Genomic DNA, 111,531 nt, shown 5'->3' on the forward strand with positions numbered 1-111,531 from the left:
GACACCGAAATAACCAGCCCATTCAAACCATAAAAACAAAACCCCGCCAAAATTGACGGGGTTTGTCAGCAGTCTGAAAGCAGGCGATCTCGCCTGCTTCCTTGTTGCGGAACCGCTTTCGGTCATTCCACTGGCAGATCGCCCTCCACGATCGGGTGGGTGGCCTCGAAGCCGAAGCTCTTCGGCGCCATCAGCATCAGGACGATGACGATGGCAATAGAGGCAAGCAACGCGGCGGTACTGGCAACATCTCTCACGGCTCCATCCTTTCCAGATCCGGTTTTGTCACAGAAACGTTTCCTGATCCGCGAAGTTCCTCCGCCGTCATGACAATGCTGCTGAACGATCTCTACTGCTTTGGCGGCTGGGGCGGCACCTCGCCCGGCTTGATGACCGGCGTCTTGCCTTCATCGGGTGCCGGCGCGGCCATGCCCTGGTCGCCTGTAGGCGGCGGTTTCAGCACGCCGCCGCAATCGTTGAGCTTCTCGCTCAGATCGCCGCTGCCGGGCTGCTTGCCGCCCTGATCCGTTTGTGCCCGGCATTTGTCGGCCTGCTGGTTCGGCGACTGCTGGGCCGTCTGTGCCGCTGCCGGCAGTGCCAGGGCCAGCATCGCGGCGCATGACGCAATGGCGAGGGGTTTCATCTCGGCCTCCTTCGTTGAAGCCGCCCCACGGCGGCCTTCCGTTCACGGGGACAACGTCCGCCGGCCCAAAAGGTTGGCCCAAAGGATTGGGGGAGAGCTTGCGCGGGATCGGCCCGTTGCGGCCGGCGCTTGCGAAGGCGCCGCAACCAATCCCGTTCTCCAGCCGTTGCCTGTGCCGGAGGCCAGCCATGTTCGAGCATTTCCAGCCTATCGACGTCGACATTGAGGACGCCGGCATCTTCGTGCGCCGCGCCGGTGCCGGACCGGCGGTGCTTTTGCTGCACGGCTTTCCGCAAACCCATCTGATGTGGCGCGATATTGCGCCGCTGCTTGCCGATCGTTTCACCGTCATCTGCGCCGACCTGCGTGGCTATGGGCGCAGCGCCTGCCCGGCCTCGAGCGCCGATCATGCTCCCTATGCCAAGCGGGCCATGGCATCGGAGATGGTGGCGATGATGGCCAGGCTCGGCTTTACCAGCTTCATGGTCGCCGGCCATGATCGCGGCGGGCGCGTCGCCTACCGCATGGCGCTCGACCATCCCGGCCGTATCGAAAAACTCGCCGTGCTCGACATCGTCCCCACGGCCGACGCCTGGGACCGGGCCGACGCCCGGCTGGCCCTCGGCTTCTGGCCGTGGTCCTTGCTGGCACAGCCCGAACCCTTGCCGGAAAAGATCCTGGCGGGCGCCGCCGACGCCATCGTCGACAATGCGTTGGGCGGCTGGGGGTCGTCGCCCGATGTCTTTCCGGCCGGCATCCGCCAGGCCTATGTCGAAGCCTTGCGCGACCCCGCCCACCTCCACGCGATCTGCGAGGAATACCGGGCCGCGGCAACGCTGGACCGCGATCACGACCGGGCGGACAAAGCCGCCGGCCGGCGCATCGCCTGCCCGGTGCTGGCCTTGTGGAGCGGGCAAGGCGCGCTCGCCCAATGGTATGCCGGCGAAGGTGGGCCGTTGGCGCTCTGGCGGAACTGGGCCGACGACGTGCGCGGCCGCGCGATCTCGGGCGGACATTTCTTCCCGGAGGAAGCGCCCGCGCAAACGGCAGGTGCGCTGATCGATTTCTTCGGCGGGCTCAAGTCGGATGCCGGTTAGCCACCCGCCACCGGGCACCTCGGATCAGCCGGCTGGTTCCTCCGCTATATCCTCGCCCTCGGGCTCGCCGGGCCGGAAAGGATCGGGCATTCGCGGACATTCCTCGAACCGATGGTCGCGGCCGCCGCAGAAGGAGCAGCACATCGCCTCGCGGCCCTCGTTTCCGGGCCGCCATTGCGGTGTTTCGTAAGGTTTCCTGCCGTCCATGCCCAGCAATGCACGACGCCTGATTTGGTTGCGCGGCGCGCCAACGCGCGCCCGGCAAGGCCCGTCGCGGAACCAACGGACACGATAAGGGGTTATGTGCGACAATGCATGCGGCCATTCCCCGGCGAATCCGGACCAGCCGCGTTCGCAATTCTGCCAAACCGAAGAGAAACCATCATGTCCGCTCGCGTTCCGACCCTGTTGATGGCCATGGCCGTCGTGCTCGCGGCGACCGGTCTGGCCGATGCCCGGCCCGACAGCCGCTCCATGGGCTGCGCTCAGATCCGGGCCATGATCCAGAACCACCGCGCCGTGGTGCTGACCACTGGCCCCAACACCTACGATCGCTATGTCAGGCAGTTCGGCAACGGGTGCGACTGGCCTGAAGTGCCGATGTCGGCCTATGTCCCGTCCCGCGACGGGGACTGCCCGGTCTATCGCTGCGAAGAGCCGGTCAACAATTTCCCGAATTGACCGCAAGCTGCCTGGGCGCCATAACGTGCCGGCTTTCCCGCTTCGTCTAATGGTAGGACAGCGCCCTTTGAAGGCGTGAATCGTGGTTCGAGCCCATGAGCGGGAACCAGGCAGCTGCAAGCCAACGAGTAGCCGGAACCAGGTCGGGTAGCTCCCGATCCTCTCCGATCAATGATGCCGTGATCCGGGACAGGAACCGGCCGGTATCCGGGCAGGAGGAAGGTGGCTTCCTCCCTGGACCTCCGTCGCGATTGACGGCCAGGTAACGTTACGTTAACTTTAATTTAGCTTAAGCTAAACTAGGGGGATCTAATGAAGATGGTTTTCATTTGCCTGGCGCTTGTCCTCGCCGGCTCAAATGTCGCTGCGGCACACGAAAAGAAGGCGACCGTCACCGCCTCGAAGGCATGCGCTGGTCTGTCGATCAAGGCGGCGGTGGCAGCAAAATTGGACTGCACAGCAACCGGAACAGCAACATCGACCCCGACCGACGCAGCGAATGCCAAGCCGCGCCTTGGGTACCAAAACCCTTGGACCATGTCCTCGTTTGGCCTTTGATGTTCCCGGAATTCTGGCTGCCCAGAGGCGCGGAGACCGAAGCCGCCGGGCCTTTGATAAGGCGTGAGTGCGCCGTCAGATCTCGGTCCTGGCCTGTTCCCGCACGTCCTGAGCTTCTCGACAATCGGACCAACCGATTGGGGTCGCTTCCGTCAGCATGAAACCTTGCGGCCTGTTGGACGTTCATTGTCGGCCAACAGGAGAGTTTCATGGATCCGGCAACCGCGGCGGTGATGATCATGCTGTCGTGCAACGCATCGCTCTGTCGGCCCATGGAGTCGCGCCCGGTCGTCTATTCATCGATGGCGCAGTGCCAAGCGGCGCTTGAAATCAGATTGGCACCGTGGCCGAGCGGCGAAATGGTCGGCCGGTGCAAGCAGGTCGACCGGATGGCGACCGGCTCGATTGCCCCGGAAGGCTATGCCTCGGTTCAAGTCACGCGTGGAATCGGCGGCGATGCGGTCACCACCAGCTATTTCGTTCCGAGAGCCGACGACTGAATCAGACGCCGGACGCCGGGGCTACCGGGCGGTTGATGATTTCGCCCGCGGACGTCGGCAGGTGTTTGAACCGAACCTCCTGAAACCATTCCATGGACCCCGCGTTGACGACCCGGGGCACCGCCAGACACCGGAGAGAGTCCATGACCGTCAATTGCCGCATATCCATCGACAACAGGCCCGACGCCACCAATGTTACTTTCCAGGCGGTGCCGCGCATTGGCGAGAGCGTGTCCCTGTCGGTCGACGGAAACCCACAGGATCTGCGGGTCTCGCGCGTCGTGCACGTTCCCAACGATGGACTGGAAGGCGCCGCGATCATCGTCGAAGTGACGACCAGCATCCTCTAGGGATTGGTGCGCGCGGAGATGCCCGAAAGCCTCACGCTACAGTGATCGGCGGCGATGAAACCTCATGCCGCCCAACGCGTTCCACGGGCTAAACATGGTCTAGGTTCCAATGCAAACTGCATGGTTCTCCAAGCCCGTCGTCGTTTCGGTAGGCGTTGCCGGAGCCATCCGCAACCTGTCCAACACACAACAGGCGATCGAACTCCTGACGACACATTGGCGCGATGCCGGGAGCCTGAAACATCAGTCCGCGCTGCGCGCCTGCCGCAGGACAATGAGCGGCGACTTGCCCCCCGAAATCGCCAGGGAGGCCTTTGTCGAGGCCGCGCGCGAGGCGCATATCCTGGTCGAGCAGGTGCAGCCCGACAGGGAATAGGGGCGGCGTCCACACCGGCGGATCGCCCTAGATGCCGAAACCCGGCGAAACACCATCGGCCTCGCTGCCGGCCTGCGCCACGATGATGGAGGCCAGCGGCGCGCTCAGCTGCCATTTGAGATGGCCTGGCGACCGCTCCAGAATGGCGGAGCCACCGAGCGACTGCGGCGCCACACGCTGCAGCACGACAGTGCCGAACCCCTTGCGCGTGGTCTGATCGCGCCGGTCGCCGGGATGCGGTTCGCAGTTTTCCTCCCATGTCAGCTGGAATTCCCGTTCGCCCGCGGAGCCCGGAGCATGCGCTCCCGAGCCGATGGTCCAGGTAATCTCGACCCGGCCGCCTTCGCTGCCCAGCGCGCCATACTTTGATGAGTTGGTGCCCAGTTCGTGAAAGGCCATGCCGAGGTTCTGCACCGCGTTCGACTGCAGCGTCAGGACCGGCCCGGAGAGCAGGATCTGCTCCTCGAGGCCGAAGGGCTTGAGATGTTCCTGGATAAGGTCGAACAGGCTCGCCCCCGCCCACTCCGAGGTGACGAGCAGATCGTGCGACCGCGACAGTGCCATGATGCGGGCGCGGATCAATTCCTCGAACTCGCCTGGACCATTCGAACGCTTGCTGGTCTCCCTGACCATCGACAGGATGACCGCGAACTGGTTCTTGACCCGATGGTTGACCTCCCGCATCAGCAGCCTGATCCGGCGCTCGCTTTCCTTGGCGGCGGAGATATCGCGGGCGATTTTCGAGGCGCCGATGATTTCGCCATCGCCGTTCTTGATCGGCGAAATCGTCAGTGAGACCGAAATCAGCGCTCCGTCCTTGCGCTTGCGCGTCGTCTCATAGCTCGCCACGCGGTCGCCGCTGCGAATCTTGCTGATGATCTCGGTCTCCTCGCTCTTGAGGTGATCGGGAATGAGCATGAGGACGGATTGGCCGATCGCCTCCTCGGCGGTGTAGCCGAACATGCGTTCCGCCGCCTGGTTCCAGCTTTGGATGACGCTGTTCAGGTCCTTGCTGATGATGGCATCGAAGGAGGAATCGACAATTGCCGCGAGCCGGGCGTCGGCGGTCGCCCCCTGTCGGTCGCTGCCATCGATGTCGTTCATCGCCACCCGCAATTGCATCTTTCCCGATCAGATAAGGCGCAAACGGATCAAGGCAATCGCCGGCGCGAGAATGGAAGGCTTACCGCGAAAGTTTTACTCCGCCTGTTCCGGCGGGGCCTTGCCGTCGCCATTGGGCAGGAGCACGCCGAATTCCTGCGACTTGGCGCCCACCTCGGCCGTCAGGAAGCCATCGGAGGCAAGGCCACGGCGCAGCAATTCGCGTACCGCCGCCGAGCGGCTGGGCATGCGTTTGTCGAAACGCCAGTTTTCCAGTGCGGCCAGTTCATCCTGGGTCAACATGATCTGCAGTCGTTCCGGGCGTTCCAGGTCAGCCATGTGCGCCTCCAAGCGCAAAGATCAGGCGAGTTAGTAACCGTCTCATTCTACTTACAGTTAGGAATTTCGGCATCCTGCGTCAAGCGCGGTCAGTGGGTGAATGCAGCGTCGTACCAATGATGATCATCCAACGCAGGTTGCCCATTCGTGTAACTATGCTAACTAGCTGATTTTGTTTACACTTTTTCCACTTTTAACTTGCCATGCGCCGCCATGGGGCGCATCCTGCCAGCTTGAGGAAACCAACTCGCTTTGGGAGGTTTCAATGCGATACGATTATTCCACGCGACTGCGTGAAGACGTCTATGCGAGCGTCCGCGCAGCGTTCAAGACCGCGGGCATCATCAACGTGTCGGTGGTGGCGGAAAGGATCAGGGTCAGGAACCTGGCCGAGAACGTCGCCCTCGAGGACATTGAACATCTGGTCCTGCAGGCTGCACAACTGGTTGGCGCTGCGATCGAATTCGACGCTTTGGGCAACGGATTGGCCCCGCCTGGAACCGGACTCGTCGAGAACCGTGATGAGAGCTCGATGATCCCTCTCGCTCTACATCGATCAGGCTCGATGCAATAGCCAAAAGCGCCAAGGTGCGACGGCTCCATGCGGCATGGAACCAGTCCGGCCTTCGGAGATTACCGCATCGTCCAGCAGAGGAGGATGTCGTGAAGGCCCTGCGCAGTCTGCTTGCCGAACTGTCGTCGAGCTGGCTCCAGCGCCGCAAGGCGCAGAAATCACTCGCTGGAAATCCAGTCAAACCCGTTTCCCGCGTCCCCCGCCAGGCCGCAAGGATCCGGCCGGCGCACAAGCCAAGGCCGCCCTCCTCCCGCGATGTCGCTTCCAATATGTGAACGACCGAGATCGACCCAGTCTCGGAGATCAACCGGCACCCACGGCTAGGTCGAGGCCGCCGAGGCCTTTCGGGAGGTGGCGCGCTGTCGCCGCATCCGGCGTTTGGCGACGAGCTTGAGGGCAATTGGCGGCTCGTTCGACAGCGCGCCGACCACTGCGTCCACCATGCCATGCGCCACGAAATCCGCGTTGATGTCACGGGCGAGCTTTTCGGCCTCTTCCTTGTCCTCATTGGCGGCTTGCGACCAGAATACGATTCCCACCCTCAACGCCGCTTTCGCCCGCTTCAGCCGGCGAACCAGAAACCGGGCGTGCTTGATGGAATCCCGGTTCAGGAAGCCGACCACCACGGTATCGATGGTTTCGAGCTCGAGACGGCGGATGTTGGCGGGTTCCATATCGGCAAAGCCGGCCTTCGACACCGTCGTGCCCTGGACTTCCAGCACCTGTGCCAGCATCGCGGCGGCGGCATCGTCCAGTTCACCGCGCCCGCCTGTGCAAAGCACCGACAGATCCGTGCCGTCGGGCAGTTCGGTCTCGTCTTCGCGGGAAGGATCCTTGTCATCCGGCTCCTCTTCGGCCGCCGGCGGGGCATCCTCTTCCTCTGCTTCCTCATGCGCGCTGTCGTCGAGGTTTGCCACCATCACCAGGGCGCTCTCGGCCACCTGACGCCTTTGCTGGTCGCCCATGACACCGCGCGCACGGTCCTGCTCGCCCAGCAGCAGGGCGGGAATGGCCACCTTGTCGTAGAACTCGACCAGATATTTCTCTTCCAGCATCTCCTCGGCGTGATCCGTGGCTTCGTCAGGGTCACCGGCCAGCAGACGCTGGTAGAGGCGTGCGTGGGGTTCGAGCACGGGCTCGTTGCCAAACAGGACATCGAGGAACTCAAACTGCGGCACGTGCCTGCCCAGCACCACCAGACACACGGTGAGCGGTGTTGACAAAACCAGCCCGAGCGGGCCCCAGAGCCACGTCCAGAAGATAGCCGCAACGATGATGGCCAGCGATGACAGCCCGGTTCGCGAGCCATAAAGCCAAGGTTCCACGACATTGCCGGTGATCAGTTCCATCACCACGAACAGGGCGGCTGTCCACAGCACGAGCGACCAGCCTGGCGCCACGGCCAGCGCCAGGAACAGCGGCAGCAGCATGCCGATGGCCGGGCCGATATAGGGAACGAAACGCAGGCCAAGTGCCAGCAACCCCCACAGCAAGGCATTCGGAATGCCCAGGACCCACAGGCCGGCCGCGATTGGTACGGCATACACGATGTTGACGACCAATTGCATCAGCAGGTACCGGCCAACACGCTTGCCGGCATCCTGAAGCGCCTCGGTGGTACGGTGAAGGTCGCCATACCCGACAAGGCGAATGAAGCGGTCGCGCAAATCCTCCCGCTCCAGCAGCATGAAGATGACGACGACGATGATCAGCCCGGCCGATCCGAGCGGGCTGATCAGCGGCCCGACTATGTTCTGCAGAACCTCCAGGGGTCTTTCGCGCGAGACGATCTCGACCGGCACCGGTTCACGCGGCTTTTCCGGGGTGGCGGCCGGCGGCGGCGTCTCCTGCCTGTCGATCTCCTGGCCGACACGTTCGACCACCTTGCTCAACCTGGCAATGATCCCTCCCCCAACGCCAGTCTCCTTGAGCGAGCGGACCTTGGTCAGGATGTTGGCCTGGTAGACCGGGATGTTTTGCGCCAGTTCGCTGACCTGCGTGGCGACGATGAAGCTGAACAGGGCAAGTGCGGCGAAAGCCCCCAATACGCTGACGATGACGGCGGCAATCCGGGGAATACCGGCCCGTTTGAGCGCGGACACAAGGGGGGCGAGCGCGAAAGTCAGCAACAGCGCGATCGCTATCGGCAGGAAAACCTCACGCCCGAAATACAACGCTGCCACCGTGGTGACGATGGTGGCTACATTGGGCAACGACGTTCGGGGGTGCGGGGCGGCGGGCGAAAGAATATCCTCCAAGCCATGCGCGGGCGACGCCATCCCGTTTCGACGATTGGCCGCCATTCCATGCCTCCCCTGCCAGTCCCATGATCGGGCATATAGAGCCGGCCAGCAACATTAGCCAGAGGTGGAAAGACACGCCGTCCAAAGGGCGGTTTATCCGATACGGCGGCCGCTGACTCGGATCAGCGCGCGCCGTGCCGCGCCAGCGCATGCTCGATCAAGATATCGATGACCTCGCTGTAGCCGATGCCGATCGCGGCCAGCGCCTTGGCGTACATCGATATGTCGGTGAAACCGGGCAGCGTGTTGACCTCGTTGACCAGCAGGGAGCCGTCGGCGCGCAGGAAGAAGTCGACGCGCGCCATCGCCTCGCAGCCGAGTGCCTTGAAGGCTTGCCCAGCCATTTCCCTCGCCCGGTCGATCACCGCTGCCGGCACATCGGCGGGCACTTTGACCACCGCGCCGTCGGCGTCGAGATATTTGGCCTCATAGGTGTAGAAGCCGTGCTTGCCGGCCGGGATGATCTCGCCGGGCAGCGACACCGTGAGCGAGCCGTCGGCCCGTTGCAGCACCGAGCACTCGATCTCGCGGCCTTCGACGAATTCCTCGATCAACGCCTTGCCGTCATAGCGGAAAGCCGTTTCGACGGCCTGATCGAAACCATCCCTGTCGTTCACCTTGCTCACTCCGAACGACGAGCCCTGGCGCGCCGGCTTGGCGAAGAATGGCAGCCCCAGCGCCCCGGCGATCTCCTGGAAGGAACCGACGTCGTTACGATGGACGGTGACCGAGCGGGCGACGGCAAGCCCGGCTCCGTGCATGAGCCGCTTGGCGACATCCTTGTCCATGGCGGCGGCCGAGGCCAGGATGCCGCAGCCGACATAGGCGACCTCGGCAACCTCCGCATAGCCCTGCACCGAGCCGTCCTCCCCGAAAGGACCGTGCAGCACGGGGAAGACGACATCGACCGGCGCCAGGTCAGCCCGCGTTCCCATAGGCGACGCTGAGATCAGCCGGCCCTTGCCGCCGGGCAGCAGGGCTATCTCCATGCCATCCTGCGACACTGGAGCTCCCGCCCCTTCGCCGATGGCCTCGGACGCCGGCTGCAGCAGCCATCTGCCCTCCCTGGAAATGGCGATCGGCACCACCTCGTAGCGCGTCCGGTCGATCGCCTTCAGCACATTGGCGGCCGAAAGCCGCGACACGTCATGCTCGGCCGAGCGCCCGCCATAGAGGATCGCAACCCTGATCTTTCCGGTCATCGAAATCCCTCAACTGTCAAAATCAAATGGCGACGGCAATGCCGCGATTGGCAAAGAAGCGGTCGAAAGCGGCTGGCGCCAACACTGCGTTGACCTGTGTGGCACTGGTATGGCCGGATGGGTTGTGAAAGCGGAACCCTTCATCCGAGGCGGCGGTGACCAGAACCAAATGTCCGCCCTTTGATGGCGGCTCGCGCTCGGGCCAGCGGATCGAACTGCTGACCGAAGCGATGAAGAACCGCGACCGGCCGAGGATCGACGGAATGTCCGCAGTCGCGACACCGGTCATCACCTCGGCATCGAGGCCGAATTCCGCCTTCACGAAGGTGACGAAGGGCGCATAGATCAGCCCCTTGATCGAGCCTTCATTGACGACATAGCCGCCATATGGAGTGCATCGCCTGGCCAGTTCGATCGTCGGCACGATCTCGCCGCGCGTCGCCAGGATCATCTTGAGACACGCCATGCCGCAGACATTGGCGGCCCAGGCCGTGTATTCATCGAGCGTGGCAGCGCCTGATCCCTGCCATAGCGGATCCCGCCGCAACGCGGCTTCGGCGCCGTCGGCGAGCACTGCCAGCGTCATGTCAGGCGTCTCCCACTGACTGAAAAACGGCACGGTTTCAGGCAATGGACTCATGCGAACTCCCCGGGTCTTCAACTCGTATACGAGCATACAAGATTGGAGAAAAGCCGCTCGGACCTGTCGAGGCGCGCGGCGTCTACTCGACCTTCGTCCAGCCAAAAACCAGCCAGGCGTATTTCGATTTTTCGTCGGGAGAGATCGGTCGGCGCACCGTGCGGCGTCACCTCGCCTTCGAAGCGGAAAAACGTGTTTTTCCAGGACGCGCCGCGAAGGCGGCATCGGCCGTGCGCACCAGTCAGATAACCCGCTCGGCATGCAGGTCGAAGGCAAAAGCCAGGCCGCGCCTTTCCAGTCGTGCCGCCGGCTCACTTCGTATTGATCACCGAAGCGGCCCGATAGGTGTCCATGGTCGCGCCGTTGCGGTCCTCGTCGAACAGAGTGTCGCTGCCGAAGCTGGCGCGCAGGCCGATGACGACCTTGTTGGCTCTGGTGTCCTGCGTGGACGTTTCGAACTTCCTCCGCTCGAATTCATAGCGTCCGAACACCGCCCATGGCGTTTCGTCGAACCGGTACATGGCCTGCACGGCGGCACCGACCACGTCTTCGTTGGTGCCGTTGTAGTCGGTTCGGTTGAAGTCGAGCTCCGCATCGAGGCGAAGATTCTTCCGGACGAAGTAGCGCGCCACCGCGCGTATACCCCATTGGTCGCCATGAAAGTCGCTGATAGTGAGCTGGCCGACACTGGCCTGGCCATAGAGGGTCAGATTGCCGAAATAGAGTTGTGCTTCCGGGCCGACCGCATAGTTGTTTACGGTCACGCCGCTTTCGCCGACAGATGTGTAGGCGGCGAAAATGCCGGCGGCGAAACGGTCGGGATCGCGGTAGAAGCCATGGACCGCACCGCGCGTGTCATCCAGGGGGGCGTAGTGGCCCCAGATGCGGTCGTAGGACAGGTCGCCCTGCAAATTCCAGCGCTCGGCAAACGGAATGTTGATGCGCACGGCGCCGCCGCCGGCCCGGGTCGTGTAGTCGTCGCCGACGAAGCGAAGCCCGCCGAGATAGAGTTCGCCGTAGCCCGAAACATGCGGCGTCACCACCGTCTCCGCTGCCAGCGGCTGCTGCGTATCGGCGGCGTAAGCGGAGGTCGCGGCGGCAGCGACGACGCGGCGAAGATTGAAAAGCGATGCATTAGAGCCCTCGAATGCGAATTTCCGGACCAGCGTCCGGCCGTGGAGATCAGAATTTGTAGGCCACGCCGATCCGCAGATCCTGTGTCGTCAGTTCGATGGCATCCCGATTGAGGGGAGCGCCATTGGAGAAGGCGTGGCGCACGGAGGTGTGGCGGCCGAAATCGGCGAACCTGTATTCGCCCCGAACCACCCAATTGTCGGTGACGGCGTATTCGCCGCCGGCACCCAGCGTATAACCCGCGACGGTATCTCGGACGTCGGCATAGGGACCGCCCGGAATGTTGGTGGTCGTGTGTTTGTAGCTTGCCACCGCCAGGCCGCCGGTGACGAAAGGAAGCCAGCGATCGATCGCATAACCGGCTCTGAGGCGCACGGTGCCTACCGCCTCAAGCTCGAGCTCGCCACCAAAGGCGGGGTCGTCGACGCCGAGCGCCCGGTAGAGCGTCGTGTCGTTCACGCTTGCAAAGCTGTAGTCTCCCTCGACGCCAACAACCAATCCGCTGTCGAACTGCTTGTTGTAGCCGGCAAACACACCGCCGAAACCGCCGGACGGGCTGTAACCCCAGCCGTAATTGTCGAAGCTGCCCGGCGCGAAAGTCTGTCCGACCCTGGCGTCGCTCCGGGCATATCCGGCCTGTGCTCCGAGATAGCCGCCGGACCAGTTGTAGCTGGCCGCGACCGGCAAGGTCTCGGTGGGGTCGGCGGCCAACGCCATGCCGGCGGGAACGAAAAGAAAGGCAGTGGCGAGAAGAATCGTTTTCATTGCTTGTCTGCTGTCCCCGGGATGCTGCACCACGACCGACATGGTCAGTGGCGGTCAGTCGAAGCTACGGTGTTGCATTGATCGCCGGCGGCGTCTTGGGCTGGACAGCATCGGAATTGTCTTGGAGCGCGCCGCCGCACCCCGCCCGGCCGGTGTGGCCGTTCAGCATCAGCCGCGGCGCAGGCAAAACCCCGGCGCGGACGCCAGGGTTTTGTTCGAACCGGCGTGTCAGAACTTATAGCTGAGGCCGACGCGTAAATCGTGCGTCTTGAGATCGATGTTCGAAACCGTGCCAAGACCAAAAATCGGCACCGAGAGATCCTCTTTGCCAAAGTCGGAATAGCGATATTCGACGCGGGCGATCCATTTGTCGGTGAAAGTGTGCTCGACGCCGGCCCCAACCGTCCAGCCAAGATGGGTTTCGTCGTGGATTGTTACTGTACCGAGGGGACCACTGCTGACCACACTCATTTCATACTTGGCCGCTGCCACGCCGGCACTGATATAAGGCAACGTCCGATCGAACGCATAGCCGGCCCGCAGCCGGGCCGAACCCGACCACTTGAGTTCGCTCGACAACAACGCGCCGGCACCGGCGAAGGTCCCCACCGCATCGACATTGCTGTAGGCAAGGTCAGCCTCGGCGCCGAGCACGAAACGGTTCGCCAATTCCTGATTGACGCCGATATGGATGCCACCAATAAAACCGTCCGGATCGAAGGCAGCATTGACGTCGGTGCCCCCAATGCCGGCGCCGCCGATGAAGAGATTGGATTTCCCGGCTACGTAACCGAAGTGAACGCCGGCATAGAGGCCGGACCAGTCATAGCCGGCAGCAACCGGCAAGGTTTCATTGACGTCCGCCGCGGACGCCATGCCGGCTGGCGCAAGCACGAGGATGGTGGCGAGAAGAATCGTTTTCACTGTTTGCTACCCCAATGATGTTGCTTTCCCCGGCCGTGGAAAATACTCCGCGGCGACCCGGGTATCGTCGAGGTTTTGCATTGTTCGCGGGCGGCGTCTTGGGCTGAGCCGCATTGGAATTGTCGTGGAGAGCGCCGCGGCACTCGGGGCGATCAGTGTGGCCGTTCGGCATCAGTCGATCGGTTCGAAGACAACTGATCCGACTCGCTTCGAGTCCTTGTCTTTGGTGCCGCGCTTCCGCCCGGAATTGCGAAAACAAGGAGTTAGAGCGGCCATCGATTCTGTGAGACGATGATTCGCTCTAGCGGGCGGCGTTCGGCGTCGAGCCGAAGCGGCGGCGGAAACAGCGATTGAAGTAGGAGACGTCGGAAAAGCCGCTCAACAGCGCGATCTCGCTGACCCGCATGCGGTCGTTGCGCCGGTCACGCAGCATGCGGTGGGCCCTCTGCAGGCGCAGTTCGAGAATATGCTCGGCGAAACTCGAGCCCGTTTCCTGCAGGAGATCATGGACGTAGCGCGCGGAAAGCCGCAAACGCTGGGCGATGTGCTGGGCCGAGATGCCGGGATCGGCGAAATTGTCCCGCATCGTCTGCAGGATGGCTTGCAGCCTTGCCGCGCGCAGGCCTCGCACGCCCGCCAGCTCGGCGATCTCGCCCTTGGCGCCCGTCGCCAATCCGATCAGGTCGACGATCGTTTCGGTGGCATGGGCGACAAGATCGGGCAAGAGCAATGCCGGCCCCGCTTCCAGGAAGCCGCAATAGCGCTTGAGCATGTCGAGCGCTTCATTGTCGGCGCCGATGGTCAGCGCCAGGCGATCCTCGACATGGGCGAAGGCATTTTCCATGATCTCGCGGGGCACCACGACATTGGTCCAGACATTGCGGTCGCCGCCGGTCATTTCCAGCGCTTCCGAAGCCGAGACCAGCGCGCCTTCGCCCCTGCCGATGCTGTAGTCGCGGCCGGTCTGCACACCGCTCAGCCTGGTGTCGCCATCGTTGACCAGCAGCAGATAGCCGTCGCGGCCGTCGTCGGCGATGTTGCGCGTCTTGCGGCTCGCATGCTTGATCGTCCCGGCCATCCGCCCGAGCACCAGCGGCCCGATGGCGGTGGCTTCGATATCCGCCTGGAACGGCACATTGCCGGAGATGGCATATTCGACCGACCAGATCTCGGCGACATGAATGTCCTGCCAGAGCGCGAAGCGCGCGCGGTCGTCGAGATGCGACGGCAGATCGAGCGAAGAGAAGACGTTCTTTTTCAACGAGCAACCGGCCTTTCCCGCGCACGCGTCTTCCCTGAAACCGCACCGTATGGGACCGATTTGCCTCTTGTCCAGAGACGGCGCCATCCATGCTCCGCAGGACAATTTCAGTGCCGCCCAGGTCAAGAATCCGATCGGATTGGCCGGTGTGGCGTCCGAGTCTCCGAAATACCCCGGAAATGCGGCATCGGAATCACCTCGCCTCGACGCGGTCGATCGATTGCTCCTAGAACGTGATCTTCACCGACGCGGCGCTGCGGTTGGCGGGGCCGTGGTGGACGGCCTCGATGTTGTTGCCGTCCGGGTCGAGCAGGAAGGCGGCATAATAGCCGGGATGATAGGACCGCTCGCCAGGCGCGCCATTGTCCGTGCCGCCGGCTTCGAGCCCGGCCTTGTAGAAGGCATCGACCATGGCGTGATCCCTGGCCTGGAAGGCCAGATGATGACGTCCGGTCAGCTTTCCCAGCGCGGCCCGGCTGTCGGCGCTGGAAATGAACAATTCGTCGGCCCAGAAATAATCCTCGCCGGTGCCGCCGATCGGGACACCAAGGACTTGGAAAACCGCCTCGTAGAAACGCCGGCTGGCGGGGAGATCCCGGACCACGAGCTGGAGGTGGTCGATGAGCCGGCCGCGATGCAATTCCTGGGTTTCCATGAAAGCGCCTCCTCGCAAGGCCCCGAATTTAGGCGCGGTCGGCAGGGCGTCAACGCGGGGCGCGTGCCTCTCCTGACAACCAGCGACAATTTTTCGAGGCCGAATGGAACTTTTGGGCCGATGGCAAGTTTGGTGGCGCGGCGGGAGAATGTCGGTTGGATTGTTTACAGAAGCTTGAAGCGCTGGTCGACGGCGCCAATGCCGATGCCATCGAGGAAGCGAACGCATTGCTGCGGCGGTTCAAGGACAGGTCCGAACAGACGACGCGGGCCATCGACGAGTTCATGCTGGACTTCAAGACATTGGTCTTCGTCGTCGAAGCCGGCGAAGAGGCTTTCGAAAAGCCGATCCGCAAGCTCGCCCGCGCCAGGCTTGCAAAGCTCAAGCAGCTGGTGAACGTGCCGGCCTAGGCGCATGCCGCTCTTTGCTATTACGCAATTCCTAGGGAAAGCGCTGGGCGCTTTCCCGGGAAAACCGTTTCACACTTTTCCTGGAATTTGCTCTACCCCTTGAGCAGCGCCGCCAGCCGGGGAATGCCTTCGCTCACCGCGCTGCGGGTGGCCAGCGTGAACGACAGCCGCAGCGTGTTGCGCCCGGTGCCGTCGGCGTAAAAGGCGTTGCCCGGCACGAAGGCGACCCGCGCCTCCTTCACCGACCGTGCCAGGAGGTCCGTGGCGTCGGTGCCCTCCGGCAGCGTCACCCAGACGAACATGCCGCCTTCCGGACGGCTCCAGGTCACCCCCTCCGGCATGTTGGCTTCAAGCGCGCCGAGCAGGCCGTCGCGGCGCTCGCGGTAGGCGCCGATGAGTTTTTCCACCTGGCCGTCGAACACGGCTTCGGCGACGCGGTGCATCACCATCTGGTTGACGGACGGGCTGTGCAGGTCCGAAGCCTGCTTCATCAGCACCAGTTTTTCCACCACGTGGCGCGGCGCGCAAACCCAGCCGACACGCATGCCCGGCGACAGAATTTTCGAGAACGAGCCGCAATAGAGCGTGCGCGCCTTGTCGATGCCGCCGGACCTGATGCAGTCGAGCGCCAGGATCGGCGGCACACCCTCGCCGTCATAGCGCAGCGCCCGGTAGGCGGCATCCTCGATGACGGCGATGTCGAGCTCGCCGGCAAGGTCGAGCACCGCTTCGCGCTGCTTTCGGTCCAGCGTGTTGCCGGTCGGGTTGGCGAAATCGGGCACCAGATAGGCGAATTTCACCTTGCCGCCATTGGCGACGGCGGCAGTGTGGTAGGCATCGGGCGTCATGTTGCCGCCCTCGGGCCGCAGCCGGTCATAACGGGGCTCGTAGGCGTTGAAGGCCTGCAGCGCGCCGAGATAGGTCGGCCATGTCACCAGCGCGGTATCGCCTGGCGACAGGAACAGCTTGCCGAGGTAATCCAGCGCCTGCTGCGAGCCGGAAGTGATGAAGATGTTGGCTTCGTTGCAGGCCACGCCGAGCTTGCCCATTTGCCCGGCGAGCCAGCGCCGCAGCGGCAGATAGCCTTCCGAAACCTGGTATTGCAGTGCTGCCCCCGCTTCCGGGCCGCCGAGCACGTCGGCATAGGCATCGCGGATGGCGTCCGCCGGAAACAGCGACGGATCGGGAATGCCGCCGGCGAAGGAGATGATGTCGGGCTGGTCGAGCAGCTTCAACAGCTCGCGGATTTCGGAGGCCTTCATGCGCGATGAGCGCGAGGCCAGAAGGTTCAAAAGGGTCACGACACGCCTCCCCGGACGTTTTTACAATAGGTCAACCTGACTGACCTATATCCGCTTTGCCAGGCGATTTGAATAGTGCCTGAAGGGCTTCCGCTATACGCCAGTCACCGCCAGGCCCGAACCGGCACGGGTTTCCGCTAAAGGCTCTTCTTGTAACCAATATGGCTGGCACTGAAGCCGAGCCCTTCATAAAAGCGGTGCGCATCCGCTCGCCCCTTGTCGGTGGTGAGCTGCACAAGGCCGCAGCCCCGCGCCCGGCACTCGTCGATCGCCCATTCGAACATCTTCTTGCCGACGCCGTCGGAGCGCCTGTCGCTGACAACGCGAACCGCCTCGATCTGCCCGCGCCAGCCGCCCTTGCGCGAAATGCCGGCAAGGAAGCTGATCTGCAGGGTGCCGATTACCTCCGCGCCATCCACGGCCACGGCAAGCAGCTGATTGGGATCGGCATCGATGGCGTCAAAGGCATCGATATAGCCCTGCGCCAACGGCAACGAGGCGTCTTCGCGGGCGGCACCCAGCGGATCGTCGGCGAGCATGGCGACGATGGCTGGCAAGTCGGAGGCTTGCGCCTTGCGGAATTGGATGTCGGTCATGGACGTGAGATACGGCCGCCCGGCGCCGGCGGCAAGCCGCTAATGGAATGGAGATCAATGGGCGGCAGGACAACGAGGGGGGCGCAACCTCTCGAGGTTCAATCCGCGTCGCCCGCGGGCTTCGCCTTGCCGCACTGCGCCAGCACCTTGCCGATTGCGCCACTGGAACCCTTCAGCGCAAAACTGATCGAACCATATTTGGCAGCGCTGACCGACACGTCCCCCTTGGACCGCAACAGGTCGAGCAGCGGGTCCCCCTTCTCCAGATCGGCCACGAAATAATTGTACATCGCCTCCAGCTGCAGGGTCTTGGTCACCGTCTTGCCGTCGGCCTTGAAGTCGAACGCGCCGCTGATGCCCGGTTCCAGTTGTTGGCCGCTGGCGCCCAGATCGTAGCTCAGCACCGGTTTGTCGTAGCAATTGAGCATCAGATAGGCGTCGCCCCTGGGCCCGCCGCAGACCGAAGCGGTCAGCACGCTGCCACCCTCGTCTTCCTCCATCTTGGCGCTCCAGCCGCCGCAGGATGCCGCGAAGGCCGATTGCGAGCCAAGCACCGCCGCCAAGGCACCGGCGGCAACGAGATTTCTTCTCATGACGTCTCCCTCCGGGCCATTTGCAGCGCCCGCCGGCAGCATATAGGAAAAGCCGTTGAATGGCATTGCATGTGCCGCGCGCCTTGGAGAGAGCGGTGTTGAGAACCTTTGGTCGCCTGTGTTTTCCGACCGCGGCCCTGGTGGCCTTGCCGCTCGCCGCGCATGCCGAATGGAAGCCGGTCGAGAAGGTCGAGACCTACGCCATTTCAGGCCAGTCCGGGCTCGAGCTCTACCGGTCGATTGGCGAGAACGGGCCGAATGTCGGCATTACCCGCGCCATTGCTCACACCAATTTCAAGCTGACCTGGACCAGGGATTATCAGCCGCGTGCCGGAGCCTGCGTGCTGGTCTCGGCCAAGCCAAAGCTCATCATCACCTACACCTTGCCCAGCCCCTCCTCGCCGCTGCCGTCCGCCATCCAGAAGAACTGGGAGGTTTTCCTCGCAGGCGTCAGCGCCCACGAAAAGGTGCATGGCGCGACCATTGTCGACATGGCGCGCAAGATCGAGGCGGCGACGGTCGGCCTCACCGTTCCCGACGATCCCAAATGCAGCAAGATCCGGGTCGAGATGACCAAACGCCTGTCCGCCCTTTCGCAGGCGCAGCGGCAGGCAAGCCGCGATTTCGACCGCATCGAACTCGGCCAGGGCGGCAATCTGCAAAAGCTCATTCTTGCCCTGGTCAATGGCGGCTGAGCCACCGCGCCTCGCGGCGCGGCGGCGTATTCGCGGTTCGCTCCGCCCTAGCGGCTGAGATCAAGCGCGGCTGACAGATCCCCCATCGGCGGCTCGCCATTGGCGGCCAGCGCCTTGTCGCGGGCGACGATGCCCGTCAGCACCGGCAGATCGTAGCGCGCGGTGATGAAGCGCAGGATCGATGTCGTATCGTATTGCGTGTGGTCAACCGTGCCCATCCCGGCATAGGGCGAGACGATGAAGGCCGGGATGCGGTTGCCCGGGCCCCAGCGGTCGGCCTTAGGCGGCGCGACGTGATCCCAGAAGCCGCCATTCTCGTCATAGGTGACGACGACCAGCATGTGGCTCCATTGCGGGCTCTTCTCCAGATGCGCGACGAGGTCGGCCAGATGCCGGTCGCCCGATGTCACGTCGGCATAGCCTGAGTGCTCGTTGAGATTGCCCTGCGGCTTGTAGAAGGCGACCTGCGGCAGCTTGCCGTCATCGATCGCCTTGATGAACTCGGCGCCATCCAGGCCGCCATCCCTGAGATGCTCGGTGCGCGCTGCCGTGCCGGGCGCGTAGGCGGCGAAATAGTTGAACGGCTGGTGGTGGAACTGGAAGTTCGGCACCGGCGTGGCGTTCTTGCCGTCGAGCGCCGTCTGCCAGGCGCCGGCGTACCAGGCCCAGTCGACCCCCTTCAGCGACAGGAGATCGCCGATGGTGATGTCGTGCTGCGGCGGCAGCGTGGTGGGCGCGGCCGGATCGGCCAGCGCCTTGTCACCGCCCTCGGCAGGCTTGTTGGCGCTCGGCTGATAGGGCGGCTGCATGGTGTTGACGGCGTAAAAATCGGGCGTGATGGCGCCGTCATTGACGAATTTCGGCACGCCGCCCAGCGCCGACGGCGGCGAATTGTCGGCCACCTTCAAGGTCGTTCCGTCGGCCTCGACCACGGCGATCTGGCCCTTGATCGGACTCGTGTCGGCATGCGGATAGACCGGCGTACAGGCGCAGGCGAGCTGGAAATGGTTGAGGAAGGAGCCGCCAAAGGCGCCCTGGAAGAAATTGTCGGCCAGCACATATTTCTTCGCCACCTGCCACATCGGCAGGCTCGAGCCGTCATAATGGCCCATGACCAGCCCGCCGGAATCGGCCCAGGCGACGAATTTATCGTTCTTGCCGCCGTCGATCTGCATCTGCTCCTGGTAGAAACGGTGCCACAAATCGTGGGTGATGACATTGGTGCCTTCGTTGAAGCCCTTGGGATCGTCGATGGCGAAGGCCGCGTTGGCAAGATGCGCGGTCTGCGCCTCCGTCACCACGGGCGTGACGCCCTTTCCGGTCAGCCCGCCCCAGGCCGGCGGCAGTTCGGTCAGCGGCTTGCCGTCGCGGTCGAGCTGGCGCGCCTGGTCGGCCGAGACATTGGCCAGTCCATTGGCGCCGGGGAAGCCACCATAAAGATTATCGAAGCTGCGGTTCTCCGCATAGATGACGACGACGGTGTCGATCTTGTCGAAGCCGGGAGGGGCGGCATTGGCGGCCGCAAGGGGAAACAAGGCCGAACCGGCCAGACAAAAGGAAGTGAGGAACTTGGGCCTCGTCATGGAAAGACCTCGTGGCTTGACTTTAACTAGAAGAGCTATTGCGCGGGAACCATGGGCAGCTAACGTGGATGCCTTGTCACCTTTGTGACATCCGCCGCCGCGGCGAACACGGTTTCGTGAGCACTGGGACCGGTCATCAATCCGTTGCACTGCGTTCTTATTTCCGGGCCAAAGCGGACCGTGCCCCATGATGACGAGACGATGGAAAAGCCTGGTGATCGCGAGTGCCGCGATCTCGGCATTTGGCTTTGCCGCGCCCGCGAATACGGCGAGGCCGGACGGCGTCCATCCCGGTCCGCTGTCGCGCGACCAAGCCTTCGCACGCGCCGAGGCGCTGACTGCCTTGGGGCGAAAGATGTTCTTCGACCCGGCGCTCTCGGCTTCGGGAAAACAGGCCTGTTCCTCCTGCCACGATCCGCGCCATGCCTTCGGTCCGGCCTCGGCATCTCCCGTCGAGATGGGCGGCCCGAACCTCGACCAGTCCGGCGTGCGCGCGGTGCCGTCGCTGCGCTACCTCGAGGCGGCACCCGCCTTCACCGAGCATTTCCACGATTCCGAGGACGAGGGCGACGAGAGCGTTGACAATGGCCCGACCGGCGGTCTGACCTGGGACGGCCGCGCCGATCACGGTGTGGACCAGGCGAAAATCCCCCTGCTCTCGCCGTTCGAGATGGCAAACAAGGATGCCGTGGCGGTCACCGCCGCCTTGCGCAAGTCAGCCTATGCCGATGAGTTCAAGGCAACCTTCGGCAACGATGTCTTCGACCGCCCGGACGATGCCCTCGACGCCGCCGCCGAGGCGCTTGGCACGTTCGAGCAGAGCGCGGTCGACTTCTACCCCTATTCCAGCCGCTACGACGCCTTCCTCGCCGGCAAGGCGACGCTATCGGCGCGGGAACTGCATGGCCGCGCCCTGTTCGAGGACGAGGCGAAAGGCAATTGCGCCTCCTGCCACCTCAGCGAACCGGCCAATGACGGTGAGCCGCCGCAATTCACCGATTTCGGCCTCATCGCCATCGCCGTGCCGCGCAATCCGGCCATCCCGGCCAACGCCGACCCGACCTATGTCGATCTCGGCCTGTGCGGTCCCCTGCGCACCGATTTCCGTGGCCGCACCGACTATTGCGGCCTGTTCAAGACACCGACCCTGCGCAACGTGGCGCTGCGCAAGAGCTTCTTCCACAACGGATATTTCCACACGCTGCGCAAAGCGGTGGCCTTCTACGCCAGCCGCGACACCGACCCCGGCCGCTGGTACCCGAAAAACGCTTACGATACGGTCGATAAATATGACGATTTGCCAAAGGCTTACTGGCCGAACTTGAATCAAGACCCGCCCTTCGGCGGCAAGAAACCCGGCGACAAGCCGGCGCTCAACGACGCCGAGATCGACGACATCGTGGCGTTTCTGCAGACGCTGACGGATGCCGATCAGGCGGCGAAGCGGTCGCAGTGAACTGGGAAGCCGTCGTAAGGGTCGCTAGTTGACGTGGGGATTAGCCGAAGCCCTCCCTCGCTTCGTCATCCTAGGGCGGAGCAAGGAGCGAAGCGACGCGGCGCAGACCCTAGGATCCATGCCGCGACGCTTGCGACGGGTAAAAACTGTGCCGAACCTGGCTCCAACCTCCGACGAAACGCCATCAAACCGCGACCAACCTGTTCCGCGAAACAGCTCGAACCATTCCGGATTGGTCTTCTCGATCAGTTCGATCTTCCATTGTCGCGACCAGCGCTTCAGCGATTTCTCGCGTTGAATGGCGTGACGAATGTCGAAATGTTCCTCGTACCAGACCAACCGCTGCACACCGTAGCGCCTGGTGAAGCGCGAACCTTCGCCGGATTTGTGCTCCGGCATGCGGCGACCGAGATCGTTGGTGACACCGATGTAGATGGTGCCGCCCTTCTGGCTCGCGGTCATGTAAACATAGCCGGTCATGCGTTGACGGTAACCGCCAACCCGTCCGGGGACTATCCTCGTTCGCCGTATTTTTTCGGCCAACGTCGCGGCATGGATCCTAGGGTCTGCGCGGCGTCGCTTCGCTCCTTGCTACGCCTAGGATGACGAAGGCAGGGAGGGCTTCGGCTAATCTGAGAGGTATGGGATCGCCGCCAGCCGCCCCTCACAGCGCCCGGATCACACCCCCATCCACGCGGATATTCTGCCCGGTAATATACCCTGCCCCGTCCGACGCCAAAAACGCGATCGTCGCGGCGATCTCCTCTGATGTGCCATAGCGCTGCATCGGCACGTTGTCGCGGCGCTCTTCGGTGGCGGGCAGGCTGTCGATCCAGCCGGGCAGCACATTGTTCATGCGCACATTGTCGGCCGCGTAGGTGTTGGCGAAAATCTTGGCGTAGGCGGCAAGGCCGGCGCGGAACACGGCCGAGGTCGGGAACATCGCGTTCGGTTCTGCCACCCAGGCCGTCGAGATGTTGATGATGGCGCCGCCCTTCTGCTTGACCATCTGCGGCGCCACGATGCGCACCGGCCGGATGACGTTCATCAGGTAGACGTCCATGCCGGTGTGCCACTGCTCGTCCGTGATCTCCAGGATCGGCGCGCGCGGCCCATGGCCACCGCTGTTGACCAGCACGTCGATGCGGCCATAGCGCTCCAGAGTCAGGTCGGCGAGCCGCTGCAGATCGTCGTTCGACTGGTTGGAGCCGGTGACGCCGAGCCCGCCAAGCTCCTTGGCCAGCGCCTCGCCCTTGCCGGACGAGGACAGGATGGCGACCTTGAAACCATCCGCCGCCAGCCGCTTGGCCGCCGCCGCCCCCATGCCGCTGCCGCCGGCCACGATCACGGCTGTCTTTTCTACACTCATCGGATTTCCTTTTCAGATTGGCGGGAGCTACGGTTTCAGCGGTCCTATAGCCGGTTTCGCCGCGCAGTTCGAACGAGAAAGCCTGAATCGAGCTGCAGAAAACTTGCGCGGTGAGCTGCGCCCTATCCTTCAACCGTCTCCAGCTCGCTCAGCAGCGTGCCTTCCATGTCGGGCTCGTCGCCGGAGCAGACGCACAGCATCTCGGCGTCGCCCTCACCCACCGACAGATAGGCGTGGCCCATGGTGGAATCGATGTAGACGCTCTCGCCCGCTTTCAGCCGCACCGGCGCGTACTGGTCGGTGTGGAGCTCGATCTCGCCCTTGAGCACGATCAGGAATTCCTCGCCGGCATGCCGGGTCAGCGGGCCGAACTCTTGCGGCGTGCGGGCGCGCGCATAGGCATGGATCGGCACCATGCGCTTACGCACCAAGTCGGTGGCGAGATACCGGTAGTCGTAGTTTCGGGTCAGCTGGCGCAGCGTGTTGGACTGCGAGGTCACCGAGCGGCGGGTGCGCGCCGCCGGCTGCTTGCGGTCGCCGCTCAGCAGTTCCGTCACATGGATGCCGAGCCCCTCGCAGATCTGCAAGAGCTTGTCGTAGCTCAGCGACATCTGGTCGTTCTCGACCTTGGACAGCGTCGACACCGCCACCCCGGTCAGCGCGCTGACCTCCTGCAAGGTCCAGCCATGCGTCTTTCTCAAAGCGCGCAGACAATCACCGAGATTGGGTTGCTCCGACATGGTCAGCTCCAAGGCGCGGATCGCGCCGCTCCCCCTAGGTAGTCGAACTCCCCACTGCCATCAACAACACTAACAATTTTCTTATACGCTAAATGTTGACTGGATACGAAAATATTTTTACGACTGATGAATGCAGTCGAAATCCTCCCAGAAAATCGCTGTCATCGGCGGCGGCATTGCCGGCCTCTCGCTTGCCGCCGAGGTGGCGGCCTGGGCCGAAGTCGCCGTCATCGAGCGCGAGCCGCATCTCGGCTACCACGCCAGCGGACGCTCCGCCGCTCTGTTCACCGAGACCTACGGCAACCGCCTGGTGCGCGGGCTGACGCTGGCCAGCCGGCAGGCAATCGTCGAGGGCGGTTTCGTCGCCCACCGGCGTGGCGCGCTGCATGTCGGATGGACCGGTGACGATGCCGCCATCGACAAGCTGGCTCGTGATTTGCAGGCGCTGGTGCCATCAGTGCGCCGCCTCTCGGCGGCCGAGCTCCACGCGCTGGTTCCGGTCATTGCCCAGCAAGCCACCTGCGGCGGCGTCTATGAGCCGGACGCGGTGGATGTCGACACGGACAAGATGCTTGCGACCTGCGCGTCCAAGCTCAAAGCCGGCGGCGGCACCATCCGCACCGGCGAGGAGGTCCGCGCCATCTCACGCGACGGCAGCGCTTTTCGGGTTGAAACAAGCGCCGGCGTCTACTCGGCTGACATCATCGTCAACGCCGCCGGCGCCTGGGTCGATGTCGTCGCCGGCATGGTGGGACTCCCGGGCCTCGGCTTCCAGCCGAAACGGCGCACCGCCTTCCTGTTCGATCCGCCCGCCGGGTTGGACATCGCCGGCTGGCCGCTGGTGGTCGACCTGCACGAGCAGTTCTACTTCAAGCCCGATGCCGGCAGATTGATCGGTTCGCTCGCCGACGAGACGGATTCCGAGCCTTGCGATGCGTATCCCGAGGATATCGACGTCGCCATCGCCGTCGACCGCATCGAACAGGCGACGTCTATGCGCATCGGCCGCCCGTCGACGCCGTGGGCGGGCCTGCGTACCTTCGCTCCCGACCGCACGCCGGTCGCCGGCTTCGACCCGCGCCTGCCCGGCTTCTTCTGGCTCGGCGGCCAAGGTGGCTACGGTTTTCAGGTGTCGCTGACGCTGGCCAGGCTGAGCGCGGCGCTGATGCGCGGCGAGCCCCTGCCCGACGACGTCACCGCACTCGGCGTCACCGCTGGGGCGCTGGCGCCCGATCGCTTCCTTACCCCGGCGACGACGCCATGAAGTTCCTTCCCTCAACCCCGAAGTGTCATCAGGAGCGTTTGCGATGAAATCTCTGCGCGCGGTGCTTGCCCCGTCCCTTCTGGCCACGTCCCTCCTGGCCACGTCCGTTCTGGCCTCATCCGTCCTTCTCGGCGGACAGGCCTACGCCAAGACGCTGGTCTATTGCTCGGAAGCCAATCCCGAGACCTTCAACCCGGCGATCGGCATCGCCGATTCCACCATGGACGCCGCCGCCAAGACGATCTTCAACCGGCTGGTCGAGTTCAAGCCGGGCACCACCGAGGTCGGCCCGGCGCTCGCCGAAAGCTGGGATGTCTCGTCGGATGGCAAGGCCTACACTTTCCATCTCAGGCACGGCGTGAAGTTTCAGTCGAACGAGCATTTTTCGCCCACGCGCGACTTCGACGCGGACGACGTGCTCTACACCTTCAACCGCCAGCGCGACGCCAACAATCCCTATCACAAGCTTGGCGGCGGCTCTTACGAGTACTTCAACGCGCTGGGCATGGGCACGCTGATCGACAGAATAGACAAGGTCGACGACTACACCGTGCGCTTCACGCTGACGGCTCCCAACGTCACATTCCTGGCCGGGCTGGCACTCGACTATCTCTCCATCCTGTCGCTGGAGCAGACCGAAAAGATGGTCGCGGCCGGCACGCCGGAGCTGATCGACAGCATGCCGGTCGGCACCGGACCGTTCGTGCTTGAGGCCTATGTGCCCGACAGCCAGGTCCGCTACGCCGCCAACAAGGATTACTGGCGCGGCGCGCCGAAGATCGACACGCTGGTCTTCGCCGTCACGCCCGAGCCGACCACCCGCGTCGAGCGCATCAAGGCCAATGAATGCCAGGTCGCCGCCCCGCCGCCGCCAAGTGCCGTCGCCGACCTGCGCAGCGATCCCGACATCACGGTTCTCGATCTCAAGGGCCAGAACATCGGCATTCTCGGCTTCAATGTCGAGCACCAGCCGCTGGGCGACGTGCGCGTGCGCACGGCACTGGCCAAGGCCGTCGACCGCAAGGCGATCGTCGATGCGGTCTATGCCGGCGCCGGCACGGTGGCCGGCAGCGTCGTGCCGCCGGCGCAGCTCGGCGCCGTCACCGATGCCGGCATCGAGTACGATCCCGATGGCGCCAAGAAACTGCTCAAGGAAGCGGGCCATGAAAGCGGCCTCAAGATCAGCCTGTGGGCGATGCCGGTGTCGCGCCCCTACAATCCCAACGCCAAGCGCATGGCCGAGATGATCCAGGCCGACTGGGCGAAGGTCGGCGTGCAATCGGAGATCGTCAGCTTCGAATGGGGCGAATACCTCAAGCGCACCGCGGCGGGCGAACAGGACGCCTTCCTGCTCGGCGGCAGCAGCGACAATGGCGATCCCGACAACATGCTGAGCTATCTGCTCTCCTGCGACGGCGTGAAGGGTGGCTCCAACCGCTCGCGCTGGTGCGACAAGGATTTCGAGAAGCTGCTCGACGAGGGCCGCGTTGCCGCCGACCCGAAAGAGCGCGCCGCGATCTATGGAAAGGCGCAGGCCATCCTGAAGGCCGAGGTGCCGGTGGCGCCGATCGCCCATTCGATGGTGGCGATCCCGATCCGCAAGAGCGTGCTGAATTACGTGCTCGACCCCTTCGGCCGGCAGAATTTCGCCGCCGTCGATATCGCGGAGTGAGGCTTGTCGCGCTGGGTACCCCCCTCATCCGGCCGCTACGCGGCCGATTTTGCGAAGATCCCGCGATCCACAAAAAGCGAGACCACCATGCCAAAAGACCTGAACGCTCTTCTCGCCACCTACATCGCCGATGGCGCGGTGGGTGCGTCGCTCGCCTATGCCAGGGGTGACACCACACCAACCGCCCTCACATCAGGCCTCGCCGATCGCGCGCTGGGCACGCCTGTCACGTCGGACCAGCTGTTCAAGATCGGCAGCTGCACCAAGACCTTCGTCGCCGCGGCCCTGGTCAAGCTCGCCGAGACCGGCAAGCTCGACCTCGGCGCGCCGATCGCCTCCTGGTTCCCGGACCTGCCTGGCGCCAAAACCATTTCGGTACGCCAGCTGGTCAACCATCGCAGCGGCCTGCCGGAATTCGAATATTACATTCCGATGGACCCGAGCCGGCAATGGACGCCGCAACAGCTGGTCGACATCGCCTTCGCCTCCGACAAACAGAAGCCACCGGGCGGACCGGCCGTCTACAACAACACCGGCTATGTCCTGGCCGGCATGGTGATCGAGGCCGTCACCGGCCAGAAGCTGGGCGCCTATGTCAGAAGCGCGGTCCTTGAGCCACTCGGCCTGAACAACACCTGGTCGCCGGCGACCGAGGCCTTCCCCGATAAATCGATGGTGCGCGGCTATTACCACCGGCCGCCGCGGGCGCCGAACGCGCCCACCGACATCGCCTCGGGCGGCGAGATGTGGCAAATGGAAGGCGTGCTGCCCTACTCCAATGAACTGCAGGATTCCTCCGACTCCTTCCCCTTCGGCGCCGCCTATGGCTGCGGCGACATGGTGTCGACGCCGTCAGACATGGTGGGCTTCATGCGCGGCCTGTTCTCCGGCGGACTGTTGTCGCCGCCGTTCTTCGCCGAGATGTTCGAACACCGCGTGCCGGCGAGTTTCCCCGGCACCCGCATGCGCGAGACGGGCGCGGGCATGTTCCAGAGCACCTATGCGGACCGCGCCTTCTACGGGCACCAGGGCAGCATTCCGGGCTATGTCGCCGTCATGCTGCACGATCCCGAGACGGACCTCACCATCGCCATGACCAGCAATGTCGGCTCCGGCAATCGCCTCTCCTTCCAGGCGAGCGGCCTGCACCCGGTCGTCGATCGGGCGATCCGCATCATTCTCGACTGACCGCGTTCAGCCGCCCTGCCGCGACGATGGATCGGGCAGGCCCGGCAGCATCTGGCTCAGCACCCGGTCGCGAAGGAAGAAATGGTGGAAGATGGCGGCGGCCGCGTGCAGGCCGGCGATCCACATCATGACGTCGCCGAGCGTGCCGTGGATCTCCGCCAGCGGCGCGCCCCAGCTGCCCGAAAACGGACCGATCGCTCCCAGCCCATAGACAGTGACCGGGTGGCCGCCGAACAAGGCGCCGACCATGGCTGTCGCCGGAACCGCGAACAGCAGCGCGTAGAGCGCCCAATACGTTGCCTTCGAGGCGACCTCCATCCAGGACGGCATGGCCGGGGCATCGGGAATGCGATCGAACCGGCGCCAGATCAGGCGAACGACCAGCAAGCAGAAAACAGTGAAGCCGAGCGACTCGTGCAGCAGCAGCGTCGACGCCCTGGCCGCTGAATAGACCCGCTCCGGCGGACCGCCCGCCGAGACCAGGAAGGCAATGAGCACCAGCAGTGCCGTCAGCCAATGCAATGCCTGGGCGAGACGCCCATAGCGGGTTGTCGTGCCGGACAGCGACATGCGGGAGCTCCGAAACGATTGGATATCTCCCCTCGCCCGCGAATGTGGCCTTATTTCAGCTGTTCCTCAATCGCCTTGCCCGAGCGAATGGCATCGCCGAGTTCGCCGGCGCGCGGCGACAAGGTTCAGCTCATACTCGTGGAGCGGAAATTCGCGGCGGCCGCGGCCACGATCTCGGCATTGTCCCTCGCCACCGTTCCATCGGCGAGTGTCTTGCCGTCCTCCAGCCCGACCCGTGTCGACCAGCGCTTTTGCCGCGCAAGGTCCACGAACGGCCAGACCGTGCCGTCGACGCCGTGCAGCAGGATCTGCCGCCGCACGCTCGCGCGTTCGAGAATGGCGGCGATGCCGTGCGCCTCGTCGAGGGCTGCAGGCAGGTCCGGTATGTCGATCTCGATCAGGATGCGCAGTACGCGGCCGTGATCGGCGAGCGCCACGAAGCGCTCGGCATCTTCCGTCGTGGCCAGCCCCGCCTCGATGCCGATGCCCTGCTTGCGCAACAACTCCATCACGGCGGGCGCGTCGGTTTCTGAAAGATTGACCGAGGCATAGTCGGGCAGTTCCCGCCAGGCGGCGATCGCCGCGCGGGTGCGCGCCACATCGTTCTCGATCCAGGCGCCGGTCGACACGCCGATCAATGTGCCCGGACAGGCCTGGCGCACGGCAAGGACCGTCGCATCCACCGCCGCCAGGCTTTCGCGCCCGTCGGCGCCGCGCGGATGGATATGCAGTTCGGCGGCACCCGCGGCGACGCAGGAAGCCGCATCGCCGGCCATTGCCTGTGCCGTCAGCGGCAGCCTGGGATGGAAATCGCGCGAACGCGCGCCGTTGATGCAGGCTTGGACGATCATCGATTTCACCTCGGGCAAAAGAGCGCAGTCTAGACAAGCCGCCAAACCGCGCAAAGCCGGCAGGGCCGTCACTCCTGACACGATGGCGGCCGCCAGCAGCACGGCGTTCGCCGGCATTTGAATAAAAGGCGCCTGTGGATATTTACCCCACCTTGCGCCAGGCAGGCCAATATCCATCAGGGCGGGATCATGGAGGGAACCATTGACCAGCGATTTTTCAGCCGCCCGTCTCCATCTCGAACGCGCCTACCATTATCTGCGCGGCAATGACGAGACGAGCCGCGCCACATGCGAGGCCCTCGACCTGTTGATCGAGATGGTAGCGGAAGCACAACACAGGAAGCCGGAACCCGGGGTGCTGGAATTTCCGCGAGCGTCGGCACGCCGACTCGGCTGAACAGCACGCGTGGCGTTTGTTCAGCCCGCGCGGATCAAATCTTCGTCTTCACGCATGTCGCTCCGGGCCGCTTTTGGAGCGACATGCATTTGATCTCTCAGGACGCCTTGCGTCTCGACGCGGCACCGGCCATTCGCGCCGATTGCGCCACGACCCGCTCCAGCGGTTCGGGCCGGTGCAGCAGAAAACCCTGACCGAACTCGACGCCCATATCGGCCAGCATGGCTACCGTGTCCTGCCGCTCGATCTTCTCGCCCACCACGGCGCAGCCGAGGCTGCGGGCAATGCTGGTGATGGCCAGCACGATCTCGCGGTCGAAGCGGCTTTCGGTGACGTGCTCGATGAAGGAGCCGTCGATCTTGATGGCATCGACCGGAAAGCGCCTGAGATATTCGAACGAACTCATGCCGGCGCCGAAATCGTCGAGACTGACCCGGCAGCGCCGCTCGCGCGCCTTGCGCACGAACGCCTCGGCGGCGTCGAAATTGGTGACGGCGGCGGTTTCGGTGATCTCGAAGCCGATGCCGGAATGCGGCGCCCCGGTCTCCTCGATGACCCGGTCGACAAAGTCCCATAGTCCTGGGTCGCTCAGCGTCTGCGCCGACAGGTTGAAGCCGAGCGTGATCGCGCCGGACTTCATCGCCGCGCCGTGCCGAGACAGGGCGGTGCGGATGATCCAGCGGTCGAGCCGCGCGGCAACGCCGAAGCGCTCCGCCGCCGGAATGAACTCGCCGGGCGGGATCAGCCGGCCGCCCTGTCCGGCAAGCCGCGCCAGCACCTCGACATGGCGGCTCTCTTCCCAGGGCCTACCCAGCCGGTGGATCTGCTGGCCGAACAATTTCAGCCTGCCGTCATCCATGGCGTCGACCGTGTCGGCGGCGAGCCGCGCCGCATTGAGGCCGGCCGAACCGGAGACGGCATCGGTCGAAAACAGCGCGAAGCGATCGCGCCCGGCGGCCTTGGCCGCGTAGCAGGCATCGTCGGCGCAGGCCAGCGCGTCGGCAACCGTGGTGGCACGGTCGCGGACGACGGTGATGCCGATGCTGGCCGCCAGCCGGCGCGACGTCGCGGCAAGGCCGAGATCGGCGTCGCGCACGGCCGCCAGGATGGCGCCGGCCAGGCCTTCGGCTTGCACGGCGTCGCAATCGGGAACCATCAGGGCGAACTCGTCGCCGCCGAGCCGCGCCGCATGCGCCGATGGCGGCAGGCAGCGGCCGATACCCGCCGCGACGCTCTTCAGCGCCAGATCGCCCGCGGCATGGCCGGCGAAATCGTTGAGGGCCTTGAAGTAGTCCAGGTCGACATAGAACACCGCCAGCGGCACGGCCGTGGCGATATGGTGGGCGAGCAGACGGTCGAAGGCGGCGCGGTTCCAAAGGCCGGTCAGCGCGTCGTGGCGGGCGGCGAAGGCAAGCTCCTGTTCGCGCAGCTTGTCCTCGGTGATGTCGCGCACAGTGCCCAGCACCTGGCCGGTGGCACCGGCGGCGGCGATGAAGCGCAGCAGCGATTCGACATGGCGGATCTGGCCGTCGCGCTTGATAATGCGGTACTGCGCGGCGATGACGCCGTCGGTTCCCAATGGCACCCTGTGGGCGCGTTCGGCGGCGTCCTTATCGTCGGGATGCAGGTAGCTGTGCCAGAGATCGGCCGTCACCTCGTCGGTCACTGCGACGAGGCCGAATATCTCTCTTGTGCGCGCGTCCCAATAGCTCTTGTTGGTAGCGATGTCGTAGTGCCAGATGCCGGTGCCGCTGGCGGCGAGCGCCAGGCGAAAGCGGATATTGACCTGTTCGAGCGCGGCTTCGGCCGCCTTCTGCTTGGAGATGTCGGTCTGCACGCCCATCAGCCTGAGCGGCTTCCCGTCGGCGTCGCTCTCGACGATGCCGCCTCGGTCGAGCACCCAAACCCAGTGGCCCTGCTTGTGCTTGAGCCTGAGTTCGGTCTCGATGGCGTCGGTCAGCCCGGCAATGTGGCGGTCGCCGCTGGCCTGCGCCCGTTCCCGGTCGTCGGGATGGGTAAGCTGCAGCCACAGGTCACTGGTATTGGCGAGTTCGCCGTCCTCGTAACCCAGCATCCGGGCCCAGGTCGCCGAATAGAAGCAGTCCCCGGTGCTGAGATCCCAGTCCCAGACGCCAAGATGGGCGCGCTCCAGGGCCTTGGCCCAGAACGCTCCGCTGCGACTTTTCTTATCCTGACCCGCCATTCGTCCGTTTTGCCCGCTCCACCCGCGGCAATCTGCGGCAAAACCAGAAAAGAAACCGTTACCGGGCGGCGGAAGAGGGGATGTCCACGCTCCTAGCGACAGTCTTGGCATCGGCCTTTCGATTGGCGGGCAAGAACCGGAGTTTGGCGCGCCTCGATTGGTCATAGGAATGGCCGTGTTCACCAGCCAGTCCGGTGATCACGAAGCAAGACAGGAAAAGGACCTCCCAATGACCAAGCAGGAAGACAACAAGGCCGTCGTCGTCAGATGGTTCACCGACTTCTGGGGTGAAACCTGCGACCTCTCCGTCGTCGACGCCGTCGCGGCCCCCGATATGCTGCTCAAATACTCGCTGCACGAGCCGCGCCGCGGGCGCGACGACATCAAGGCCTTCATGGCCGATTTTCGCGCAGCCTTCCCGGATCTCAACTTCTGGGCGACCGCCAATCTCATCGCCGAGGGCGACTACGTCGTCGGCCAATGGGAGGGCGGCGGCACGCATACCGGCCCGGCCTTCGGCGATTTTCTCATCGGTTCGCTGCCCGCCGCCACCGGCCGCACGATGCGCTTCACCGGCACCACGGTGCTCAAGGTGATCGACGGCAGGATCGTCGAGGAAATCGGTCTCGACGACGGCGTCACCGCCCTCACCCAGCTCGGCCTCATCAAGCCCGCCTGAGAAATCTCACGCAGAACCGAGGTGGGGGCCAGGCGGCATTGCCGCCGCCTGGCTATGCCGCTTACTGGCTCGGCGCCATCGCGTGTTCGCACGACACTTTCGGATTCATGTCGGCGAACGTGCCGGTCGGGTTGCCTTTCCAGGCCCAGACATGCAGTTCGTAGAACTCACCCAGGCCATAGCGGTTGGGTGCGCTGTTGAAGTTGAACAGCTGTCCCTCGAGCGACGCCGGCCCCTTCGAGGTGATGTATTCGACCGCCACCAGCTTCAGCGTGCCGTCGGCCATCGGCTCGTACATCACCGCTTCGGGACGGGCGATGTCGATCTTGTCGTCCTTCAGGTACCCGCCATTGACATAGTGGATGCCCATGGCGCCGCCGGTGATGCCGCTGGCGCAGGGAATGGGCGCATAGCCTTCCGCCGTCGCGGCGTTGACATCAAGAAACCGGCTGTTGGCGGCCCGCACCTTTTCGGCCAGCGGATTGGCACCGGACGCGGTTTCAGCCGCCTCCTGATGCGCCTGGGCAAAGGTGGTGCAGGCGGCCAGAATGGCCCCTGCCACGAAAAGCCCGTTGCGAAAATCGCGTATCATGTTTGTTCCATTCTTCTTGAAAAAGCACAGCGGGCCGGCCGCCGAAAATACGGAGGCCCGGCAGGCAAGCGCCGTGGCTGTTGTTGCTTGGTGATCCCGGATACGGTGCAAGGAATGCCGGGAGGGATCATCCCTTCGGCAGATACGGGATCGTTCCGGCCAGATCGGTGTCGTCGATCAGCTGGAAACGGCTGTCGCTGCCGCCCTGGCGGGCCGAAACGAAAGGCGCGTAGGCCGGATCGTTGGTGAAGGCGCGCGCCGCTGCTTCCGACGGAAACGCCATCAGGGCGATCAGCGTGGTGTCGAGCGGCTTGCCTTCGAGCGTCTTCACATTGCCGCTGCGCGACAGATATTTGCCGCCATGCTTGTGGACGAGGTCGTGCACCGAGGCGGCATAGGCCGGCACCCATTTCGGGTCCTTCATCTTGATGTCGGCGATAACGTAAGCAGTCATTGTCGTCTCCTGGTTGCGGCGCACAGGATATCCCGTGCAACCGTCCAGAGGGCTCGCATGGCGGGACCCGAGCCGACCAGTCCGCGATCTGTACTAGGCCGGTACAGTTTCTGTACTCGCCGCTTCAATCACGAAGGACTAATGTTGCCCGCAGGTTCTAGGGAGAGGCACGGTCATGACCCAGCACGGATACAAACAGTTCTGCCCGCTATCGATGGCCGCCGAGGTGCTGTGCACCCGCTGGACGATGGTGCTGATGCGTGAGCTTGTGGCCGGTTCGACCCGTTTCAACGACTTGCGCCGCGGCGTGCCCAAAATGTCGCCAACCCTTCTGTCGCAACGGCTTAAGGAGCTCGAGCTGGCGGGGATCGTCGAGCGCAAGGAGGTCCCGGGAGAAAAAGGAATTTTCGACTATCGGCTGACGGAAGCCGGCCGCGATTTGCGCCCGGTCGTCGAGGCGATGGGCTTCTGGGGGCAGAAATGGGTCGAGTCCCGCCTGTCCCTCAAGAACCTCGATCCGTCGCTGCTGATGTGGGACATGCGGCGCAATTTGAACCCCTCGCCGCTGCCGGAAGGACGAACGGTGATACAATTTCTGTATCAGGAACTCCCCGCCTCCAAACGCTCCTGGTGGCTGATCGTCGAAAAGCACGGTGAGGTCGACCTGTGCTGGTACGATCCGGGCTTCGACGTCGACCTCTATGTCTCGACCGACCTGCACACGATGACGGCGATCTGGATGGGAGTGCTCACCGTCGAGAAGGCCGGCCCGAAGGTCACCCTGACCGGCGACCAGGCCATCGGCAGGAAGATGCAGGCCTGGCTGGGGCTGAGCCCGTTCGCGGTGGAACCCAAACGCGCGGCGTAGGAGCCGGTCCCGTCTGTGCAGGCGTCTCGGCTGCGCTCACATGCAACATCCCGGTTCCAATCACGCGTGCGCCTCCTGACAGTTGGCAGGAAACGGGTGGCGGGGCTGGCTTCTAGCGGCTTCAATGCCAGCCATGTTCATCGCTCTGGCCAAACATCTGCAACCCGCGCCGCTGCTGGCCGACGATCCACGCTGGGCGCGCATTGTCGCCCGCGACAAGTCGGCCGACGGCGCATTCTGGTATTCGGTGGCGACGACGGGGGTTTATTGCCGGCCCTCCTGTCCGTCGCGGCGCGCCAACCCAGCCAATGTCCAGTTGCACGACACTTTACAGGCGGCGAGGGCGACAGGCTTTCGCCCATGCCGGCGCTGCAATCCGGACGGCCCTTCGCTCGAGGTCGCCAACGCCGCGATGATCGCCGATGCCTGCCGCAGGATCGGGCAGAGCGAGGTTGAACCGTCGCTGATCGAACTGGCCGATGCCGCCGGCCGCAGCCCCGGCTATTTCCACCGCATTTTCAAGGCGGTCACCGGGCTGACGCCGAAGGATTATGCAGCGGCCCGGCGTGCCGCCCGGGTCCGCCAAGGCCTGGAAGACGGCGGCAGCGTGACATCGGCGATCTACGATGCGGGCTTCAATTCGAGCGGGCGCTTCTACGAGAAATCGACCGGCATGCTCGGCATGACGCCGACGCGCTATCGCGCCGGCGGCGCCAACGAAGAGATCCGCTTCGCCGTCGGCGAAACCTCGCTCGGCACCATCCTGGTCGCATCGAGCCGGAAAGGCGTCGCCTCGATCCTGCTCGGCCAGGACCCCGACGCGCTGGTGCGCGACCTGCAGGACCGTTTCCCCAAGGCGCGGCTGGTCGGTGGCGACAGCGACTACGAGGCGCTGGTGGCCCGCGTCGTTGGCCTCGTCGAGGCGCCGGCGCTCGGTCTCGACCTGCCGCTCGACGTGCGCGGCACCGCCTTCCAGCAGCGTGTCTGGCAAGCTCTGCGGGATATCCCGGCCGGCCGCACCGTCTCCTACGCCGATATCGCGGGGCGTATCGGCGCGCCGAACGCAACCCGCGCCGTCGCCGCCGCCTGTGCCGCCAACGCCCTTGCGGTCGCCATCCCTTGCCACCGTGTGATCAGGAAAGATGGCGCCCTGTCGGGCTATGCCTGGGGCGCCGAGCGCAAACGCGCGCTGCTCGACCGCGAGGCCGGCGATGCTGCGGACAATGCCTCGCGGTCCTCGCGGGCCTGACGGCAATGCGCGCGATGGCCAGTTCTTCCACCACCGGTGCGAACGGTCAGGTCGCCAACGGCGCCGCCGTCAGCCTGGAGGACGCGAAGGCGCTGGTGTTGGCCGTCATCGGCACGCTTGTCGAGGATGGCAAGGCCGAGTGGAGCCGCACGACGACCGGCGAGTTCGAGCTGCGGCTGATATCAGGCGAAGTTTTTTTGCTGGACGAGGTCGGCGTCACCCGTGTCGCTTGAGGCGGTCCAAACCGCACTTGCTTTCGCCGTTCAGCCTCCTGGATTGAATTTGAAAGCAAGCATCGGAGTGAGCGGCACCGGCCAGTTCGTTAGGGTCAAGGCATAGACAGGAGTGAAGGCAATGAACCACATTCAAACCGATATGCAGGCGACAACCACCAGCGTCCTTGACACCATCAGCTACGCCATCGGCCAGTCCGCGCTTGGAAACATCCTGGCGGCGCGCGGCCCCATCGGCGTCTGCGCCATCCTCATCGGCTCCGACGCCGGCACGTTGCGGCAGGACCTCGCCAACCGCTTCCCCGGCAGGGTGCTGCTCGAAGACGCGGCCGGCCTGCGCGATGATCTCGCGGCGATAGCGCGCTTCATCGAAACGCCCGGCGCCGGTCTCGACCTGCCGCTCGACATGCGCAACGGCACGCCCTTCCAGCAGCGCGTGTGGGAGGCGCTGCGCGCCATCCCATGCGGTGCCACCGTCACTTACACCGCCCTAGCCCGGCGCCTCGGCATGCCGGATGGCGCCCGCGCCGTGGCGACGGCCTGTGCCGCCAACGTCATCGCGCTAGGCATTCCTTGCCACCGGGTGTTGCGCGCCGACGGCTCGCTGTCCGGCTACCGCTGGGGCATCGAGCGCAAGCGCGCCTTGCTGGAAAGGGAGGCCGCGATATGAACGCCGACGCCAGGGTCGCGCCATCGCTGGTCGCAGCCGCCGAGACACGCATCGCCGCCTATGACTGGCCGGCGCTCGCCACCGAGCTCGACAGCTTCGGCTGCGCGGTGATGGAAAAGCTGCTCTCGGCCGATGAGTGCCGGCAACTCGCCGGCCTCTATCCCCAGGAGCAACATTTCCGCAGCCACATCCACATGGCCAGGCACGGTTTCGGCAAGGGCGAATACCGTTATTTCCGCTATCCCTTGCCCGATCTGGTCGGCGGCCTGCGCGGCGCGCTCTATCCCAGGCTGGCCGCGGTCGCCAACCGCTGGAACGAGCGCATGGGGATCGCCATGCGCTACCCCGCGACGCATAGCGCGTTTCTCGACCAGTGCCATGCCGCCGGTCAGGTCAGGCCGACGCCGCTTTTGCTGCAATATGTGCCCGGCGACTTCAACTGCCTGCACCAGGACCTCTATGGCGACCTTGCCTTCCCGCTGCAGGTGGCGATCCTGCTTTCCGAACCGGGCGAGGATTTCACCGGCGGCGAATTCGCCCTGACCGAACAGCGGCCGCGCATGCAGAGCCGGGTCGAAGTGGTGCCCTTGCGCCAGGGCGATGCGGTGGCTTTCGCGGTCCACAACCGGCCGGTGCAGGGCACGAAGGGCAATTACCGCGTCAACCTGCGCCACGGCGTCAGCCGCCTACGCTCCGGCATGCGCCACACGGTCGGCATCATTTTTCACGATGCGAAGTGAGCGCCGGCTCATGCTCCCAATAGGGCGGATCGCCGAAAGCGTTGCGCAGCCATGCGGTAAGTGCGCGCAGTTTGGCGGATCCGCGCCGATCCTCGGGACAAGCGATATAGATGGTGGCTCCTTCAGGCTCCGCACCCACATCGACGACCGTCAATCGCTTGTCGGCGATCTCGGTGCGGATGAAGTAGGCGGGGAGCAGCGCCAGGCCCAGGCCGGCAAGCGCGGCGTCGCGCATCAAAATCCCATTGTTGACGCGCAGCGCGGTTTCCGGGCGGATCGTCACCAGCCGCCGCGAAATTTTGAACCGCCAGTCGGCGGCACCTCGGATGGAATAGATGATGCCCTTATGGCGCTTCAGGTCATCGGTGGTCACGGGCAACCCGAATTGCTCGGTATAATCCGGCGAGGCCACCAGGAAGCGACGGCTGGAAGCTAGCTTCTTGACGATGACAGGTCCATCTTCGACGACCGGCCCATGACGCACAATGGCATCGTAGCCATCGGCCACCATGCTGGCGAAACGATCCTCAAGATCGAGCGTCAGTTCAATTCCCGGGTGCTTGGCCAGGAAGCCATATAGCGCCGGGCCGAGATGGAGGATGCCGAAACTGGTCGGCGCCGATATCCTGAGCGGCCCGGCGAGTTCGCCGCGGCGCTCGGCGATTTCGGCGCGGGCATCGGCCACCTCCTGCATGATGCGCTTGGCGCGCTCGTAAAAACCTCGTCCCGCCTCGGTGATGGAGAGTTTGCGGGTGGTGCGGTCCAGCAGCTTTGTGCCGAGGCCGCGCTCCAGTTCCGACAGTCGCTCGCTGATGACGGATTTCGACAGGCTCATGCGCCTGGCCGCTTCGCTGATCGAACCGGATTCCGCTACGGCGACAAACGCGGCGGCCGATTCGAGCTTCAGCATTGTTCGGCTTTCCCAAATTCACCATCAGGCGACAGCCACCTAACGAAATCAAGGACATGGTGCCATAATTGTGCAGGTCGCGATACCGCGATCACAGAACAAAAGCTCGGAGAGTGCAGCATGTTTCGTCCGTTGGTTGTCGTCCTTGGTCTGCTGGCCATGAGTGTTCCGGCCTCCGCGCGCGTTGTCGCGTTTCCGGCCGGCTTCAAGACGCAGACGATCGAGACCAACGGCACCAGCCTGAACGTCCGTGTCGGCGGACAAGGGCCGGCGGTCGTGCTGCTGCATGGTTTCGCCGACACCGGCGACATGTGGGCGCCGGCTGCGATAGCGTTGATGAAGGACCACACCGTGATCGTGCCGGACCTGCGCGGCATGGGCCTTTCGGCGCATCCCGACGGCGGCTACACGAAGAAGAACCAAGCCGTCGACATCGCCGGCGTGATGGACGCGCTGAAGATCGACAAGGCCGACCTGGTCACCCATGACATCGGCAACATGGTCGGCTATGCGCTGGCCGCGCAGTATCCGAAGCGCATCACCAAATGGGTTGTCATCGACGCGCCGCTGCCGGGCATAGGCGACTGGGACAAGATCAAGCAGAGCCCGCTGCTGTGGCATTTCAACTTCCGCGGCCCCGACATGGAACGGCTGGTGGCGGGCCGCGAGCGCATCTACCTCGATCGCTTCTACAACGAATTGTCGGCCGACCCCAAGAAGATCGACGAGGCGACGCGCGTCCACTACGCCAAGCTTTACGCCCGGCCACATGCCATGCACGACGCCTTCGAGCAGTTCAAGGCATTCGACCAGGATGCGATCGACAATCAGGCGATGCTCACCACGGGGGGCAAGCTGACCATGCCAGTGCTCGCGGCGGGTGCGGAAAAATCGGCCGGCACGACGCAGGCCGATATCTTGCGGTTGGTCGCCAGTGACGTGACCGGAGCCATCGTGCCTGCATCGGGCCATTGGATCATGGAGGAAAACCCGGACGCCACCGTCACGCTGATTACAGACTTCCTCGCCAGGTAACAGCACCGCTTCAGCCACCGCTGCGGGCTCAGCCAGGGCCGACCTTTGTAACGATGAAGCCGAGCGGGAGCGCGCCCAGCAAGGGTGCGGCCCGTCGCGGCAATGGGAGACATTCTATGCCGTTAACGCATTTCCTGGCTCTGGGAACCGCCGTTCTCCTGACGGCGACAGCACCGGCGTCAGCCGCCGATGTCCCGAAGAAAACGGTCGTCCTGGTGCACGGCGCGTTCGCCGACGGATCGAGCTGGAGCAAGGTCATTCCCTTGCTGGAGGCCAAGGGGCTCAATGTGGTGGCCGTGCAAAATCCGTTGAGCTCGCTTGCCGCCGATGTCGACGCAACCATGCGCGTCATCGAGGCACAACTTGGTCCAGTCATTCTGGTCGGTCACTCCTGGGCCGGCGTCGTCATCAGCCAGGCCGGCGTGAACGACAAGGTCAAGGCGCTGGTCTACGTCGCCGCCTTCGCGCCGCCAAAGGGCGTTTCGATCAACGACCTCGGCAAGGGTCAGCCGCCGCCGCCCTGGGCAAGCGCGCTGCAACCCGACAGCGGCGGCTATCTCAGGTTGAGCGCCGAGGGTGTCGCCAAATATTTCGCGCAAGACCTGCCCCCGGCGGAAATAGGGGTGATCGCCGCCACCCAGGGACCAGCCTTCTCCGGTATCTTCGACGAAAAGCTCACCGCGGCCGCGTATGAGACAAAGCCGAGCTGGTACATCGTCGCCAGGCACGACGGAATGATCCCGCCGGCGGCCGAGGCCGCGATGGCGAAGGCGATCGGCGCCAAGGTCACCGAGTTGCCGACCAGCCACGTCGCCATGCTCGCCAAGCCTCGCGAAGTCGCCGATGTTATCCTGGCGGCGGTGGACTCGGTGAAGTAGGCAGGGAAACGATACCGGCGAGGAGGCCAGGATAGATCCCCTCCGCGTTTGCCATCTCCAGGATCCACGGGCAGGCATAATAGTCGCTGATGCTGTCGATCACCCCGCCCGTGGCGCCGATCCGGACCAGATATGCCTGCCGCCAGACCTCGCCATATTGCCTGTCGACGACCAGCACCATCTCCCCTTCGAACGCGCCTGGCCGCACGCGCCAGGGCAGTTCGCTGCGCTCATATTCGACGAAGTAGGGCGAAGCCGACAGCAAGCCGCTGTAGCAGTCCGACACCTGGAGGCGTGCATCGGCGCTGGTCAGTGCCCGCACGCCGTCCCAGTCCCTGGCGTTGAAGAGCGCGACATAGCGATCAAGCAGCCGCTCCAGTTCGGGATCGTGTGGCGGCGCCGCGGCCGGTTGCGCGGGTAGAGCGGCGAGCTTGGCGCGGCCGCGATTGAGCGCCGATTTGACGCCGCCCGGTGTCGAGCCGACCAGCTCGGCGATCTCCTCCAGCGAATGGTCGAAGACATCCTTGAGCAGCACGCAGGCGCGCTCCTTCGGTGGCAGATGCACCACCAACCGCTCGATGGCGCGGCCGGCGCCCGGACCGGCCGGCTCGACCGGCTGCACCACGTCGTCGTCGGCATAGAAGGCCTCTGCCGCGTGCCGCGTGCGGCGATTGCGGATGAAATCGATGCACCTGTTATGCGCGATGCGGAAAAGCCACGGCCGCAGCGCCTGCGCATCGTCGAGCAGCTCGATCTTGCGATAGGCCTCGAACAGCGCCTCCTGCATGATGTCCTCGCCATCCAGCGCCGAGCCGGTCATGCGGGCGCAATAGCGATGCAGCCTGGCGCGCAGATGCGAAACCGTCTCCAGGAACGCGGCATAGCGCAGGTCGAACACGCGGTCGGGCTCAGGCCAGGCCCGCATGCCTCGTGCCGTGTCGGGGGATTTGCGGATCTGCTGGTTCATCGCGGCACATAGGTCAGGGTCACCACGCCATTGGCAAAACGGTTGATGTCGACCAGTTCGAGATCGATCGGCCCGACGTCGTCGAAGGCGCGCTTGCCCTGCCCGACCCATGTCGGCACGATCGACAGATGATACTCGTCCACCAGCCCAGTGGAAAGCAAGGTGCGGTCGAGCTGCGACACGCCATATTTCAGGATGTCGCCCCCCGGCTGGCGTTTCAGCGCCGCGAGCGCCTCGGCGACGTCGCCCTCGATCAGCGCGGCATTCCACGACACCGTCTTCAGCGTCGTCGAGGCGACCAGCTTCTTCAGGCCGTTGATGCGGTCCATGTACGGACCCTTGGTCCCGGGCCAGCGCGCGAAGAACATCTCGTAGGTGGCGCGGCCAAGCAGGAAGAACTCGACGTTCGAAAGCGCCCGCAAGGCATGGTCCACATTCTCTCCGACGAAAAATGGCGACGCCCACGTCATCGGCGCCTCGATGACGCCATCCAGCGAGACGAAACTCGACACGATCAGCCGCCGCATGCTCACGCCGCCTTTTCGCTGGTCTTCTCACCGGGAGCCGGCAGCCCCAGTCTCGGCCGCACCCAGGCGGCGAAGCGGGCAATGGCGTCATCGGCCTCCGGCGCCCGCCCTGCCATCATCTGGAAGGAGTGGAGCATGCCGTCAAAGACGTCGAGCCGCGTCTCGACCCCCGCCTGCCTCGCCCGCTCGGCGAACATGCGGCTTTCGTCGACCAGCGTCTCGTCGGCGCCGGCCTGCAGGAAGACGGGTGGAAAGCCGGAGAGGTCGGCGTAGAGCGGGCTGACTTCGGGATCGCGCCGATCGGCATCGCCGATGAAATTGGCCGCCAGCCAGTCGACGGCTTCCCTGGCGAAGGCCGGGTCCTTGTCGCGGTTGGTCTCGTAGCTGGCGCCGGTCAACGCCATGTCGAACCAGCCGGAGATGATCAGCGTGGCGACCGGCAGCGGCCGCCTTTGCGCGCGCAGCCGCTGCAGGACGCCATAGGTCGGCACCGCGCCGCAGGAGTCGCCGGCGATCACGATCCGCTTGGGGTCGAAGCCTTGGTCGACGAGCCAGTCCCAGGCCGATGTCGCGGCCTCGAGCTGAGCCGGATGCTTGGCTTGGTGCGCCAGCGGATAGTCGTAGAGCAGCGCCCGGCAGCCGACGGCCTTGGCGAGATGACCGACCAGCTTGCGGTGCGTGTAGATCGAGCCGCCGATGAAGCCGCCGCCATGCGCGTAAAACAGCACCCGCTCATCGTTGGCGCCTTTCGGCACGATCCACATCGCCGGCACGCCGCCGGCGTCGACCTCGACATAGTCGACGCCGCCCGGTTCGCCGGTCAGCGCCGTCCAATTGACGTCGTTGTAGTCGATGACCGCCTGCGGGCTGGTCAACTTGCCCGCATTGGCCGCGAGCGCGGCGTAGTGGTTCCTGTTTGCCTGACTTTGCATGCTCGCCATGACCGTTTTTCCGTGGTGGCCGATCGCGGTCCGGCGCGACCTTCAGGCAAGAGACGGACGGGCAGGCAAAAAGGATACGTGCCGACCTGAGATTTTTTTTCGGCGGCCTACGCCTCGCCCCGCAACATCGCCGCGTGGCGTTGGGCGAATTCGACGAACGGCGTCGCGCGCACGCCGAACATCTCGTGGGTGGCCAGATGCACCCGCGATTTCGGCCGCCGCAGGCGCTCGGTCAACTGCTCGTCCAGCGCATCGGCGAAGTCGGCGGGGACGCCGGCGGCCAGCAGGTTGCGCCGGCGGTCCTGCGGGCTGATGTCGACGTAGCGGACCGGCTTGCCGATCGCCTGCGAAATCCGCGCCGCGATGTCGCTCATCGTCAGCGCCTCGGGTCCGGTCATGTCGAGGCTCTCGCCTTCATGGCCGCCATCGCGCAGCAGCCGGACGGCGACCTTGGCGATGTCCTCGACATCGACCGGCGACAGTTCGGTGCCGCCAAGCGCCAGATAGAAGGCGCCCTCGGCGGCGATGGTCGGCGCGTCGCGCAGATAGACCTGCATGAACTGGCTGGGGCGCAGATGCGTCCACGCCATGCCGGCTCCTTCGAGATAGCGCTCGACCTCCTCATGCATGCGCGTGAAGCGGAACTTCGTCGCGTCATAGCCGATGTTGGATTCGGCACCGGAAAACTTCACCACATGCGCGACGCCGGCCTGCTTGCAGGCGTCGATAAAACGGCACTGCGTCTCGACCATGTCTTGCGCGGCGGTCGAAATCATCAGCACGCGATCGACACCATCGAGAGCCGCGCCAAGCGTCTCCGCCCGGCGCATGTCGCCGTCGACCAGCTCGACGCCGGCAAGTCCGCCGAGCCCTGCCGCGGATGCCCGGTTGAGATCGCGAACCAGCGCCCTCACTTGATGCTTCTGCCGCGCGAACTCGCGCACGATTGCCTTGCCGTTCAGGCCGGTGGCGCCTGTCACCAGGATCATCTGTCTCTCCATTCAGCGTTGATGCGACCGCCCTTCCGGCGACCCACCTTGAAGACGAAGAGAAGCGGGCAAAGGATTCCGGCCAAACGTCTTTTTACCGGCGTGCGGCCTGCACGCCGGCGATCAGCCTGCCGGCGCGTAGCGGCTGACCACCATGCCGCAGGCATAAGCCTTCGAGCCGAGCAGAAGCAGGTTTCGGAACCCGCCTTGGTCGAAGATGCGGCGGCCGGCGCCCAGCACGGCCGGATTGACGAACAGCTGGAACTCGTCGACCAACCCGGCCGCGATCAGCGCCGACGCAAAGCCCGCCCCGCCGAAGACGGCCATGTCGCCGCCCTCACCCGCCTTCAATGCGTTGACCTCGCGCGGCAGGTCGCCGCTCACCACCGTCGTGCGCTCCCATCGCGAGGTCTCGAGCCTGTCGCTCGGCACCACCTTGCGCGCTTCGACGATACGCTGGGCGAAGGCATAGAACGGATCGGCCGGATATTTCCGCGCCGCGTTGCCCCAATGGGTGAGGTAACCTTCCTCAGCCATCTTGCGGCTGAGCAGGATGGTGTCGATGCCGGCAAACACCGCGTTGAAATCACGCTTCAGTTCCTCGTCCCAGCCGATGTCGTCGCCCCATCCCCAAAGTTGCCAGGGGTGGTTCTCATTGGCACCGACAAAGCCGTCGACCGACATCTGCATCTGAAGGATCAGCTTTTTCATGGGGTTCTCCTCGTTTCCGGATTCCAGGCAGGAAGGATCACGCCGCGCTTTGCGCACGGGCAAAGGCTTGTGCCCAGCTCTCGAAAGTGGTCGGCGTGGCGTTGCGGATTGACGGTGCCTCAAGCGCCCAGCGTTCACCCTTGTTGAAACTCGCCGCCGTTTCGCCGAGCGCATCGGCAAAGCTCGGTGACAGGCCGTTGGCGATCATCCCGGCGCGCGCCTCAGTGAATGGAGCCGCCTTGTAAGTGACCTGCCTCCCCATCGCGCTGCCCAGGATCGCGGTGGCCTGCTCGAAGGTATAATAGCCGCCGCCATGCAATTCGATAACCCGCTCGCTTGGAAAGCGCGTGGCGTCCAGCAGGGCGGCGGCGCGCTGGCCGACATCGCTGGCGGCAATCAAAGGCATCGGCAGATCGCCACGGAACGGCGTCATGAAGATGCCGGAAGCGGCCTGCCGGACAAAGCCCATGCCCTTGGCGAAGTTCTCCATGAAGAACGAGGCGCGCAAAAACACCAGTTCGTCGAGGCCGAGCGCCGCCAGCCGTTCCTCCATCAAGGCGGCGCCGAGCGAAGTTCCCATCCTGAGATGGGCGTTGAGGCCGCTGAGCAGCACGACGCGGCGCACGCCTGACTTCGCGATCGCCGCCGCCAGCCGCGCGCCGACTTCATCTTCGAAGCGATGAAGATCCGGCGCCGTGACGTCGAACGGAATCATTACATAGGCGCTGTCGGCACCGGAAAAGGCGGAGGCGAGCGCGTCGCTATCGTCAAGCGCGACACCCAGGCTGCGCGCCACGCCGCGCACAATATGCCCCTGCCCGGTCAGGACCTGGGCGACCGCCTTGCCAACCTCGTTGGTGGCCCCGATGACCACGACGGTTCTTGGTGAGCTGATTTTCCCGACGGCCTGACTCATGACGTCCTCCTGCTGGCCAAGTTGCGATCCAACGATTTACTTTTGAAAGCATTTGACTGACGGAAAGAACGATGTCAATAGTAAAGTGATTTAAAAATGGAACCATAGAGATGTCGACGCGTGAAAGATCCGGCTGCCCGATCAGCCTGTCGCTGGAACTGCTCGGCGACCGCTGGACGCTGCTCATCATCCGCGACCTGGTCTTCGCCGGCAAAAAGCATTTTCGCGAGTTCCTGCAATCCGATGAAGGCATCTCCTCGCGCACATTGGCCGAGCGGCTGCAGACGCTGCAGGACGAAGGCATCCTCACCCGCAGCGACGACCCTAGCCATGGGCTGAAGGCGATCTACCGGCTGACCGAAGCCGGCATCGATCTCCTGCCGGTGCTGGCCACGCTCGGCGCCTGGGGCAGCAAGCACCGCAAGTCCGACGACAAGCTTGCCCGCATCGCCGACGAACTGGCGGCCGGCGGCGAGCCGGCGCTGGAACGGATGAAGGCGGCACTGCGGGCGGAGCATGTTGTCTAGGAAGTGGCGCTGCCGCCTTCCCCCTGTGGGAAAAGGAGGCACTTTACGCGCCTCGGTTACGCCCAACGGACACCGATGCACCAAGGACCCAATTGACAACGATCTCTGTTTGTTCACTATAGGTTCCTATCCATCAGCAATCGCGGATGAGCGGAACAGGATGGAAACGACGGCCACCATCCTGCATGCCGATCTCGACGCCTTCTATGCCTCGGTCGAGCAACTGCTCGACCCGTCGCTGCGCGGCAAGCCGATCGCGGTTGGCGGCGGCGTGGTACTCGCCGCCTCTTACGAAGCGCGCGCCTTTGGCGTGCGCGGCGGCATGCCTGGACGCAAAGCGCGCGAGCTTTGCCCGCAATTGATCTTCGTCGGCGGCAATTTCAGCCACTACCAGCGGCTGGGCGACGCGGCGATCAAGGTGCTCGACGATTTCACGCCGGTGGTCGAACGCATCTCCATCGACGAGGCCTTCGCTGATGTCGCCGGCTGCACGCATCTGTTCGGCTCCCCGCGGGAAATCGCGACGGCGATCCGCGGCCGTGTGCGGGCCGAACTCGGCCTGCCGATCTCGATCGGCGTGGCTCGCACCAAGCATCTGGCCAAGATCGCCTCGCAAGTCGCCAAGCCAGACGGGCTGGTGGTGGTCGAGCCCGGCACCGAGCTTGCCTTCCTGCACGATTTGCCGGTCTCGCTGATGTGGGGCGTCGGCCCGGCTACCAGGGCGCGCTTGGCCGAGATCGGCGTCGAGACCATCGGCGAGCTGGCCCGGACGCACAGCGGCGCCCTGACCCGGCTGCTAGGCCCCGCGGCCGGCGAAAAGCTCGCGGCGCTGTCGTGGAACCGCGATCCGCGCAAGCTGGAGACGAAGCGCCGGGCGCACTCGGCCGGCGCGCAATCGGCGCTCGGGCAAAAGCCGGCCGTGGCGCGAGTGATCGTGCCGACACTGCTGCATCTGGCCGATCGCGTCGCCAGCCGGCTGCGCGCCAAGAACCGCCCCGGCCGCACGGTGACCGTGCGCGTGCGCTTTGCCGATCTCAGCGCCGTCACGCGCTCGATCACGCTGGAACAGCCGATCTCGGCGACCGCCATGCTGGCCGAGATCGCAGGGGATTTGGTGCGCGGCGTGCTCGCCGAGCATCCCCGGGAGAAAACGATCTCGCTGCTGGCGATCTCGGTCTCGCACCTGGAGGAGAGCGCCGAACTGCAGCTCGACCTGCCGCTCGGCCTCGCCGACGAGAAGCGCCGCCCGGGCAGCCAAAAAGGCCTCGCGCGCTTCGGCGCCGACCGCGCCATCGACAAGATCCGCCAGCGTTTCGGCAAACAGGCGGTCGGCTACGGTACGGTGGCCCTGGAAGCGGCCCGCTCGGTGCCCGACGCATTCAGGGAACTGGCGGAAAAGGAGCTTTGAGTGGAAAAAGGGACTGTCCCCGACGGCGCGCCAACCGACACCATGCCGCGCTTCGCTACTGTCGGGCCGACGCTGCACCGACCCCATAGAGTTGCCCGCCTCCCGGCACGGCGCCTGTTTCCGTCCCGCCGCGCTCTGTAAACACAAGGCCGGAGCCCGGCACGAGGTCGCGGATTGTGCGCGACGTAACGATCTCGCCCGGCAAGGCTTGGCCGAGCATCAGCACTGCTTGGTCGATGGCGGTGCCGGTTAAATCACCGTCTTGCTTTTCGCACTCGCCAATATGCACCGCGGCACGGACGCCGAGGCCGGATGGCTTCAAACCGTCGCGGATCGCCATGGCGCATTGGATCGCCCGCGTCGGACGCTGGAAGGCAGCGAGGAGGCCATTCGCGTCGCGCCGGATCTCCCTGCCCTGGGCCAGTTGCACTTGATCGCAGACCGCGTCCACATATCCCCGCCTCAAATCCCGGCCATCGGGGAACGCAGATGGCGAGGTGATGTCCACGCAGAGAATGGTGACCAGCACACGCTCGCCGGGTGCCGCCGGCAAGGTGCCGCTGACAAAGGACTGAATCTCATCGATCAGGCGATCGGAGCCTTCCCCCCAGATGACATGGTCGTTGCCCGCGAGCTCGATGTAGCTCGCTCCCGGTATGTGTCTCGCCAGGTAGCGCCCCTCCTCGGCCTTGACCCAGCGATCGCCCGTTCTCTGAACGATTAGCGTTGGAACGTGGATGGCTCCCAGTATCTCCCGAACGTCGATTTCGGTGCTCCAGTACCACAGCGAGATCGCATCGGCGGGCGAAGCTGAATTGCGCAGGAAGGCCGCGAACCATTCGCGCTCGAATGCATCGTTCATCAGGCTGGGCGCGGCATTGCTGAGGTCGGCCGGCTCTCCCCATTCGCGCTCGATGGCGACGAGTTCTCTTTCCACCTGCGCCTTGGTTTTGGCCCAGGGGTAGTCCGGCGCCCATACACCTCGGGCATAGGTCCCGTTCAAGATGAGGGCTGCCGTGCGTTCAGGATAGGTCGCGGCAAACAGCATGCACATGCTGCCGCCCTCGGAGCTGCCGAACAGGACGGTACGCTTCGAACCGACCGCGTCCAGGACCGCGCGCACGTCTTCCATACGCTCTTCGAGCGTCGGCAGGCCGACATTGCGATCCGACAGTCCGGTGCCACGCTTGTCCATCCGGATCAGCCGGCAAAAAGAGCCGAGACGGTGCAGGACATGCGCCAGCCTGGGCGATGCCCAGGCAAGGTCGAGATTGGAAACCCAGCCTGGCACATAAATGAGGTCTACGGGGCCGTTGCCCGTTACCTGATACGCGATGTTGCTGCCAGCCGATTTGACATAGTGGGTCGGCGGCGATGCAGCCTGAGCACCGGGCGCAACCGGCCCGGCGGCTGCTGGAGCAGCCGACGCCGTGCGTCGGGCCCGAAGCTGTTCATAGAGCTGCCTCGTTTCCGGTTCCGGCTGAACACGTAGCTGCCGCTGCAAGGCGTCGCGGCAGAGCTCATATTGTTTCAGCGCCAAATTGACGCGGCCCTGGGCCGCACAGGCCCGCATCAAGGCCCGGTGGACGTCTTCACGCAGCGGCTCCCAGGCTAGCAAGCGTGTCGCCGCCTGCACGCAGGACGCCAGATCGTTCTGCGCGAAGTAATGCGCGACGAGCTTTTCCAGCACCAAGACGGCCGTGGCCCGCAGCCGTGCGCGTTCGATCCGCAGCCAATCCTCGAAGGGTTCCTCCTTCAGGCTGAAGCCATCGAGGAGATCGCCTCGATAGAGGCTGATGGCCTGCTCAAGCTGCTCGGGTGCCGCCTCGGCAGCCAGCACCTCGAACCGGGCGACGTCGAAATCGAGATCATCCAGCGCCAGCATGATGCTGTCGCCATCGGTCAGGAAGCGAACGCCATGGGCCGAGGGCATAGCCTTCCTCACGACAGAAAGAGCCTGCCGAAGGTTCATGCGTGCCTGCGGCTCGCCGGTGTCGCCCCACAGCAGGGCGGCAAGCTTTTCGCGCGAGAGGGAATGCCCCGAATGGATCGCAAGATAGGCGACCATGGCGCGCGCCTTGCGGGTGAAGGACGGGGCCACGGCACCGCCAGTGAAATCGAACCCACCCAACAGTGAGAGGCGCGCCATCGGATCCACCACAGCTTCAGCGGCAATCCTTTACCGGTGCCGATACCAATTCAACCGGCTTTCTGCGTCGCGCGACGCTTTTCACGATTTCGTCACGCTGGCGCGAACGCGATTCCGACGGGTGTGACGCACGGTGCTGCTGACAACTGTCATGGAGAATACCATGCTGCTCCCGCACCCAACAGACTGGCCGCTCCTGTTCTACGGCGATCCCTGGCTTACGTCGCGGTCTCCGGACCGGGTCGCGCCGCAGCGCCACGACCTAGCGCTGGCGGGGTACCTGGACAAACAGGCGGCCAACCGGGAGGCGATGAATCGCCGGCCAGGCCTCCTCGGCCGCCTTGTCGACAAGATCCGCCAGCGTTTCGGCAAACAGGCGGTCGGCTACGGTACGGTGGCCCTGGAAGCGGCCCGCTCGGTGCCCGACGCATTCAGGGAACTGGCGGAGAAGGAATTGTGAGCGGAGGAGCCCTCCCCGTCGCTCACGCTTTGCGGATCGATGTCCCGAACCAGGCGGCGCGGTGGTCGTCACCAGCGCCGGCTTTCAATGGGTCTTCTTCACGGCACGCCCGTTGCGCGGCGGGGTCAGTTTGCAGATCGTCGACATCGCTGCAATGATCGAGGGAAGGAGCGGAGACGCCGATGTTCGGGGCCTTCTAAAGAGAGTTGCCGGGTGACTGTCCTCGACAAGGCAAAGCAATGGGCGAGAGCCATCAAGCGCGATGTGATGGCCCTATGGCTGGCCGCCCGCGATCCTCGCGTTCCCTGGTACGCCAAACTTGCCGCCGGCCTGGTCGCCGCCTACGCGCTCAGTCCTATCGATCTGATACCCGATTTCATTCCCGTACTCGGATATTTAGACGATCTGATCATCGTACCGCTTGGCATCCTGCTCGCGGTGAAGTTGATCCCCGCCGATCTGATGGCGGAGTTTCGCGCGGAGGCCATTCGCCGATCGAGGCCGACCAGCCGCGGCGGTCTCGCATTCATTGTCGGACTTTGGGTTTTGATGGCCGCCGCGCTCATCTGGCTATTCTGGCCAGATCGCTCGGCCTGATATGGATTTCAGGCTGGGCGTTTCGCGTCGCCCGGCAGACCACGAATGAAGTTGGTCGCGTGGTCGAAAGGTTCCCACATCAAAGCCTAGCGGTGCCGAAAATCCGGTCCCAGAATATCGAGGTCACGCCGAAATTGGCGTTGTCGTCGATATGGTGGTGCACCGCGTGGCGGCGCTTGAGCGTGTAGAGATAGCTCGGATGGGCCGGATGCCAGTGATGGATCATGTGGTGGACGCTGATGTACCAGAGATAGCCCAGCATCAACCCGCAACTCACCGCGCTGGCGGTCGCGAAATCCGAGACCATCCAGACGGGCAGGAACGCCACCAGCGCGTGCACGCCCAGGCTGAGCCAGGTGGGCGTGCCCACCGGACTGCGCTCCTCGACATGGTGACGGTCGTGCAGGTCCCGGATCCAGGGGACGTGGTGCAGCACGAAACGGTGCAGCACATATTCGATCAGCGTCCACAGGCCAAGGCAGATCAGCATCGTGCCGACCCAGTCCGGCGCGCTTTCTTCTCCGGCCTCGATCAGTCCGGCCACCCCCAATATGGCGATCACCAGGGGATAGACCACGAAGTCGCTGTAGTAGCCGATCAGACCCAGCTGCATTCGGACGCCTCACCTGATTTTCGACGCCGCCCCAGAAACGATGCTATCAGTTTGCCGGACTCGCGTATGAGGTGCAATGCGGATGCATCTGACATAGCGTCGCAATTTCCAGGTGCAAGATCGGCAGCCATGATCGCTCAGAATCGGCCGGCTTCGCACCGGTGCCGCAAACGGACATGCAAACATGGCAAAACGCAGCGCGGGTCTGCTGATCTATCGCCGGAGCGATGACGGTATCGAGGTGCTTCTGGTTCATCCCGGCGGCCCGTTCTGGGCAAAGAAGGACGATGGCGCCTGGTCGATCCCGAAGGGCCTCGTCGACGGGGACGAGGACGAATTGACGGCGGCACGACGCGAGACCGAGGAAGAGCTCGGCATCAAGGTCGGCGGCCCTTTCGCGCGCCTCGGCGACTACAGGCAGCCGGGCGGCAAGATCGTCATGGCCTGGTCCGTCGAGACCGACATCGATGTGGCCGCCATCAAGAGCAACACCTTCACCATGGAATGGCCGCCGCGGTCGGGATCGATGAAGGAATTCCCGGAGGTCGACAGGGCCGGCTGGTTCACCTCGGCCGAAGCCGGGGTGAAGATTCTGCAGGGTCAGCGCCCGATGCTGTCGGATTTGGCAGAACAGTTGGATATCGAATAATTGCCGACGGCAAAAGCCGCCGATCTCCCCCCAAGGGGAAGATCGGCTGTTCATCCCGCAAACCTTGCCGCCGTCCACGCCCCGCCCGCCGCGTTCGACTCCACCGCGGCGGCGACGAACTTCACGCCGCGCGCGCCGTCGATCACGTCTGGCACCCGCGCCGCGCGGGCGGGATCCACCGCGCCGCCCGAGCGGTGGGCTCGGATGATGTCGGCGGCGTCGCGGTAGAAATTGGCGAAGGCCTCGATATAGCCTTCGGGATGCGCCGCCGGCATGCGCGACACGCGGCGGGATTCCTCCGTCGAACCATGGCCGCCGCGCACCAGCGTGCGGGTTTCCTCGCCATATCTGGAAAAGCGCAGTTCCTCCGGCCGGCCGCCCGACCATTCGAGCCCGGCCCTGTCGCCATAGATGCGCACGGAGAGGTCGTTGTAGTGGCCGGGCGATGTCTGGCTGGCCAGGATCGTGCCGCGTGCCCCATCGGTCCAGCGCACCAGCACATGGGCATTGTCGTCGAGCCGGCGTCCGGGCACCGCGGTGAACAGATCGGCCGACACCGTCTCGGCCTCGCGGCCCGAAATGAAGCCTGCCAGGTTGAAGGCATGCACGCCGATATCGGCCAGCACCGCCGACTGCCCCGCCCTCGCCGGATCGGTGCGCCATTCCGCCTGCTTCTGGCCGTCGGCGTCGATCGGCCTGGTCAGCCAGTCCTGGATGTAGGCGCCATGCACCGACACGATCCGGCCAAGCTCGCCCGCCATCACCATCTCGCGCGCCTGGCGCACCATCGCGTAGCCGGTGTTGTTGAGCGTGACGACGAAGCGGCGGTTTTTCGCCCTCGCGAGTGCAACCAGTGCCTCGGCGTCGGCCAGCGTCGTCGACAGCGGCTTGTCGCAGATCACGTCGATGCCGGCCTCGAGGAAGGCGGTGGCGATCGGCGCGTGCAGATGGTTGGGCGTGACGATGACGACCGCCTCTATGCCATCCGGCCGCGCGGCCTCCGCTTTGGCCATGGCGCGGTAATCGGCATAGCTGCGCTCCGGCGCGATGCCGATCTCGGCGGCCGAGGCGGCGGCATTGTCCGGGTCGGACGACAGCGCGCCAGCAACCAGCGCGATCTGGTCGTCGAGGCGCATGGCCAGCCGGTGCACGGCGCCGATGAAGGCATTGCGGCCGCCGCCGACCATGCCGACGCACAGACGGTGGCGCGTCGATCCATCCGATGTTGCATAGACCATGTTTTCTCCTCGGGGCTGATCAATAGCGGGGTCGTCATCCCAGGGCGTAGCAAGGAGCGAAGCGACGCGCGTAGACCCAGGATCTGCGCGGCTGCTTCGCCATGGGATGACGAAATCGCCGAGCCTCGCCCTATCCTCATCGAACACCATTTCCAAAATCCATATTGTAAAACGATCGTATCGCGCTAGCCTGAATTCATGAGCGGGGCGAGAAAACCATCCGGACGATCCAGTGCCGACGAGGCAGCGACGCGCAAACGCGGCCGTTCGCTGGCGGCACTTGGCTATATACAGCCGCGAACCTATGAGGAGCTGCGCGCGGTGCTGTCTTCCGGCACCGTGCATTTTCCCAAGCGCCTGCGCCAGGTGGCGATCTTCCTGTGGCAGCACCCGAGCGAGGTGGCGCTCGGCACCATTGCTCAGGTGGCGGCACAGGCCGGCGTGCAGCCCTCGACGCTGGTGCGCTTCGCCCAGATCTTCGGCTATTCCGGCTTTTCCGATTTCCAGGGCCTGTTCAAGGACCACGTCAAGGGATCGTGGCCGGAAGGCCGCGGCGAGCAGCGCGCCGAGGCCGAGCCTAATGCCGCCACGCATTTCCTGCGCGGCATGGTTGGCGCCTCGCAGGCCTCGCTCGGCCGCATCGAAAGCGGCTTCGATATCGAAAGCTTCGAGAAGATGGTGGCGACGCTGGCCAAGGCGGACCTGATCTACGTCATCGGCTCCAAGCGCGCCTTCCCCGTCACCACCTATCTGTCGCTGACGCTTTCACAGCAAGGCGTGCGCAATGTGCTGGTCGACAATGTCGGCTCGACCGCGCTCGATCAGGTCGGCTGCATTGGCGCACGCGACGCCGTGCTGGCGGTGTCCTTCAGCCCCTACAATTCGATCACGCCGGACCTGGTGGCCGTCGCGCATGAGCGCAAGGCGCGCATCGTCACCATCACCGACAGCACCTTCTCGCCGCTGATCCGGCTGTCGGACAGCTGGCTCGAAGTAGTGGAATCCGACTTCGCCGGCTTCCGCTCGCTGGCGGCGTCGCTGGCGGTGGGCATGGCGCTGGTCCAAGGCGTCGCGGCGCGCCGCGGCACATGAGGCGCCGCTGGTACAATTGACTATCGGGAATTGGCATTCCATATTTAAAGAAATAGAAACTTTGTTCCGGGAGGAGGAATGGAGATCAGGCTCGAAGGCAAGGTGGCGCTGGTCACCGGGTCGACGCAAGGCATCGGCCGTGCCATCGCCGAGACGCTGGCACGCTCCGGCGCTGCCGGCCTGCTGATCACCGGGCGCGACAGCAAGCGCGGCGAGGCCGTGGCTGCGGAACTGTCGGCCCTGGGTACGCCGACGCTCTTCGTCGCCGCCGACCTCGGAGACCTGGAAACTCCCGCCCTTTTGGCGCAGGCCTGCGTCGAGCGCTTCGGCCGCATCGACGGCCTGGTCAACGCCGCCGGCCTGACCGACCGCGCCTCCTTCCTCGACGCGACGCCGGACGACTGGTCGGCGCTGTTCGCCGTCAACGCCCGTGCGCCCTTCTTCCTGATGCAGGCCGCGATCGCCGACATGAAGAAGCGTGGCCAGGACGGCGCCATCGTCAACATCCTGTCGATCAACGCCCATTGCGGCTCGCCGGAACTCGCCGTCTATTCCGCCACCAAGGGCGCGCTGGCGACGCTGACCAAGAATGCCGCCAACGCCCACCGCTTCGACCGCATCCGCGTCAACGGCATCAATGTCGGCTGGACCGACACGCCGGCCGAACGCATCATGCAGGCGCAGACGCTGGGCAATGGCCCGGGATGGCTCGACGCCGCCAATGCCGCGCAGCCCTTCGGTCGGCTGCTGAAGCCCGACGACATCGCCAATCTCGCCGTGTTCCTGCTTTCCGACGCGGCCGGGCCGATGACCGGCGCGGTGATCGACCAGGAGCAGGCGGTGATCGGGGCGAACCGGTGAACGCCATCGAAAGGCTCGGACCCAGACTGCTGGAGCGGCTCCCCGCGGCCGTGCAAAAGCCGTCATACGACCGCGCGGCGCTCTCACCAGGCATGGCGCATCTGGGCGTCGGCGCCTTCCATCGCTGTCACCAGGCCGAATACACCGACGACCTGCTTTCGCGACGGTTCGACCGCTGGGGCATCGTCGGCATCAACATTCGCCCGCCCGCCCTGGCCGAGACGCTTGGCCGGCAAGACGGCCTCTACACAAGGCTGATCCGCGAGAACGATGATGTCGAGGCACGCGTCATCGGCAGCATCGTGAAGGTGGTCGACAGCCAGGACAGCGCCGCACCGGCGCTCGAGGTGCTCGTCTCCGCCGACATCGAACTGGTGACGATGACGGTGACCGAAAAAGGCTATTGCCATGTCCCCTCGACTGGCGCGCTCGACCTCGATCATCCCGACATCGTCCACGACCTCGCCAACCCGGAAGCTCCCCGCAGCGTGCCCGGTATCCTCACGCGGGCGCTGGAGCAACGTAGGGCCACGCATGGCCCGAAGCTGACGCTGCTCTCCTGCGACAACATTCCGACCAACGGCGTCATCCTGGAAAATGTCGTGCGGAGCTTTGCCGAACGGCGCGGCAATGGCCTGGCCGACTGGATCGCGGCCAATGCCGCCTTCCCCTCGGCCATGGTCGACCGCATCGCTCCGGCGGTGACACAGGACGATCTCGACAGCGTCGAGCGACGGTTCGGCTATCGCGACGCCGCCGTCGCCGTCGGCGAACCCTTCCGGCAATGGGCGATCGAGAAAAAGTTCGCCGGCCGCATGCCGCGCTGGGACCTGGCCGGCGCGACCTTTGTCGACGACGTCACCCCGTTCGAGCATCTCAAGATGCGGGTACTCAACGGCGCCCAGACGACACTCGCCACGCTCGGCGTACTGGCCGGCCTCGAACACACGTCGGATGCCATCGCGGACCCGCTGCTTTCGATGTTCGTCAGGCGAATGCTGGTCGAGCAAACCCTGCCGACACTGATGCCGGTGGCTGGCATGAATCCATCTGCTTATGTCGAGCAGAGCCTTGGCCGGTTGAAGAACACCGCGATCCGCCATCGCAACCACCAGATCGCCACCGACGGCTCGCAAAAAATCGTGCAGCGCCTGCTCAACCCGATCCGCGACCGCCTGAACCTGGGGGGCAGCATCGGCCTGCTGTCGGTGCCGGTCGCCGGCTGGATGGCTTATCTGATCCTGGCCTCGGCGCGCTTCGGCAAGCGCTGGCCGGTGTCGGATCCCTATGCCGGCAAGGTCGCCGCGATTGCGGACGAAACCGGCCACGATGCGCGGGCGCTGGCTTCCGCCATCCTGGCCATCGACACGATATTCGACCCGGGCCTTGCCGCGGACGAGACGTTCCGGCAGGCCGTCACGTCAGCGCTTGGCGAACTGCTTTCGGGCGATCCGATGGCGGCAGTCCGTCACAGTCTCGAACAAGATGAGGTCGCGAGGTTGAAGCGATCCAAACAATCGGCATTATAGGCATCGATCGCGGGTTCGCGGTCAGGGGAGGCATGATGAAACTTGGACTGCTCACCGCACCGTTCGCGGACACGCCGCTTGGCGAGGTCGCCGGCTGGGCAAGCTCTGTCGGCTTCGAGGCACTGGAAATCGCCTGCTGGCCGAAAACCTCCGGCGCGACCCGCCGCTATGCCGGCACCAGCCATATCGATGCCGATGGCACTTCGGCCTCGCGGGCGAAAGAAATCGTTGCATCGCTGGCGGAAAAGAACCTCACGGTCTCCGGCCTCGGTTATTACCCCAACCCCCTGCACCCGGATGCCGCCCATCGCGAGGCGGTCATCGGCCACCTGAAGAAGGTCATCGTCCTGGCGGCAAACATGGGCGTTCCCCTGGTCAACACCTTCTGCGGCGGCGATGCCTCCAAGACAGTCGACGTCAACTGGCAGGACGCGCTGAAAGTCTGGCCGGAAATCGTTGCCCATGCGCGCGGCCACGGGGTAAAACTCGCCTTCGAAAACTGCCCAATGATCTTCAGCTATGATGAATGGCCGGGCGGGCACAACATCGCCTATTCGCCGCAGGTCTGGCGTCGCATTCTCGAAGCCTGGGGCGGCGATGTCGGCATGAATTTCGACCCCTCGCATCTGGTCTGGCAGATGATCGACCAGGCCCGCTTCATCCGGGAATTCGGCCCCTATATGCTGCATGTCCACGCCAAGGACCTGATGATTGATCGTGATGGTTTGTACGAGCGCGGAATTCTGTCGGCGGGCATAGGCTGGCAGGTGCCGCGCATGCCGGGGCTGGGCGATGTCGACTGGAGCGGCTTCTTCTCGGGCCTCTACCGCGCCGGTTATGACGGATCGGTCATCATCGAACACGAGGACAGGCGATTTGAAGGCAGCGACGAGCAGGTGAAGCGGGGCTTTCTGCTCGCCCGCGACGTGCTGCGTCCCTTCGTCAAGTAACGGCAAAGCGAGCCACTTGACTCTGATTGTGAGTGGCGCGGCCCAACAGGTTAAAACTGAACTGAAAAACAATGTGGAGGAAGACTGAAATGAAGAACTATCTGACCATGGTCCCGCTGCTTGCCAGCGCGGCGCTGCTGGCCTCGGTGGGCGTGTCGTCCGCTGCCGGCAAATACACGATCGGCATTTCCAACACCGTGCAGGGCAATGGCTGGCGCGAGGAAATGGTTTGCGCCATGAAGGCGCAGGCGCTCGCCTCCGGCGAAGTGACCAAGCTCAACATCGCCCACCGCAACACCGATGCCGCCGGCCAGCTGGAAGACATCCGCAACCTGATCAGCGCCAAGGTCGACGCCATCGTCGTCAACCCCGCCGACCCGGCCGGCATCAAGGCCGGCCTGGAAGAAGCCACCAAGGCCGGCATCGTCGTCGTCGCCGTCGACCAGGCGGTCACCGAGCCGTCGGCTTACATCATTTCCAACAACCAGGAGCAGTATGCGTATCTCGGTGCCAAATGGCTGTTCCAGCAGATGGGCGGCAAGGGCGAGGTGTTTTACATGCGCGGCGCGGCGGGCGCTTCGGCCGATAGCGATCGCGACAAAGGCTTCAAGAAGGCACTGGCCGAATTCCCCGACGTGAAGGTGGCGCAGGAGGTCTTCACCGGCTGGCAGCAGGACCAGGCCAAGCAGCAGATGCTGTCCTTCCTGGCCACCGGCACGCCGTTCAACGGCGTGTGGACGTCGGGCATCGATAACGTCATCGTCGACGCGCTGGTCGAATCGCAGGCGCCGCTGGTGCCCGTGGTCGGCGCCGACAATGCCGGCTTCGTCGGCCAGCTGAGCTCGGTCAAGGGCCTCGTGGGTGCCGCCGTCACCAACCCCGGCTCGATCGGTGGTGCCGGCGTGACGCTGGCGCTGCAGATCCTCGACGGCAAGAAGCCGGCCCAGCAGACCGTGCTGGTCGACCCGCAGCTGTGGGAGAATGCCACCGAGGAAGGCAAGGCCAAGCTGAAAGCCGCCGCCGACCCGTCGCTGAGCCCTGAATGGCCGGTCTCGATCATGATCCCCGACTGGACGACGTATACCAAGGACCAGATCGTGGCCTGCAAGGGCCCGGGCGAGTAAGCAGCGGCTTTGCTGACCATGGTCGGCGCCGCCCCTCACTGTCCTGCCGGACATCTCTCCCGGTAAAACGGGGCGAGAGAAGCTGGCCGCAACGCCGGAGGGCAAGCCCCCTCTCCCCGTCTCTATACGGGGAGAGGATGCCGGCAGGCAGGTGAGGGGCGGCGCCGACGCTGCAAACTGTTTGAGCTTCAAATCGAGACCCAAATCATTTGACCACCAGTCCCCTCCTCGACGCGTCAGGCGTCGCCAAGAACTACGGCGCGGTCGCGGCTCTCCGCGATGCGTCGCTCTCCGTGCTGCCGGGCGAGGTGCATGCGCTGATGGGTGCCAATGGCGCCGGCAAGTCGACGCTGGTGAAGATCCTGACCGGCGCGATATCAGCCAATGCCGGACGCATCCTGATCCGTGGCGAGGCGCGCGACATACGCTCGCCGGCCGCCGCGCGCCGGGCCGGGCTGCTGCCTGTCTACCAGGAGCCGTCGCTGATCCCCGATCTCGATGTGCTGTCCAATCTGCGGCTGACCGGCACGCCAGTCGAGCCGTTCCGCGCCTGGGTACGCGAACTCGGCATACCTGACCTCGACCTGCGCGACACCGCGCGCGACATCCCGCTCGCCATCCTGCGCGTGCTCGACCTGGCCCGCGCGCTGGCCGTCGAGCCCGACGTGCTGCTGCTCGACGAGATGACGGCCGCACTCCCCGCCAACCTTGCCGAAAAGGTGCTGGAAGTGGTGCGCCGGCAGGGCGACGCCGGCCGCGCCGTGATCTTCATCTCCCACCGCTTCGTCGAAATCTCGGCCCTTTGCGACCGCGCCACGGTGCTGCGCGACGGCGCGACCGTCGGCGTCGTCGACATCGTGCCGGGCGTCGAGGAAAAGATCGTCGAGCTGATGCTCGGCACTCGCATTGTCAAGACCCATGTCGCCGCCCGCGGCGCCAGCGAAGAGGCCCGCCCCCCTGCTCGCCCGCGCATCGCCGTGCGAAACCTGCGCGTCGGGACCAAGCTCAGCGATGTCTCCTTCGATCTCCGCGATGGCGAGGTGGCCGGCGTCGTGGCGCTGGAAGGCCAGGGCCAGGACGAACTGTTCGCCGCCCTTGCCGGCTCGATCAAACCATCGGGCGGCACGATCGAGGTCGACGGCAGCCCGGTGAAATTCGCCCACCCGATCGACGCCATCCGATCGGGGATCGCCTATGTGCCGGGCGACCGTTCCGAGGCGCTCGCCATGCAGCGCTCGGTGCGCGAGAACATTGCGCTCCCCTTCAGTGCCGCCTTGCGCAACTGGGGGCCTATTCGTATGCGCAAGGAGCGCGCCACCGTGGCGAGCGCCATCCAGCGCCTGCAGATCGACACCCGCGCTCAAGGCGAGGTGCAGCGCCTGTCCGGCGGCAACCAGCAAAAGGTCACCATCGCCCGCTGGATCGCGGCCGACGCGCGCACCATCCTGTGTTTCGACCCGACGCGCGGCATCGATGTTGGCACCAAGCAGGAGATCTATCGTCTGCTGCGCGAGCTCGCCGGCAACGGCAAGTCGGTTCTGTTCTACACCTCCGAACTGGAAGAAGTGCAGCGCGTCTGCGACCGCGTCATCGTCATCTTCGGCGGCCGCCTGGTCGATATTTTCCCTGTCGAGGAGGCCGACGAGCCGACGCTGATGCGCGCCGCCTACGGCCTGCCGCGCGGCGTCAAGGCGGATGTCGGTATTTTGGCCGCACCCACCGCGAATGCCTCCGATGCGCCGGAGGCAACGCCATGAGCCATTTCCTGCGCCGGCAAGGCTGGGTAACAGGCCTGTTCGCCCTCCTCGTCATCCTGTTCATCGCCACCAACATCATCCAGCCCGGCTATGGCAGCGGCGATTTCGGCTCGCTAGCGCGGGCCGTACTGCCCTACGCCTTTGCCGTCGCCGCGCAGACGGTCGTCGTCATCGCCGGCGGCATCGATCTCTCGGTCGCCGCCATGATGGCGTTGACCAGCGTCACCGCCGCCTCGATGATGGCGGGCGCGAGCGAGGAATACGCGCTGTTCGTGGTGCCTTTCGTGCTCGCCATGGGGTTCGTGCTCGGCGCGCTCAACGGTCTGCTCATCGTCGTTACCCGCGTGCCGGACATCGTCGTCACGCTGGCCATGCTGTTCGTGCTGCAAGGCGCGGCCCTTCTGGTGCTCGGCGCCCCGGGCGGCGCGGCGGCCGAATGGCTGAAGGCGCTGATCTCGGGCACCGTGCCGATCCCGGGCCTGCCCGACGCCGTCGACGCGTGGCTGCCCAAGGCGCTGCTGGTGCTGATCGTCTGCCTCTGCATCGTCTGGATACCGCTTCGACGGTCGCGCCTCGGCCTTTCCATCTACGCCATCGGCTCCAGCGAACTGGCGGCGTTCCGCAGCGGCGTGCCTGTCGCCCGCACCAGGGTCATCGCCTACGCGCTGTCAGGCCTGTTCGCGGCCATGGGCGGGTTGGCGCTGACCATGAGCACAGGCATCGGCGCGCCGATCCCCGGCCCCTATCTCCTGGCCAGCGTCGCCGCGGTCGTGCTGGGCGGCGTGGCGCTCGGCGGCGGCAAGGGCGGCCTGCTCGGCCCCATCGTCGCCGTCTTCGTGCTGCGGCTGGTGCGCACGGATCTCACCTTGCTCGCCATCGACCCCAACGTCACCGCCATCATCGAAGGCCTGATCATGGTCGCCGTGGTGATGTTCGGCGCCTTCATCACGATGCGAGGGCGGCAATCATGAAATTCACCCGCAGCGCTGTACGGCGCCGTAGAGCACCATCCTTCCAGAACACCACCACCAAGCCCACCTCCTCGCGAGCAGGAGCCACCCCATGAGCACCACCGCGATCACGCCCGCGCCAGTCCCCCTCGGCCGCCGTATAAAACGCTTCATGGCCGACCGGCCACTCATCCCGCTGATCATCCTGCTGGTCATCCTGGTGGTGATCCTGCAGATCCTGCGCCCCGGCATCGTCAACGAGCGCTGGATCGCCAACACCATCAAATTCGCCATTCCGCTGGCGATCCTCGCCGGCTGCCAGACCATGACAATGCTGACCGGCGGCATCGACCTTTCGGTCGGCACGGTGGCGACGATGAGCGCCTTCATCATGGCAACGCAGATCGTCAGCCAGGACCCGGCTGTGGCCTTCCTCCTGGCGATGATGCCGGCGGTGCTGATCGGCCTCGTCAATGGCATCGGCGTCGGTGTCTTCCGCGTCCACCCGCTGATCATGACGCTGGGCACCAGCCTGATCGGCACCGGCTGCCTGCAGGTCTACCAGCGCACGGTGATCGCGTCCGGCGCCAAGATCCCCGACTTTCTCGCCTGGCTGGGTACCGGTGTCACCCCCGTACTCGGCTTTGCCTTCCCCAACGCCCTGCTGCTGTTCGTGCCGCTGGCGGCCCTCATCGTCTTCACGCTTGCCCGCACCGGCTTCGGCCGCCTGCTCTACGCCGTCGGCGACAATGAGCGCGCGACGCGCCTGTCGGGCGTGCAATACTGGCAGGTCATCATGGCGCTCTACGTCACCTCCAGCGTGCTCGCCGGCGTCACCGGCCTGCTCTATATCGGCCTGATCAAGGCGCCGTCGCTGTCGCTCGCCGAACCGCTGGTGCTGCCCTCGGTGGCGGCGGCCGTCATCGGCGGCACCTCCATCTTCGGCGGCCGCGGCGGCTACACCGGCACCATCATCGGCGCGCTGATCCTGACGGTGCTGACGACGCTACTGACGATTTTGCAGATGCCGGAGGGAGCAAGGCGCATACTGTTCGGGTTGATCGTCCTGTTCGTGACGGCGGCTTATCTGCGCATTGTCGAGGACAAGTAGGCGCGGGCCGACTATTGGCACGGGGCAGCCACAGGCTCCGCCGACAAGGGAGACGAAATCATGGAAAAAATCATCCTGGACTGCGATCCTGGGCACGACGACGCCATCGCCATCCTGCTTGCGGCGGGAAACCCGAATATCGACCTTCTCGGCATCACGACGGTTTCGGGAAACCACAATGTCGAGAACACCACGCGCAATGCTCTGGCCGTATGCACGGCCTACGGCATCAAGGTGCCGGTGGCGAAGGGCTCACCCGGCCCGCTCATCGGCGAGCAGGTGCTGGCCGTCGAAATCCATGGCGATACCGGGCTCGACGGCCCCGTCCTGCCGCCCGCCTCGTTCGAACTCGACAAGCGGCATGCCGTCGACTTCATCATCGACACGGTCATGGCGCACGAGCCGAAAACCATTACGCTGGTGCCGGTCGGTCCCTACACCAACATCGCGCTCGCCATTCGCAAGGACCCACGCATCATCGGGCGGGTGAAGGGCGTCGTCGCGATGGGCGGAGCCTACACGCGCGGCAACATCACGCCAGCGGCGGAGTTCAATGTCTATGGCGACCCGGAGGCCGCCGACGTCGTGTTCCGCGCCGATTGGGATGTCACCATGGTCGGCCTCGACCTCACGCACCAGGCGCTGGCCACTCCGGACCTGCAAAACAGGGTGCGGGCCGTCGGCGGCCCGATCGCCAAGTTCATCCTCGATATCTGGGAGTTCATAGCGACCACGCATGGCGGCCTCCTGCAGATCGAGTATCCAGCCGTCCACGACGCGTGCTGCGTCGCGGCCATGATCGACCCGACCGTCTTCACCACCGAGAAGGCCGATATCCGCGTCGAAATCGCCGGGCGGTGGACCAAGGGCATGACGGTCTGCAATTTCGAGAAGATGGGCGGGATGCACCATTTTGGCGGCACGGCGAGCGAGCAGGTCGACTTCCGCCATACCGTGGCGATGAAACTCGACCATCCGAAATTCTGCGGCCTGATCGTCGATGCGCTGGAGCGGTTAACCCACGCCAAGGCCTGACGGGTGAAGTTTCGGCGATGTTCACAGGGATTAAGTGGCTCCGTATAGAAAGCCCGCCGCGCCATTTTTGCGGCACGGCGGGCCGCCCCCGTTGGCCAGGGACGAACTACCGGCATCACTCGATGATCTGCACGACCCTGCGTGTATCGGGGTCAACCAGAACCGCATGATCGCCGACAACAGTGTATTTGTATCTGACGTCGGGGACGTCGATTGTATGAAGCTCGACAGTGTCAGGGAGAGCGGAGCCGACGTTGAGTTCGACGCCGAGCAGGCTGACTGACGCGAGTTTTTGCTTGTGGATGTATTCGCGGACGACCGTCTGCTGCTCGGGCTTGAGAATTACGACGTCTCCCGCGAAGGAAGCACCAATTCCAGCCATAAGCGCGAGGGCCGCGACAGCGCCGACAAGATATCTTTTCATGACAAGTCCTTTTGTGAACCAAGAAACATTTTCAGAGGCCAGAATTATTCTGGCCTCTGCCGCAGCCAATCAGCCACCATTGGCAGGTGCCGCGGGCTTCGCGGGCGCTGAAGTGGCCGGAGCTTCCACCTTTGGCGCCTCAACCTTCACGTTGATGTCCTTCCCGCCGCCGCCACCAATGTTGATGACACCGGTAAATATCAGCAGGACAACGATGGCGATTATCGCAAGAACAATAGCGACCGCAGTGCCGCCACCACCTCCAGAATTAACAACAGTTGGACCGTCAGCCATGACTTTCTCCTCTCCTATTCTTTGAGTTGTCACCGGTCACCAACGGCTCCCGCTGCATTGCGTTCCCGGGCAAGGCTTAGGTCTAAGAATTGGCAAGACTGAAGTCGTATGCGGCAACCCATTTCTTGCCGATACGTTGGGTTTCGCGCCGGAGCAACGCAGCCAATCATCCATCATCGCGGAATCCAGCTCGACCGCCGGATATGCTGAGAGCGAGGCAAGCAGTGACATCAGCCCAGAGACCGAGCATCCACGACGACAATCGCCCCGCAAATGACAATGATGTTCAGGCCCCGGAAATCCCCTCGGTCCCGCCCGTCTGTCTGAGCGAAGACGCCAACATGGTCGATCTTGTCAGGAGAACCGAGCGCTTGGCCATCGCCGTTGTCGTGGGAATGGCGATCTGCCTGACGCTTATCCCGGCGATCTATGTTGCCCTCACCTACGGAATGTAGACGGTACGTCAGCCGTCTGTCCGCTCCGAGGCAGGCGCAATCTCTTCACCACCTGCTCTCCCCAGGCTTTGCTCCCAACATTGCGCCTGGCATGCCGGACATGTTCCCGCGCGCCATCAATCCCGAGAATCTCAGACAAAAAAGAACCCGCCCCGGCGTCAACCGAAGGCGGGCTCTCTCCGTTTTCCAGTCCGTTGATAAAGCATTCGACGGCTATCAACCTCCAATGCCCGAGAGCGTTCCACCGGAGTGATGAACTATGCTTCGATCTGCCCGTCGATCGTTCCGAGGCAGGGCCTGCTCTCTTTCGCCTTCGGCGAACTCAATCTTTCTTCCACGCCGCCAGCAGCGGGCCCTTGCTTCCATAGACGGGGTCCTTGCGCGGACGGCCGACCTTGGGGATCGTCACCACCGCCTTGGCGTGGTCCGCGGTGGTCGTGCATTCGTCATAGGTACCGGCCGGCGGATAGGCGCCAACGACGAGAAAGTCGTCCGAAGCGGAGATGCGCTGGTGCCCCGTGCCGGCCGGAAGAACCGCGACATCGCCGGCATTCAGCGCCAGCGTTCGGCCCCTCTTGCCGCCAAACCGGACTTTCGCCGTGCCACGCGCCACGCCGAGCACTTCGTGGATGCGCGAATGATAGTGAACATAATCGTAGATGCCGTTGCGCCAGCTGTCTCCCCAGCCATTGGCCGAGAAAAGCGCCTCTAACACGGCTGCGGGATCGAAGTCTTCCGGCAATCTCACTGCGCCGCGATAGACGACCAGCGGCCAGGACGGATGATTGGGCACCAGGCCATCATCGCCAAACCTGAACTCGTTCGCTTTGCGCGGCCTGACAAGGTCGGCCGCCTGACGGCTGTCCGGTATTGCGGCACCGGTCACCTGTTCGGCCACTTTCTTGATGCTTTGCAGGATGCTCATGACGTCGCCTCGCCTCGGGGAACCAACGCTGATTCAACCCGATGGCCATCGCTTGGTTCCCCGCGGGCTCGCGCCCGCCACCGCCGCGAGGCGGATCGCTAAAGATCAGACGGACCTGCCGCCTCGCCCCGCCTGCAGCGCATTGTCCATCGCAGCGGCCGGCGAAACCATATCCGGCAGCAATATGTCGTTGCGGCGTGCGAAGGTGACCAGCGTCGCGCGCACCGTCTCCGGGTCGATCTCACCGGCGATGCCCGCCTTGCAGGCATTGAGGGCGACGGCATGAGCGCCGTTGCGGCTGGCGGCCGGCCAGTCCTGCAACAGCGCGTAGGCTTCCATCACGCTTTCGATCTTCCTCGGAAAGCCCATTCCGACCAGAATGGTCACCGGTTCTTCAAACTGCCAGCGATTCATGGCTTGTGCCTCCTCTCGATTGTGCGGACCCGCGGCGGGCCGAACACCGGAAGGCGCGGCCCGCCGCGTAAGGTTCATGGGACTGCCCGTAAGGTTCAGGGGACTGAATGTCAGCGCTCAGCCGCCGGCCGAGGCCTCGGACGCCTCCGACACCTGTTGCGCGGCCAGGAACATCAGCGTCGCGGCAACGGTCCGCCGCTTCCAGCCGGCGGCTTCGGCCCTGTCGAGCAGTTCCGCCAGCAGCGGCTTCAACGCACCGCGGCATTCGCTTTCATAGGCCAGGAACTCCTTTGCCTGATGTGTCGGCGCGGGCACGGGCCCAAGGTCAGCAAGCGCATCCATATCTCTCTCCCTTCAACCGATGCCCGCTCCCTGTCCCGGGAGCGGGCGGACTGGTCGGACCTCAGAAGTCCATGCCGGCGCCGGCCGGCATTGCCGGGCTGGCGGCTTCCTTCTTCGGCTTCTCGGCCACCATTGCCTCGGTGGTCACCAGCAGGCCGGCGACAGACGCGGCATCCTGCAGCGCGGTGCGCACCACCTTGGCGGGGTCGATCACGCCCTGGCCATAGAGATCGCCGAACTCGTTGGTCTGAGCGTTCCAGCCCCAGCCGAATTCGCCCTTCTCGCGCAGCTTGCCGACGATGATCGAGCCTTCAGCACCGGCATTTTCCGCGATCTGGCGAACCGGCGTCTCGATGGCGCGGCGCACGATCTCGACACCGGTCTTCTGGTCGGCATTGTCCGTCTGGACAGCATCGAGCGCCTTGGCGGCCCGAAGCAGCGCGACGCCGCCGCCGGGCAGCACGCCTTCCTCGACAGCCGCGCGGGTCGCGTGCAAGGCATCGTCGACGCGGTCCTTGCGTTCCTTGACCTCGACCTCGGTCGAGCCGCCGACGCGGATCACCGCGACACCGCCGGCAAGCTTGGCCAGCCGCTCCTGCAGCTTCTCGCGGTCATAGTCGGAGGTGGTCTCCTCGATCTGGGCCTTGATCTGCGCGACGCGGCCCTGGATTTCTTCCTTGCGCCCGACGCCGTCGACGATGGTGGTGTTTTCCTTTTCGATCACCACCTTCTTGGCGCGGCCCAGCATCTCCAGCGTCACATTCTCGAGCTTGATGCCGAGATCCTCGGAGATTGCGGTGCCGCCGGTGAGGATCGCGATGTCTTCCAGCATGGCCTTGCGGCGGTCGCCGAAGCCCGGCGCCTTGACGGCCGCGACCTTGAGGCCGCCGCGCAGCTTGTTGACGACCAGCGTCGCCAGCGCCTCGCCCTCGACATCCTCGGCGATGATCAGCAGCGGCTTGCCCGACTGGACCACTGCTTCCAGCACCGGAAGCAGCGCCTGCAGGTTGGCGAGCTTCTTTTCGTGGATCAGCACGTAGGGCTCGTCAAGTTCGACGCGCATCTTGTCCTGGTTGGTGACGAAATAGGGCGAGAGATAGCCACGGTCGAACTGCATGCCTTCGACGACTTCGAGTTCGGTCTCGGCGGTCTTGGCTTCCTCCACCGTGATGACGCCTTCGTTGCCGACCTTCTCCATCGCTTCGGCGAGGAAGCGGCCGATCTCGGCGTCGCCATTGGCGGAGATGGTGCCGACCTGCGCGATCTCGTCGTTGCGGGTCACCTTGCGGGCGTTGGCCTTCAGCTCGGCGACCACGGCGTCCACCGCCTTGTCGATGCCGCGCTTCAGGTCCATCGGGTTCATGCCCGAGGCAACGGCCTTGGCGCCCTCCTTGACGATGGCCTGGGCCAGCACGGTCGCGGTGGTGGTGCCGTCGCCGGCAAGGTCATTGGTCTTGGAGGCGACTTCGCGCACCATCTGCGCGCCCATGTTCTCGAACTTGTCCTCAAGCTCGATTTCCTTGGCGACGGTGACGCCATCCTTGGTAATGCGCGGCGCACCGAACGACTTTTCGATGACGACATTGCGCCCCTTGGGGCCGAGCGTCACCTTCACCGCATTGGCCAGGATATCGACGCCGCGCAGCATCTTCTCGCGCGCTTCGGTATGGAATTTTACCTCTTTGGCAGCCATTGGATCACTCCTCTATCTCTAGGCAGCATTCGTTGACTGGTGGATTTTCTAAGAAGCCGTCAGGCGGCCTTCTTCACTTGCGCGGTCTGTTCGATCACGCCCATCACGTCACTTTCCTTCATGATGAGCAGGTCCTCGCCATTGAGCTTGATCTCGGTGCCGGACCATTTGCCGAAAAGGATACGGTCACCCACCCTGACATCCAGCTCGGTCAGTTTGCCGCTGTCGTCGCGCGCGCCGGGACCGACGGCGATGACTTCGCCTTCCTGCGGTTTTTCCTTGGCGGTATCGGGAATGATGATGCCGCCGGAGGTCTTTTCCTCGGCCTCGATGCGGCGGACCAAGATACGGTCATGCAATGGACGGAACGCCATGTCGTTCTCCTCTTGGGACAAACAGGTTTTCAGCTTCCTCCACACCGGACCGGCAATTCGGGCCGATGCGGAATGCGGCGACCCTTTGTCAGGCATCGCGCGCGCATATCGAGCTAGTTTTCCCTTTTTTCGGTTTCAAGAGGCCGGCCAGAAAATTTTAGCACTCACGCCGTCGGAGTGCCAACTAACTGTTATAGCGGTCTTATTCGCTCTGCGTCGGGAGCCGCCGCTTGAATTTACGCCTAGATCCGGCAAAATTATCCGAGCCGGTACCATCGCCGGCGCCGGAACCGCTCACCCTCTGAAGGAGTTGTTTACCGACGGCGCACATTGATGGGCCGAGAGACTTTTTCGCCGTTACGGCCACCGCTGCCGCCGAAAGGAGACACGAATGATCGCAAGCGTCAGCAAGGAGTTCCGCCTCCAGATGGAAGGCTATGGCCTGACCACCGCACAAATCCATTACCGTCTGCCTGACCATCGGAGCCTGCTGCAGCTTTATGTCTGGCAGGACTACGACCTGGCGCCGGAGTTCCCCGAACTCAAGGGCTTTCTCTCCTATTGGGAGCGCGAATTGGACGGGCCGCTTCACTCCGTCCACATCGCCCACCACCGGCTCATCACCCCATCGGAATGGCGGGCGGTCGACGGTGTCATCACGGTCCAGTAAGGGCGGCGTCATCGCGCGGTGCTGACCTTACCAGAAGCCGACCAGCGACCTCACCATCGCCTTCGCACCCGCCGTCTGCGAGCAAGCTTCAGATACGATGATTGACCAGCGCCACGCCGAGCCCGGCAAGCATCGAGCCGCGGGTTCCCGGCACCAGCCACCTTGCGCCGCTTGCCGGGGACCGCGCAAGGCCAGCGAGGCGATGCCGGCCGCCGCCAGGTCCGCCATCGAGAACCAGCGGATCAGCGTTTGTCGATGAGATCGCAATGCCGCCACAGCCGCGTTGGATGCCCTCACAAAGCCAGGCTTCCCTGTTCCGCCCCCTCGGCATTGGGATCGCCGGGCGCCGTTGCCCAGGCGAGTTCGACCAGCGTCACGGTGCGCTTCCCCGTGCCGTCGACCTGGCAGACGATGAGGCCCTGCTCCTCGATATAGGTGAGCAGCCGCCGGGCGCGGCGCATGGAGTGCGAGCCGTAGGCGCGGGCAATCGCGCCATCGCTCGGGCACGGCCAGCCCTCCTTCGCCGCGCGCGCGATCATCATGAACACGCCTTGCATGTCCTCCGGCAGCAGCGAAGCGCGCACCGAGACGTCGCGCCACACATCGTCCTCGCTGGCTTCGGCCTCCAGCCCGGCACGGGCGCGCGTCAACATGCGGCGGAAGGCGGGCAGGTCAGGCACGACCGAGGCGAGCCCCTCGATGCGGCAGCGCACGACAAACTCCTGGTAGAGCACCCCGATCACGCGGAAGCCCGCGTCAGGTTGTGCAAGAATGGCGCGCAGCACGCGGTCCACCCGCTCGCGCCGCTCCGCCAGATCCTCGGCGCTGACTTGCGGCTCCGCCGGTTCGGGGCGGATTTCCAGCGCAGCCGACTTCGCCGCCATCAACTGGTCGAGCAGGTCCGGCGACGCCACCCGGCGCGGCGCGCGCATCGTCTCGGGCGGCGGGGCGGCCAGGATGATGGCGCGGGCATCCTCGAGCGCCGCCTCCGGCAGCGGCATCAGCTTGGGCGTGCCGTTGCGCGGGCTGGTGTCGGTCGGGCCGATGCGCAGGCCGAGCGGCCGGCGCGACAGTGCCGGCCCCAGCGCCATGAACTGGCCGCGCTCCAGATCGCGGAAGGCCTCCGCCTGCCGCCGCTCCATGCCCAGGAGATCGGCCGCGCGCGCCATGTCGATATCGAGGAAGGTGCGGCCCATCAGGAAATTGGAGGCTTCCGCCGCGACGTTCTTGGCGAGCTTGGCCAGCCGCTGCGTGGCGATGATGCCGGCAAGCCCGCGCTTGCGGCCCCGGCACATCAGGTTGGTCATGGCGCCGAGCGAAAGCTTGCGCGCCTCGTCCGACACCTCGCCGGCCACCGCCGGCGCGAAAAGCTGAGCTTCGTCGACCACCACCAGCATCGGGTACCAGTGGTCGCGCGCGACCTCGAACAGCCCGCCGAGGAAAGCGGCGGCGCGCCGCATCTGGTTCTCGGCATCGAGGCCTTCGAGGTTGAGCACGGTCGAGACACGGTGGATGCGCGCCCGCTCGCCGGCCGCCTGCAAGCCGCGCTCGGTATGCTCCTCGGCATCGATCACCAGATGGCCGTAGCGTTCGCCCAGGGATACGAAGTCGCCTTCCGGATCAATGATGGTCTGCTGCACCCAAGGCGCGCTCTGTTCCAAGAGACGCCGCAAGAGGTGCGACTTGCCGGACCCCGAATTGCCCTGCACCAGAAGGCGGGTCGCCAGCAACTCCTCGAGATCGAGTTTCGCCGGCGCGCCCGCTGTCGTGTGTCCCATCTCGATCGCAACGGTCATGCCAGACTCATCAGCTCCTTCGCGGACGGGCTTAGCAATCCGATCGCGGCCCGTCGAGCGTGGCATGGCCGGCGATTCGCGTTGCGCACAGCCGAGACAATGACGATCTGGCCGCGATGGACGGCCGCAATCCGGCGGGCCTGCCGGATTGCGGCCCTGACCTGTGGATAGTAACCGCCTGTTCACCATGGGCCGGCGTTTCGATTGCGGCGGCCGGCCATCCGCTTAGCCTAGCCTCTGCATCCCCCCAAAGCGATGCACCCCAACGCCCCCAAATGGCGGCCGGCGTTTTCAAGTTTCTCTCCAAACGTATACGCCGGTCGCCGCCCCTTTCGACTACAGCCTCGGCGCCTCATGCGGCTCGACCTGTCCTGGGACTGGCGGCAATCGCGGCGCGTCCAGACCCTCGAAGGGATCACGCCAGGCGTTGATCGCTTCAAGCCGCCGATACCAGCGATCGACCAGTCGATAGTCGCCGAGCGGCAGGCCCGCGACATCGTTGAAAGGCAGGAAGGTCGCCATGCGGAAGTCGGCATAAGAAACTTCGTCTCCGACCAGCCATTGCCGGCCCGCAAGCGCGGTCTCCAGGATCGCCGCCGTCGTGTGAAACAGTTTCAGCCCATCCTCGACCAGTTGGTGATCGATCGGCCCGATGTGATAACGCTGCTTGGTGCCGCGCTCGAAATGCACCATGTCGCAGGCCCGCATGAAATTCTCCTTGCCCCAACTCAGCCAGCGGATCATCTCGGGCTCATCGTCGCCGCTGCGCCAGAAATCGGAACCCATGTCGCGCGACAACCGGCAGGCTATGGCGTCGGCCTCCCACAGGCTTCCGCCGGGCCAGACCAGTATGGGCAGGGAAAGGTTGGGATTGAGCGGCCGGAATCGCTCCGCTTGCCCCGGCGCGAACGGCGACGCGAATTCGAAGGTCACCCTCGCCCCGAGATGACGCGCCACCGCGACCCCCAGGCGCGGATTGGGGTTGCGGCTGAAGTACAGTTTTGTTTCCACCCCAGCCGGCATGGGCTCGACTTCGTCACTCATGAATGCCTCTCCTTGTCTCGGCGACCGTCGCCAGATCAAGGACGGATGCGGCTGGTGCAATCCGACAAATCATCCACTCCCCGCGCGCCGGGCGGAACGAGCAGCCTATCGAAACAGGATGGGTTGCGCAAAGTTTGGGTTGACCGTCTCCGACGACGAGGCGACACTTCATCCCACAGCAAGGCAGGAGGAAATACGATGGACGAGCCCGACCGCTGGCGCCACATGTCGAGCGCGCCAAAAGACGGCAGCCGGATCCTCGTGACGGTCCGCCCATCCGAGCAGGGGCCGGCGGAAGTCGACCTCGCCTACTGGTCACGCGCCGATCAGTTCGGTGACGAGGGCTGGCGCGCCTCCGATTCCTCGCCCGGCCGCGTCGTCGAATATGCCGAGCCGGAGCTGAAGTGCTGGATGCCGATGCCCTCGGCCAATCTCAGCCGGGGCGCCTCGATGCCAGCGCCGTGGGAAGGCGACGACGCGCAACAGCTGGACGGCTCGGGGATTTAGCGCGCCGGCCGCTTCGTCCTCTCAGAACAGAAACGCCGCCGTCACCGGATTCGGACCGTTACGGCCGTCAGCCGAATCCATGCCGGCGATCGTCTCCAGGTCCTGTGCGTCCAGTTCGAAATCGAAGACATCGAAATTGGCCGCGATGCGGTCCTGGCGCACCGACTTCGGGATGACGATCAGCCCTTGCTGGAGATGCCAGCGGATCATTGTCTGCGCGGTGGACTTGCCGTGTTTGCGGGCAATGCCTGATATGGTCGGGTCGCTCAGCAACCGGCCGCTGCCCAGCGGACTCCAGCTTTCCGTATGGATGTCGTGCCGGGCGTGAAATTCCCTCAGATCGCGCTGCTGGAAGCGCGGGTGCAGCTCGATCTGGTTGACGACGGGCGTCACGCCCGTCTCGCCGATGATGCGCTCCAGATGATCCCTGTTGAAATTCGAAACGCCGATCGACTTGATGCGGCCGGCCTGCTGCAGCTCGACGAGCGTCTTCCACGCCTCGACATATTTGTCCTGGCTGGGCACCGGCCAATGGATCAGGAACAGGTCGAGCTGCTCGACGCCGAGCTTCTTCATCGTGTCGTCGAAGGCCCGAAGCGCCGCATCGCGCTGGTGCGCGCCGTTGCGCAGCTTCGAGGTGATGAACAGCTCTGCCGCCGGCACGCCGGCGGCGCGGATCGCCTCGCCGACCCCTTCCTCGTTCCGGTAGCCCTCGGCGGTGTCGATCAGCCGGTAACCGGCCTGGATCGCCCAGCCCACCACCTGCGCCGTGATGTCGTGATCGACCTGCCAGACGCCAAGGCCAAGCTGGGGAATGGCGGTGCCGTCGTTCAACGTGATCTGTTCGCGCATGGGAGAATCCTTTTGTGGGGGGATGGTCCAGCCTATCTAGGTTTGGCATCGCACAACGGCCAGTCGATTGGGGAAAATTCGCGGACCCTTATTTCGGCCGGCGCACCGCCCTCACCACGCCGGCGTTTCCGCTGCCGCAGAACAGTCGGTCGGCGCCATCGGATTCCAGCCCCGAGACGCCTATGCCGGCAGGCATGTCGAGCTTCTCCAGAACCTTGCCCGTCCGCGGGTCGACGCGGCGCAGATCGCTTTCGTCGCCCTCCCAGGTGGCGTGCCACAATTCGCCGTCGACCCAGGTCACCCCGGTGACGAACCGGTTGGATTCGATGGTGCGCAGGATCGCGCCGGTCTCGGGGTCGATCTGGTGGATCTTGCGCTCCCGGTGCTGGCCGACCCATAGCGTGCCTTCGGCCCAGGTCAGCCCGGAATCGCCGCCATTGCCGGGGGCTGGAATGGTGGAAAGCACCTCGCCCGTGTCGGGATCGATCTTCTGGATGCGGTCCTTGGCGAGTTGGAAGAAATGCCGGCCGTCATAGGCGGTGCCGGCATGTGCCGCGACATCGATCGAGCGCAAGGCCTGCCCACTCTCCGGATCGAAGGCGTTCAGCCTGTCGCCCGAGGCGAACCAGACATTCTTGCCGTCAAAGCTTACCCCGGCCACTGTATTGGCACCGGGAAAGGGCCCGTATTCCCTCAAGATTTCGGCTGCCGAATGTTTCATGTCCTGTCCCTCGATGGTGGTCGTCGTCACTTTCTAGCCATTGGGAAGCGGCGCGGGGAGTAACAAGGTGGTCGTGAAACCCGCCACCGGCGGCGTCATCCAGCGGCGCGCCCGGCCATGGCCGAAGGATTGTACCTTGCCGGCCTCGGCAAGCGGCTCAAGCGCCCGCTGCACGCTGCGCTGGCCGGTTCCAAGTGCCAGCGCCAGGGCCGAGCTCGACCAGGCCTCGCCGTCGGCCAGCAAGGCAAGCACGGCCGCGTGCCGTTCCTCGATCGGCCGCGCCAGCACCACCACCGCACGGGCCTGGCGCGGCACCAGCGTGAAGCCATGCCTGGTGGCGCTGATGCCGGCCAATGCGCGAAGCTCGGCACGCAGCCGCCCGATCTCGACGCGCAGGCGCGCGCGATGCGATTCATCGGCATGCTTGCCGCCGAAGGCCCGCGCCACGAGTTCCCCCCGCGAAACATCACCAGGCCAGGCTTCGGCGAGCGTCCGCGCCAAGGCGAACAGCACAGGCCGGCTCGCCAGCGAAACCGTGGTCCGCCCAACGCGCACGGCGTAGCGGAAAGCATCGACGACCAGCGCCGGCGATCCCTGCAATGCCTCGACCTCTTCGAGCAGCAGCGGCTGCTCCCTGCCCTGCGCGATCAGCCGCGCCGCGGGTGTCTCCAGTGCCAGCCACGCGCTGTCGACCTCCGCGATGAGGCCGGGAATGCCGGCCTTGCGAGCGGCATGGCGCGCCCACTCCAGCGCCGCGCGCGCCGGCCTGGTCCGCAGGCGCCGCATGGCGATGCCGGCGACGGCGAGTTCGTGCGCGGCTCTTGCCGCCGGCGGCAGCGGCGCCGGGTCGAGCCCGGCGAGCACCTGCTCGGCCTCGTCGAGGCGGCCGATCAAGAGCAGGCGCCGCACCTTGAGGTGACCGGCATGCGCTGCGTTCAACCGGTCGCCATGCTTTTCCAGCGCCGTGCGGGCCGCGTCGAGCGCCTTGGCCGGCCAGCCCAAATCGCGCGAAACCAGCGCGATCTCGGCCTCGGCGACGACGCATCTGGCGCGCGCCACCGCCTCTTTCGGGCTGAAGGCACGCGCGGCCCGCCGCAACAAGAGCTTGGCGCGATCGAAGTCGCCGAGCTGCGCCATGGCGATGCCGCGCAGCGCCAGCGCCGGCGCATCCTCGCGCAGGGCGACGCGGTCGAGCGCGCCGAGCGGATCGCCGGCCGCCAGCGCCAGCGCTGCCGCGGTGATCAGCGAGTCCATTCAAATCCCGTCACACTTGTAACTCCCACCTCGGCGCAGCGCCGCCTAACTTACGTCAGTACCGTCAACCAGCAAGACGTGCCGGCAATGACGGCAGCAAGGGAGAACCAGAAATGCCTGCCTCCACCAACCTCGACCTCGACGCGGCCAATGATACGGCCAAGCACGCCGCACGCCACCCCTGCTGCGCCGGGCCGGATCTTTCGGATTTCGCCGCGCCTACGGCTCCCCCACACGTCCAGGCAACACCACACCGCAACGACGCCACGACCGGCAAAGGAGAAGACCAATGACCATGACCATGAACACCCCACCGATCGTCTCACAGCAGGATTGGAACGCCGCGCACGAAAAGATGCTGGTGAAGGAGAAGGCGACGATGCGCGCCAGGGACGCGCTGTCGGCCGAACGCCGGCGCATGCCGTGGACGGAAGTGGACAAGGCCTATGTCTTCGAGGGCCCTGACGGCAAGGTGAGCCTGCTCGACCTGTTCGAAGGCCGCCGCCAGCTCATCGTCTACCGCGCCTTCTTCGAGCCCGGCGTCTATGGCTGGCCCGATCATGCCTGCCGCGGCTGCTCGCTCGGCGCCGACCAGGTCGGCCACCTCGCCCATCTCAACGCCCGCGACACCACCCTCGCCTACGCCTCTCGCGCCCCGCAGGAAGACATCGAGCGGCTGAAGACACGGATGGGTTGGGAGATGCCCTGGTATACGATCACCGATAGCTTCGACAAGGACTTCGGCGTCGACGAATGGCACGGCCACAACGTGTTCATTCATGACGGGAACCGCATCTTCCGCACCTATTTCATCAACAACCGCGGCGACGAGGCTTTGGGCACCGTCTGGAGCTATCTCGACATCACGCCGCTCGGCCGCCAGGAGGTGTGGGAAGACTCGCCCGAAGGCTACCCGCAGACGCCACTCTACAGCTGGTGGAACTGGCACGACAATTACGATGCCGGAGCCGACAAGAAATGGGCCGAAGTGTCAGCTGCCGGCGAGGCCGCGTTCCGCGACAAGGGCAACCAGTAAGCTGGCGCAAGTCCGTCCAGCCTGGGTTCCTCTTCCCGCCTCCGGCAGGGCCGAGGACCCCAGGTCATGACGGGCCGCAACCATCAAGGGAATAAGATCATGAGCGATATCCCTTCCGGCATCGGCAGCGTGACCCCCGAAAATGTCGTCCCCCATGGCATAGCCGACTGGCTATGCCTCGCCGCGGCGCCGACCTTTGCGGTGATGGCGCTGCTTTCCCGTCTTCACGGCGGCGACGGGACCATGCTGTGCATGGGCGCCTCGCCGCTGGCCGGCTCGATCCTGACCGGCATGCCGGCCATGTATCTGCTGATGAGCGCTTTCCATCTGGCGCCGTGGCTGAGGGTGATGTCCCGCCGCTAGGCGCTGAGAAGGCATGGCTCTGCCCGACTCCGGCGCCCGACCTCACGTCGCGATGTCATTGACCGGCAGCAATGGCTTGGGAAGATCGCTCTCGCCGAGCCCGGCGCGCATCTCGATCTCGATGTCGCGGCAGATTTGCGAGATCGGCACGTCGTTGGCGTTGCCCTCGAAAGGGTTGGCGCTGCTCTCGCCGACCTGGTCGAGGGACATGTAGGCCCAGCCCAGCAGCGTGCTGAACGGGATCGTCAGCCAGATGCCGATCGAGCCGAGCATGCCCCCCAGCTTGCCCATGTCGGCGAACACCGGAACCACGCCGAACGGCAGCAGCGTGCAGAAGATCATGACGAACATGGAACTGACGATGGCGTATTGCCGGGGATAGGGATTGTTCTTGATGCGGTCGCAGCGCGCCTGCTGGTCGTGGAAGTCGCGGATCAGCTTCGTCAGTTCGCCATGGATCTGCGGCGGGACCTTGGCGTCCTTGAACAGTGCATTGACCTGGACGGACTGCAATTCGAGCAGGGCTATCGCCGGACGAGGCGATTTCAGGACATCCGCGGTCTGGTCGCCCAGCAGCGGGCGTAATTCGTCGGCGATCGAACCCTTGTCCTCCTGAATGTGGTAACGCCGTCGGTATTCGATATTGGCGGCGTTCCCCATGGATTCCCACGGCATCGGCCGCCGCAGCGCATATCGCAGCGCCGTCATCCAGGCGATATGGCGGTAGATGAGCTGCCTGGCCGTCGGCGCATCGAGGAAATCCCGACAGAAATTCGACCATACGCGGCTGCTGGCCGTGATCTGCGTGAAGGCCTGCAGCGCCTCACTGCTGCGGGTGAACACCTGCGAGTTCTTGAAGCCGGCGACCAGCGACACCGTGGTGCCGAGCACCAGCACCACCGACCATGGCACGGAGAACCCGGCAATGCCCGGAAAGCGGTAGGCAGCCACGGCCAGCCCACTCACCACCACCATGTAGAGGACGCTGCGCCGTGACCACAGTGCGAAATCGATCACCTTGTAGGAACGGCCTACATACATTGAAATGCCCCTCAATCACGAACGGGCGGCAATCGGACCACCGGTAGCCTGACGCCTATCATATCGTTTGCACAGGGCGAAGAGCCGTCGACCGCGGTGTGCGCAGGACGCCGCCATGGGCACAGGATCTCGCCCGCGCCCGTGATCGTTCCCCCTATTTAAATTGCACTTCGGCTTGGCGAGTTGCAGGCGTCCGCCAGTTCCGCCCGGCGAGTGGTTGTGGAAGACCGTCTTGAAGGATTCCAGCAGCACCGGACTGCACCGTCGGCAAGGCCTGGACTCCGATCGACGCCGGCGTGGGTTCACCAATAAGCGACTTCATCATGGCAAGCGCCTCGGCGACGCCCTTGTCATCGGGACGCCACGAGCCGGTAGCCTTTGGCGATCTCGATTGCCGAGCGCAGGCCGAGATCGACCGTGGTATCGGAATGTCGATGCCTTGCGCGCGCATCGAGGACAGCGTGTCGAGCGCCAGCTGGTCTCATGCCACCTTCTCGTAGCGGGCGCGGCTCAGGCTGACCAGGCAGGCGATGGCCGCGCAGACGCCGGCCAGGACCAGCGCGAGGCTGGGTGCGCCTGTCAGCGGCACGGTCGCGAAAATGATCGACATCGAAATGGCGCCAAGCGTTTGTCCCAACAGCCGTGCCGTGCCCTGCATGGCTCCCGCCCCACCGCTGCGCGCCTTGGGTGCGGAGAGAAGCAGGATGCGATTGTTCGGCGTCTGGAAAAGACCAAAACCCGTGCCCGCGACGACGGTTCCGACCAGGAAGGCAATCGCCCTTGGACCGGGCGGTGTCAGGCCCGCGATCAGAAGGCCGATCGCCAGCAACCCGCCGCCGGCGGCGCACAGCCACGCTGTCTTGAAACGATCGGCCAGCCGCCCCGAAATCGGCGCGATGATGATCGTCGCGATGGGCCATGGCATCATGTAGAGGCCCGCCTGGACTGGGCTCATGTGCAAGGTGTGCTGCAGGTAGAATGGCAGCGCGACGTAGCTGAGCATCTGCCCGGTGAAGCACGAGATCGAAGCGATGACGGCTACCCGGAAGGCTGGATCGGCCAAGAGGTCGGTCGGCACGATCGGTGCGGCACTCCTGCGTTCGAGAGACAACAAGATGACGAGGCACAGGACGGAACAACCGATCAGGATCGACCCGCTGACCGGCGCACCGGCGATGCGGTCGGCGCCCGTGAAGAACAGGATGAACATCAGTGTGTTGGCCAGCAATGCCACGAGGTTGAGGTGACGCTTCACGCCATCCAGATGCGCAAGCAACCCGCCAGACAACAGGACGATGATGCCGATCGGGATGTTGACGGCGAACAGCCACGGCCAGCTGGATACGGAGAGGATCGCGCCGGCGACACCAGGGCCGGCGGCCGCGGAAATCGCAATCGTCATCGCGTTGAAGCCGATCACTGTTCCGAGCAGCCGCTGCGGCACCGAAACGCGCAGGTTCATCGGCCCGGTCGCCATGATGGCGCCCGCCCCCAGCCCCTGGATGGACCGGGCAGCCACAAGAACAGGCAGGCTGCCGGCGAAGGCACAGGCCGCCGAAGCCACCGTGAACAACGCGACACCCAGAAGAAAGACACGCCGGGGGCCGTGGATCTCGCCCAGCGCGCCGCAAGGCAAAAGAGCCACAAGCACCGCAAGCTGGTAGCTCGACACCACCCACACGGTGCTGCTGGCACTGGCATTGAGCGACGCCGCGATGGATGGCAGCGCGACATTGGCGATGGCGCCGTCCAGCACGACGAGCACCAGCGTCATCAGCAGGACGGCGATGGCCAGGTAGCGGCGTGGCGACGGCAGGCCGTCATGGGCGGGATTGATCGTTGCGGCTATGGACATCGGAGGCTCCGCTTCGTTGGTGTCGCCGCATCGATACCGCTCACCCCATGATTGCACCAGGCGCAACGGAGTAAATTGACCGTTGCGTCAAACGCCTCATCTCGTTAGGCTCTCTCATGCTCAATCTTGACCTGAACCTTCTGGTGGCGCTTGACGCCTTGCTGCGGGAGCGCAGCGTCTCGGGCGCCGCCAAGAAACTTGGCCTCAGCACGTCCGCGATGAGCCGCACACTGTCGAGATTGCGGCTGGCGCTGGGCGATCCCATCCTGGTGTCGGCGGGACGCGCCATGGTGGCGACGCCTCATGCCGAAGCGATTGCCGAACAGGTGCACACGCTGACGTCGGAGGTCCGGTCCGTGCTCAGCCCCTCGCCGGAGATCGACATCAGCCAGGTGCGGCGCGATTTCACCATCCGGGCCAATGAAGCCTTCGTGCTGCTCTACGCCGCGCGTCTCCATGCCCTTGTCACCAGTGCCGCGCCCGGCATAAGGCTGCGCTTCGCGCCCCGGCCGGACAAGCGCATCGAACTGCTGAGAGAAGCCACGATCGACCTCGATATTGGCGTGCTTTCGGGTGATGGTGCCGAATTGCGTGGGCAGGCGTTGTTCGATGACCGTTTTGTCGGTGTGGCGAGAACGGGGCATCCGCTTCTGGAGACCGAAATAACCGCTGAGCGTTACGCCGCGTGCCGGCACGTGGTCTCATCCCGGCGAGGCCATTTCATCGAACCGATCGATGAAGCACTCGCCGAACTCGGCCTTTCGCGAAAGGTCGATCTGGTGGTGCCGAGCTATCCGGCGGTCGTCGCGGTCGCGGCCGCATCCGATCTCGTTGGACTGGTGCCGCGCTCGTACCATCTGGGTGCGACAGGCCGTACCCAGATGTTTGATCTGCCGGTGGCAAGCCCAGGCTTCACCATCACCCAGGCATGGCACCCCCGCATGGATGCCGATCCCGTGCATCGCTGGCTGCGATCGTTGATCTTCAAGGAGTTTCCGGGCGCGGTTCGCCGGCTCGAGCAGCCGGCGACGGCAGGAAGTCTGGTGGCGGATCGACGGCGGGCCGACTGATCCTGTTCCCGGACCCGGAGCAGTCGCCGAGCTGCCATGCCGGAGCAAATTCAGCCGCCCCCAAACACGATCGCACGATCAGCGTTTGTCATCGCTCGCCTCATGCCGGGGCAAGCGGCGTTCGCCCTCTCATCCAGCCTTCGTCGCCCCGAACCGCAACCCGTCCATCAGGAGCTTGACCAGACGGCGCGAGCGGTCGCGCCATTCGGGCGTGTCGGGCGCCGAGTAGATGCCGCCGAGCGCATGCAGCACGTCGGAGGCATCGACATCGCCGCGGATGGTGCCGTCGGCCACCGCCGCCTCGACCAGTTGCCGCAGCGCCTGCGACACCCGTCCCGACGTGTCGGAAAACAGCGTCGAATTGGTGTTGAACAGGATGCGCAGGCTGGTCGCCAGGCCGCGCTTGGTAGCGATGTAGTCGACGAAGCGGCGCATCCATTCTTCCAGCGCCACATCGGAGGGATATCTTGCAGCGAGCTCGCCGGCCGCCGCGCACAACCCCTCCGCCTCGCGGCGGTAGACCACCTCGACCAGATGCTCGCGTGTCGGAAAATGCCGGTAGAGCGTGCCGATGCCGACGCCGGCGCGCCGAGCGATCTCCTCCAGCGAGGCGTCGATGCCGCGCTCGGCAAAGACCGCAGCCGCCACCTCGACCAGCCGGTCGCGATTGCGCCGTGCATCGGCACGCAACGGCTTGTCGGCGGCGGCGGTTTTTTGGTCAGCGGTTGTGACGGGCTCAAAAGCCAATTTTTTTCTCCACCAGGGATATGGGGGCTTGAACCACGCCTGGCCAGCCCCCACGTAAATAAACGGAGGCACCTCCGCTTTTAGTGGAGAACCCCCATCATATAATCAGGGGAACCGGTATGTCACGTCTTTCGAAGCCGCAACCCGCCACTTTCCCAACCCGCAGGAGATTGGCCGTCGCCTGACCTTGCCCTTCCCCGCCCCTACCCCACTTCATTCCCCTCAGCGTCAAGCAACTGGAGCCAGACGCCCATGACCAGCCTTCCCATCTCGCTTACCGTCAACGGACATCGACACGAACTGGAGGTCGACCCACGCGTCACCTTGCTTGACCTGCTGCGCGAGCGGCTTGAGCTCACCGGCACGAAGAAGGGCTGCGACCGCGGCCAGTGTGGCGCCTGCACGGTGCTGGTCGACGGCAAGCGCATAAACTCCTGCCTGGCGCTGGCGGTCAGCCATGACGGCGCCGAAGTGCTGACCATCGAAGGTATCGCTCACGGTGAAGAACTGCACCCTGTGCAGGCCGCCTTCATCGCCCATGACGGTTTCCAGTGCGGTTTCTGCACGCCCGGGCAGATCATGAGCACGCTCGGCCTGATCGCCGAAGGACAGGCTGGCGATGATCCCGAGCGCATCCGCGAGGGGCTGAGCGGCAACATCTGCCGCTGCGCGGCCTATGGCGGCATCGTCGAGGCCGTCCTGGAAGCCCAAAAAAACATTGAAGCCCAGAAAAACATGGCCGACACCGCCACCACCGAGGCACGCAGGAGGACCGCGGCATGAGAGACTTCGATTTCATCAGGCCGGCCACCGTCTCCGACGCCATAGCGGCGGCGGCCGAACCGGGTTCGGCCTATCTCGCCGGCGGCACCAATCTGCTCGATCTGATGAAGGGCGGCATCACCAGCCCCGAACGGATCGTCGACATTACCCGCCTGCCGGAACTCAATCGCATCGAAACGCTCGATGATGGCGGCCTGCGCGTCGGCGCGCTGGTCCGCAATGCCGATCTCGCATATGATCCGGCCTTCGCCAGAGCCTATCCGGCGGTGGCCGAAGCGCTGCTTTCGGGCGCCTCTGCGCAGCTTCGCAACGCCGCCACTGTCGGCGGCAATCTGTTGCAGCGCACGCGGTGCAGTTACTTCTACGACACCGCCAGCGCCTGCAACAGGCGCGAACCCGGTTCCGGCTGCTCGGCGCTTGGCGGCGAGAACCGCCTGCATGCGGTGCTGGGCTGGAGCGATGCCTGCATCGCCACCCATCCCTCCGATTTCTGTGTGCCGCTGGTGGCGCTGGACGCCGTCGTCGAGATCGAGGGCAAGGGAGGCCGGCGCCACGTGACCTTGGAGGAATTCCACCGGCTTCCAGGCGACACGCCGCAGCGCGAAACCGTGCTGCAGCCAGGCGACCTGATCGTTGCGGTGCGCCTGCCGGCGGAAGCAGCGTCCTTCGCCGCCCACGCCCGCTACCTGAAGCTACGCGAACGCACCTCCTATGCCTTCGCCGTCGTTTCGGCTGCCGCGGCCCTGACCGTCGCCGACGGCAAGATCCGCGCCGCGCGGCTGGCGCTCGGCGGTGTCGCGGCCAAGCCATGGCGGGCGCGCTCGGCGGAAGCGGTGCTGCTCGGCGCCGATGCCAATGAAGCGAGCTTCGTTCGGGCCGCGGATGCGGCTCTGGCCGACGCCAGCCCCTCCGGCGACAATGCGTTCAAGATCGAGCTTGCCCGCCGCATTGTCGTCAGGGCGCTGATGTCCGCACAGGCGGGAACGCCCGCTCTGATGCCCGCTTTGCCTGCTTCCCCTTTTTCCTCCCTCCCCGGAGTGCGTCATGACGCTTGAACTCGGCCTCAACCAACAGCCTGCCCATACGCGCCAGGGCTCCAGCATCGGCCAGCCGCTGACCCGTCGCGACGGATTTTTGAAAGTCACCGGGACCGCGCGCTTTGCCGCCGACAACAATCCGCCCGGCATGCTCTATGCCGTGCTTGCCGTCTCCAGTATAGCGCGCGGCCGGGTTGTCTCGCTGGATGTCGAGGCGGCCAAGGCGCATGCCGGCGTGGTCGAGGTGATGACGCCACTGAACCGGCCGGCGCTCGCCGTCGATCCGGATGCCAAGGACCATCCCTTCATGTTCCGGCTCGACCTGCTGCAGAACGATGGGGTTCGCTACCCCAACCAGAGCATTGCCGTGGTGATCGCGCGGACGCTGGAAGCGGCGACCGAAGGGGCGGCGCTGTTGTCGCCGCGCTATGAGGAGTTGCCGGCGCGCGTTGGTCTGGACGGCGCCAAAAGCTTCGTGCCGCGCGGCGTTGGCGTCGGCAATCCGGCTGTGCAGGAGAAGGGCGATGTCGAGGCCGGCCTCAAATCGGCAAGGACGCGGATCGAGGCGACCTACGAGACGCCGGCCCAGTACCACAACGCCATGGAGCCCCACGCGATCGTCGCTGCCTGGGATGGCGACCGGCTGTCGATCGACACGCCGAGCCAGGGCCTGGCCATGGCGCAGGGCCGCATCGCCGGCCTGTTCGGCATCGCGCCGCAAAACGTCCATATCCGCAGCCCTTTCCTGGGCGGCGGCTTCGGCTCCAAGGGCATGATTTCCGGACCGCAAGTGCTCGGCATCCTGGCGGCGCGTCTCGTCGGCCGCCCGGTCAAGCTGGTGCTCCGGCGCGAGCAGATGTACGGCCCGGTCGGTCACCGCGCCCCGACCCGCCAGACATTGCGCATGGGCATGGATGGCGAAGGGCTGCTGACCGCGATCTCCCATCACGCCAGGACCACGTCGAGCACGTTCGACGATTTCTTCGAACCGGCGGCGGACGCCTCGCACACGCTCTATGCCAGTCCGGCCATCGCCACCTCGCACGATGCCGTGCGGCTCGACACCGGCACGCCGCTGTTCATGCGGGCGCCAGGCGAGGCCACCGGATCGATCGCGCTTGAGAGCGCCATCGACGAGGCGGCCCATGCCTGCGGCATGGACCCGCTGGAATTCCGGCTCAGGAATTACGCCGAGGTCGAACCGATGACCGGCAAGCCGTTCTCCTCCAAGGCGCTGCGCGAATGTTACGAACAGGCCGCCGAGGCGTTCGGCTGGGCGGGTCGCCCGCTGCAGCCGCGGCGGATGCGCGACGCCGACGGTTTCCTCACCGGCTGGGGCATGGGCACGGCGACGTTCCCTGCACTCATGTTCCAGGCGGAGGCACGCGCGGTGCTGAGGGCCGACGGCACCGGATTGATGGAGACCGGCGCCCAGGACATGGGCCAAGGCGCCTGGACGGCTTTTGCCCAGATCGCAGCAGACGGGCTGGGGCTCGACATCGACCAGGTCGATTTCAGGGCCGGCAGTTCCGACCTGCCCAATGCGGGCATCGCCGGCGGTTCGGGTCACACGGCGACGGCCGGCATGGCCATCCACAATGCGGGTGCGGCCGTCATCGCCAACCTTGCCGGTCTCGCCACCGGCGACGAAGCCTCGCCGCTGTTCGGCGCCGGCAATGAAGGCGTTGTTGCACGCGGCGGACGCCTTTACCGGCGCGATGACGAAAGCCGCGGCGAAAGCTATACCGAGATCCTCGTCCGCGCGGGCCTGACCGAAATCGAGGGCCGGGGCAAAGGCGCTCCGGACCCGGCCTCCCAGGAGACGTACGCCAAGCACGCGCATGGGGCCGTCTTCGCCGAGGTGAAGGTCGACCCGGATCTCGGCCAGATCCGCGTCACCCGGCTGGTCGGCGCATTCGCCGCCGGACGGGTCATCAATCCGCGGCTGGTGCGCAGCCAGTATTATGGCGGGATGATCTGGGGCGTTTCCTTCGCGCTGCATGAGGAAGCCGTCACGGACCGGCGTTCCGGCCGCATTCAGAATGCCAACCTGGCGGACTATCATGTCCCGGTGAATGCCGACGTGCCCTCGGTCGAGGCGCTGCTGGTTCACGAGGACGACCCTTACGTGAACGCCCTCGGCATCAAGGGCGTTGGCGAAATCGGCATCACCGGCACTGCCGGCGCCATCGCCAATGCGGTCTGGCACGCGACCGGCGTGCGCCCACGGCGCTTTCCGATCCGGATCGAGGACCTGCTGGGGTGACGAGCGGTCCGCCCGAAACGACAGGCCTGCGCCAGAGCATGATGCCGAAAAGTGGGAACCGGTTTTCGGACGACATCATGCTCTATCTCTTTGATTTAGACGCGGATTCAGATTTCAGGTCGAACGGACCTGAAATCATCCGGCTCTAGGGCAGGCAAGCGGTCGGTTGGAGCGCCCTGCCCAGTTTCAATTCATTCCCCCAGCGTCAAGCAACTGGAGCCAGACGCCCATGACGAGCAAGACCACGATTCCCGTCCATCTCGATATCAACGGCCAGCATCACACGCTGGAACTCGAGCCGCGTGTCACGCTGCTCGACGCCTTGCGTGACAGGCTCGGCCTGACCGGCACCAAGAAGGGCTGCGACCACGGCCAGTGCGGCGCCTGCACCGTCCATGTCGACGGCGAGCGCGTGCTGGCCTGCCTGACGCTGGCCGCACAGGCCGAGGGCCGCGCCATCACCACCATAGAGGGGCTTGCACGGGAGGGCGAACTGCATCCCGTGCAGGCTGCTTTCCTCGAGCAGGACGCCTTCCAGTGCGGCTACTGCACGCCAGGCCAGATCATGTCGGCGGTGGCCTGCATCCGCGAGGGCCATGCCGGCTCGGACGAGGAAATCCGCGAATACATGGCCGGCAATCTCTGCCGCTGCGGCGCCTATCCGCACATTGTCGCCGCCGTGCGCCAGGCGGCGCTGGAGGCCGCGTCATGAGGGATTTTTCCTATTTTCGCGCCACCTCGGCTGATGCCGCCCGCCAGGCGGCCGCGCTGCCCGGCGCCATGCTTCTGGCCGGCGGCACCACGCTGATCGACCTCGCCAAATGCGGTGTCGCCGAGCCCGACACGCTGGTCGATATCACCCATCTCGAGGGGTTCGACCAGATCGAGATCGACGAGCGCGGCGCCGTCATCGGCGCGCTCGCCAGGATGGGCCATGTCGCCGACCATGACGACATCAAGAGCCGCTTCCCCGCCATCTCCGAAGCGCTCTGGCAGGCAGCCTCGGCGCAGATCCGCAACATGGCGACCATCGGCGGCAATCTGATGCAGCGCACGCGCTGCCCCTATTTCCGCGATCCCTCGAACTTTGCCGCCTGCAACAAGCGCGAACCAGGCAGCGGCTGTTCGGCGATCGGCGGCGTTACCAGGGGCCATGCCGTGCTTGGCACCAGCGAGGCTTGCATCGCCATGTATCCCGGCGACCTCGCCACCGCGCTCGTCGCCTTCGACGCAACGGTCCATCTCGGCGAACGGCGCGTGCCGGTGGAGGACTTTTTCCTGCTGCCAGGCACGACGCCCGACAGGGAACACGCGATCGAGCCGGGCGAGATGATCACCGCCATCGAAATCCCTTCTTCCGCCGTCGCCCGCCGTTCGACCTATTTGAAGATCCGCGACCGGCAGTCCTATGAGTTCGCCGCGGCCAGTGCCGCTGTCGGGCTCGAACTGGAGGCCGACGGGCGCACCATCCGCGACCTGCGCGTGGCGCTCGGTGGCGTCGCGACCAAACCCTGGCGGGCGCGAGCCGTGGAAGCCGCGCTAAAAGGCAAGGCGCTGGAGCCGGAAGCCGTTCGCACGGCCAGCCTGCTCGCCGTCGAAGGCGCCGTCGACCATGGCGCCAACCGCTACAAGATCGAACTCGCGCCGCGCGTCGTCGCACGCGCCATCCTCAAATTGGGAGAAGCGGCATGACCGTTCACATCGCAAGCACTGTTTACGTCGGAAGACATGGCGACGCGTCCGACGGCGCGCAGGTGGAGGCCGTCGGCGGCCGGCTGTCGCGCGTCGACGGCCCGGCCAAGATCACGGGTGCGGCGAAATACGCCGTCGAGCAGCAGCTCGAAGGGCTCGCCTATGCCGTGCTGGTCGAAAGCACCATCGCATCCGGCAAGGTGCGCGCCATCGAGACGGCGGAGGCCGAGACCGCGCCGGGCGTCCTCAAGGTGTTGACACCAGACACGATCATCAGCCTGAAAACCGCCTCGGACTGGTTCGGCACGCTGCCGCCGGACAAACCCTATTGTCCGCTGGCGCGCGACGTCACCTTCTCGGGCCAGCACGTCGCCGCCGTGGTTGCCGAGACCTTCGAGCAGGCCGTGGCCGCCGCGACGATGGTCAAGGTCAGCTATGATGAGGCTCCGGCCATCGTCGACCTCAGCGACGGCAAGGCCGGCGACGGCGTCCCAGTCGACGCCATGACCAAGGAATGGGGCGACGCGGCCGCCGCCTTCGCCTCCGCCCCGGTGCGCGTCTGCGCCGCCTACAACACACCGCGCGAATACCAGGCGCCGATGGAGCCGCATGGCCTGATCGCCCGCTGGGAGGGTGACCATCTCACCGTGTGGGAGCCGAGCCAATGGCTGGACGGCATGGCGCGCACCTATGCCGAATGGTTCGGCGTGCCGTTCGAAAATGTGCGGCTGATGTCGCCCTATGTCGGCGGCGGCTTCGGCTCCAAGGCGCTGGCGCTCAGCCATGGCGCGATTGCCGCAAGTGCCGCGAAAATGCTCGGCCGGCCGGTGCGGCTGGTCATGACGCGGCCGCAGACCTTCACCGGCTATGGCGGCCGCGCCGCGACGCGGCAGACGGTGACGATCGGCGCCGACCATGACGGAAGAATCCAGTCGATCGTGCATCGCGGCGTCAACGAAACCTCCATCGACGGCATGTGGGTCGAGCCACTGGGCTCGGTCACCTCGATCATGTACGCGACGCCGAACTTCTCCTCGAAACAGAATGTCGTGCGGGTGAATTCGGTGGTGCCGGGCGCCATGCGCGCACCGGGTGAAAACCCTTCGGCCTTCGGCATCGAAAGTGCCATCGACGAGCTCGCCTACGAGGTCGGCATCGATCCGCTGGAAATCCGGCTGCGCAACTACGCCGAACAGGATCCGCACGCGAAAAAAGCCTGGTCGACCAGGCAGTTGCGCGAGGCTTTCGCAGCGGGTGCCGAACGCTTCGGCTGGGCCAGGCGCACGCCTGAGCCACGCTCGATGCGCGACGGCAACCATCTGGTCGGCTGGGGCGTGGCCGCCGGCACCTATCCGGTGCGGCGCGCCTATGGCGAGGCGATCGTGCGCATCCTGGCCGACGGCTCGGTCGAGGTCGAAAGCTCCTCCATCGACATGGGCCAGGGCACCTACACCATCCTGGCGCAGACGGCCGCCGAAACGGTCGGCGTTGCGGCCAACGACGTGGTGGTGAAGCTCGGCGATTCGCGCTTCCCCCGCGCCGGCGTCGCCGGCGGCTCGCGGCTGGCCGGCGTGATGACGGGCGCCGTCCACAAGGCCGCGACCTCGGCACTCGACCAGCTGGTCGGCCTGGCGATCAGCGATCCCCGCTCGCCCTTCAACGCGCTGCAGGCCAACACGCTGGTCGTCGCCAATGGCCGCATCACCGCGCCGCGGGGCGACGGCCCCGACGTCTCGATCGGCGAACTGCTCAAAAGCGTCGGCCGCGACCGCATCGAAGCGACTGGCGACACCATGCCGGCCAATTCGTCAGCGGATGATCGCTACAAGAACTACACCACCATCGCCATGGCGCTGCCACACACGGAGGGTGACTATTCCCGCCACTCCTGGTGCGCGCATTTCGTCGAGGTGCGCGTCCACGAGGATTTCGGCACGGTGCGTGTGTCGCGCGTCGTGTCGGCGCTGGATTCGGGCCGGCTCTACAATCCGAAGCTCGCCGAAAGCCAGTGGAAGGGCGGCATCATCATGGGTATCGGCCAGGCGCTGCTCGAAGAAGGCATCGTCGATCGCCGCCACGGCCGCATCGTCAACAACAACCTCGCCGACTATCTCATCCCGACCAATGCCGACATCCCCGAGATCGAGGTGATCTCGGTGGGGGTTCCCGACCCGCACTCCTCGGTGCTGGGCGGCAAGGGTGTCGGCGAACTCGCCATTGTCGGCGTCGCGCCCGCGATCGCCAATGCAGTGTTCCACGCCACAGGCAAGCGCGTGCGGGATCTGCCGATCACGCTGGAGAAGCTGATCTGACGGTGAGGCTGCCAATCTTCCCCCTCGTGGGGGAGATTGGATGTCGCGGCGGTTCCGCCAATTTTCAACATTGAAAAAAAGCGCCTGCGCCGATCACCACTCCAGCCCGAACACCAGCTTGCCGAAGTGCAGGCCGCCGGCGGCCATGTGGGCGTAGGCTTCGGCCGCTTCGTCGGGCGAAAACACCTTGTCGACCACCGGCTCGATCCGGGCCGCGCCGACGGCGCGGGCGGCGTCGCTGAGATCGGACACCGATCCGGTGTTGTTGCCGACCACCTTCAGCGCCTTGATGATGATCGGCAGCAGATTGATCGTGGCCTCGGCACCGGTGACGAAGCCGATGGTGAACAGCGTACCGCCGGGCGCGGTGGCGTTGACGGCGCGGGCGAAGGTGGCGCTGCCCCCGGTCTCGACGACAAGGTCGGCGCCGAGGCCGCCGGTCAGCTCCAGCACCTTGCCATCCCACTCGGGCGTCGCGCGATAGTTGATGAGATGATCGGCGCCGAGCGCCTTCGCCCGCTCCAGCTTTTCGTCCGACGACGAGGTGATGATGACGGTCGCGCCGGCGGCTTTAGCGAGCTGCAGGGTGAAGATGGAGACGCCGCCAGTGCCAAGCAGCACGACGACCGAGCCCGGCCCGACATCGGCGGCGCAAATGGCGTTCCACGCGGTGGTGCCGGCGATGGGCAGCGTCGACGCCGCCTCGAAGGAAAGATGCGCCGGCACCGGCACCAGCGAATTGGCCGGCAATGCGACATATTCGGCCAGTGACCCCGGCAGCGAAATGCCGCGCATCTGCGTCATCTCGTAAGGCCGCGGCGGCCCACCGATCCAGCGCGGCTTGGCATGGGCGATGACGCGATCGCCGATGGCGAATCTCGCAACGCCCTCGCCCAGCGCGACGATCTCGCCGGCGCCGTCGGCTATGGGGATGAGCGGAAAGCTCGGTCCGGGATAATTGCCGCTTGCCACCGCCACATCGACGAAATTGAGGCTCGCCGCACGCTGGCGGATCAGCACCTCTCCGCGCTGCGGTTCGGGGGTTGCAACGGTGGCGGCGCGGAAGGCGTCCAGCCTGGGCTGGCTGAGTTCGATGGCTTTCATGGTTTCACTCCGGTGGACGATTGGTGGTTGAGTGAACCTATTTGCTGCGTTATCTCTGGATAATCCTCGTTTCGCGAAATTGAGAACTGTGAATGATGCAGCAATCTCACGAACCCGCTGCCCTTGCCGAGATGGCTGCGTTCGCGGCCATCGCCGAGGCGCGCTCCTTCACCAAAGCGGCGGCGCGGGTCGGGCGCGACGCGACCATTCTGTCGCGGCGCCTGCAATCGCTGGAAACGCGGCTGGGGGTGAGATTGCTCTCGCGCACGACGCGCAGCGTCTCGCTGACCGAAGCGGGCGCCGAATTCCTGATGCGCGTGCGCGCCATCCTTGCATCCGTCGACGAGGCCGAGGCCGTCGCGTCCGCGCATGCCGGAGGCCGCCCGCGCGGCGTGCTCAGGCTGGCGCTGCCCGGCACGTTCGGGCGCATGTGGATCGGGCCGCTGCTGCCTCAATTCCTTGCCGAATTTCCCGATGTCCGCATCGAGGCCGAATTCTCCAACCGCTTCACCGATCTGGTCGCCGAGAATTTCGACGTCGCCGTGCGGCTGGGCAGCCTGGAGGATTCGCGCCTGGTGGCACGCAAGGTGGCGACGCGACGCAGGCTGCTCTGCGCGGCTCCCTCCTATCTCGCCCGCAGGGGCACGCCGGAGACGCCGCAGGCGCTGCTCGATCATTCCTGCCTGGGCTTCTCGGGCTTCCAGACCTTTCCGGCCTGGGAGATGACCGACCGCGAGGGCCGGCGCGCGCGCGTCGAGGTTTCCGGGCCGTTGGTCAGCGACGATGCCGAGGTGCTGGTCGAGGCCGCCGTGCAGGGGCTCGGCCTGATGATGAGCACCGACTGGCTGGTCGGGCGCGAGCTTGCCGATGGACGGCTGGTGCCTGTGCTGGAGGAGTGGACCTTGGCGGATGAAGGCGCCGTCTATGTCGTCACGCCCTCGGCCAAGGGAAAAGCCGCCAAGACCCGCGCCTTCACCGACTGGATCGGCAAGCGCTTCGCGCCGGAACCGCCCTGGCGGTAAAGCCGCTGACCCGCTCGCGGTAGAGACTGCGCGCTTCAGGGCCCATGAGCCGCCAGCGGCATGCCGATGTCCGACACGAGTTTGACGAGGTCGGCTTGGCGTCTCGTGCCGGTTTTGGCAAAGATTCGGTTGAGGTGGGTCTTCAAGGTGTTTTCGCCAATGCCGAGCGCCAACGCGCTCTTGGACGCTGACAATCCGCTGCCGATCCGCAGCAGCACCCGCGCCTCCGAGGGCGTAAGATCGAACAGCGTGGTCAGAACGGCCTCCGGGAGGGGAGAAGCCGATGTCGTCGTCGATATGAACACAGCCGCGCATGCCGGCCGGAAAACCGCGCGCGCCGTTCCTTCAGTCAACGGCAACACATAGGCAACGGCGGGCGGCTGGCCTTGGGCCGAAACCGGCAGCCCTATGCCGCGCGCGCCAAGCGAGGCATCCGCGCTCGCCGTGCTGGCGATCGCGTCGAGCAGGGCGCGGGCCACGACCCGATTCTGTGCCTGGAGCAGGCCGTTCCTGGAGAGAATGGGCCCCTGCACCGAAAACATCTGTTCGGCGGCCGCATTCGCATGGAGGATTGCTCCATTGGCGTGGGTAAGCACGACAGGCACAGCCAAATGATCGAGCGCCTGACGATAAAGATCGATGGTGATGCGGCCCTGGTCGAGCAGATCGCCGATCAGCGAAGCACGGCGCAGATGCGGCGAGAGCAATGCCAGGAAATGCTGCTCTTCGATCGAGATGCCTCCCCTGCTGGCTCGCGTGGTGCAGCCCAGAAGCCCGATTCGGTCCGGCGTATGAACGAATTTGGTGATGCAAGCCTCGCGCAGTCCCTGCGGTTTGGCCCAGTTCTGAAAAAACGGCGTCAGTTGGAGTTCGCTTTCGCTCATGAGCGACAGCGTCGCAACGGGCCGGTCGACATCGCCGACGACCGCTGCCTTCAGTCCGGGAATTCCATCAAAGTCATAGTCTTCTTCGAGGGCCCGCATCTGCACGGGATCCCAGGGCGACTGAGCCGCGAAACGGCCGCTATTATGGGCGGTGCCGGCAAGCGCGATGGTGGTATAGGCCGCGTCGACAGCTTTCGTGACGCGGGTCATGACTCCGGCCCAGCCTTCCGGGTTCAAAACGCAATCGTAGATATCGCCGATAATCGAACTCAGGACTTCGCTGCTCAGCCTTTCCATCACACCTCCAGGCACGCCCCGATCTCGCCTCGGAGGAATTTGTGACATCATACTTTTGGATGACGCAAGTCGCGGCCGCTCTCGACTATGGGTTGAACTTGGTCGCTTGAACGCCGGGCCGCCACTGTTGCCGGTTATTGTCGCAATGGAAAGCATCGCGTTCGATATTTTTTAAGCCGTGGACAGTTGTCGAGGTTCCCCATTGTCGCGAAAGACGGTGCTTTCATCGGCTCGGTTGCCACCGCATCTTGATGAACGAGAACGATTTTCCCCGTGGCAAGACATCCCTGTCGCGGAAATACGGTCGGCCGAATACGACAGTCCGGAAAACCTGCACTTCGAAGCCATCGAAGCCACGGCCGTCGGTTCAGCGGTTCTCGGCCAGATGTCCGGACCCGTCAAGCATGCCACACGCAAAGCGAGCAACATCGCCAATGACGACGAGGACGGCTATCTGCTGATGATCAACAAGGCCGACACCATGCTGTCAGGGGTACATGCCGGCCGCGAATATGCCGTCGGCCGGGGAGAGGCCGTGCTTGTCACCGCATCGGAAGCTCTGAAAATGAACGGTGCCGACAGCAATGTCTGGACGAATGTGGTGGTCCCACGCGCGATCCTCCTGCGCGCCTTCCCGCAGATCGATGACAGGCTGGGGCTGAAGATCGGCGCCGACAGCGAAGCCCTCGAGCTTCTCAAACGCTATTGCCTGCTTCTTGAAAGCGGCAGCCCGCTTGCCTCCGCGGATCTGATCACGCACGCGACGGACACGATCGTGGATCTGATCGGCCTGGCGACCGGCGCAAAAGGTCGGGCTGCCGAACTGGCCGGGCTTCGGGGCCTGCGCGCTGCCAGGCTGGAGGCCGTCCTCGCAAGGATCGCCGAGGATTTTATCGACCCCGGCATCTCCGCCCAAAGTGTCGCTCTACAACTCGGCCTGTCGGTGCGCTACGTCCACGACCTCCTTCAGGAGACGGGAATGAGCTTCTCCGAACGCGTTCTCGAACTGCGTCTGCAGAGCGCCCACAGGATGCTCTCGCACAAACACAGCGACATGCGGGTCAGTGACATCGCCCTGACAAGCGGATTCAGCGACGTATCGTACTTCAACCGCTGCTTTCGTCGCCGTTTCGGCTATACGCCGACAAGCGCCAGATAAGTTTTGCAGCCTTCGCCAGCAGTCCGGTACCGCCCGTGCGAGGCCGTTCCGCAGCGGCTTGCGCCACCGATGACGCCGAACTGCCACAATGCGCGCAAAACACGCTGCTTTTCACTCCAGTCCAATTCCGGTGCGGCCCTGCCCAAGACAAGGCCGGGCTCCAATGACATGTCAGCCTCAGGGTGAAACGTCATGTCAGGGGATCGAATGCCGCGGAATGCATTTGGAGGCCGCAAGGCCAACGCATTGAAAAACCTGGCGCTGGCGTCGACGGCACTGGTCTGCCTTGGCCTGCCGATCCCCGCATCGGCAGCCGAGATCTGGACCGGCGCCGCCTCCACGGATTGGTTTACCGCCGGAAACTGGAACCCCGCCGCTGTTCCGACATCGAGCGACGATGTTATGCTCGATCCGGTGTTCCCGCACCCGACCGTGGTCAATGCGGCGAATGCGGCCGCTCATTATCTGTTTGTCGGCACCATTTCGAGTTACTCGGGCTCGCTGACGATCACCAATGGCGGCACCCTCTCCGACACTGCCGGCTATCTCGGCTACGCTTCGGACGCGAGCGGCACCGTGAGCGTCACTGGAGCAGGCTCCGTCTGGAGCAACAGTTCGGACCTTTTCCTTGCCTTGGGTACGAACAGCAACGGCACCTTGACGATCTCCAGCGGCGGCGCTGTGAGCGACAAAGTGGGTCATGTCGGCTACGGCCCGGGCACCGGCACCGTAACGGTGGACGGCCCGGGCTCGACATGGACCAACAGCGGAGATCTTTATATCGCCGAATTTGGCACAGGCACGCTGGACATCACCAATGGCGGCGTGGTCAGCAATGCCATGGGCACCATCGGTTGGCATGCAGGCTCCACCGGCACGGTGACGGTCGACGGAGCGGGTTCGACCTGGACAAACTCCTCCCACCTATACGTCGGCGATCAGGGCACCGGTGCGCTGAAAATCTCGAACGGCGGCAAGGTCAGCAATCTGAGCGGTATCCTGGGCAACCTGGCGGGCTCCAGTGGCACGGCAACTGTCGACGGTGCTGGCTCGACCTGGGCGAACGCGGCCCTTGCGGTCGGGAACGCGGGCTTCGGCGCGCTGACGGTCACGAATGGCGGCGCGGTCACCAGTTCGGTGGGCTATGCCGGCTATGCCGCGGGCTCCAAGGGCCTGGCGGCGGTCGACGGCGTCGGCTCGGCCTGGACCAACACTTCGGACCTCTTCATCGGCTTCCAGGGCCAGGGTACGCTGACGGTCTCGAATGGCGGCGCGGTCAGCAACACCATCGGTATGATCGGCGCGCAGACGGGCTCGACCGGCATCGCGTTCGTCGATGGCGCCGGCTCGATCTGGACAAACAGCTCCAACCTGATTGTGGGCAATTTGGGTAACGGCGCACTGGGGATCACTCACGGCGGCGTGGTCAGCAACACCTGGGCCGCTGTCGGCGCGAAGACGGGCTCCATCGGCATGGCGTTCGTCGACGGCACCGGCTCGACCTGGACCAACAGCGGAAACCTGAGTATTGGCGATTTCGGCGCCGGCACTTTGGCGATAAGCAATGGCGGCGCCGTCACCAACGCCTGGGGCTTTGTCGGCAACTCGGCGGGCTCGGCTGGCGAAGTGTTCGTCGACGGCGCGGGATCAAAGTGGACAAATAGCGGGAATCTCTACCTCGGGGGTCTCAGCACGGGCACGCTGACGATCTCGAACGGCGGCGCGGTCAGCGACACTGTGGGCGCTGTGGGCACCATGGCGGGCTCGACGGGGTTTGCCACTATCACCGGTGCGGGCTCGACCTGGACAAGCAGTTCCAACTTCTATGTCGGCGATGGAGGCACTGGCACGCTGAAAATCCTGAACGGTGGCGCAGTCAGCAATGCCATGGGCTACGTTGGCTTCGAGGCGGCCTCGACGGGCACGGCAATGGTCGACGGTGCAGGCTCGACCTGGACCAACAGCGGAAACCTCAAGGTTGGGGTTGCGGGCACGGGCAAGCTAGCTGTCACGAACGGTGGCGGCGTGAGCAACCTTGCTGGCTATCTCGGATATGCCGCGGGCTCGACCGGGACGGCGACGGTGGACGGCACCGGCTCAACCTGGGCGAATACGGGCGAACTCATTGTCGGCCAATCAGGAACCGGCACGCTCGACATCACCAATGGCGCCGCCGTTAGTAACCAGACTGGCTCTGCGGGCTACGACGTCGGGTCCATGGGCACCGTCACGGTCGATGGACCGGGTTCGAGCTGGACGAATTCCGGCGACCTGTTCCTCGGTTTCAAGGGCGCCGGCACGCTCCAGGTGGCAGATGGCGGCCATGTCCTCAACCAGGCCGCGCTCCTCGCAGTGTTTGAAACCGCAACCGCCACCGTGACGGTGGACGGGGCGGGATCCTCCTGGAGCACCGATGACAATCTTATCCTGGGAAGCGCCGGCCACGCGGCACTTTCCATCTCCAGCGGCGGTTCAGCGGATGCAGATTCCGTCTTTGTCGGCCAGGCGGCGACAGCCACCGGTGCGGTTACCGTCGACGGCGTGGGCTCGAAATGGACCAACAAGAACGGCATGTACCTTGGCGGTCTGGGAATCGGCACTCTTGCCGTCACCAATGGCGGCGTCGCATCCGGCGGCGGCACCTACATGGCGTTCGCCGCCGGTGCCACCGGCCAGGCAACCGTTGATGGCCCGGCCTCACTGTGGGAGATGCACGGCGACCTGGATATCGGGTTCGGCGGCACTGCTTCGGTGACGCTCTCCAACGGCGGCACCGCTCTGGTGGACGGCTCTACCGTGATCGCCAGCCAGGCCGGCTCTGTCGGCGCGCTTAACATCGGCGGCGCGGCGGGCTCCGCGGCGGCGGGCGCCGGCGTCCTCGATTCGGCAACGTTGCAGTTCGGCTCCGGCACCGGCACGCTCAATTTCAACCATACCAGCGCGAACAATGGCTTCGCTTCGGCGATCAGCGGACTGGGAACGATCAACCAGATCGCCGGCAACACCAAGTTGACCAGTAATTCCTCCGGCTTCACCGGGACGACGAACGTTCTCGGCGGCGGCCTCTATGTCAACGGCTCGCTCGGCGGCGCGATAAATGTCACCGGCGGCCTGCTTGGCGGGTCGGGCACGGTAGGCATTGTGACCATTGCTTCGGGCGGCACCTTTGCACCGGGCAATTCGATCGGCACGATCAATGTTAGCAACACAGCCTTCTCGGCCGGTTCGACTTACGCAGTTGAAGTCGAAATCGGCGGCACATCCGATCGGATCAACGCCACCGGTACGGTGACGATTGGCGGCGGCACGGTCGACGTCATACCCTATCCGGATTATGCGACCGGCACGACCTATACGATCGTCACGGCGGCGGGCGGTGTCACCGGCACCTTCGACAAGGCCAGTCTCGAAGGCGGCTCGATCTTCATTGCGCCGACGCTCACCTATGACGCGAACAATGTCTATCTCAACCTGGCCAAGGCAAGCTTTGCCAGTGTAGGCCTGACGCCGAACCAGATCGCCACCGGCGGCGGCGCCGAAAGCCTTGGCGCCGGCAATCCGCTCTTCGATGCCATCTTTGCCTTGTCGAGCGAGGCAGCCGCCCAGGACGCTTTCGACCAGCTTTCCGGCGAAATCCATGCCTCGGCCAAGGGCCTGCTGATCGAGGACTCCCGCTTCGTTCGCGACGCCGCCAACAGCCGCATCGCTGCCGCCTTCGGCGATGCCGGCGCGTCGGCCGCACTTCCGGTCATGGCCTATGGCGAGGGCGGCCCGGAAATGGTCGCCGCCGACACCGACCGCTTCGCCGTCTGGGGCCAGGCGTTCGGTTCCTGGGGGAGTACCGAAAGCGACGGCAACGCCGCCGCCTTCGACCGCTCCACCGGCGGCCTGCTGGCCGGCGCCGACACGCTGGTGGGCGGCTGGCGTCTCGGCCTGCTCGGCGGCTACAGCCATTCCTCCTTCGATGCCGACGACCGCAACGCCTCGGGCAAGAGCGACAGATACCATCTCGGTCTCTATGGCGGCACCAATTGGGGCGCCATCGCCTTCCGCACCGGTGCGGCCTACAGCTGGAGCAGCCTCTCGACCAAGCGCTCCGTCGCCTTCACCGGTTTTGCCGATCAGCTCTCGGCCGACTACGATGCGGGCACCGCGCAGATGTTCGGCGAACTCGCCTACAAGGCCGAGACCGGCGGGAGCTTCAAGTTCGAACCCTTCGCCAACCTCGCTTATGTCAGCCTGCACACTGACGGCTTCAGCGAAACCGGCGGTGCGGCGGCCTTGACCAGCGCCGGCGCGAGCAGCAACGTCACCTTCGCCACGCTCGGCTTGCGCGGCTCGACCGATTTTGCGCTTGGCGGCGTCAATGCCACCGCGCGCGGCATGCTCGGCTGGCGCCACGCTTCCGGCGACGTCACGCCGACCTCAAGTTTCGCCTTCGCCGGCGGCGACGCCTTCACCATCGCCGGCGTGCCGATCGCCAGGGACGCGGCGGTTATCGAAGCTGGCATCGACATGAAAGTGTCGCCCAATGCCACGCTCGGCCTGTCCTATTCCGGGCAGTTCGGTGGTGGCGCCTTCGACAACGGCGCCAAGGCAAACCTCAGTGTCAAGTTCTGACGACAACAGGCCGCCGGCTCGCGCCAAATTAACGTCGCCGGGCGGTCCTGGCGTCCGCCCCCTACTCCGGCGACGGCACCGGCGGCTTCGAGGTCAGCGCGGTGCCGGCGGCGGCCACGATCACGGCGGCGATGCCGGCCAGTTGCGGCGTGGTCAGGCTTTCCCGCAGGAACAGGAACCCGGCCAGCGCGCCGAGCCCCGGCTCGAGGCAGGTCAGCGTGCCATAGATGCGCGCCGGCATGCGGGTCAGCGCCACCATCTCCAGGAAGAACGGCAGCGCGCTCGAGAACAGGCCGACGAGCAGCGCGCTGACCAGGATCGACGGCGCGAGCAGGCCGCTTCCCGCCTCGGCAATGCCAAAGGGCAGCACCAGCACAGCGGCGATCGCCATGCCATAGGCGGTGGTGCGGGTGCCGAGTTCCGCGCCCGCCTTCTGCGCCAGAACGATATAGAGCGCCCAGAACCCGCCGGCCGCCAGCGCCAGCATCACGCCGATCGGGTCGAGCGGCTTTAGCGAGTGGATGAAGGGCGACAACAGCACGATGCCGGCGACCGCAAGTGCGATCCAGGCAAAGTCGCTGGCCCGCCGAGAGGTCAGTGTCGCCACCAGCAGCGGACCGGAAAACTCCAGCGCCACCGCGACGCCAAGCGGGATCCTGGCAAGTGACGCGTAGAACAGAAGGTTGAGCGCGCACAGCGTCACCCCATAGGCGATGAGCCACGGCATGGTGGCGCGCGAGGGCCGTACCTGCCAGGGCCGCAGCACCGCGATCAGCATCAGCGCGCCGATGACCAGCCTGAGCGTCGTCGTGCCTTGCGCGCCGATCACCGGAAACAGCGTCTTGGCGAAGGTGGCGCCGATCTGGATCGACACCATGGCCCCCATCAGCGCCGCGACCGGCAAGGGTGCGGCTTCGCGGCTGGCAAGCGGCATTGATGTCACTTGTGCTTCATCCCTCCATGCCCCGAGGCGAAAACCTGCCCGGCAGCAATGCAATAGGATGAACCGGCCTGGCTGTCGTGAGACAGCGCGGATGCCTCGATGGGGGCACGGCCAGAAACGGTCGATGCCGTAAGGCGATTCCGCCACCGACAGGGCATCGGGCACCGGCGCGACACCGATGGCCGCCGGCCCACGGACGCGTCGCTGGCGGCGGCCTGGTTGAGTTCGACGACGGTCCCTGCCCTGAGCAGATGCGCCGTAGATCGGTCAGCGTGGTGGGCGAAAGCGCCGCGCGCCGCGCCAGTTCGGCACGACTGCGAACCGTCGTCGCGCAGCATGCGCAGGATCGCCGCTCCAGATTGAATTGGCAGAACGCCGAACCCGCCCTAACCAGTTGGTTTCCTGGAATTGCCCCTAGGCCGCGGCGGCGGAGCGCTTGAACACGATCGTGACCCGCGTGCCTTCGTCGGCGCTGGAAGTCACGTCGAACTCAGCCTTGGCGTTCTCTGTCAGCGATTGTGCGATGAGCGCGCCGAGCTTGCCTTGCTTGGGCCAGCTCTCGCCTTCCGGCAACCCGATCCCGTCATCGGCGACGACGACGCGACAGCCATCCCCGTTCACGACGCTGTGCAGCGTGATCGTGCCGCTGTCACGCCCGCGAAATGCATGCTTGAGCGCGTTGGTCAGCAGTTCGTTGACCACCAGGCCGGTGGGCATGGCAACGTTGATCGAAACCGGGTAGGTGTCCACCTTCATGTCGAGGCGAATGCCCTCGACAGCATGCGAACTCATCACGGCTGACGCGATCTGGCTCAGATAGACGCCGAGATCGACCTCCTCCTTGTGCTCCTCGCCCGACAGCGTTTGATAAAGGATGGCCAAGGCATCGACGCGGCCGGCCAGCCTTTCGAAGCGTTTCCGGTCCGGCTCGGTCGCATTGCGTGTTTCGAGGCGGATCAGGGCGGTGATCATCTGCAGATTGTTCTTCACCCGGTGCTGCAATTCCCGCAACAGCGTGTCTTTCTCGCGGACGCGCTCCTCGATCGAGCGCGCATCTTCGGTCTCGCCATGCGCCGAGACGTCGACCAGTGCCACCAGCCGGAAGCAGGCCTTGCCGTTGTCATCCTCGATGACGTTGGAATAGACGTCGACGATTGCAGACTTGTCCTCGGCCCTCTCGAGCCGAAACGTGCCGACGAAATCGGTCCCGTCGACCACCGCATCGGACAGCGCGCTGTCCTTCTGCTGGTGCAGGCCAATGCCGGAAAGTGCCGCCCAATGCTTCTGGGCGAGGCTGGCCGCCTTCAGGCCCGACAGTTTCTCGAACTCCGGATTGGCATAGACGACACGTTCCTGCCCGCCGAGGTCCGAAACGGCGATGGCAATCGGCACCTGGTCGAGGAACTTCTTGAACTGTTCGCTTTCCAGCGCGCTGGCAAGGTCGGGCGTTTCCAGCAACTGCTCGACCGTTTCCGCCTTATCTGAATTCGATGTCATCTCTTGCATCCAGGAATTTTCTGGACGCCACCAATATCAGCGAAGCGATGCGCGAGCTATCGCCAAAAGTGCCACTTTCACCGGCATCAGGACTAGGCCCGCGCCGGCCTGGTCCCGCGCAACGGCAGCGCCATGGTGAAATCCAGGCCGTCGCCAAGATAATTCAGCTTGATGATGGCATCGCATTGCAAGCGTTCCCCAGCCTGGAACCCCTGCGGGAACCCGAACCGGTCAACTCTGGCCGGCCACCTTCGCCAGCCGCGGACCGGTCTTGCCGTCGACGATTTCGGGCCTGGCGCTGTCGACCGCGCCGTCCAGCCGCCGCCGAGCGCCTTGTTGAGGGCGATGTAGTCGGTCGCCAGAAGGACGCGGCTCTGCAACAGCGAATGCCGAACATCCCGCTCATTCCCTGAAAGCGCGGCTGATCTGATCCTGCAGCGGTTTGACGAGATAGGAGATCACGGTCCGGTCCGCGGTCTTGATGAAGGATTCGACCGGCATGCCGGGAACCAGCTTGACCTCGCCGAGGCGTGCCACCTCGGCATGCGTGGTTGCGATGCGAACGGTGTAGTAGCTGATGCCGGTGCGCTGGTCGGTCGTCGTGTCCGGTGAGGTCCGTTCGACCGTGCCGTTGATTTGCGGCGTGGTGCGCTGGTTGAAGGCCGAGAAGCGCAGCGCCGCCGACTGGCCGACCCAGAGCTGGTCGATGTCGCTCGGCGCGATCTTGGCCTCGACCGTCAGGCTGTCGCTATCGGGCACGATCTGCATGATCGTTTGGCCAGGGGTTATCACGCCGCCGATGGTGTGAGCGATGGACTGCTGCACGACGCCGTCCTGCGGCGCGCGGATGTCGATGCGCCTGAGCTGGTCCTCGGCGGCAATCTTTCGTTCCGTCAGCTCGCCGATCTTGCCGTCGATCTCGCGCAAATCCTTGTTGACGTCGGTGCCGAGTTCGAGGTCGATCTGGAGGACCTGCAAATTGATCTCGGCGATCTTGCCCTGGGCCTGTGCCAGGGCCGCCGTCAGCTGGCCGCGCTCGCCGTCGAGCCGCGCCGACTCGCGCTCCATGGCGGTCAGGCGATCGATTGAGATCAGCCGCTTCTTCCACAGTGCGCGTATGCTGGCCAGTTCCTCCTCGACGAGCGTGATTTCCTGCGACTTGGCTTCGACCTGCGCCGTGTCGCCGCCAATCTCCTTCTGCAGCTGCAGGATGCGCTCCTGCAGCTGGCTCTTCTGGCCGGAACGACCCGCACGCCTTGTTTTGAAAACCTGTTGCTCGCCGGCCATCATCGCGGCGATCCCCGGACTGGCGCGGCGATCGAAAAGATCTTGCGGAAAGACGATGGTGTCGGAGCCCTGGCGTTCGGCTTCGAGGCGCGCCTTGCGTGCCGACAGCTGATCGAGCGCCTTGGTGACGACGGCGAGGTTGGCCGCCGGCACGGTAGGGTCGAGGCGCACCAGCAGCGCCCCGCGCTTGACGCGGTCGCCGTCACGCGCCGAGATCTCGCCGACGATGCCGCCGGTCGAATGCTGCACATCCTTGACGTGGGAATCGACGACGAGAACCCCAGACGCGATGACCGCTCCCGAAATCCGCGTCAGCGAGGCCCAGCCGCCGACGCCGCCGACCAGCATCGCGACCGCGATGAGGCCCATATGCATGTAGCGCCGGATGGATTGGTGGGAAGCGTTCGACATCGTTCCCCCCGTCATTTGCCCGCCGCCGCCACGCCAGGCGATGGCGCCGGCCCTTCGGTGGCGAGCCTGAGGTGCGGCACGGCGGCCACTGCCGGTTGCGGCCGCGGAAACAGCTTGGCCAGAACATCGTCCTTGAGGCCGAACGCCTGGACGCGGCCCTGGCTCATGGCGAGGATGAAATCGACTGTGCTGAGCGCGCTTGGCCGGTGCGCCACGAGTACGACGATGCCGCCACGCTGCCGCACCGAAAAGATCGCCTGGAACAGCGCCTGCTCGCCTTCGGCGTCGAGGTTGGAATTCGGTTCGTCGAGCACCACCAGGAAAGGGTCGCGATAGAGCGCGCGGGCCAGCGCGATGCGCTGGCGCTGGCCCGCCGAGACGGCTTCGCCGAGTTCGCCGATCTGTGTTTCGTAGCCATCACGGAAACCGACGATGAGGTCATGCGCGCCGGCGGCCCTGGCGGCGGCAATCACCAATGCGGGATCGGCGCCGGGCTCGAAACGCGCGATGTTCTCGGCGATCGAGCCAGCAAACAGCTCGACGTCCTGTGGCAGATAGCCGATGAACCGGCCACGATCCTCCGGCGACCACTGATCGAGGTCGGCGCCGTCGAGCCTCACCCTGCCGGCGGCGGACGGCCAAGCGCCGACAAGCGCCCTGACCAACGTCGACTTGCCTGAGCCACTCTGGCCGATGATGCCGACGGCGTGTCCCGCTTCCAGCGCAAAGCTGGCATCCTGCACCAGAAGGCGCTGCGTGCCGGGTGCGGCAACACTGACACCCTGCATGAAGACATGGCGGCTCGGCGCCGGCATGGCCATCGGCTCGGCGTCGGCCGGCAAAGCGGCGAGAATCCTGGTCAGCCGCTGCCAGCCCTGCCGCGCGGTCACGAAACCCTTCCAGTTGGCGATGACCAGATCGACGGGCGCCAGCGCGCGGCCGCTCAGGATCGATGCGGTGATGATGATGCCCGCGGTCACCTGCTGCTCGATGACCAGCCAGGCGCCAATGCCGAGCATGGCCGATTGCAGGAGCATGCGCAGCACCTTGGACACGGCGCCGAAGCCGCCGGCGATGTCGCTGACGCTGCGCTGCTCGGCGAGATAGTCGCGGTTGGCCTCTTCCCATCGTTTCGCCATCCGGCCGCCCATGCCGAGCGCCGCGATGACTTCCGCATTGCGATTGCCGGTCGTGGTCAGGCCGTTGCGGATGATGCCGGTCTGGGTGCCTGATGTGACCGGCTTGCGCGTCAGCCGCTCGGCAAAGACGGTCAACAGCACCAGCACGATCGCGCCGATCAGGGCGGTCACGCCGAGAAGCACGTGGAACATGAAAATGATGGCCAGATAGAGCGGCAGCCACGGCAGATCGAACAACGCGGTCGGGCCGGTGCCCGACAGGAAAGTCCGCACGCTGTCGAGATCGCGCACCGGCTGCATGCTGTCGCCGTTGCGGCCGACCTTGAGCGGCAGCTTGAGGACGCTGGAATAGACGCGGGCGCCGAGCACCTCGTCGAGGGCACCGCCGATGCGCACCAGGATGCGGCCGCGGATGAAATCGAGCCCGCCTTGCCCGGCATAGAGGATGGCGACAAGCAGGCTGAGGCCGATCAGCGTCGGCACGCTGCGGCTCGGCAGCACGCGATCGTAGACCTCGAGCATGTAGATCGAACTGGACAGCATCAGCACGTTGAGGACGCCGCTGAACAGCGCGATCGCGATGAAGGCCGAGCGGCAGGATCTGATCGCCGCCGCGAGTTCCGATCCCTGCTGTTGTCGGACGTTGGGCTGCCGGGCGTTGTTGGGCTGCCGGGTACTGGGCCCGGCAGCATCTCGCGCCGTCGCCGTGACGCCGGGGGCTGCGTCCGGACCGGCTTCAGCGCGAAAGGGATTGCGTTCCCGAAACAGCAGAAGTGCGCCGGATATCGCCAGCGCCAGGCACAGCAACCAGACGCCCTGCGATGCCGTCAGCACGCCGCCGAGCCCGAGAAAAAGGGCGCAGGCTATCATAACCAGACCCAAGGACCTGATCATGGCCTGCGCCGATTTGAAGATGGTGGAGGCCCTTCCCATGCCAATTCATGCGAGCAGCGCTGCGGCAAGACACCCGACCGGAAGGCCGGGAGCCTGCCTCAGGCGATCCCCGTCAGGCCCCCCACTTGAGTCTGCGCCACCTCATGCAGCGTGAGCCAGAATTGATCGAGCGTGTTGGGATGCTCGTCGATGATGTGGGTCCCGTCGAACCAAGCGACATGCCCGTCCGGCCCGGATGTCACCAGTTGCCCCTGGTTGAACCACATCAGCGCGTTCTTCAGGCCCTCGCCGTCGGCCTCCTTGCCGCCGTTCCAGTCGACGATGCCGGAGCTCGCGTCGGTGACGTCGACATATTTGGTCCAGGCAACCGTGTTTGTCTTGACCGCAGGCCCCTTCAGCGCGGTGCCGACCTGATCGACGACGCCATCGTTGTCGGCGTCGACATTGACGCCGAGCCCGGCCCAGGTCCCCTGACCCTTCAGCCACATCACCGCCTCGTCGATCAGGTCGTTGGGCTGAGCGACATGGTTGTCGATGTTGAGCTGGGTGGCGATTGCCTGCTGCAGCATGATCACGCGCGCATCGCCACCCGCCGAACTCGATTCGATGGCCTTGGCCAGCGAGGTCGAAATCAGGAGGTCGTGCGCATCGTTGGCAATGCCGTCGCCGTTGCTGTCGCCGAGCAGCAGATAGCCGTCGCTACGCGGATTGACGTCAAGGCTGGACAAGACGCCGCTGGCCACCGCGCTCTTAGTGGGATTGCCCTCATTGCCGGCGACATTGTCCCAGGCATCGGAATGGCTGCCCCAGAACCCTTGTGTCAGCGCCTTGTTCGAGAAACCTTCGTAGTCGCTGTTGTCGGCGGCGAGCGGCGTGCGCGAATGTCCGGCCGTGTCGACATAGGCGTCGGTGGTGGCTGTTGCATTGTTGACGTAGCTGCCGAGCTGCGCGATGCCCGTCGCCTGGTAGTGCCAGGTCTCATTTATATCGAGCAGATTGTCGTGGTTGGTGTCGCCGCTGTTGAAGCCGCCGCTGAGGATCGCCGTCGGATGGAAATCGTCGCCGGTGCCGGCGGTGCCGTTGTCGTCGGTCACGACCACATGGGCGAGCGCGACATTGCCGTCGTTCTTGACATCGTAGGTCCAGGTCACGGCTTGGCCCTGGAAGATGTTGAGGCCGTGGTCGACGGCGTTGGTCTTCTTGTCGAGCGTGATGTGCGGATTGGCGCCGAAATAGCCGGAGTCGTCGGTGGCCGTGTCGGTGCCGGTATGATTGGCATCATCGGTGAAGGAGCCGGAGGCGGTGCCGGTGTTGCTGTAGGCGCCTGTCACGGCGGTGCCGGTTGCCGAGAACTTCCAGACTTCACCGATGTCGAGCTTGTTGTTGTCGTTGACGTCACCGATGTTGGTGACATGGCCACCGCCAAGCACCGCGCCCGGCGTCACGCCGGCGTCGCTGTCGGTTACCGTGACGCCCGACAGGGCAACGTTGCCGACATTGGTCACCGTGTATTCCCACGAGATCGGCTCGCCGGTCAGGATCGTCAGAGTGTCGCCCTTGGTCCCGTCGTCGACCGTCACCTTGTCGATCTTGATCTCGGGATCGGCGCCGAAATAGCTGGAGCCGTCGCTGTCGGTGACATTGACTGCCCCGGCCGAGCCCGTGACCGTGCCAACATTGGTGTAATCGCCGACGACAGCCGTGCCGGTGCTCGTGCCGATGAAGCTCCAGTGCTCGGTGGTGTCGAGCTTGCCGTCATGGTTGGTGTCGCCGACGTTGAAGCTGCCGCTGAGAACCGCCGTCACGACCACGTCATTGTGGTCGTCGGTGACGACAATGTTCGACAGGGCGACATTGCCGGTGTTGCTGACCGTGTATTGCCAGGTGATCGTATCGCCGGCGAGCACGCTCAGCCCGTCGCCGATCGCCGTGCCGTCGACCGTTACCTTGTCGATGCCTATTCCAGGCGTATCAGTGCCGGTGCCGGGGGTCGTGAGGGTGCGCCACTCCTCGAAGCCGCCATTGGCTCCGGAGAAGCCCGAAGACAGCGTGACATAGGAATCGGGCGAGACATCGGCCGCCGTAAAGTCGCTGACCGGGACGAGCACGCGGTAGTCGTCCGTCCCCGAGCCATGATTGGAATCGATCAGCAACTGGTCGGCGGTCAGGTGGAAGACGGTGGTGAACCCTGCAAAGTCAGCATTATAGTCGGCAAGCGTCGCTCCGGCATTGGAGATGTAGATATCCAGCCCGGTCAGCGTGATGTTACCGTTTACATCATTGTTGCTTTCGTTCAGGTCCAGCCGAAACTCGATATACTGGACGCCGTCGACAGTGATCGCCTGCAAGTTGCTGTATTGCAGGTCGTGGGTGAAGGACGCCTTGTTGTCGACGACGTTGCCGTTCTGATCGGTGTTGAAGCCCTCTTCGACACCTGTCGCCTGCAGCCGCAGGAACGAATCATAATTGCCGGTTCCCGAACCTTCCGTCGTCGCCTCGAGAAGGACGCCGCCGCCGATATCTGTCGCCATTACCATTTCCTCCACATTGTCGTCCGGTCAGCGATCAAGCCGCCACCGTTCACCCCAGGGTTGACTGCATGCTCCGAGCGCCGGCTCCCGCGGCATGCCGACGAGCGATCGTCTCGTAAAAAGAAGAGGGGAAATTGGAACGAAAGCCCGGGAGCGGCGGCGAAGTCTGGACTCGCTTCGCCAGCTGTTGCTGGATGACGGAACACAGGTGCCGTCGAACTGCCTGCCACGCTCAAGCCCCATACCTCAAACTCACGCGGTCGACATCGACCGCCAGAGTCTTAACAATCCCCTAACCATATTTTGCAGGTTGCAATGGCCACGTCCATATAACTGCGGTTATAGGCGCAAATGAAAATCCGACATCATTAAATGTAATCGTCATTTCAGTAAAAACTCACAACGTTAGCCGAGTTGTGTGAAATTCTTTCCGCGTTTTACTCTCAAAGACGAGGATCGCTGGGTCAGGTCCATGATCTCATCAAATCGCGGACTGGCAATGACGCCTCGGAACTGCCCTGTTTCAATCCGGCACCACGCACCCTGGTGCCGGAAGCGTATCGACATTAATTAGTAATTGCTAATTCTTATCGGAAGCACGATGCTGCTGCCGGGATGGATTATCGCATAGGGTGTGCGAGCCTGATCGGGTTGGAGCGTGACTGAAGATGGTCACCACTGTGTTCATTGTCGACGACCATCCGCTGCTCCTGCACGGCCTGGGAGACCTGATTGCCCGCGAGCCCGGCTATAGGGTTGTCGGTTCGGCGCTGGACGGCAGGAGCGCTGTGACCAGGATTAGGCAGGACTTGCCCGACATTGCGGTGATCGATCTGAACATGCCGGGGTTCAGCGGGCTCGACGTTGCCGTCGAACTCGGCAAGGAAACGCCGGCCACACGCTGTGTGATGCTGACGGCTGGCGCGTCACAAGGCCAGCTTTACGATGTGGTCATGGCTGGCGTCGCCGGGATCGTGCTGAAGGAGTCCGCCGTCGGCACGCTGCTGAGATGCATTGACCAGGTTGCCTCCGGCGGTCACTGGTTGCCTGCCGAAATTGTCGGCGAAGCCCTCGAGATTGAGGCGTCCCGCCGGATCAAATGGCAGAAGCTGTCGTCACGGCTGACCAGACGGGAAATGGAGATTGCCCGGCTCGTTGCCACGGACAAGCCATACGGGCGGATCGCGCTCGATATCGGCATCTCGAAAGGCACGCTGAAAATCCATATGAACAACATCTACCGCAAGTTGGAGATCGCCTCGCGTGCTCAGCTTTTGCAACTGGCCGCCGGCCAGACTGGACTGAACGCCCGCATCGGAGGCGAATGAGGCCGCCATCGCCGACCCCGCCTGCGCCATGGTGCGGGTGAGCTCAGCGGTCTGCCGCTGCGAGACGGCCGAACGCCGGGCGAGCGCGATGCGCGCCTGGTAGCCGCGGGCCTGCGTGTAAGTGGACGCGACATCGCCGACCAGCGTCAGCAGCGTCGAGCGCAGTTCCTCCTGCGAGGCGTCCACACCATGGCGTGCGGCCTCGACGCCCCGGCGGTTGGCACCGAACAGGTCGAGTTCCCAACTGGCGGCGAAGCCCGACTGGTACTGGCTGTAGGCATCGCTGGCGGTGCCGCCGGCCGCGGCGGCGGCAGTCCTGTTGCGCGTCGCCGATGCCGAGCCGTCGGCTGACGGGAACAGCGTGCCGGCGCTCTGGCGGTAGTCGGCGCGAGCTTCGCGGATCTTGGCCTTCGCCGTGGCGACATCGAGGTTGCCGGCGACTGCTTCCTCGACAAGCGAGTCGAGCTGCGGGTCGCGCAGGCGTTGCCACCATTGCGACAGCTGCGCCGGCTGGACGGACTTGGTCGGCTTCTCACCGCTCCAGTTTGCCGGTATCGGCAGGTCGGGCGTGCGGTAATCCAGACCGACGACGCATCCCGCGAGCAAGGCCGCGCCGACAATAGGCGCACGGGGCCGCCTCGGCCACCGAGCCACGTTCAAAACCTCTCATGCAAGAACCCTTACTGCTGGTTGGCCGTCACCGGCGTTTCGCCCTTATCCTGCCCGGCATCTGGTTTGGCCACCCTGCCCTTGAAGATGCGCCGCACCGTGACGAACAGCAGCGGCACCAGGAACACACCGATCACGGTCGCGGCGATCATGCCGCCCATCACGCCGATGCCGACGGAGTTCTGCGCGCCCGAGCCGGCGCCGCTGGCGATCGCAAGCGGCGTGACGCCGAGGATGAAGGCCAGCGACGTCATCAGGATCGGCCGCAACCGCTGTCGCGCCGCCTCGAGCGTTGCCTCCACCAGCCCCATGCCGGCCGCCTGCCGTTCAATGGCGAACTCGACGATCAGGATGGCGTTCTTGGCGGCGAGGCCGATCGTGGTCAGCAGGCCGACCTTGAAATAGACGTCGTTGGTCTGGCCGAACAGGCTTGCCGCCAGCAGCGCGCCGAAGATGCCGATCGGTACCGACAGCATCACCGCGAACGGGATCGACCAGCTCTCATAGAGCGCGGCCAGGCACAGGAACACGACCAAGGCCGAGATCGCATAGAGCGACATCGCCTGGTTGCCCGAAAGCCGCTCCTGATGCGACAGCCCGGTCCATTCATGCGAATAGCCGGCCGGCAGTTGCGCGACCAGTTTGTCGATCTCGTCCATCGCCGCACCCGAGCTCACGCCCGCTGCCGCCGCGCCCTGAATCTCGACCGCGGCCGAACCATTATAGCGTTCGAGCCGGGGCGAACCGAATGTCCAGTGGCTGGAGGCAAAGGCCGAGAACGGCACCATGGCGCCGCTTGAATTGCGGACCTGCCATTTGTCGAGATCCTCCGGCTGCATGCGGAAATTCGCGTCCGATTGCATGTAGACCGGCTTCACCCGTCCCCGATCGATGAAGTCGTTGACGTAATCGCTGCCCCAGGCGCTGGACAACGTGTTGTTGATGTCGGCAAGGCTGACGCCCAGCGCGCTCGCCTTCTCCTGGTCGATGTCGACCGAGAATTGCGGCTGGTCCTCCTGGCCGTTGGGACGCGTGTTTGCGAGCACCTTGCTCTGCCCAGCCAAGGCCAGAAGCTGGTTGCGCGTCTGGATCAGCGCGTCATGGCCGGCGCCGTTGACGTCCTGCAGGTAGAAATCGAAGCCGTTGGTGTTGCCGAAACCCTGGATGGCCGGGGGCGCCAGCGCGAAGACCTGCGCATCCCTGATCTTGGAGAACGCGCCCATGGCGCGGCCGGCGATCGCCTGCGCGGCCATTGCGGCCGACTTGCGCTGGGCGAAATCCTTCAGCCGCACGAAGCCGATGCCGACATTCTGCCCGGCGCCGCCGAAGCCGAAGCCCGACGCGGTGAAGACCCCGTCGACGGCGTCTTTTTCGTCGTTGAGATAATGGTCGGTGACTTGCTTCAGCACGCGCTCCGTGCGGTCCTGCGTGGCGCCGACCGGCAATTGCACGCTGGTGATCAGGATGCCCTGGTCCTCTTCCGGCAGGAACGAGCTCGGCAGCCGCGCAAACATCCAGCCCATGGCGACGACGATGGCGAGGAAGATGGCAAGAAATCGCCACGACCGGTTGATGATGCCGTGCGAGCCGTCGCGATAGGCCGTCGTGCCGCGATCGAACATCCTGTTGAACCAGCCGAACGGACCGGTCTGCGTGGCATGGTCCTTCGGCCGCCGCAGGATCGTGGCGCACAATGCCGGCGTCAGCACCAGAGCCACCAGCACGGACAGCACCATGGCCGAGACGATGGTCACCGAGAACTGCCGGTAGATGATGCCGGTCGAGCCGCCGAAGAAGGCCATCGGCACGAACACCGCCGACAGCACGGTGGCGATGCCGACCAGCGCGCCGGTGATCTCGTTCATCGATTTTCGCGTCGCCTCCTTCGGCGACAGATCTTCCTCCTGCATGACGCGTTCGACATTCTCGACCACGACGATGGCGTCGTCGACGAGCAGGCCGATGGCCAGCACCATGGCGAACATGGTCAGCGTGTTGACCGAATAGCCGAACAGCGACAGCACGCCGAACGTGCCCAGCAGCACCACCGGCACCGCGATGGTCGGGATGATCGTCGCCCGCAAGTTCTGCAGGAAGATGAACATCACCAGGAACACCAGCACGATCGCCTCGGCTAGCGTCTTGACCACCTCCTCGATCGACAGCCGCACGAAGGGCGAGGTGTCGTAGGGATAGACGACCTCGACGCCTTGCGGGAAGGTCGAGCTCAGCCGGTTTATCGTCGAGCGCACCGCTTCGGCGGTGCTGATCGCGTTGGCACCGGTCGCCAGGTTGACGGCGACGCCCGCCGCCGGCTTGCCGTTGTAGTTGGCTTGCGTCGTATAGCTTTCGGCGCCGAGTTCGACGGTGGCGACGTCG

110 protein-coding genes, 1 tRNA gene and 2 pseudogenes (1 of these 113 only partly in view) are annotated in these 111,531 nt (G+C 64.9%); 54 read left to right on the forward strand and 59 right to left on the reverse strand.

The window, feature by feature from the left end; genetic code table 11:
• Positions 1-122: 122 nt before the first annotated feature.
• Positions 123-257, reverse strand: coding sequence for a hypothetical protein (locus LB524_RS28845; protein WP_263486600.1), 135 nt, complete (start codon positions 255-257; stop codon positions 123-125).
• Positions 258-349: 92 nt separating this feature from the next.
• Positions 350-643: a hypothetical protein gene (locus LB524_RS12845; RefSeq protein WP_224526779.1), complete on the reverse strand. Its 294-nt coding sequence runs from the start codon at positions 641-643 to the stop codon at positions 350-352.
• 188 nt (positions 644-831) lie between these two features.
• Between LB524_RS12845 and LB524_RS12850 the strand changes: the two genes are divergently transcribed.
• From LB524_RS12850 to LB524_RS12880, 7 genes are all read left to right on the forward strand, one after another.
• Positions 832-1,740, forward strand: coding sequence for an alpha/beta fold hydrolase (locus LB524_RS12850; protein WP_141906990.1), 909 nt, complete (start codon positions 832-834; stop codon positions 1,738-1,740).
• A 384-nt stretch (positions 1,741-2,124) separates the two neighbouring features.
• A complete protein-coding gene (locus LB524_RS12855) occupies positions 2,125-2,421 on the forward strand; it encodes a hypothetical protein (protein ID WP_224526781.1) in 297 nt (98 codons plus the stop codon).
• A 35-nt stretch (positions 2,422-2,456) separates the two neighbouring features.
• A tRNA-Gln gene (locus LB524_RS12860) sits at positions 2,457-2,530 on the forward strand.
• Between the two features lie 203 nt (positions 2,531-2,733).
• Complete coding sequence (locus LB524_RS12865) at positions 2,734-2,979, forward strand: hypothetical protein (protein ID WP_140716216.1); 246 nt, start codon at positions 2,734-2,736, stop codon at positions 2,977-2,979.
• 209 nt (positions 2,980-3,188) lie between these two features.
• The gene (locus tag LB524_RS12870; RefSeq protein WP_224526784.1) at positions 3,189-3,479 is read left to right on the forward strand and encodes a hypothetical protein; all 291 of its coding nucleotides are present in this window, start codon (positions 3,189-3,191) and stop codon (positions 3,477-3,479) included.
• Between the two features lie 143 nt (positions 3,480-3,622).
• Positions 3,623-3,829 carry a hypothetical protein gene (locus LB524_RS12875; RefSeq protein WP_224526788.1) on the forward strand — a complete coding sequence of 69 codons (207 nt, stop codon included), beginning with the start codon at positions 3,623-3,625 and terminating at the stop codon, positions 3,827-3,829.
• Positions 3,830-3,938: 109 nt separating this feature from the next.
• Positions 3,939-4,205: a DUF982 domain-containing protein gene (locus LB524_RS12880; RefSeq protein ID WP_224526790.1), complete on the forward strand. Its 267-nt coding sequence runs from the start codon at positions 3,939-3,941 to the stop codon at positions 4,203-4,205.
• Positions 4,206-4,232: 27 nt separating this feature from the next.
• Here the strand turns inward: LB524_RS12880 and LB524_RS12885 are convergent, their stop codons facing one another.
• Together LB524_RS12885 and LB524_RS12890 are read right to left on the reverse strand one after the other, a co-directional pair.
• Positions 4,233-5,309, reverse strand: a complete 1,077-nt coding sequence (locus LB524_RS12885) for a sensor histidine kinase (protein WP_041163410.1) — start codon at positions 5,307-5,309, stop codon at positions 4,233-4,235.
• Positions 5,310-5,402: 93 nt separating this feature from the next.
• Positions 5,403-5,645, reverse strand: a complete 243-nt coding sequence (locus LB524_RS12890; RefSeq protein ID WP_015317026.1) for a hypothetical protein — start codon at positions 5,643-5,645, stop codon at positions 5,403-5,405.
• 265 nt (positions 5,646-5,910) lie between these two features.
• On the opposite strand from LB524_RS12890, the gene LB524_RS12895 reads away from it, so the two are divergent.
• On the forward strand, positions 5,911-6,219 hold the full coding sequence (locus LB524_RS12895; RefSeq protein WP_140876270.1) for a hypothetical protein: 309 nt from the start codon (positions 5,911-5,913) through the stop codon (positions 6,217-6,219).
• Between the two features lie 320 nt (positions 6,220-6,539).
• On the opposite strand, the gene LB524_RS12900 is transcribed toward LB524_RS12895, so the two are convergent.
• From LB524_RS12900 to LB524_RS12935, 8 genes are all read right to left on the reverse strand, one after another.
• Positions 6,540-8,522, reverse strand: coding sequence for an AI-2E family transporter (locus LB524_RS12900; RefSeq protein ID WP_224526793.1), 1,983 nt, complete (start codon positions 8,520-8,522; stop codon positions 6,540-6,542).
• A gap of 122 nt (positions 8,523-8,644) precedes the next feature.
• Positions 8,645-9,724, reverse strand: coding sequence for a D-alanine--D-alanine ligase family protein (locus tag LB524_RS12905; protein WP_224526796.1), 1,080 nt, complete (start codon positions 9,722-9,724; stop codon positions 8,645-8,647).
• Between the two features lie 22 nt (positions 9,725-9,746).
• Entirely contained in the window at positions 9,747-10,364 is a 618-nt protein-coding gene (locus tag LB524_RS12910) for a C39 family peptidase (RefSeq protein ID WP_140716232.1), read from the reverse strand.
• Positions 10,365-10,675: 311 nt separating this feature from the next.
• Positions 10,676-11,404, reverse strand: a complete 729-nt coding sequence (locus LB524_RS12915) for an outer membrane beta-barrel protein (protein WP_224526835.1) — start codon at positions 11,402-11,404, stop codon at positions 10,676-10,678.
• Between the two features lie 142 nt (positions 11,405-11,546).
• On the reverse strand, positions 11,547-12,263 hold the full coding sequence (locus tag LB524_RS12920) for an outer membrane protein (RefSeq protein WP_140716235.1): 717 nt from the start codon (positions 12,261-12,263) through the stop codon (positions 11,547-11,549).
• Between the two features lie 228 nt (positions 12,264-12,491).
• Positions 12,492-13,139, reverse strand: coding sequence for an outer membrane protein (locus LB524_RS12925; RefSeq protein WP_224526839.1), 648 nt, complete (start codon positions 13,137-13,139; stop codon positions 12,492-12,494).
• 349 nt (positions 13,140-13,488) lie between these two features.
• The gene (locus LB524_RS12930) at positions 13,489-14,448 is read right to left on the reverse strand and encodes an AraC family transcriptional regulator (protein ID WP_224526842.1); all 960 of its coding nucleotides are present in this window, start codon (positions 14,446-14,448) and stop codon (positions 13,489-13,491) included.
• A 226-nt stretch (positions 14,449-14,674) separates the two neighbouring features.
• Positions 14,675-15,103, reverse strand: a complete 429-nt coding sequence (locus LB524_RS12935; RefSeq protein WP_015317017.1) for a VOC family protein — start codon at positions 15,101-15,103, stop codon at positions 14,675-14,677.
• Between the two features lie 155 nt (positions 15,104-15,258).
• Between LB524_RS12935 and LB524_RS12940 the strand changes: the two genes are divergently transcribed.
• Positions 15,259-15,513, forward strand: coding sequence for a hypothetical protein (locus LB524_RS12940; protein WP_224526845.1), 255 nt, complete (start codon positions 15,259-15,261; stop codon positions 15,511-15,513).
• 92 nt (positions 15,514-15,605) lie between these two features.
• Here the strand turns inward: LB524_RS12940 and LB524_RS12945 are convergent, their stop codons facing one another.
• The 3 genes from LB524_RS12945 to LB524_RS12955 form a co-directional block, all read right to left on the reverse strand.
• Positions 15,606-16,775: a PLP-dependent aminotransferase family protein gene (locus tag LB524_RS12945; protein WP_224527478.1), complete on the reverse strand. Its 1,170-nt coding sequence runs from the start codon at positions 16,773-16,775 to the stop codon at positions 15,606-15,608.
• A gap of 176 nt (positions 16,776-16,951) precedes the next feature.
• On the reverse strand, positions 16,952-17,410 hold the full coding sequence (locus LB524_RS12950) for a GNAT family N-acetyltransferase (RefSeq protein WP_224526848.1): 459 nt from the start codon (positions 17,408-17,410) through the stop codon (positions 16,952-16,954).
• Between the two features lie 98 nt (positions 17,411-17,508).
• Positions 17,509-18,003: a hypothetical protein gene (locus tag LB524_RS12955; protein ID WP_224526851.1), complete on the reverse strand. Its 495-nt coding sequence runs from the start codon at positions 18,001-18,003 to the stop codon at positions 17,509-17,511.
• A 59-nt stretch (positions 18,004-18,062) separates the two neighbouring features.
• Between LB524_RS12955 and LB524_RS12960 the strand changes: the two genes are divergently transcribed.
• Positions 18,063-18,698: a DUF922 domain-containing Zn-dependent protease gene (locus tag LB524_RS12960; RefSeq protein WP_224526854.1), complete on the forward strand. Its 636-nt coding sequence runs from the start codon at positions 18,063-18,065 to the stop codon at positions 18,696-18,698.
• 47 nt (positions 18,699-18,745) lie between these two features.
• Here the strand turns inward: LB524_RS12960 and LB524_RS12965 are convergent, their stop codons facing one another.
• On the reverse strand, positions 18,746-20,281 hold the full coding sequence (locus LB524_RS12965; RefSeq protein WP_224526857.1) for an acid phosphatase: 1,536 nt from the start codon (positions 20,279-20,281) through the stop codon (positions 18,746-18,748).
• A gap of 187 nt (positions 20,282-20,468) precedes the next feature.
• Here LB524_RS12965 and LB524_RS12970 point away from each other — a divergent pair, with 187 nt between their 5' ends.
• Positions 20,469-21,737: a cytochrome-c peroxidase gene (locus LB524_RS12970; protein WP_224526876.1), complete on the forward strand. Its 1,269-nt coding sequence runs from the start codon at positions 20,469-20,471 to the stop codon at positions 21,735-21,737.
• Positions 21,738-21,932: 195 nt separating this feature from the next.
• On the opposite strand, the pseudogene LB524_RS12975 reads toward LB524_RS12970, so the two are convergent.
• The 3 genes and pseudogenes from LB524_RS12975 to LB524_RS12985 form a co-directional block, all read right to left on the reverse strand.
• Positions 21,933-22,217 (reverse strand): annotated as a pseudogene (locus LB524_RS12975) (GIY-YIG nuclease family protein); the annotation flags it as partial.
• A gap of 184 nt (positions 22,218-22,401) precedes the next feature.
• A complete protein-coding gene (locus LB524_RS12980; protein ID WP_140618041.1) occupies positions 22,402-23,106 on the reverse strand; it encodes an SDR family oxidoreductase in 705 nt (234 codons plus the stop codon).
• Between the two features lie 122 nt (positions 23,107-23,228).
• Positions 23,229-23,846 (reverse strand): helix-turn-helix domain-containing protein, encoded by a 618-nt coding sequence (locus LB524_RS12985; RefSeq protein ID WP_140824104.1) that lies wholly within the window; start codon positions 23,844-23,846, stop codon positions 23,229-23,231.
• 130 nt (positions 23,847-23,976) lie between these two features.
• Here LB524_RS12985 and LB524_RS12990 point away from each other — a divergent pair, with 130 nt between their 5' ends.
• The 3 genes from LB524_RS12990 (at position 23,977) to LB524_RS13000 (ending at position 27,970) form a co-directional block, all read left to right on the forward strand.
• Positions 23,977-25,110, forward strand: a complete 1,134-nt coding sequence (locus LB524_RS12990) for an NAD(P)/FAD-dependent oxidoreductase (RefSeq protein ID WP_224526880.1) — start codon at positions 23,977-23,979, stop codon at positions 25,108-25,110.
• A 43-nt stretch (positions 25,111-25,153) separates the two neighbouring features.
• Positions 25,154-26,782 carry an ABC transporter substrate-binding protein gene (locus LB524_RS12995; RefSeq protein ID WP_140716255.1) on the forward strand — a complete coding sequence of 543 codons (1,629 nt, stop codon included), beginning with the start codon at positions 25,154-25,156 and terminating at the stop codon, positions 26,780-26,782.
• Between the two features lie 87 nt (positions 26,783-26,869).
• Positions 26,870-27,970, forward strand: a complete 1,101-nt coding sequence (locus LB524_RS13000) for a serine hydrolase domain-containing protein (RefSeq protein WP_224526883.1) — start codon at positions 26,870-26,872, stop codon at positions 27,968-27,970.
• 6 nt (positions 27,971-27,976) lie between these two features.
• Here the strand turns inward: LB524_RS13000 and LB524_RS13005 are convergent, their stop codons facing one another.
• Together LB524_RS13005 and LB524_RS13010 are read right to left on the reverse strand one after the other, a co-directional pair.
• Positions 27,977-28,540: a cytochrome b gene (locus tag LB524_RS13005; protein WP_140876303.1), complete on the reverse strand. Its 564-nt coding sequence runs from the start codon at positions 28,538-28,540 to the stop codon at positions 27,977-27,979.
• A 125-nt stretch (positions 28,541-28,665) separates the two neighbouring features.
• Positions 28,666-29,391, reverse strand: coding sequence for a 3-keto-5-aminohexanoate cleavage protein (locus tag LB524_RS13010; protein WP_224527481.1), 726 nt, complete (start codon positions 29,389-29,391; stop codon positions 28,666-28,668).
• Between the two features lie 202 nt (positions 29,392-29,593).
• Between LB524_RS13010 and LB524_RS13015 the strand changes: the two genes are divergently transcribed.
• Positions 29,594-29,788: a hypothetical protein gene (locus LB524_RS13015; protein WP_023774040.1), complete on the forward strand. Its 195-nt coding sequence runs from the start codon at positions 29,594-29,596 to the stop codon at positions 29,786-29,788.
• 97 nt (positions 29,789-29,885) lie between these two features.
• Here the strand turns inward: LB524_RS13015 and LB524_RS13020 are convergent, their stop codons facing one another.
• A complete protein-coding gene (locus tag LB524_RS13020) occupies positions 29,886-31,991 on the reverse strand; it encodes an EAL domain-containing protein (RefSeq protein ID WP_140618034.1) in 2,106 nt (701 codons plus the stop codon).
• A gap of 229 nt (positions 31,992-32,220) precedes the next feature.
• Between LB524_RS13020 and LB524_RS13025 the strand changes: the two genes are divergently transcribed.
• Positions 32,221-32,670, forward strand: a complete 450-nt coding sequence (locus LB524_RS13025) for an ester cyclase (protein WP_224526885.1) — start codon at positions 32,221-32,223, stop codon at positions 32,668-32,670.
• A gap of 61 nt (positions 32,671-32,731) precedes the next feature.
• Here the strand turns inward: LB524_RS13025 and LB524_RS13030 are convergent, their stop codons facing one another.
• Complete coding sequence (locus LB524_RS13030) at positions 32,732-33,262, reverse strand: hypothetical protein (RefSeq protein WP_181174614.1); 531 nt, start codon at positions 33,260-33,262, stop codon at positions 32,732-32,734.
• 127 nt (positions 33,263-33,389) lie between these two features.
• Complete coding sequence (locus LB524_RS13035; protein WP_149902579.1) at positions 33,390-33,716, reverse strand: DUF1330 domain-containing protein; 327 nt, start codon at positions 33,714-33,716, stop codon at positions 33,390-33,392.
• Between the two features lie 175 nt (positions 33,717-33,891).
• On the opposite strand from LB524_RS13035, the gene LB524_RS13040 reads away from it, so the two are divergent.
• The 5 genes from LB524_RS13040 (at position 33,892) to LB524_RS13060 (ending at position 37,476) form a co-directional block, all read left to right on the forward strand.
• A complete protein-coding gene (locus LB524_RS13040; protein ID WP_224526888.1) occupies positions 33,892-34,584 on the forward strand; it encodes a winged helix-turn-helix transcriptional regulator in 693 nt (230 codons plus the stop codon).
• A gap of 133 nt (positions 34,585-34,717) precedes the next feature.
• Positions 34,718-35,833, forward strand: a complete 1,116-nt coding sequence (ada, locus tag LB524_RS13045) for a bifunctional DNA-binding transcriptional regulator/O6-methylguanine-DNA methyltransferase Ada (RefSeq protein WP_224526891.1) — start codon at positions 34,718-34,720, stop codon at positions 35,831-35,833.
• Between the two features lie 14 nt (positions 35,834-35,847).
• On the forward strand, positions 35,848-36,066 hold the full coding sequence (locus LB524_RS13050) for a hypothetical protein (protein ID WP_224526894.1): 219 nt from the start codon (positions 35,848-35,850) through the stop codon (positions 36,064-36,066).
• Between the two features lie 121 nt (positions 36,067-36,187).
• Positions 36,188-36,736: a methylated-DNA--[protein]-cysteine S-methyltransferase gene (locus LB524_RS13055; protein WP_224526897.1), complete on the forward strand. Its 549-nt coding sequence runs from the start codon at positions 36,188-36,190 to the stop codon at positions 36,734-36,736.
• Positions 36,733-37,476: a 2OG-Fe(II) oxygenase gene (locus LB524_RS13060; RefSeq protein ID WP_224526900.1), complete on the forward strand. Its 744-nt coding sequence runs from the start codon at positions 36,733-36,735 to the stop codon at positions 37,474-37,476. Before LB524_RS13055 ends, LB524_RS13060 begins: the two co-directional genes overlap by 4 nt.
• On the opposite strand, the gene LB524_RS13065 is transcribed toward LB524_RS13060, so the two are convergent.
• Entirely contained in the window at positions 37,454-38,386 is a 933-nt protein-coding gene (locus LB524_RS13065; protein ID WP_224526903.1) for a LysR family transcriptional regulator, read from the reverse strand. The genes LB524_RS13060 and LB524_RS13065 overlap by 23 nt on opposite strands.
• A gap of 120 nt (positions 38,387-38,506) precedes the next feature.
• Here LB524_RS13065 and LB524_RS13070 point away from each other — a divergent pair, with 120 nt between their 5' ends.
• A complete protein-coding gene (locus LB524_RS13070) occupies positions 38,507-39,421 on the forward strand; it encodes an alpha/beta fold hydrolase (RefSeq protein WP_224526904.1) in 915 nt (304 codons plus the stop codon).
• A gap of 116 nt (positions 39,422-39,537) precedes the next feature.
• Positions 39,538-40,299, forward strand: a complete 762-nt coding sequence (locus LB524_RS13075) for an alpha/beta fold hydrolase (protein ID WP_224526909.1) — start codon at positions 39,538-39,540, stop codon at positions 40,297-40,299.
• Here the strand turns inward: LB524_RS13075 and LB524_RS13080 are convergent.
• The 6 genes from LB524_RS13080 to LB524_RS13105 form a co-directional block, all read right to left on the reverse strand.
• Positions 40,268-41,266, reverse strand: coding sequence for a sigma-70 family RNA polymerase sigma factor (locus LB524_RS13080; RefSeq protein ID WP_140876312.1), 999 nt, complete (start codon positions 41,264-41,266; stop codon positions 40,268-40,270). The genes LB524_RS13075 and LB524_RS13080 overlap by 32 nt on opposite strands.
• Positions 41,263-41,793: a dihydrofolate reductase family protein gene (locus tag LB524_RS13085; RefSeq protein ID WP_015316987.1), complete on the reverse strand. Its 531-nt coding sequence runs from the start codon at positions 41,791-41,793 to the stop codon at positions 41,263-41,265. The genes LB524_RS13080 and LB524_RS13085 overlap by 4 nt, the downstream gene beginning before the upstream one ends.
• A gap of 2 nt (positions 41,794-41,795) precedes the next feature.
• Complete coding sequence (locus tag LB524_RS13090) at positions 41,796-42,734, reverse strand: alpha/beta hydrolase (RefSeq protein WP_224526912.1); 939 nt, start codon at positions 42,732-42,734, stop codon at positions 41,796-41,798.
• Positions 42,735-42,841: 107 nt separating this feature from the next.
• Positions 42,842-43,723: an SDR family oxidoreductase gene (locus LB524_RS13095; RefSeq protein WP_224526916.1), complete on the reverse strand. Its 882-nt coding sequence runs from the start codon at positions 43,721-43,723 to the stop codon at positions 42,842-42,844.
• Between the two features lie 123 nt (positions 43,724-43,846).
• Positions 43,847-44,434 carry a dihydrofolate reductase family protein gene (locus LB524_RS13100; protein ID WP_224526919.1) on the reverse strand — a complete coding sequence of 196 codons (588 nt, stop codon included), beginning with the start codon at positions 44,432-44,434 and terminating at the stop codon, positions 43,847-43,849.
• Positions 44,435-44,471: 37 nt separating this feature from the next.
• Complete coding sequence (locus tag LB524_RS13105) at positions 44,472-45,350, reverse strand: NmrA family NAD(P)-binding protein (protein ID WP_140618022.1); 879 nt, start codon at positions 45,348-45,350, stop codon at positions 44,472-44,474.
• A 110-nt stretch (positions 45,351-45,460) separates the two neighbouring features.
• Here LB524_RS13105 and LB524_RS13110 point away from each other — a divergent pair, with 110 nt between their 5' ends.
• Both LB524_RS13110 and dinB read left to right on the forward strand, forming a co-directional pair.
• Complete coding sequence (locus LB524_RS13110; protein WP_015316982.1) at positions 45,461-45,877, forward strand: winged helix-turn-helix transcriptional regulator; 417 nt, start codon at positions 45,461-45,463, stop codon at positions 45,875-45,877.
• A gap of 160 nt (positions 45,878-46,037) precedes the next feature.
• Positions 46,038-47,285 (forward strand): DNA polymerase IV, encoded by a 1,248-nt coding sequence (gene dinB / locus LB524_RS13115; protein ID WP_224526936.1) that lies wholly within the window; start codon positions 46,038-46,040, stop codon positions 47,283-47,285.
• Positions 47,286-47,340: 55 nt separating this feature from the next.
• On the opposite strand, the gene LB524_RS13120 is transcribed toward dinB, so the two are convergent.
• Positions 47,341-49,434 carry an alpha/beta fold hydrolase gene (locus tag LB524_RS13120; RefSeq protein ID WP_224527485.1) on the reverse strand — a complete coding sequence of 698 codons (2,094 nt, stop codon included), beginning with the start codon at positions 49,432-49,434 and terminating at the stop codon, positions 47,341-47,343.
• A 163-nt stretch (positions 49,435-49,597) separates the two neighbouring features.
• Here LB524_RS13120 and LB524_RS13125 point away from each other — a divergent pair, with 163 nt between their 5' ends.
• Both LB524_RS13125 and LB524_RS13130 read left to right on the forward strand, forming a co-directional pair.
• A complete protein-coding gene (locus LB524_RS13125; RefSeq protein WP_224526939.1) occupies positions 49,598-49,894 on the forward strand; it encodes a hypothetical protein in 297 nt (98 codons plus the stop codon).
• Positions 49,895-50,161: 267 nt separating this feature from the next.
• Positions 50,162-50,491 (forward strand): YkvA family protein, encoded by a 330-nt coding sequence (locus LB524_RS13130; protein ID WP_263486584.1) that lies wholly within the window; start codon positions 50,162-50,164, stop codon positions 50,489-50,491.
• Positions 50,492-50,570: 79 nt separating this feature from the next.
• Here the strand turns inward: LB524_RS13130 and LB524_RS13135 are convergent, their stop codons facing one another.
• Positions 50,571-51,104 carry a sterol desaturase family protein gene (locus tag LB524_RS13135; protein ID WP_140716295.1) on the reverse strand — a complete coding sequence of 178 codons (534 nt, stop codon included), beginning with the start codon at positions 51,102-51,104 and terminating at the stop codon, positions 50,571-50,573.
• Positions 51,105-51,288: 184 nt separating this feature from the next.
• Here LB524_RS13135 and LB524_RS13140 point away from each other — a divergent pair, with 184 nt between their 5' ends.
• A complete protein-coding gene (locus LB524_RS13140) occupies positions 51,289-51,753 on the forward strand; it encodes an NUDIX domain-containing protein (protein ID WP_224526945.1) in 465 nt (154 codons plus the stop codon).
• A 50-nt stretch (positions 51,754-51,803) separates the two neighbouring features.
• Here the strand turns inward: LB524_RS13140 and LB524_RS13145 are convergent, their stop codons facing one another.
• The gene (locus LB524_RS13145) at positions 51,804-52,991 is read right to left on the reverse strand and encodes a Gfo/Idh/MocA family protein (protein ID WP_224526965.1); all 1,188 of its coding nucleotides are present in this window, start codon (positions 52,989-52,991) and stop codon (positions 51,804-51,806) included.
• Between the two features lie 198 nt (positions 52,992-53,189).
• On the opposite strand from LB524_RS13145, the gene LB524_RS13150 reads away from it, so the two are divergent.
• From LB524_RS13150 to LB524_RS13190, 9 genes are all read left to right on the forward strand, one after another.
• The gene (locus tag LB524_RS13150; RefSeq protein ID WP_224526967.1) at positions 53,190-54,083 is read left to right on the forward strand and encodes a MurR/RpiR family transcriptional regulator; all 894 of its coding nucleotides are present in this window, start codon (positions 53,190-53,192) and stop codon (positions 54,081-54,083) included.
• Between the two features lie 78 nt (positions 54,084-54,161).
• On the forward strand, positions 54,162-54,944 hold the full coding sequence (locus tag LB524_RS13155; RefSeq protein WP_224526970.1) for an SDR family oxidoreductase: 783 nt from the start codon (positions 54,162-54,164) through the stop codon (positions 54,942-54,944).
• Positions 54,941-56,473, forward strand: coding sequence for a mannitol dehydrogenase family protein (locus tag LB524_RS13160; protein ID WP_224526973.1), 1,533 nt, complete (start codon positions 54,941-54,943; stop codon positions 56,471-56,473). The genes LB524_RS13155 and LB524_RS13160 overlap by 4 nt, the downstream gene beginning before the upstream one ends.
• Positions 56,474-56,508: 35 nt before the next feature.
• On the forward strand, positions 56,509-57,423 hold the full coding sequence (locus LB524_RS13165) for a sugar phosphate isomerase/epimerase family protein (protein WP_224526977.1): 915 nt from the start codon (positions 56,509-56,511) through the stop codon (positions 57,421-57,423).
• A gap of 89 nt (positions 57,424-57,512) precedes the next feature.
• Positions 57,513-58,547: an ABC transporter substrate-binding protein gene (locus LB524_RS13170; protein ID WP_015316972.1), complete on the forward strand. Its 1,035-nt coding sequence runs from the start codon at positions 57,513-57,515 to the stop codon at positions 58,545-58,547.
• Positions 58,548-58,756: 209 nt separating this feature from the next.
• Positions 58,757-60,304, forward strand: coding sequence for a sugar ABC transporter ATP-binding protein (locus LB524_RS13175; protein ID WP_140716307.1), 1,548 nt, complete (start codon positions 58,757-58,759; stop codon positions 60,302-60,304).
• Positions 60,301-61,275 (forward strand): ABC transporter permease, encoded by a 975-nt coding sequence (locus LB524_RS13180; protein ID WP_224526980.1) that lies wholly within the window; start codon positions 60,301-60,303, stop codon positions 61,273-61,275. The genes LB524_RS13175 and LB524_RS13180 overlap by 4 nt, the downstream gene beginning before the upstream one ends.
• Before the next feature lie 91 nt (positions 61,276-61,366).
• Positions 61,367-62,365, forward strand: a complete 999-nt coding sequence (locus LB524_RS13185) for an ABC transporter permease (protein ID WP_224526983.1) — start codon at positions 61,367-61,369, stop codon at positions 62,363-62,365.
• Between the two features lie 60 nt (positions 62,366-62,425).
• Positions 62,426-63,400 carry a nucleoside hydrolase gene (locus tag LB524_RS13190; RefSeq protein ID WP_140663339.1) on the forward strand — a complete coding sequence of 325 codons (975 nt, stop codon included), beginning with the start codon at positions 62,426-62,428 and terminating at the stop codon, positions 63,398-63,400.
• 115 nt (positions 63,401-63,515) lie between these two features.
• Here LB524_RS13190 and LB524_RS13195 read toward each other — a convergent pair whose 3' ends face one another.
• Together LB524_RS13195 and LB524_RS13200 are read right to left on the reverse strand one after the other, a co-directional pair.
• Positions 63,516-63,824, reverse strand: coding sequence for a DUF1236 domain-containing protein (locus LB524_RS13195; protein ID WP_015316968.1), 309 nt, complete (start codon positions 63,822-63,824; stop codon positions 63,516-63,518).
• Between the two features lie 69 nt (positions 63,825-63,893).
• A complete protein-coding gene (locus LB524_RS13200; protein ID WP_023782864.1) occupies positions 63,894-64,118 on the reverse strand; it encodes a hypothetical protein in 225 nt (74 codons plus the stop codon).
• A 224-nt stretch (positions 64,119-64,342) separates the two neighbouring features.
• On the opposite strand from LB524_RS13200, the gene LB524_RS13205 reads away from it, so the two are divergent.
• On the forward strand, positions 64,343-64,573 hold the full coding sequence (locus LB524_RS13205; RefSeq protein WP_140876340.1) for a hypothetical protein: 231 nt from the start codon (positions 64,343-64,345) through the stop codon (positions 64,571-64,573).
• Positions 64,574-64,895: 322 nt separating this feature from the next.
• Here LB524_RS13205 and LB524_RS13210 read toward each other — a convergent pair whose 3' ends face one another.
• The 5 genes from LB524_RS13210 to LB524_RS13230 all read right to left on the reverse strand — a co-directional run bounded on the left by LB524_RS13210 (position 64,896) and on the right by LB524_RS13230 (position 68,321).
• Positions 64,896-65,498 carry a cupin domain-containing protein gene (locus tag LB524_RS13210; RefSeq protein ID WP_140663341.1) on the reverse strand — a complete coding sequence of 201 codons (603 nt, stop codon included), beginning with the start codon at positions 65,496-65,498 and terminating at the stop codon, positions 64,896-64,898.
• Between the two features lie 105 nt (positions 65,499-65,603).
• The gene (locus LB524_RS13215) at positions 65,604-65,912 is read right to left on the reverse strand and encodes a DUF982 domain-containing protein (protein ID WP_140663343.1); all 309 of its coding nucleotides are present in this window, start codon (positions 65,910-65,912) and stop codon (positions 65,604-65,606) included.
• Positions 65,913-66,029: 117 nt separating this feature from the next.
• A complete protein-coding gene (locus LB524_RS13220; protein ID WP_015316964.1) occupies positions 66,030-66,254 on the reverse strand; it encodes a hypothetical protein in 225 nt (74 codons plus the stop codon).
• 61 nt (positions 66,255-66,315) lie between these two features.
• Positions 66,316-67,947: a chaperonin GroEL gene (gene groL, locus LB524_RS13225; RefSeq protein WP_140791289.1), complete on the reverse strand. Its 1,632-nt coding sequence runs from the start codon at positions 67,945-67,947 to the stop codon at positions 66,316-66,318.
• Positions 67,948-68,006: 59 nt separating this feature from the next.
• Positions 68,007-68,321, reverse strand: coding sequence for a co-chaperone GroES (locus tag LB524_RS13230; RefSeq protein ID WP_015316962.1), 315 nt, complete (start codon positions 68,319-68,321; stop codon positions 68,007-68,009).
• A 391-nt stretch (positions 68,322-68,712) separates the two neighbouring features.
• Here LB524_RS13230 and LB524_RS13235 point away from each other — a divergent pair, with 391 nt between their 5' ends.
• A complete protein-coding gene (locus LB524_RS13235) occupies positions 68,713-68,991 on the forward strand; it encodes an usg protein (protein ID WP_015316961.1) in 279 nt (92 codons plus the stop codon).
• A gap of 293 nt (positions 68,992-69,284) precedes the next feature.
• On the opposite strand, the gene LB524_RS13240 is transcribed toward LB524_RS13235, so the two are convergent.
• Together LB524_RS13240 and LB524_RS13245 are read right to left on the reverse strand one after the other, a co-directional pair.
• The gene (locus tag LB524_RS13240) at positions 69,285-70,787 is read right to left on the reverse strand and encodes an ATP-binding protein (protein WP_224526986.1); all 1,503 of its coding nucleotides are present in this window, start codon (positions 70,785-70,787) and stop codon (positions 69,285-69,287) included.
• A 336-nt stretch (positions 70,788-71,123) separates the two neighbouring features.
• On the reverse strand, positions 71,124-71,831 hold the full coding sequence (locus LB524_RS13245; protein ID WP_224526989.1) for a glutathione S-transferase family protein: 708 nt from the start codon (positions 71,829-71,831) through the stop codon (positions 71,124-71,126).
• Positions 71,832-72,029: 198 nt separating this feature from the next.
• Between LB524_RS13245 and LB524_RS13250 the strand changes: the two genes are divergently transcribed.
• On the forward strand, positions 72,030-72,338 hold the full coding sequence (locus LB524_RS13250; RefSeq protein ID WP_015316958.1) for a hypothetical protein: 309 nt from the start codon (positions 72,030-72,032) through the stop codon (positions 72,336-72,338).
• Positions 72,339-72,359: 21 nt separating this feature from the next.
• On the opposite strand, the gene LB524_RS13255 is transcribed toward LB524_RS13250, so the two are convergent.
• From LB524_RS13255 to LB524_RS13265, 3 genes are all read right to left on the reverse strand, one after another.
• The gene (locus LB524_RS13255) at positions 72,360-73,190 is read right to left on the reverse strand and encodes an aldo/keto reductase (protein ID WP_140791280.1); all 831 of its coding nucleotides are present in this window, start codon (positions 73,188-73,190) and stop codon (positions 72,360-72,362) included.
• Positions 73,191-73,278: 88 nt separating this feature from the next.
• The gene (locus tag LB524_RS13260) at positions 73,279-73,911 is read right to left on the reverse strand and encodes a DUF5074 domain-containing protein (protein WP_140791278.1); all 633 of its coding nucleotides are present in this window, start codon (positions 73,909-73,911) and stop codon (positions 73,279-73,281) included.
• A 33-nt stretch (positions 73,912-73,944) separates the two neighbouring features.
• A complete protein-coding gene (locus tag LB524_RS13265; protein ID WP_224526993.1) occupies positions 73,945-75,165 on the reverse strand; it encodes a helix-turn-helix domain-containing protein in 1,221 nt (406 codons plus the stop codon).
• A gap of 289 nt (positions 75,166-75,454) precedes the next feature.
• Between LB524_RS13265 and LB524_RS13270 the strand changes: the two genes are divergently transcribed.
• Together LB524_RS13270 and LB524_RS13275 are read left to right on the forward strand one after the other, a co-directional pair.
• The gene (locus tag LB524_RS13270) at positions 75,455-76,201 is read left to right on the forward strand and encodes a DUF899 domain-containing protein (RefSeq protein ID WP_140663351.1); all 747 of its coding nucleotides are present in this window, start codon (positions 75,455-75,457) and stop codon (positions 76,199-76,201) included.
• A 99-nt stretch (positions 76,202-76,300) separates the two neighbouring features.
• Entirely contained in the window at positions 76,301-76,564 is a 264-nt protein-coding gene (locus LB524_RS13275; RefSeq protein ID WP_140663353.1) for a hypothetical protein, read from the forward strand.
• A gap of 42 nt (positions 76,565-76,606) precedes the next feature.
• Here the strand turns inward: LB524_RS13275 and LB524_RS13280 are convergent, their stop codons facing one another.
• Complete coding sequence (locus tag LB524_RS13280; protein ID WP_140725270.1) at positions 76,607-77,605, reverse strand: bestrophin family protein; 999 nt, start codon at positions 77,603-77,605, stop codon at positions 76,607-76,609.
• 323 nt (positions 77,606-77,928) lie between these two features.
• Between LB524_RS13280 and LB524_RS13285 the strand changes: the two genes are divergently transcribed.
• On the forward strand, positions 77,929-78,105 hold the full coding sequence (locus tag LB524_RS13285) for a hypothetical protein (RefSeq protein WP_157163654.1): 177 nt from the start codon (positions 77,929-77,931) through the stop codon (positions 78,103-78,105).
• On the opposite strand, the gene LB524_RS13290 is transcribed toward LB524_RS13285, so the two are convergent.
• Complete coding sequence (locus tag LB524_RS13290; protein ID WP_411909914.1) at positions 78,087-79,379, reverse strand: MFS transporter; 1,293 nt, start codon at positions 79,377-79,379, stop codon at positions 78,087-78,089. The genes LB524_RS13285 and LB524_RS13290 overlap by 19 nt on opposite strands.
• Positions 79,380-79,576: 197 nt before the next feature.
• On the opposite strand from LB524_RS13290, the gene LB524_RS13295 reads away from it, so the two are divergent.
• Positions 79,577-80,530: a LysR family transcriptional regulator gene (locus LB524_RS13295; protein ID WP_224527001.1), complete on the forward strand. Its 954-nt coding sequence runs from the start codon at positions 79,577-79,579 to the stop codon at positions 80,528-80,530.
• 129 nt (positions 80,531-80,659) lie between these two features.
• On the opposite strand, the gene LB524_RS13300 is transcribed toward LB524_RS13295, so the two are convergent.
• Positions 80,660-81,277 carry a TetR/AcrR family transcriptional regulator gene (locus LB524_RS13300; RefSeq protein ID WP_140618000.1) on the reverse strand — a complete coding sequence of 206 codons (618 nt, stop codon included), beginning with the start codon at positions 81,275-81,277 and terminating at the stop codon, positions 80,660-80,662.
• Positions 81,278-81,529: 252 nt separating this feature from the next.
• Here LB524_RS13300 and LB524_RS13305 point away from each other — a divergent pair, with 252 nt between their 5' ends.
• The 6 genes from LB524_RS13305 (at position 81,530) to LB524_RS13330 (ending at position 89,367) form a co-directional block, all read left to right on the forward strand.
• Positions 81,530-82,060, forward strand: a complete 531-nt coding sequence (locus LB524_RS13305) for a (2Fe-2S)-binding protein (RefSeq protein WP_140617999.1) — start codon at positions 81,530-81,532, stop codon at positions 82,058-82,060.
• Positions 82,057-83,115 carry an FAD binding domain-containing protein gene (locus LB524_RS13310; protein ID WP_140617998.1) on the forward strand — a complete coding sequence of 353 codons (1,059 nt, stop codon included), beginning with the start codon at positions 82,057-82,059 and terminating at the stop codon, positions 83,113-83,115. The genes LB524_RS13305 and LB524_RS13310 overlap by 4 nt, the downstream gene beginning before the upstream one ends.
• A complete protein-coding gene (locus LB524_RS13315; protein ID WP_224527004.1) occupies positions 83,105-85,363 on the forward strand; it encodes a xanthine dehydrogenase family protein molybdopterin-binding subunit in 2,259 nt (752 codons plus the stop codon). Before LB524_RS13310 ends, LB524_RS13315 begins: the two co-directional genes overlap by 11 nt.
• Positions 85,364-85,592: 229 nt before the next feature.
• On the forward strand, positions 85,593-86,075 hold the full coding sequence (locus tag LB524_RS13320) for a (2Fe-2S)-binding protein (RefSeq protein ID WP_015316943.1): 483 nt from the start codon (positions 85,593-85,595) through the stop codon (positions 86,073-86,075).
• A complete protein-coding gene (locus tag LB524_RS13325; protein ID WP_140617996.1) occupies positions 86,072-87,055 on the forward strand; it encodes an FAD binding domain-containing protein in 984 nt (327 codons plus the stop codon). Before LB524_RS13320 ends, LB524_RS13325 begins: the two co-directional genes overlap by 4 nt.
• Positions 87,052-89,367, forward strand: a complete 2,316-nt coding sequence (locus LB524_RS13330) for a xanthine dehydrogenase family protein molybdopterin-binding subunit (RefSeq protein WP_224527008.1) — start codon at positions 87,052-87,054, stop codon at positions 89,365-89,367. The genes LB524_RS13325 and LB524_RS13330 overlap by 4 nt, the downstream gene beginning before the upstream one ends.
• A gap of 93 nt (positions 89,368-89,460) precedes the next feature.
• Here the strand turns inward: LB524_RS13330 and LB524_RS13335 are convergent, their stop codons facing one another.
• On the reverse strand, positions 89,461-90,471 hold the full coding sequence (locus tag LB524_RS13335) for a zinc-dependent alcohol dehydrogenase family protein (protein WP_224527028.1): 1,011 nt from the start codon (positions 90,469-90,471) through the stop codon (positions 89,461-89,463).
• A 95-nt stretch (positions 90,472-90,566) separates the two neighbouring features.
• On the opposite strand from LB524_RS13335, the gene LB524_RS13340 reads away from it, so the two are divergent.
• Positions 90,567-91,493, forward strand: coding sequence for a LysR family transcriptional regulator (locus tag LB524_RS13340; RefSeq protein ID WP_041163790.1), 927 nt, complete (start codon positions 90,567-90,569; stop codon positions 91,491-91,493).
• A 35-nt stretch (positions 91,494-91,528) separates the two neighbouring features.
• Here the strand turns inward: LB524_RS13340 and LB524_RS13345 are convergent, their stop codons facing one another.
• A complete protein-coding gene (locus tag LB524_RS13345) occupies positions 91,529-92,830 on the reverse strand; it encodes a helix-turn-helix transcriptional regulator (RefSeq protein WP_224527031.1) in 1,302 nt (433 codons plus the stop codon).
• Positions 92,831-92,876: 46 nt separating this feature from the next.
• On the opposite strand from LB524_RS13345, the gene LB524_RS13350 reads away from it, so the two are divergent.
• On the forward strand, positions 92,877-93,833 hold the full coding sequence (locus LB524_RS13350; RefSeq protein WP_224527034.1) for an AraC family transcriptional regulator: 957 nt from the start codon (positions 92,877-92,879) through the stop codon (positions 93,831-93,833).
• A gap of 207 nt (positions 93,834-94,040) precedes the next feature.
• Positions 94,041-98,453 carry an autotransporter outer membrane beta-barrel domain-containing protein gene (locus tag LB524_RS13355; RefSeq protein ID WP_224527037.1) on the forward strand — a complete coding sequence of 1,471 codons (4,413 nt, stop codon included), beginning with the start codon at positions 94,041-94,043 and terminating at the stop codon, positions 98,451-98,453.
• Between the two features lie 61 nt (positions 98,454-98,514).
• Here LB524_RS13355 and LB524_RS13360 read toward each other — a convergent pair whose 3' ends face one another.
• The 6 genes from LB524_RS13360 to LB524_RS13385 form a co-directional block, all read right to left on the reverse strand.
• Positions 98,515-99,396, reverse strand: a complete 882-nt coding sequence (locus LB524_RS13360) for an EamA family transporter (protein ID WP_224527040.1) — start codon at positions 99,394-99,396, stop codon at positions 98,515-98,517.
• Between the two features lie 414 nt (positions 99,397-99,810).
• Entirely contained in the window at positions 99,811-100,893 is a 1,083-nt protein-coding gene (locus LB524_RS13365; protein WP_224527041.1) for a sensor histidine kinase, read from the reverse strand.
• Positions 100,894-100,985: 92 nt separating this feature from the next.
• Entirely contained in the window at positions 100,986-101,273 is a 288-nt protein-coding gene (locus LB524_RS13370) for a hypothetical protein (protein ID WP_224527554.1), read from the reverse strand.
• Positions 101,274-101,295: 22 nt separating this feature from the next.
• The gene (locus LB524_RS13375; protein ID WP_140792427.1) at positions 101,296-102,591 is read right to left on the reverse strand and encodes an HlyD family type I secretion periplasmic adaptor subunit; all 1,296 of its coding nucleotides are present in this window, start codon (positions 102,589-102,591) and stop codon (positions 101,296-101,298) included.
• A gap of 11 nt (positions 102,592-102,602) precedes the next feature.
• A complete protein-coding gene (locus LB524_RS13380; RefSeq protein WP_224527044.1) occupies positions 102,603-104,624 on the reverse strand; it encodes a type I secretion system permease/ATPase in 2,022 nt (673 codons plus the stop codon).
• Between the two features lie 98 nt (positions 104,625-104,722).
• Entirely contained in the window at positions 104,723-107,155 is a 2,433-nt protein-coding gene (locus LB524_RS13385; protein WP_224527047.1) for a hypothetical protein, read from the reverse strand.
• Positions 107,156-107,823: 668 nt separating this feature from the next.
• On the opposite strand from LB524_RS13385, the gene LB524_RS29075 reads away from it, so the two are divergent.
• Entirely contained in the window at positions 107,824-108,483 is a 660-nt protein-coding gene (locus LB524_RS29075) for a response regulator (RefSeq protein ID WP_140617989.1), read from the forward strand.
• A gap of 51 nt (positions 108,484-108,534) precedes the next feature.
• Here LB524_RS29075 and LB524_RS13395 read toward each other — a convergent pair.
• A pseudogene (locus LB524_RS13395) lies at positions 108,535-109,137 on the reverse strand (TolC family protein); the annotation flags it as partial.
• A gap of 26 nt (positions 109,138-109,163) precedes the next feature.
• Positions 109,164-111,531 carry the 3' portion of an efflux RND transporter permease subunit gene (locus tag LB524_RS13400; RefSeq protein WP_224527067.1) on the reverse strand. The gene runs 788 nt beyond the window's last position, so 2,368 of the gene's 3,156 nt are visible here — the last part of the coding sequence; its start codon lies off the right edge, out of view — the gene reads right to left on this strand; it ends in the stop codon at positions 109,164-109,166.

This window comes from Mesorhizobium sp. ESP6-5, from assembly GCF_020164695.1.
Classification (GTDB): domain Bacteria; phylum Pseudomonadota; class Alphaproteobacteria; order Rhizobiales; family Rhizobiaceae; genus Mesorhizobium; species Mesorhizobium australicum.

What these genes read in the sequence shown, in the direction of transcription:
- LB524_RS12845 (WP_224526779.1), bottom strand. Translation starts at nt 643, where the DNA reads ATGAAACCCCTCGCCATTGCGTCATGCGCCGCGATGCTGGCCCTGGCA.
- LB524_RS12850 (WP_141906990.1), top strand. Translation starts at nt 832, where the DNA reads ATGTTCGAGCATTTCCAGCCTATCGACGTCGACATTGAGGACGCCGGC.
- LB524_RS12855 (WP_224526781.1), top strand. Translation starts at nt 2,125, where the DNA reads ATGTCCGCTCGCGTTCCGACCCTGTTGATGGCCATGGCCGTCGTGCTC.
- LB524_RS12865 (WP_140716216.1), top strand. Translation starts at nt 2,734, where the DNA reads ATGAAGATGGTTTTCATTTGCCTGGCGCTTGTCCTCGCCGGCTCAAAT.
- LB524_RS12870 (WP_224526784.1), top strand. Translation starts at nt 3,189, where the DNA reads ATGGATCCGGCAACCGCGGCGGTGATGATCATGCTGTCGTGCAACGCA.
- LB524_RS12875 (WP_224526788.1), top strand. Translation starts at nt 3,623, where the DNA reads ATGACCGTCAATTGCCGCATATCCATCGACAACAGGCCCGACGCCACC.
- LB524_RS12880 (WP_224526790.1), top strand. Translation starts at nt 3,939, where the DNA reads ATGCAAACTGCATGGTTCTCCAAGCCCGTCGTCGTTTCGGTAGGCGTT.
- LB524_RS12885 (WP_041163410.1), bottom strand. Translation starts at nt 5,309, where the DNA reads ATGAACGACATCGATGGCAGCGACCGACAGGGGGCGACCGCCGACGCC.
- LB524_RS12890 (WP_015317026.1), bottom strand. Translation starts at nt 5,645, where the DNA reads ATGGCTGACCTGGAACGCCCGGAACGACTGCAGATCATGTTGACCCAG.
- LB524_RS12895 (WP_140876270.1), top strand. Translation starts at nt 5,911, where the DNA reads ATGCGATACGATTATTCCACGCGACTGCGTGAAGACGTCTATGCGAGC.
- LB524_RS12900 (WP_224526793.1), bottom strand. Translation starts at nt 8,522, where the DNA reads ATGGCGGCCAATCGTCGAAACGGGATGGCGTCGCCCGCGCATGGCTTG.
- LB524_RS12905 (WP_224526796.1), bottom strand. Translation starts at nt 9,724, where the DNA reads ATGACCGGAAAGATCAGGGTTGCGATCCTCTATGGCGGGCGCTCGGCC.
- LB524_RS12910 (WP_140716232.1), bottom strand. Translation starts at nt 10,364, where the DNA reads ATGAGTCCATTGCCTGAAACCGTGCCGTTTTTCAGTCAGTGGGAGACG.
- LB524_RS12920 (WP_140716235.1), bottom strand. Translation starts at nt 12,263, where the DNA reads ATGAAAACGATTCTTCTCGCCACTGCCTTTCTTTTCGTTCCCGCCGGC.
- LB524_RS12925 (WP_224526839.1), bottom strand. Translation starts at nt 13,139, where the DNA reads ATGGCGTCCGCGGCGGACGTCAATGAAACCTTGCCGGTTGCTGCCGGC.
- LB524_RS12935 (WP_015317017.1), bottom strand. Translation starts at nt 15,103, where the DNA reads ATGGAAACCCAGGAATTGCATCGCGGCCGGCTCATCGACCACCTCCAG.
- LB524_RS12945 (WP_224527478.1), bottom strand. Translation starts at nt 16,775, where the DNA reads ATGAAGGCCTCCGAAATCCGCGAGCTGTTGAAGCTGCTCGACCAGCCC.
- LB524_RS12950 (WP_224526848.1), bottom strand. Translation starts at nt 17,410, where the DNA reads ATGACCGACATCCAATTCCGCAAGGCGCAAGCCTCCGACTTGCCAGCC.
- LB524_RS12955 (WP_224526851.1), bottom strand. Translation starts at nt 18,003, where the DNA reads ATGAGAAGAAATCTCGTTGCCGCCGGTGCCTTGGCGGCGGTGCTTGGC.
- LB524_RS12960 (WP_224526854.1), top strand. Translation starts at nt 18,063, where the DNA reads ATGGCATTGCATGTGCCGCGCGCCTTGGAGAGAGCGGTGTTGAGAACC.
- LB524_RS12965 (WP_224526857.1), bottom strand. Translation starts at nt 20,281, where the DNA reads ATGACGAGGCCCAAGTTCCTCACTTCCTTTTGTCTGGCCGGTTCGGCC.
- LB524_RS12970 (WP_224526876.1), top strand. Translation starts at nt 20,469, where the DNA reads ATGATGACGAGACGATGGAAAAGCCTGGTGATCGCGAGTGCCGCGATC.
- LB524_RS12980 (WP_140618041.1), bottom strand. Translation starts at nt 23,106, where the DNA reads ATGAGTGTAGAAAAGACAGCCGTGATCGTGGCCGGCGGCAGCGGCATG.
- LB524_RS12985 (WP_140824104.1), bottom strand. Translation starts at nt 23,846, where the DNA reads ATGTCGGAGCAACCCAATCTCGGTGATTGTCTGCGCGCTTTGAGAAAG.
- LB524_RS12990 (WP_224526880.1), top strand. Translation starts at nt 23,977, where the DNA reads ATGCAGTCGAAATCCTCCCAGAAAATCGCTGTCATCGGCGGCGGCATT.
- LB524_RS12995 (WP_140716255.1), top strand. Translation starts at nt 25,154, where the DNA reads ATGAAATCTCTGCGCGCGGTGCTTGCCCCGTCCCTTCTGGCCACGTCC.
- LB524_RS13000 (WP_224526883.1), top strand. Translation starts at nt 26,870, where the DNA reads ATGCCAAAAGACCTGAACGCTCTTCTCGCCACCTACATCGCCGATGGC.
- LB524_RS13005 (WP_140876303.1), bottom strand. Translation starts at nt 28,540, where the DNA reads ATGTCGCTGTCCGGCACGACAACCCGCTATGGGCGTCTCGCCCAGGCA.
- LB524_RS13010 (WP_224527481.1), bottom strand. Translation starts at nt 29,391, where the DNA reads ATGATCGTCCAAGCCTGCATCAACGGCGCGCGTTCGCGCGATTTCCAT.
- LB524_RS13020 (WP_140618034.1), bottom strand. Translation starts at nt 31,991, where the DNA reads ATGGCGGGTCAGGATAAGAAAAGTCGCAGCGGAGCGTTCTGGGCCAAG.
- LB524_RS13025 (WP_224526885.1), top strand. Translation starts at nt 32,221, where the DNA reads ATGACCAAGCAGGAAGACAACAAGGCCGTCGTCGTCAGATGGTTCACC.
- LB524_RS13030 (WP_181174614.1), bottom strand. Translation starts at nt 33,262, where the DNA reads ATGATACGCGATTTTCGCAACGGGCTTTTCGTGGCAGGGGCCATTCTG.
- LB524_RS13035 (WP_149902579.1), bottom strand. Translation starts at nt 33,716, where the DNA reads ATGACTGCTTACGTTATCGCCGACATCAAGATGAAGGACCCGAAATGG.
- LB524_RS13040 (WP_224526888.1), top strand. Translation starts at nt 33,892, where the DNA reads ATGACCCAGCACGGATACAAACAGTTCTGCCCGCTATCGATGGCCGCC.
- ada (WP_224526891.1), top strand. Translation starts at nt 34,718, where the DNA reads ATGTTCATCGCTCTGGCCAAACATCTGCAACCCGCGCCGCTGCTGGCC.
- LB524_RS13050 (WP_224526894.1), top strand. Translation starts at nt 35,848, where the DNA reads ATGGCCAGTTCTTCCACCACCGGTGCGAACGGTCAGGTCGCCAACGGC.
- LB524_RS13055 (WP_224526897.1), top strand. Translation starts at nt 36,188, where the DNA reads ATGAACCACATTCAAACCGATATGCAGGCGACAACCACCAGCGTCCTT.
- LB524_RS13060 (WP_224526900.1), top strand. Translation starts at nt 36,733, where the DNA reads ATGAACGCCGACGCCAGGGTCGCGCCATCGCTGGTCGCAGCCGCCGAG.
- LB524_RS13065 (WP_224526903.1), bottom strand. Translation starts at nt 38,386, where the DNA reads ATGCTGAAGCTCGAATCGGCCGCCGCGTTTGTCGCCGTAGCGGAATCC.
- LB524_RS13070 (WP_224526904.1), top strand. Translation starts at nt 38,507, where the DNA reads ATGTTTCGTCCGTTGGTTGTCGTCCTTGGTCTGCTGGCCATGAGTGTT.
- LB524_RS13075 (WP_224526909.1), top strand. Translation starts at nt 39,538, where the DNA reads ATGCCGTTAACGCATTTCCTGGCTCTGGGAACCGCCGTTCTCCTGACG.
- LB524_RS13080 (WP_140876312.1), bottom strand. Translation starts at nt 41,266, where the DNA reads ATGAACCAGCAGATCCGCAAATCCCCCGACACGGCACGAGGCATGCGG.
- LB524_RS13085 (WP_015316987.1), bottom strand. Translation starts at nt 41,793, where the DNA reads ATGCGGCGGCTGATCGTGTCGAGTTTCGTCTCGCTGGATGGCGTCATC.
- LB524_RS13090 (WP_224526912.1), bottom strand. Translation starts at nt 42,734, where the DNA reads ATGGCGAGCATGCAAAGTCAGGCAAACAGGAACCACTACGCCGCGCTC.
- LB524_RS13095 (WP_224526916.1), bottom strand. Translation starts at nt 43,723, where the DNA reads ATGATCCTGGTGACAGGCGCCACCGGCCTGAACGGCAAGGCAATCGTG.
- LB524_RS13100 (WP_224526919.1), bottom strand. Translation starts at nt 44,434, where the DNA reads ATGAAAAAGCTGATCCTTCAGATGCAGATGTCGGTCGACGGCTTTGTC.
- LB524_RS13105 (WP_140618022.1), bottom strand. Translation starts at nt 45,350, where the DNA reads ATGAGTCAGGCCGTCGGGAAAATCAGCTCACCAAGAACCGTCGTGGTC.
- LB524_RS13110 (WP_015316982.1), top strand. Translation starts at nt 45,461, where the DNA reads ATGTCGACGCGTGAAAGATCCGGCTGCCCGATCAGCCTGTCGCTGGAA.
- dinB (WP_224526936.1), top strand. Translation starts at nt 46,038, where the DNA reads ATGGAAACGACGGCCACCATCCTGCATGCCGATCTCGACGCCTTCTAT.
- LB524_RS13120 (WP_224527485.1), bottom strand. Translation starts at nt 49,434, where the DNA reads ATGGCGCGCCTCTCACTGTTGGGTGGGTTCGATTTCACTGGCGGTGCC.
- LB524_RS13125 (WP_224526939.1), top strand. Translation starts at nt 49,598, where the DNA reads ATGCTGCTCCCGCACCCAACAGACTGGCCGCTCCTGTTCTACGGCGAT.
- LB524_RS13130 (WP_263486584.1), top strand. Translation starts at nt 50,162, where the DNA reads ATGGCCCTATGGCTGGCCGCCCGCGATCCTCGCGTTCCCTGGTACGCC.
- LB524_RS13135 (WP_140716295.1), bottom strand. Translation starts at nt 51,104, where the DNA reads ATGCAGCTGGGTCTGATCGGCTACTACAGCGACTTCGTGGTCTATCCC.
- LB524_RS13140 (WP_224526945.1), top strand. Translation starts at nt 51,289, where the DNA reads ATGGCAAAACGCAGCGCGGGTCTGCTGATCTATCGCCGGAGCGATGAC.
- LB524_RS13145 (WP_224526965.1), bottom strand. Translation starts at nt 52,991, where the DNA reads ATGGTCTATGCAACATCGGATGGATCGACGCGCCACCGTCTGTGCGTC.
- LB524_RS13150 (WP_224526967.1), top strand. Translation starts at nt 53,190, where the DNA reads ATGAGCGGGGCGAGAAAACCATCCGGACGATCCAGTGCCGACGAGGCA.
- LB524_RS13155 (WP_224526970.1), top strand. Translation starts at nt 54,162, where the DNA reads ATGGAGATCAGGCTCGAAGGCAAGGTGGCGCTGGTCACCGGGTCGACG.
- LB524_RS13165 (WP_224526977.1), top strand. Translation starts at nt 56,509, where the DNA reads ATGAAACTTGGACTGCTCACCGCACCGTTCGCGGACACGCCGCTTGGC.
- LB524_RS13170 (WP_015316972.1), top strand. Translation starts at nt 57,513, where the DNA reads ATGAAGAACTATCTGACCATGGTCCCGCTGCTTGCCAGCGCGGCGCTG.
- LB524_RS13180 (WP_224526980.1), top strand. Translation starts at nt 60,301, where the DNA reads ATGAGCCATTTCCTGCGCCGGCAAGGCTGGGTAACAGGCCTGTTCGCC.
- LB524_RS13185 (WP_224526983.1), top strand. Translation starts at nt 61,367, where the DNA reads ATGAGCACCACCGCGATCACGCCCGCGCCAGTCCCCCTCGGCCGCCGT.
- LB524_RS13190 (WP_140663339.1), top strand. Translation starts at nt 62,426, where the DNA reads ATGGAAAAAATCATCCTGGACTGCGATCCTGGGCACGACGACGCCATC.
- LB524_RS13195 (WP_015316968.1), bottom strand. Translation starts at nt 63,824, where the DNA reads ATGAAAAGATATCTTGTCGGCGCTGTCGCGGCCCTCGCGCTTATGGCT.
- LB524_RS13200 (WP_023782864.1), bottom strand. Translation starts at nt 64,118, where the DNA reads ATGGCTGACGGTCCAACTGTTGTTAATTCTGGAGGTGGTGGCGGCACT.
- LB524_RS13210 (WP_140663341.1), bottom strand. Translation starts at nt 65,498, where the DNA reads ATGAGCATCCTGCAAAGCATCAAGAAAGTGGCCGAACAGGTGACCGGT.
- LB524_RS13215 (WP_140663343.1), bottom strand. Translation starts at nt 65,912, where the DNA reads ATGAATCGCTGGCAGTTTGAAGAACCGGTGACCATTCTGGTCGGAATG.
- LB524_RS13220 (WP_015316964.1), bottom strand. Translation starts at nt 66,254, where the DNA reads ATGGATGCGCTTGCTGACCTTGGGCCCGTGCCCGCGCCGACACATCAG.
- groL (WP_140791289.1), bottom strand. Translation starts at nt 67,947, where the DNA reads ATGGCTGCCAAAGAGGTAAAATTCCATACCGAAGCGCGCGAGAAGATG.
- LB524_RS13230 (WP_015316962.1), bottom strand. Translation starts at nt 68,321, where the DNA reads ATGGCGTTCCGTCCATTGCATGACCGTATCTTGGTCCGCCGCATCGAG.
- LB524_RS13235 (WP_015316961.1), top strand. Translation starts at nt 68,713, where the DNA reads ATGATCGCAAGCGTCAGCAAGGAGTTCCGCCTCCAGATGGAAGGCTAT.
- LB524_RS13240 (WP_224526986.1), bottom strand. Translation starts at nt 70,787, where the DNA reads ATGACCGTTGCGATCGAGATGGGACACACGACAGCGGGCGCGCCGGCG.
- LB524_RS13245 (WP_224526989.1), bottom strand. Translation starts at nt 71,831, where the DNA reads ATGAGTGACGAAGTCGAGCCCATGCCGGCTGGGGTGGAAACAAAACTG.
- LB524_RS13250 (WP_015316958.1), top strand. Translation starts at nt 72,030, where the DNA reads ATGGACGAGCCCGACCGCTGGCGCCACATGTCGAGCGCGCCAAAAGAC.
- LB524_RS13255 (WP_140791280.1), bottom strand. Translation starts at nt 73,190, where the DNA reads ATGCGCGAACAGATCACGTTGAACGACGGCACCGCCATTCCCCAGCTT.
- LB524_RS13260 (WP_140791278.1), bottom strand. Translation starts at nt 73,911, where the DNA reads ATGAAACATTCGGCAGCCGAAATCTTGAGGGAATACGGGCCCTTTCCC.
- LB524_RS13265 (WP_224526993.1), bottom strand. Translation starts at nt 75,165, where the DNA reads ATGGACTCGCTGATCACCGCGGCAGCGCTGGCGCTGGCGGCCGGCGAT.
- LB524_RS13270 (WP_140663351.1), top strand. Translation starts at nt 75,455, where the DNA reads ATGACCATGACCATGAACACCCCACCGATCGTCTCACAGCAGGATTGG.
- LB524_RS13275 (WP_140663353.1), top strand. Translation starts at nt 76,301, where the DNA reads ATGAGCGATATCCCTTCCGGCATCGGCAGCGTGACCCCCGAAAATGTC.
- LB524_RS13280 (WP_140725270.1), bottom strand. Translation starts at nt 77,605, where the DNA reads ATGTATGTAGGCCGTTCCTACAAGGTGATCGATTTCGCACTGTGGTCA.
- LB524_RS13285 (WP_157163654.1), top strand. Translation starts at nt 77,929, where the DNA reads ATGGCAAGCGCCTCGGCGACGCCCTTGTCATCGGGACGCCACGAGCCG.
- LB524_RS13290 (WP_411909914.1), bottom strand. Translation starts at nt 79,379, where the DNA reads ATGACGCTGGTGCTCGTCGTGCTGGACGGCGCCATCGCCAATGTCGCG.
- LB524_RS13295 (WP_224527001.1), top strand. Translation starts at nt 79,577, where the DNA reads ATGCTCAATCTTGACCTGAACCTTCTGGTGGCGCTTGACGCCTTGCTG.
- LB524_RS13305 (WP_140617999.1), top strand. Translation starts at nt 81,530, where the DNA reads ATGACCAGCCTTCCCATCTCGCTTACCGTCAACGGACATCGACACGAA.
- LB524_RS13310 (WP_140617998.1), top strand. Translation starts at nt 82,057, where the DNA reads ATGAGAGACTTCGATTTCATCAGGCCGGCCACCGTCTCCGACGCCATA.
- LB524_RS13315 (WP_224527004.1), top strand. Translation starts at nt 83,105, where the DNA reads ATGACGCTTGAACTCGGCCTCAACCAACAGCCTGCCCATACGCGCCAG.
- LB524_RS13320 (WP_015316943.1), top strand. Translation starts at nt 85,593, where the DNA reads ATGACGAGCAAGACCACGATTCCCGTCCATCTCGATATCAACGGCCAG.
- LB524_RS13325 (WP_140617996.1), top strand. Translation starts at nt 86,072, where the DNA reads ATGAGGGATTTTTCCTATTTTCGCGCCACCTCGGCTGATGCCGCCCGC.
- LB524_RS13330 (WP_224527008.1), top strand. Translation starts at nt 87,052, where the DNA reads ATGACCGTTCACATCGCAAGCACTGTTTACGTCGGAAGACATGGCGAC.
- LB524_RS13335 (WP_224527028.1), bottom strand. Translation starts at nt 90,471, where the DNA reads ATGAAAGCCATCGAACTCAGCCAGCCCAGGCTGGACGCCTTCCGCGCC.
- LB524_RS13340 (WP_041163790.1), top strand. Translation starts at nt 90,567, where the DNA reads ATGCAGCAATCTCACGAACCCGCTGCCCTTGCCGAGATGGCTGCGTTC.
- LB524_RS13345 (WP_224527031.1), bottom strand. Translation starts at nt 92,830, where the DNA reads ATGCTTTCCATTGCGACAATAACCGGCAACAGTGGCGGCCCGGCGTTC.
- LB524_RS13355 (WP_224527037.1), top strand. Translation starts at nt 94,041, where the DNA reads ATGCCGCGGAATGCATTTGGAGGCCGCAAGGCCAACGCATTGAAAAAC.
- LB524_RS13365 (WP_224527041.1), bottom strand. Translation starts at nt 100,893, where the DNA reads ATGACATCGAATTCAGATAAGGCGGAAACGGTCGAGCAGTTGCTGGAA.
- LB524_RS13375 (WP_140792427.1), bottom strand. Translation starts at nt 102,591, where the DNA reads ATGTCGAACGCTTCCCACCAATCCATCCGGCGCTACATGCATATGGGC.
- LB524_RS13380 (WP_224527044.1), bottom strand. Translation starts at nt 104,624, where the DNA reads ATGATCAGGTCCTTGGGTCTGGTTATGATAGCCTGCGCCCTTTTTCTC.
- LB524_RS13385 (WP_224527047.1), bottom strand. Translation starts at nt 107,155, where the DNA reads ATGGCGACAGATATCGGCGGCGGCGTCCTTCTCGAGGCGACGACGGAA.
- LB524_RS29075 (WP_140617989.1), top strand. Translation starts at nt 107,824, where the DNA reads ATGGTCACCACTGTGTTCATTGTCGACGACCATCCGCTGCTCCTGCAC.